Origin of the sequence: Cellulosimicrobium sp. XJ-DQ-B-000 (genome assembly GCF_031119065.1) — a bacterium.
Taxonomy (GTDB): Bacteria; Actinomycetota; Actinomycetes; order Actinomycetales; family Cellulomonadaceae; genus Cellulosimicrobium; species Cellulosimicrobium funkei.
This window is the reverse complement of sequence record NZ_JAVHYN010000005.1, coordinates 1-113,596: the sequence shown is the minus strand read 5'-3', so window position 1 is coordinate 113,596 and position 113,596 is coordinate 1. Positions and strand designations below refer to the sequence as shown.

The 113,596-nt window shown below is 75.6% G+C and carries 104 protein-coding genes, 1 tRNA gene, 2 pseudogenes and 1 riboswitch (1 of these 108 cut by a window edge); of the genes and pseudogenes, 57 read left to right on the top strand and 50 right to left on the bottom strand.

The genetic code is table 11. The annotated features are described in order from the left end of the window. A protein-coding gene (uvrA, locus tag RDI86_RS09890) for an excinuclease ABC subunit UvrA (RefSeq protein WP_308821300.1) crosses the window boundary here: on the top strand, window positions 1-2,795 show its 3' portion. It extends 202 nt beyond the left edge of the window; only the last 2,795 of its 2,997 coding nucleotides appear in the window; its start codon lies beyond the left edge, outside the window; it ends in the stop codon at window positions 2,793-2,795. Between the two features lie 85 nt (window positions 2,796-2,880). On the opposite strand, the gene RDI86_RS09885 is transcribed toward uvrA, so the two are convergent. Next, window positions 2,881-3,366: an OsmC family protein gene (locus tag RDI86_RS09885; RefSeq protein ID WP_076405019.1), complete on the bottom strand. Its 486-nt coding sequence runs from the start codon at window positions 3,364-3,366 to the stop codon at window positions 2,881-2,883. A gap of 120 nt (window positions 3,367-3,486) precedes the next feature. On the opposite strand from RDI86_RS09885, the gene uvrC reads away from it, so the two are divergent. From uvrC to RDI86_RS09840, 9 genes are all read left to right on the top strand, one after another. Beyond that, window positions 3,487-5,601 (top strand): excinuclease ABC subunit UvrC, encoded by a 2,115-nt coding sequence (uvrC, locus tag RDI86_RS09880; RefSeq protein ID WP_076404793.1) that lies wholly within the window; start codon window positions 3,487-3,489, stop codon window positions 5,599-5,601. A gap of 19 nt (window positions 5,602-5,620) precedes the next feature. Then, entirely contained in the window at window positions 5,621-6,607 is a 987-nt protein-coding gene (gene rapZ / locus RDI86_RS09875) for an RNase adapter RapZ (protein ID WP_076404794.1), read from the top strand. Between the two features lie 8 nt (window positions 6,608-6,615). Beyond that, the gene (gene yvcK / locus RDI86_RS09870; protein WP_076405020.1) at window positions 6,616-7,581 is read left to right on the top strand and encodes a uridine diphosphate-N-acetylglucosamine-binding protein YvcK; all 966 of its coding nucleotides are present in this window, start codon (window positions 6,616-6,618) and stop codon (window positions 7,579-7,581) included. 139 nt (window positions 7,582-7,720) lie between these two features. Then, a complete protein-coding gene (gene whiA, locus RDI86_RS09865) occupies window positions 7,721-8,701 on the top strand; it encodes a DNA-binding protein WhiA (protein ID WP_034655142.1) in 981 nt (326 codons plus the stop codon). Between the two features lie 362 nt (window positions 8,702-9,063). Further along, complete coding sequence (gene gap / locus RDI86_RS09860) at window positions 9,064-10,068, top strand: type I glyceraldehyde-3-phosphate dehydrogenase (RefSeq protein WP_021481805.1); 1,005 nt, start codon at window positions 9,064-9,066, stop codon at window positions 10,066-10,068. Window positions 10,069-10,225: 157 nt separating this feature from the next. Continuing rightward, the gene (locus tag RDI86_RS09855; RefSeq protein ID WP_076404795.1) at window positions 10,226-11,425 is read left to right on the top strand and encodes a phosphoglycerate kinase; all 1,200 of its coding nucleotides are present in this window, start codon (window positions 10,226-10,228) and stop codon (window positions 11,423-11,425) included. A gap of 71 nt (window positions 11,426-11,496) precedes the next feature. After that, the gene (tpiA, locus tag RDI86_RS09850; RefSeq protein WP_074806672.1) at window positions 11,497-12,294 is read left to right on the top strand and encodes a triose-phosphate isomerase; all 798 of its coding nucleotides are present in this window, start codon (window positions 11,497-11,499) and stop codon (window positions 12,292-12,294) included. 208 nt (window positions 12,295-12,502) lie between these two features. Continuing rightward, entirely contained in the window at window positions 12,503-12,745 is a 243-nt protein-coding gene (gene secG / locus RDI86_RS09845; RefSeq protein ID WP_021481808.1) for a preprotein translocase subunit SecG, read from the top strand. A gap of 130 nt (window positions 12,746-12,875) precedes the next feature. Then, entirely contained in the window at window positions 12,876-13,223 is a 348-nt protein-coding gene (locus RDI86_RS09840; protein WP_021481809.1) for an RNA polymerase-binding protein RbpA, read from the top strand. Window positions 13,224-13,251: 28 nt separating this feature from the next. On the opposite strand, the gene RDI86_RS09835 is transcribed toward RDI86_RS09840, so the two are convergent. The 6 genes from RDI86_RS09835 to tkt all read right to left on the bottom strand — a co-directional run bounded on the left by RDI86_RS09835 (window position 13,252) and on the right by tkt (window position 20,853). Further along, complete coding sequence (locus RDI86_RS09835) at window positions 13,252-13,944, bottom strand: O-methyltransferase (protein ID WP_308821299.1); 693 nt, start codon at window positions 13,942-13,944, stop codon at window positions 13,252-13,254. Then, a complete protein-coding gene (gene pgl, locus RDI86_RS09830) occupies window positions 13,941-14,735 on the bottom strand; it encodes a 6-phosphogluconolactonase (protein WP_308821298.1) in 795 nt (264 codons plus the stop codon). The genes RDI86_RS09835 and pgl overlap by 4 nt, the downstream gene beginning before the upstream one ends. Further along, a complete protein-coding gene (opcA, locus tag RDI86_RS09825; protein WP_034655766.1) occupies window positions 14,732-15,649 on the bottom strand; it encodes a glucose-6-phosphate dehydrogenase assembly protein OpcA in 918 nt (305 codons plus the stop codon). The genes pgl and opcA overlap by 4 nt, the downstream gene beginning before the upstream one ends. Before the next feature lie 94 nt (window positions 15,650-15,743). Then, complete coding sequence (zwf, locus tag RDI86_RS09820; protein ID WP_076404798.1) at window positions 15,744-17,285, bottom strand: glucose-6-phosphate dehydrogenase; 1,542 nt, start codon at window positions 17,283-17,285, stop codon at window positions 15,744-15,746. A gap of 144 nt (window positions 17,286-17,429) precedes the next feature. After that, window positions 17,430-18,569 (bottom strand): transaldolase, encoded by a 1,140-nt coding sequence (tal, locus tag RDI86_RS09815; RefSeq protein ID WP_021482498.1) that lies wholly within the window; start codon window positions 18,567-18,569, stop codon window positions 17,430-17,432. Window positions 18,570-18,690: 121 nt separating this feature from the next. After that, window positions 18,691-20,853, bottom strand: a complete 2,163-nt coding sequence (gene tkt / locus RDI86_RS09810; protein WP_114552728.1) for a transketolase — start codon at window positions 20,851-20,853, stop codon at window positions 18,691-18,693. Between the two features lie 351 nt (window positions 20,854-21,204). Between tkt and RDI86_RS09805 the strand changes: the two genes are divergently transcribed. The 13 genes and pseudogenes from RDI86_RS09805 to RDI86_RS09745 all read left to right on the top strand — a co-directional run bounded on the left by RDI86_RS09805 (window position 21,205) and on the right by RDI86_RS09745 (window position 33,113). Then, window positions 21,205-22,233, top strand: coding sequence for a heme o synthase (locus RDI86_RS09805; RefSeq protein ID WP_076404800.1), 1,029 nt, complete (start codon window positions 21,205-21,207; stop codon window positions 22,231-22,233). A 30-nt stretch (window positions 22,234-22,263) separates the two neighbouring features. Further along, entirely contained in the window at window positions 22,264-23,217 is a 954-nt protein-coding gene (gene xerD / locus RDI86_RS09800; RefSeq protein ID WP_074806651.1) for a site-specific tyrosine recombinase XerD, read from the top strand. Between the two features lie 142 nt (window positions 23,218-23,359). Continuing rightward, window positions 23,360-24,361 carry an AAA family ATPase gene (locus tag RDI86_RS09795; RefSeq protein ID WP_251176305.1) on the top strand — a complete coding sequence of 334 codons (1,002 nt, stop codon included), beginning with the start codon at window positions 23,360-23,362 and terminating at the stop codon, window positions 24,359-24,361. Then, window positions 24,345-25,274 carry a ScpA family protein gene (locus RDI86_RS09790; protein ID WP_308821297.1) on the top strand — a complete coding sequence of 310 codons (930 nt, stop codon included), beginning with the start codon at window positions 24,345-24,347 and terminating at the stop codon, window positions 25,272-25,274. The genes RDI86_RS09795 and RDI86_RS09790 overlap by 17 nt, the downstream gene beginning before the upstream one ends. Next, window positions 25,271-25,879: pseudogene (locus RDI86_RS09785) on the top strand (SMC-Scp complex subunit ScpB); the annotation flags it as partial. The gene RDI86_RS09790 and the pseudogene RDI86_RS09785, both read left to right, overlap by 4 nt. Window positions 25,880-26,043: 164 nt before the next feature. Then, window positions 26,044-27,165: a pseudouridine synthase gene (locus tag RDI86_RS09780; protein WP_308821295.1), complete on the top strand. Its 1,122-nt coding sequence runs from the start codon at window positions 26,044-26,046 to the stop codon at window positions 27,163-27,165. A gap of 78 nt (window positions 27,166-27,243) precedes the next feature. Continuing rightward, on the top strand, window positions 27,244-27,606 hold the full coding sequence (gene aroH / locus RDI86_RS09775) for a chorismate mutase (RefSeq protein WP_043660429.1): 363 nt from the start codon (window positions 27,244-27,246) through the stop codon (window positions 27,604-27,606). After that, window positions 27,603-28,367, top strand: coding sequence for a (d)CMP kinase (gene cmk, locus RDI86_RS09770; protein WP_308821294.1), 765 nt, complete (start codon window positions 27,603-27,605; stop codon window positions 28,365-28,367). The genes aroH and cmk overlap by 4 nt, the downstream gene beginning before the upstream one ends. After that, window positions 28,364-29,062, top strand: coding sequence for a lysophospholipid acyltransferase family protein (locus RDI86_RS09765; protein WP_308821292.1), 699 nt, complete (start codon window positions 28,364-28,366; stop codon window positions 29,060-29,062). Before cmk ends, RDI86_RS09765 begins: the two co-directional genes overlap by 4 nt. Window positions 29,063-29,076: 14 nt before the next feature. Next, window positions 29,077-29,997, top strand: a complete 921-nt coding sequence (locus RDI86_RS09760) for a DMT family transporter (protein ID WP_308821291.1) — start codon at window positions 29,077-29,079, stop codon at window positions 29,995-29,997. 69 nt (window positions 29,998-30,066) lie between these two features. Further along, entirely contained in the window at window positions 30,067-30,438 is a 372-nt protein-coding gene (locus RDI86_RS09755) for an iron chaperone (protein ID WP_076404805.1), read from the top strand. Window positions 30,439-30,513: 75 nt separating this feature from the next. Then, window positions 30,514-32,049, top strand: coding sequence for a ribosome biogenesis GTPase Der (der, locus tag RDI86_RS09750; RefSeq protein WP_083711774.1), 1,536 nt, complete (start codon window positions 30,514-30,516; stop codon window positions 32,047-32,049). Next, window positions 32,046-33,113: a hypothetical protein gene (locus tag RDI86_RS09745; RefSeq protein WP_076404806.1), complete on the top strand. Its 1,068-nt coding sequence runs from the start codon at window positions 32,046-32,048 to the stop codon at window positions 33,111-33,113. The genes der and RDI86_RS09745 overlap by 4 nt, the downstream gene beginning before the upstream one ends. Before the next feature lie 93 nt (window positions 33,114-33,206). Here RDI86_RS09745 and RDI86_RS09740 read toward each other — a convergent pair whose 3' ends face one another. From RDI86_RS09740 to RDI86_RS09730, 3 genes are all read right to left on the bottom strand, one after another. Then, complete coding sequence (locus RDI86_RS09740) at window positions 33,207-35,063, bottom strand: amidase family protein (protein WP_308821290.1); 1,857 nt, start codon at window positions 35,061-35,063, stop codon at window positions 33,207-33,209. A 68-nt stretch (window positions 35,064-35,131) separates the two neighbouring features. After that, a complete protein-coding gene (locus RDI86_RS09735; protein ID WP_308821289.1) occupies window positions 35,132-35,881 on the bottom strand; it encodes a cohesin domain-containing protein in 750 nt (249 codons plus the stop codon). Window positions 35,882-36,053: 172 nt separating this feature from the next. Further along, window positions 36,054-37,571: an MFS transporter gene (locus RDI86_RS09730; protein ID WP_308821381.1), complete on the bottom strand. Its 1,518-nt coding sequence runs from the start codon at window positions 37,569-37,571 to the stop codon at window positions 36,054-36,056. A gap of 196 nt (window positions 37,572-37,767) precedes the next feature. On the opposite strand from RDI86_RS09730, the gene RDI86_RS09725 reads away from it, so the two are divergent. Together RDI86_RS09725 and RDI86_RS09720 are read left to right on the top strand one after the other, a co-directional pair. Continuing rightward, window positions 37,768-38,604 carry an alpha/beta fold hydrolase gene (locus RDI86_RS09725; RefSeq protein ID WP_021483134.1) on the top strand — a complete coding sequence of 279 codons (837 nt, stop codon included), beginning with the start codon at window positions 37,768-37,770 and terminating at the stop codon, window positions 38,602-38,604. Window positions 38,605-38,728: 124 nt separating this feature from the next. Further along, the gene (locus tag RDI86_RS09720; RefSeq protein ID WP_308821288.1) at window positions 38,729-39,313 is read left to right on the top strand and encodes a putative immunity protein; all 585 of its coding nucleotides are present in this window, start codon (window positions 38,729-38,731) and stop codon (window positions 39,311-39,313) included. Window positions 39,314-39,342: 29 nt separating this feature from the next. Here the strand turns inward: RDI86_RS09720 and RDI86_RS09715 are convergent, their stop codons facing one another. Then, window positions 39,343-40,521, bottom strand: a complete 1,179-nt coding sequence (locus RDI86_RS09715; RefSeq protein WP_308821287.1) for a Fic family protein — start codon at window positions 40,519-40,521, stop codon at window positions 39,343-39,345. Window positions 40,522-40,714: 193 nt separating this feature from the next. Here RDI86_RS09715 and RDI86_RS09710 point away from each other — a divergent pair, with 193 nt between their 5' ends. From RDI86_RS09710 to RDI86_RS09655, 12 genes are all read left to right on the top strand, one after another. Beyond that, window positions 40,715-41,359, top strand: a complete 645-nt coding sequence (locus RDI86_RS09710; protein ID WP_074806613.1) for a GntR family transcriptional regulator — start codon at window positions 40,715-40,717, stop codon at window positions 41,357-41,359. Beyond that, the gene (locus RDI86_RS09705; protein ID WP_308821286.1) at window positions 41,356-42,708 is read left to right on the top strand and encodes an MFS transporter; all 1,353 of its coding nucleotides are present in this window, start codon (window positions 41,356-41,358) and stop codon (window positions 42,706-42,708) included. The genes RDI86_RS09710 and RDI86_RS09705 overlap by 4 nt, the downstream gene beginning before the upstream one ends. A gap of 57 nt (window positions 42,709-42,765) precedes the next feature. After that, window positions 42,766-42,839 (top strand) — tRNA-Pro (locus RDI86_RS09700). Window positions 42,840-42,935: 96 nt separating this feature from the next. Further along, complete coding sequence (locus tag RDI86_RS09695; protein WP_137280537.1) at window positions 42,936-43,349, top strand: hypothetical protein; 414 nt, start codon at window positions 42,936-42,938, stop codon at window positions 43,347-43,349. A 93-nt stretch (window positions 43,350-43,442) separates the two neighbouring features. After that, complete coding sequence (locus RDI86_RS09690) at window positions 43,443-44,072, top strand: DUF305 domain-containing protein (RefSeq protein WP_308821285.1); 630 nt, start codon at window positions 43,443-43,445, stop codon at window positions 44,070-44,072. A gap of 82 nt (window positions 44,073-44,154) precedes the next feature. Then, window positions 44,155-45,096, top strand: a complete 942-nt coding sequence (locus RDI86_RS09685; protein ID WP_308821284.1) for a F510_1955 family glycosylhydrolase — start codon at window positions 44,155-44,157, stop codon at window positions 45,094-45,096. 47 nt (window positions 45,097-45,143) lie between these two features. Continuing rightward, window positions 45,144-45,332, top strand: a riboswitch (cyclic di-AMP (ydaO/yuaA leader). Then, window positions 45,332-46,126: an NlpC/P60 family protein gene (locus RDI86_RS09680; protein ID WP_308821283.1), complete on the top strand. Its 795-nt coding sequence runs from the start codon at window positions 45,332-45,334 to the stop codon at window positions 46,124-46,126. It overlaps the preceding riboswitch by 1 nt. A 199-nt stretch (window positions 46,127-46,325) precedes the next feature. Then, window positions 46,326-46,769: a hypothetical protein gene (locus RDI86_RS09675; RefSeq protein ID WP_244550428.1), complete on the top strand. Its 444-nt coding sequence runs from the start codon at window positions 46,326-46,328 to the stop codon at window positions 46,767-46,769. A gap of 24 nt (window positions 46,770-46,793) precedes the next feature. After that, window positions 46,794-47,498: a histidine phosphatase family protein gene (locus RDI86_RS09670; RefSeq protein ID WP_076404816.1), complete on the top strand. Its 705-nt coding sequence runs from the start codon at window positions 46,794-46,796 to the stop codon at window positions 47,496-47,498. Between the two features lie 64 nt (window positions 47,499-47,562). Further along, the gene (locus tag RDI86_RS09665; protein WP_308821282.1) at window positions 47,563-48,111 is read left to right on the top strand and encodes a DUF3090 domain-containing protein; all 549 of its coding nucleotides are present in this window, start codon (window positions 47,563-47,565) and stop codon (window positions 48,109-48,111) included. Then, window positions 48,108-48,884 carry an SCO1664 family protein gene (locus RDI86_RS09660; RefSeq protein WP_308821281.1) on the top strand — a complete coding sequence of 259 codons (777 nt, stop codon included), beginning with the start codon at window positions 48,108-48,110 and terminating at the stop codon, window positions 48,882-48,884. Before RDI86_RS09665 ends, RDI86_RS09660 begins: the two co-directional genes overlap by 4 nt. A 77-nt stretch (window positions 48,885-48,961) precedes the next feature. Beyond that, window positions 48,962-49,327: a nuclear transport factor 2 family protein gene (locus RDI86_RS09655; protein ID WP_308821280.1), complete on the top strand. Its 366-nt coding sequence runs from the start codon at window positions 48,962-48,964 to the stop codon at window positions 49,325-49,327. Between the two features lie 93 nt (window positions 49,328-49,420). Here the strand turns inward: RDI86_RS09655 and RDI86_RS09650 are convergent, their stop codons facing one another. Further along, window positions 49,421-50,185, bottom strand: coding sequence for an SDR family NAD(P)-dependent oxidoreductase (locus tag RDI86_RS09650; RefSeq protein WP_308821279.1), 765 nt, complete (start codon window positions 50,183-50,185; stop codon window positions 49,421-49,423). Between the two features lie 100 nt (window positions 50,186-50,285). Between RDI86_RS09650 and RDI86_RS09645 the strand changes: the two genes are divergently transcribed. Next, window positions 50,286-51,149, top strand: coding sequence for a helix-turn-helix transcriptional regulator (locus RDI86_RS09645; RefSeq protein WP_308821278.1), 864 nt, complete (start codon window positions 50,286-50,288; stop codon window positions 51,147-51,149). Between the two features lie 4 nt (window positions 51,150-51,153). Here the strand turns inward: RDI86_RS09645 and RDI86_RS09640 are convergent, their stop codons facing one another. Continuing rightward, window positions 51,154-51,534 (bottom strand): VOC family protein, encoded by a 381-nt coding sequence (locus RDI86_RS09640; protein WP_076404822.1) that lies wholly within the window; start codon window positions 51,532-51,534, stop codon window positions 51,154-51,156. A 97-nt stretch (window positions 51,535-51,631) separates the two neighbouring features. On the opposite strand from RDI86_RS09640, the gene RDI86_RS09635 reads away from it, so the two are divergent. Continuing rightward, the gene (locus RDI86_RS09635) at window positions 51,632-52,891 is read left to right on the top strand and encodes an AI-2E family transporter (protein WP_168945598.1); all 1,260 of its coding nucleotides are present in this window, start codon (window positions 51,632-51,634) and stop codon (window positions 52,889-52,891) included. 19 nt (window positions 52,892-52,910) lie between these two features. Here RDI86_RS09635 and RDI86_RS09630 read toward each other — a convergent pair whose 3' ends face one another. After that, a complete protein-coding gene (locus RDI86_RS09630) occupies window positions 52,911-53,288 on the bottom strand; it encodes a hypothetical protein (RefSeq protein ID WP_143311115.1) in 378 nt (125 codons plus the stop codon). 103 nt (window positions 53,289-53,391) lie between these two features. Between RDI86_RS09630 and RDI86_RS09625 the strand changes: the two genes are divergently transcribed. Then, on the top strand, window positions 53,392-53,997 hold the full coding sequence (locus RDI86_RS09625; protein ID WP_308821277.1) for a DUF4334 domain-containing protein: 606 nt from the start codon (window positions 53,392-53,394) through the stop codon (window positions 53,995-53,997). On the opposite strand, the gene RDI86_RS09620 is transcribed toward RDI86_RS09625, so the two are convergent. Next, window positions 53,961-55,154, bottom strand: a complete 1,194-nt coding sequence (locus tag RDI86_RS09620; RefSeq protein ID WP_308821276.1) for an FAD-dependent oxidoreductase — start codon at window positions 55,152-55,154, stop codon at window positions 53,961-53,963. The two genes, RDI86_RS09625 and RDI86_RS09620, sit on opposite strands and share 37 nt — an antisense overlap. A gap of 343 nt (window positions 55,155-55,497) precedes the next feature. Here RDI86_RS09620 and RDI86_RS09615 point away from each other — a divergent pair. Then, a pseudogene (locus RDI86_RS09615) lies at window positions 55,498-56,160 on the top strand (SDR family NAD(P)-dependent oxidoreductase); the annotation flags it as partial. Between the two features lie 3 nt (window positions 56,161-56,163). On the opposite strand, the gene RDI86_RS09610 reads toward RDI86_RS09615, so the two are convergent. Beyond that, on the bottom strand, window positions 56,164-57,333 hold the full coding sequence (locus RDI86_RS09610) for a WYL domain-containing protein (RefSeq protein ID WP_308821275.1): 1,170 nt from the start codon (window positions 57,331-57,333) through the stop codon (window positions 56,164-56,166). 135 nt (window positions 57,334-57,468) lie between these two features. Between RDI86_RS09610 and RDI86_RS09605 the strand changes: the two genes are divergently transcribed. Beyond that, the gene (locus RDI86_RS09605) at window positions 57,469-57,885 is read left to right on the top strand and encodes a VOC family protein (RefSeq protein ID WP_251176327.1); all 417 of its coding nucleotides are present in this window, start codon (window positions 57,469-57,471) and stop codon (window positions 57,883-57,885) included. Between the two features lie 117 nt (window positions 57,886-58,002). Here the strand turns inward: RDI86_RS09605 and RDI86_RS09600 are convergent, their stop codons facing one another. Next, window positions 58,003-59,763, bottom strand: a complete 1,761-nt coding sequence (locus tag RDI86_RS09600; RefSeq protein ID WP_308821274.1) for a DUF5979 domain-containing protein — start codon at window positions 59,761-59,763, stop codon at window positions 58,003-58,005. A 207-nt stretch (window positions 59,764-59,970) separates the two neighbouring features. On the opposite strand from RDI86_RS09600, the gene RDI86_RS09595 reads away from it, so the two are divergent. Further along, window positions 59,971-61,452: a serine protease gene (locus RDI86_RS09595; protein WP_308821273.1), complete on the top strand. Its 1,482-nt coding sequence runs from the start codon at window positions 59,971-59,973 to the stop codon at window positions 61,450-61,452. A 40-nt stretch (window positions 61,453-61,492) separates the two neighbouring features. Continuing rightward, on the top strand, window positions 61,493-62,494 hold the full coding sequence (locus tag RDI86_RS09590) for an MvdC/MvdD family ATP grasp protein (protein WP_061268456.1): 1,002 nt from the start codon (window positions 61,493-61,495) through the stop codon (window positions 62,492-62,494). A gap of 61 nt (window positions 62,495-62,555) precedes the next feature. Here RDI86_RS09590 and RDI86_RS09585 read toward each other — a convergent pair whose 3' ends face one another. The 5 genes from RDI86_RS09585 to RDI86_RS09565 form a co-directional block, all read right to left on the bottom strand. Next, window positions 62,556-63,293, bottom strand: a complete 738-nt coding sequence (locus tag RDI86_RS09585; RefSeq protein ID WP_308821272.1) for a glycosyltransferase family 2 protein — start codon at window positions 63,291-63,293, stop codon at window positions 62,556-62,558. Beyond that, entirely contained in the window at window positions 63,290-63,895 is a 606-nt protein-coding gene (locus RDI86_RS09580; protein ID WP_308821271.1) for a hypothetical protein, read from the bottom strand. Before RDI86_RS09580 ends, RDI86_RS09585 begins: the two co-directional genes overlap by 4 nt. Before the next feature lie 169 nt (window positions 63,896-64,064). Then, window positions 64,065-64,880 (bottom strand): MerR family transcriptional regulator, encoded by an 816-nt coding sequence (locus RDI86_RS09575; protein ID WP_308821270.1) that lies wholly within the window; start codon window positions 64,878-64,880, stop codon window positions 64,065-64,067. 32 nt (window positions 64,881-64,912) lie between these two features. After that, window positions 64,913-65,419: a VOC family protein gene (locus RDI86_RS09570; RefSeq protein WP_308821269.1), complete on the bottom strand. Its 507-nt coding sequence runs from the start codon at window positions 65,417-65,419 to the stop codon at window positions 64,913-64,915. 33 nt (window positions 65,420-65,452) lie between these two features. Next, window positions 65,453-66,049: a GNAT family N-acetyltransferase gene (locus RDI86_RS09565; RefSeq protein ID WP_061268453.1), complete on the bottom strand. Its 597-nt coding sequence runs from the start codon at window positions 66,047-66,049 to the stop codon at window positions 65,453-65,455. Window positions 66,050-66,180: 131 nt separating this feature from the next. Between RDI86_RS09565 and RDI86_RS09560 the strand changes: the two genes are divergently transcribed. Then, window positions 66,181-66,720, top strand: coding sequence for a hypothetical protein (locus tag RDI86_RS09560; RefSeq protein ID WP_163187593.1), 540 nt, complete (start codon window positions 66,181-66,183; stop codon window positions 66,718-66,720). Window positions 66,721-66,730: 10 nt separating this feature from the next. Here RDI86_RS09560 and RDI86_RS09555 read toward each other — a convergent pair whose 3' ends face one another. The 3 genes from RDI86_RS09555 to RDI86_RS09545 form a co-directional block, all read right to left on the bottom strand. Then, window positions 66,731-67,540, bottom strand: a complete 810-nt coding sequence (locus RDI86_RS09555) for a hypothetical protein (RefSeq protein WP_061268451.1) — start codon at window positions 67,538-67,540, stop codon at window positions 66,731-66,733. 81 nt (window positions 67,541-67,621) lie between these two features. Beyond that, the gene (locus tag RDI86_RS09550) at window positions 67,622-69,247 is read right to left on the bottom strand and encodes an ABC-F family ATP-binding cassette domain-containing protein (RefSeq protein WP_308821268.1); all 1,626 of its coding nucleotides are present in this window, start codon (window positions 69,245-69,247) and stop codon (window positions 67,622-67,624) included. Between the two features lie 320 nt (window positions 69,248-69,567). Beyond that, window positions 69,568-70,470 (bottom strand): LysR family transcriptional regulator, encoded by a 903-nt coding sequence (locus RDI86_RS09545; RefSeq protein WP_308821267.1) that lies wholly within the window; start codon window positions 70,468-70,470, stop codon window positions 69,568-69,570. A gap of 95 nt (window positions 70,471-70,565) precedes the next feature. Between RDI86_RS09545 and RDI86_RS09540 the strand changes: the two genes are divergently transcribed. After that, entirely contained in the window at window positions 70,566-71,840 is a 1,275-nt protein-coding gene (locus RDI86_RS09540) for an MFS transporter (protein ID WP_308821266.1), read from the top strand. A gap of 41 nt (window positions 71,841-71,881) precedes the next feature. Here RDI86_RS09540 and RDI86_RS09535 read toward each other — a convergent pair whose 3' ends face one another. Both RDI86_RS09535 and RDI86_RS09530 read right to left on the bottom strand, forming a co-directional pair. After that, complete coding sequence (locus tag RDI86_RS09535; RefSeq protein WP_308821265.1) at window positions 71,882-73,723, bottom strand: siderophore-interacting protein; 1,842 nt, start codon at window positions 73,721-73,723, stop codon at window positions 71,882-71,884. Then, window positions 73,723-74,757, bottom strand: a complete 1,035-nt coding sequence (locus RDI86_RS09530; RefSeq protein WP_308821264.1) for an ABC transporter substrate-binding protein — start codon at window positions 74,755-74,757, stop codon at window positions 73,723-73,725. Before RDI86_RS09530 ends, RDI86_RS09535 begins: the two co-directional genes overlap by 1 nt. A 249-nt stretch (window positions 74,758-75,006) precedes the next feature. On the opposite strand from RDI86_RS09530, the gene RDI86_RS09525 reads away from it, so the two are divergent. After that, a complete protein-coding gene (locus RDI86_RS09525; protein WP_076404839.1) occupies window positions 75,007-75,807 on the top strand; it encodes a helix-turn-helix domain-containing protein in 801 nt (266 codons plus the stop codon). 6 nt (window positions 75,808-75,813) lie between these two features. Here RDI86_RS09525 and RDI86_RS09520 read toward each other — a convergent pair whose 3' ends face one another. Continuing rightward, the gene (locus RDI86_RS09520; protein WP_043659185.1) at window positions 75,814-76,371 is read right to left on the bottom strand and encodes a dihydrofolate reductase family protein; all 558 of its coding nucleotides are present in this window, start codon (window positions 76,369-76,371) and stop codon (window positions 75,814-75,816) included. Between the two features lie 209 nt (window positions 76,372-76,580). Between RDI86_RS09520 and RDI86_RS09515 the strand changes: the two genes are divergently transcribed. Next, complete coding sequence (locus tag RDI86_RS09515; protein ID WP_076404841.1) at window positions 76,581-77,606, top strand: hypothetical protein; 1,026 nt, start codon at window positions 76,581-76,583, stop codon at window positions 77,604-77,606. Window positions 77,607-77,651: 45 nt separating this feature from the next. Here the strand turns inward: RDI86_RS09515 and RDI86_RS09510 are convergent, their stop codons facing one another. The 5 genes from RDI86_RS09510 to RDI86_RS09490 all read right to left on the bottom strand — a co-directional run bounded on the left by RDI86_RS09510 (window position 77,652) and on the right by RDI86_RS09490 (window position 84,416). After that, window positions 77,652-78,788 carry an endonuclease/exonuclease/phosphatase family protein gene (locus tag RDI86_RS09510; RefSeq protein ID WP_076404842.1) on the bottom strand — a complete coding sequence of 379 codons (1,137 nt, stop codon included), beginning with the start codon at window positions 78,786-78,788 and terminating at the stop codon, window positions 77,652-77,654. Between the two features lie 212 nt (window positions 78,789-79,000). After that, window positions 79,001-79,474 (bottom strand): HNH endonuclease, encoded by a 474-nt coding sequence (locus RDI86_RS09505; protein ID WP_009863577.1) that lies wholly within the window; start codon window positions 79,472-79,474, stop codon window positions 79,001-79,003. A gap of 273 nt (window positions 79,475-79,747) precedes the next feature. Beyond that, window positions 79,748-81,079: a low temperature requirement protein A gene (locus tag RDI86_RS09500; RefSeq protein WP_308821263.1), complete on the bottom strand. Its 1,332-nt coding sequence runs from the start codon at window positions 81,077-81,079 to the stop codon at window positions 79,748-79,750. After that, window positions 81,076-82,647, bottom strand: coding sequence for an ATP-binding protein (locus RDI86_RS09495; RefSeq protein WP_308821262.1), 1,572 nt, complete (start codon window positions 82,645-82,647; stop codon window positions 81,076-81,078). Before RDI86_RS09495 ends, RDI86_RS09500 begins: the two co-directional genes overlap by 4 nt. Window positions 82,648-82,739: 92 nt before the next feature. Further along, complete coding sequence (locus RDI86_RS09490) at window positions 82,740-84,416, bottom strand: FAD-dependent oxidoreductase (RefSeq protein ID WP_076404844.1); 1,677 nt, start codon at window positions 84,414-84,416, stop codon at window positions 82,740-82,742. A gap of 182 nt (window positions 84,417-84,598) precedes the next feature. On the opposite strand from RDI86_RS09490, the gene RDI86_RS09485 reads away from it, so the two are divergent. Genes RDI86_RS09485 through RDI86_RS09465 form a run of 5 tightly spaced genes read left to right on the top strand, consistent with a single transcriptional unit; the run spans window position 84,599 to window position 93,119 of the window. Further along, the gene (locus RDI86_RS09485) at window positions 84,599-86,164 is read left to right on the top strand and encodes a pyridoxal-dependent decarboxylase (protein ID WP_308821260.1); all 1,566 of its coding nucleotides are present in this window, start codon (window positions 84,599-84,601) and stop codon (window positions 86,162-86,164) included. Beyond that, the gene (locus tag RDI86_RS09480) at window positions 86,161-87,723 is read left to right on the top strand and encodes a SidA/IucD/PvdA family monooxygenase (protein WP_308821259.1); all 1,563 of its coding nucleotides are present in this window, start codon (window positions 86,161-86,163) and stop codon (window positions 87,721-87,723) included. Before RDI86_RS09485 ends, RDI86_RS09480 begins: the two co-directional genes overlap by 4 nt. Next, window positions 87,720-90,269, top strand: coding sequence for a GNAT family N-acetyltransferase (locus tag RDI86_RS09475; protein ID WP_308821258.1), 2,550 nt, complete (start codon window positions 87,720-87,722; stop codon window positions 90,267-90,269). Before RDI86_RS09480 ends, RDI86_RS09475 begins: the two co-directional genes overlap by 4 nt. Before the next feature lies 1 nt (window position 90,270). Continuing rightward, window positions 90,271-92,487: a penicillin acylase family protein gene (locus RDI86_RS09470; RefSeq protein WP_308821257.1), complete on the top strand. Its 2,217-nt coding sequence runs from the start codon at window positions 90,271-90,273 to the stop codon at window positions 92,485-92,487. After that, complete coding sequence (locus RDI86_RS09465) at window positions 92,484-93,119, top strand: GNAT family N-acetyltransferase (RefSeq protein WP_308821256.1); 636 nt, start codon at window positions 92,484-92,486, stop codon at window positions 93,117-93,119. The genes RDI86_RS09470 and RDI86_RS09465 overlap by 4 nt, the downstream gene beginning before the upstream one ends. Window positions 93,120-93,185: 66 nt before the next feature. Here the strand turns inward: RDI86_RS09465 and RDI86_RS09460 are convergent, their stop codons facing one another. The 5 genes from RDI86_RS09460 to RDI86_RS09440 all read right to left on the bottom strand — a co-directional run bounded on the left by RDI86_RS09460 (window position 93,186) and on the right by RDI86_RS09440 (window position 97,075). Then, on the bottom strand, window positions 93,186-93,692 hold the full coding sequence (locus tag RDI86_RS09460; RefSeq protein WP_308821255.1) for a hypothetical protein: 507 nt from the start codon (window positions 93,690-93,692) through the stop codon (window positions 93,186-93,188). Between the two features lie 54 nt (window positions 93,693-93,746). After that, the gene (locus RDI86_RS09455) at window positions 93,747-94,109 is read right to left on the bottom strand and encodes an ACT domain-containing protein (protein WP_308821254.1); all 363 of its coding nucleotides are present in this window, start codon (window positions 94,107-94,109) and stop codon (window positions 93,747-93,749) included. Window positions 94,110-94,215: 106 nt separating this feature from the next. After that, complete coding sequence (locus RDI86_RS09450) at window positions 94,216-95,346, bottom strand: FAD-dependent oxidoreductase (RefSeq protein WP_308821253.1); 1,131 nt, start codon at window positions 95,344-95,346, stop codon at window positions 94,216-94,218. Further along, on the bottom strand, window positions 95,343-95,894 hold the full coding sequence (locus RDI86_RS09445; protein WP_061268437.1) for an isoprenylcysteine carboxyl methyltransferase family protein: 552 nt from the start codon (window positions 95,892-95,894) through the stop codon (window positions 95,343-95,345). Before RDI86_RS09445 ends, RDI86_RS09450 begins: the two co-directional genes overlap by 4 nt. Continuing rightward, a complete protein-coding gene (locus RDI86_RS09440) occupies window positions 95,891-97,075 on the bottom strand; it encodes a 3-oxoacyl-[acyl-carrier-protein] synthase III C-terminal domain-containing protein (protein WP_175008534.1) in 1,185 nt (394 codons plus the stop codon). The genes RDI86_RS09445 and RDI86_RS09440 overlap by 4 nt, the downstream gene beginning before the upstream one ends. Window positions 97,076-97,183: 108 nt before the next feature. Here RDI86_RS09440 and RDI86_RS09435 point away from each other — a divergent pair, with 108 nt between their 5' ends. After that, window positions 97,184-98,038 carry a UbiA family prenyltransferase gene (locus RDI86_RS09435; protein ID WP_308821252.1) on the top strand — a complete coding sequence of 285 codons (855 nt, stop codon included), beginning with the start codon at window positions 97,184-97,186 and terminating at the stop codon, window positions 98,036-98,038. A gap of 19 nt (window positions 98,039-98,057) precedes the next feature. Here RDI86_RS09435 and RDI86_RS09430 read toward each other — a convergent pair whose 3' ends face one another. Beyond that, entirely contained in the window at window positions 98,058-98,981 is a 924-nt protein-coding gene (locus RDI86_RS09430) for a LysR substrate-binding domain-containing protein (protein WP_163187625.1), read from the bottom strand. Between the two features lie 94 nt (window positions 98,982-99,075). Here RDI86_RS09430 and RDI86_RS09425 point away from each other — a divergent pair, with 94 nt between their 5' ends. Continuing rightward, entirely contained in the window at window positions 99,076-100,056 is a 981-nt protein-coding gene (locus tag RDI86_RS09425; protein ID WP_308821251.1) for a pyridoxal-phosphate dependent enzyme, read from the top strand. Window positions 100,057-100,130: 74 nt separating this feature from the next. Beyond that, window positions 100,131-100,751 carry an L-threonylcarbamoyladenylate synthase gene (locus RDI86_RS09420; protein WP_061268434.1) on the top strand — a complete coding sequence of 207 codons (621 nt, stop codon included), beginning with the start codon at window positions 100,131-100,133 and terminating at the stop codon, window positions 100,749-100,751. 59 nt (window positions 100,752-100,810) lie between these two features. On the opposite strand, the gene RDI86_RS09415 is transcribed toward RDI86_RS09420, so the two are convergent. Beyond that, the gene (locus tag RDI86_RS09415) at window positions 100,811-102,352 is read right to left on the bottom strand and encodes a lipase maturation factor family protein (RefSeq protein ID WP_308821250.1); all 1,542 of its coding nucleotides are present in this window, start codon (window positions 102,350-102,352) and stop codon (window positions 100,811-100,813) included. A gap of 92 nt (window positions 102,353-102,444) precedes the next feature. Here RDI86_RS09415 and RDI86_RS09410 point away from each other — a divergent pair, with 92 nt between their 5' ends. Next, complete coding sequence (locus tag RDI86_RS09410) at window positions 102,445-103,866, top strand: UTP--glucose-1-phosphate uridylyltransferase (RefSeq protein WP_308821249.1); 1,422 nt, start codon at window positions 102,445-102,447, stop codon at window positions 103,864-103,866. Between the two features lie 427 nt (window positions 103,867-104,293). On the opposite strand, the gene RDI86_RS09405 is transcribed toward RDI86_RS09410, so the two are convergent. The 10 genes from RDI86_RS09405 to RDI86_RS09360 all read right to left on the bottom strand — a co-directional run. Further along, window positions 104,294-104,950, bottom strand: a complete 657-nt coding sequence (locus RDI86_RS09405; protein ID WP_308821248.1) for a YigZ family protein — start codon at window positions 104,948-104,950, stop codon at window positions 104,294-104,296. A gap of 71 nt (window positions 104,951-105,021) precedes the next feature. Then, complete coding sequence (gene argG / locus RDI86_RS09400; RefSeq protein WP_061268430.1) at window positions 105,022-106,467, bottom strand: argininosuccinate synthase; 1,446 nt, start codon at window positions 106,465-106,467, stop codon at window positions 105,022-105,024. A gap of 747 nt (window positions 106,468-107,214) precedes the next feature. Next, entirely contained in the window at window positions 107,215-107,703 is a 489-nt protein-coding gene (locus RDI86_RS09395; RefSeq protein ID WP_308821247.1) for a VOC family protein, read from the bottom strand. 169 nt (window positions 107,704-107,872) lie between these two features. After that, window positions 107,873-108,451 (bottom strand): Dps family protein, encoded by a 579-nt coding sequence (locus tag RDI86_RS09390; RefSeq protein WP_021483850.1) that lies wholly within the window; start codon window positions 108,449-108,451, stop codon window positions 107,873-107,875. A 111-nt stretch (window positions 108,452-108,562) separates the two neighbouring features. Further along, window positions 108,563-109,111 (bottom strand): hypothetical protein, encoded by a 549-nt coding sequence (locus RDI86_RS09385; RefSeq protein ID WP_308821246.1) that lies wholly within the window; start codon window positions 109,109-109,111, stop codon window positions 108,563-108,565. A gap of 2 nt (window positions 109,112-109,113) precedes the next feature. Continuing rightward, window positions 109,114-110,463 carry a DUF58 domain-containing protein gene (locus tag RDI86_RS09380; RefSeq protein WP_308821245.1) on the bottom strand — a complete coding sequence of 450 codons (1,350 nt, stop codon included), beginning with the start codon at window positions 110,461-110,463 and terminating at the stop codon, window positions 109,114-109,116. Next, window positions 110,460-111,458 carry a MoxR family ATPase gene (locus tag RDI86_RS09375; RefSeq protein WP_308821244.1) on the bottom strand — a complete coding sequence of 333 codons (999 nt, stop codon included), beginning with the start codon at window positions 111,456-111,458 and terminating at the stop codon, window positions 110,460-110,462. The genes RDI86_RS09380 and RDI86_RS09375 overlap by 4 nt, the downstream gene beginning before the upstream one ends. Continuing rightward, entirely contained in the window at window positions 111,455-111,991 is a 537-nt protein-coding gene (locus RDI86_RS09370; RefSeq protein WP_076404861.1) for a hypothetical protein, read from the bottom strand. The genes RDI86_RS09375 and RDI86_RS09370 overlap by 4 nt, the downstream gene beginning before the upstream one ends. Beyond that, complete coding sequence (locus tag RDI86_RS09365; RefSeq protein ID WP_308821243.1) at window positions 111,988-112,755, bottom strand: DUF4129 domain-containing protein; 768 nt, start codon at window positions 112,753-112,755, stop codon at window positions 111,988-111,990. The genes RDI86_RS09370 and RDI86_RS09365 overlap by 4 nt, the downstream gene beginning before the upstream one ends. After that, the coding region (locus RDI86_RS09360) for a DUF3866 family protein (protein ID WP_308821242.1) at window positions 112,752-113,596 on the bottom strand (845 nt) is incomplete at its 5' end. The genes RDI86_RS09360 and RDI86_RS09365, both read right to left, overlap by 4 nt.

Genomic DNA, 113,596 nt, shown 5'->3' with positions numbered 1-113,596 from the left:
AGATGGACAAGCCGGACGTCGACTTCATCGAGGGCCTGTCTCCCGCGGTCTCGATCGACCAGAAGTCCACGAACCGCAACCCGCGCTCGACCGTCGGCACCATCACCGAGGTCTACGACTACCTGCGCCTGCTGTTCTCGCGCGCCGGGACGCAGCACTGCCCGGTGTGCGGCGAGCGCGTCACCGCGCAGACCCCGCAGCAGATCGTCGACCGCCTCCTCGAGCTGCCCGAGGGCACGCGCTACCAGGTCCTCGCCCCGGTCGTGCGCGGCCGCAAGGGCGAGTACTCCGAGCTCTTCAAGGAGCTGCAGACCAAGGGCTTCGCCCGCGCCCGCGTCGACGGCGAGGTGCGCACCCTCACGGACGTCCCGGCGCTCGAGAAGAAGCTCAAGCACGACATCGAGGTGGTCGTCGACCGCCTCGTCGCGCGCGAGGGCGTCCAGCGCCGGCTCACCGACTCGGTCGAGACGGCACTCGGGCTCGCGGGCGGGCTCGTCGTCGTCGAGCTCGTCGACGCGGACGCGGACGACCCGGCCCGGGAGCGCCGTTTCTCGGAGAAGCGCGCGTGCCCGAACGACCACGAGCTCGCGCTCGACGAGATCGAGCCGCGCACGTTCTCCTTCAACGCCCCGTACGGCGCGTGCCCGGAGTGCACGGGCATCGGGTTCCGCCTCGAGGTGGACCCGGACCTCGTGGTGCCGGACGACGAGAAGTCGCTGCGCGAGGGCGCGGTCGCGCCGTGGGCGCAGATCTCGTCGGAGTACTTCGAGCGCGTCCTCACGGCGCTCGCGGACGACCTGGGCTTCTCCATGGACACGCCGTGGCGCGCACTGCCCGAGCGCGCGAAGAAGGCCGTGCTCCACGGCCAGAACCACCAGGTGCACGTGCGGTACAAGAACCGCTGGGGCCGTGAGCGGCAGTACTCGACCGGCTTCGAGGGCGTCATCACCTTCCTCGAGCGCCGGCACACCGAGACCGAGTCGGACTGGTCGAAGGAGAAGTACGAGGCCTTCATGCGCGAGGTCCCGTGCCCCGTGTGCCAGGGGGCACGCCTCAAGCCGGAGGTGCTCGCGGTCAAGGTCGGCGGCAGGTCCATCTGGGACGTGTGCCGCCTGCCCCTGCGCGAGGCCGCGGCGTTCCTCGGCTCGCTCGAGCTCGGCGCGCGCGAGCGCGCCATCGCGACCGAGGTCCTCAAGGAGATCGACGCGCGCCTCGGGTTCCTGCTCGACGTCGGCCTCGACTACCTCTCGCTCGAGCGACCGGCCGCGACGCTCTCCGGCGGCGAGGCGCAGCGCATCCGGCTCGCGACGCAGATCGGATCGGGCCTGGTCGGCGTGCTCTACGTGCTGGACGAGCCGAGCATCGGCCTGCACCAGCGCGACAACCGCCGGCTCATCGAGACGCTCACGCGCCTGCGCGACCTCGGGAACACGCTCATCGTCGTCGAGCACGACGAGGACACCATCCGCACCGCGGACTGGGTCGTCGACATCGGCCCGGGCGCGGGGGAGCACGGGGGGCGCGTCGTGCACTCGGGCGACTACGCGGGCCTGCTCGAGGCGCCGGAGTCCGTCACGGGCGCGTACCTGTCGGGGCGTCGCAGCATCCCGCTGCCGGCGCAGCGGCGCCCGACGGACCCGGGCCGTCAGATCAAGGTGGTCGGCGCGCGCGAGCACAACCTCACGGGCATCGACGTGAGCTTCCCGCTCGGCACGTTCACCGCGGTCACCGGCGTCTCCGGCTCCGGCAAGTCCACGCTCGTGAACTCGATCCTCTACACCGTCCTCGCCAACGAGCTCAACGGGGCCCGGCAGGTCGCGGGCCGCCACACGCGCGTCACCGGCCTCGAGCACCTCGACAAGGTCGTGCACGTGGACCAGGGCCCGATCGGGCGCACGCCGCGGTCGAACCCCGCGACGTACACCGGCGTGTGGGACCACGTGCGCAAGCTGTTCGCGGAGACGACCGAGGCCAAGGTGCGCGGGTACACGCCGGGCCGGTTCTCCTTCAACGTCAAGGGCGGCCGCTGCGAGGCGTGCTCGGGCGACGGCACGCTGAAGATCGAGATGAACTTCCTCCCGGACGTCTACGTGCCGTGCGAGGTGTGCCACGGCGCGCGCTACAACCGCGAGACGCTCGATGTGCACTTCAAGGGCAAGACCGTCGCGGACGTGCTCGACATGCCGATCGAGGAGGCATCCGAGTTCTTCGCGGCCGTGCCCGCGATCTCGCGGCACCTCAAGACGCTCGTCGAGGTCGGGCTGGGCTACGTCCGGCTCGGGCAGCCGGCCCCGACCCTCTCGGGCGGCGAGGCGCAGCGCGTCAAGCTCGCGAGCGAGCTGCAGAAGCGCTCGACGGGGCGCACGATCTACGTGCTCGACGAGCCGACGACGGGCCTGCACTTCGAGGACATCCGCAAGCTGCTCGGCGTGCTCCAGTCGCTGGTCGACAAGGGCAACAGCGTCCTCGTCATCGAGCACAACCTCGACGTCATCAAGAGCGCGGACTGGGTCGTCGACATGGGACCCGAGGGAGGCTCCGGCGGCGGCAAGGTCGTCGCGCAGGGGACGCCCGAGCAGGTCGCGCGCGTGGAGGCGAGCCACACCGGGCGCTTCCTCGCGGAGATCCTCGAGGGGCACGACCCCGTGCCCGTCGGGCCCGCGCCGTCGGCGTCCTCCGGTGCGTCGGCGCCTGCGGCGAAGGCCGCCAAGTCGACGAAGGGCCGGTCCGCGGCGGCGCGCCGGGCGACCGACGAGAAGCCGAAGACGGGGCGCCGCAAGGCGTCTGCGGCCTAGCCACGGAGCGGCACGGGTGCGGGTCGACCAGGCCCGCACCCGCGCGGCGTGCTCGGCGCTCGCCGCGTGCTCGCCGCGCCCGGCGTCAGGCGGCGGCGCGCCGGGCGGGCGCCGGCTCGACGAGCACGCGGAAGTTCACCGAGCGCGCGATGAAGCAGTGGTCGTGCGCGCGCTGGTGGAGGGCCGCCAGCGCCGCCTCGTCCGTGCCGGGTCCGTCGTCGACCACCACGCGCGGGTGCAGCGTGACGTCCGTGAACTGGCCCTCGCCCCCGGACTCGACCCGCATGGTGCCGGTCGCGTCGTCGACGTACTCGCGCACGACGACGCCCGCCGCCGCCGCGAGGTGGAGGAACCACAGCATGTGGCACTGCGACAGGCTCGCGAGGAACAGCTCTTCGGGGCTGTACCGGGTCGGGTCGCCGCGGAACGCCGGGTCCGCGGAGCCGGGCAGCGGCGGCCTCCCGTCGAGGAGCACCTCGTGGTCGCGGCTGTAGGCGGTGTAGGACGCGGTGCCGCGGTCGCCCGCGCCGGTCCAGCGGGTCGTCGCGGCGTAGCCGTGCTGTGCGCTCATGGCCGACACCCTAACGGCCGGTGACGCGCGTCACACGGCGTCGTCGCCGCGTCCCCGCGTCCACGGGCCGCCCCACCCCCACAGCCACCGGCGTCGGTGGCCTGACCTAGGCTGGAGAACATGGCAGATCCCGCGACGTACCGCCCTGCGCCGGGGGAGATCCCCACGTCGCCGGGCGTCTACCGGTTCCGCGACGAGCACGGCCGCGTGATCTACGTCGGCAAGGCCAAGAACCTGCGCGCGCGCCTGTCGAACTACTTCCAGGACGTCGCGAACCTGCACCACCGCACCCAGACGATGGTCACGACGGCCGCGTCGGTCGAGTGGACGGTCGTCGGCACCGAGGTCGAGGCCCTCGCGCTCGAGTACACGTGGATCAAGGAGTTCGACCCGCGGTTCAACGTCAAGTACCGCGACGACAAGTCGTACCCGTACCTCGCGGTGACGATGGGCGAGGAGTTCCCGCGCGCCCAGGTGATGCGCGGCGCGAAGCGGCCCGGCACGCGGTACTTCGGGCCCTACGGCCACGCGTGGGCGATCCGCGAGACGCTCGACCTCCTGCTGCGGGTGTTCCCCGTGCGCACGTGCTCGGCGGGGGTCTTCAAGCGCGCCCACCAGACGGGTCGGCCGTGCCTGCTCGGCTACATCGACAAGTGCTCGGCGCCGTGCGTCGGGCGCATCACGCCCGAGGACCACAAGGCGCTCGCCGAGGACTTCTGCGACTTCATGGCGGGCGACACGCAGCGGTTCGTGCGCCGGCTCGAGCGCAAGATGAACGAGGCCGCCGCCGCGATGGAGTACGAGGCCGCGGCACGGCTGCGCGACGACATCGCCGCGCTCCAGCGCGCGACGGAGAAGAACGCGGTCGTCCTCGGCGACGGCACCGACGCGGACGTGTTCGCGCTCGTGGGCGACGAGCTCGAGGCGGCCGTCCAGGTGTTCCACGTGCGCGGCGGTCGCATCCGGGGTCAGCGCGGCTGGATCGTCGAGAAGGTCGAGGACGTCACGGACGCCGAGCTCGTCGAGCACCTGCTCCAGCAGGTGTACGGCGCGGCGGAGGAGGCCGTGGCGGCGGACGCCGGGACGCGCGCCGGGCGCGACCTCGCGCGCGACGCCGTGCCGCGCGAGGTCCTCGTCCCCGTCCTGCCGCCGGACACCGACCAGGTCACCACGTGGCTCTCCGGGCTGCGGGGCGCGCGGGTCGACGTCCGGGTGCCGCAGCGCGGCGACAAGAAGGAGCTCGCCGCGACGGTCCGCGCCAACGCGGAGCACGCGCTCGCGCTGCACCGCACGCGGCGCGCGGGCGACCTCACGACCCGCAGCCAGGCGCTGCGCGAGATCCAGGAGGCGCTCGAGCTCGAGACGGCGCCGCTGCGCATCGAGTGCTACGACGTCTCGCACAACCAGGGCACGTACCAGGTCGCCTCGATGGTGGTCTTCGAGGACGGGCTCGCGCGCAAGAGCGAGTACCGGCACTTCACGGTCCGCGGCCCGGACGGCGACGGCGCGGCCGACGACACGGCGGCGATGTACGAGGTGATCTCGCGCCGCTTCAAGCGCTACCTGTCCGACCGCTCGCGCTCGGGCGAGGTCGAGCTGGACCTCGAGGCCGACGACGTCGTCGACGGGTCCGACGCCGCGGCGCGCCGGGCGGAGCGTGCCGCGGAGGCGGCGGGCTACGTGCCGCGCAGCGGCGAGGTCGACCCCGACGCCCCCGTGGACCGGCGCGCGCGCTTCGCGTACCCGCCGAACCTCGTCGTCGTCGACGGCGGCCCGCCGCAGGTCGCCGCCGCGGCGCGCGCCTTGGCCGACCTCGGCATCGACGACGTCGCGCTGTGCGGCCTCGCCAAGCGGCTCGAGGAGGTCTGGCTGCCGGGGGAGGAGTACCCCGTCATCCTCCAGCGTTCCTCCGAGGGCCTGTACCTGCTCCAGCGCGTCCGCGACGAGGCGCACCGCTTCGCGATCGCCCAGCACCGCAGGCAGCGCAGCAAGGGCATGACGGCCTCGGCGCTCGACGACGTCCCCGGCCTCGGCCCCGCGCGACGCACCGCGCTCCTCAAGCACTTCGGCTCCCTCAAGCGGCTGCGCGCCGCGAGCGTCGAGGAGATCGCGAGCGTCCGCGGCATGGGCGAGCGGACGGCGCAGGCCGTCGCCGCGGCGCTCGGCGGCGGGACCACGGACGAGCGGCCCTCCCAGGACACTCCGGCGCAGGACGAGGCCGCGGCCCGCGCGTGACGGCTGGCATGCTGGGGGCATGACCTCGGAGCCGACCCCGGACCTCAGCCCGCAGGGCCAGCCTGCCCGCGTGCCGGAGCCCTCCCCGACCACCGTCCCCAGCGGCATCCCCGCGATCGAGGCCGCGACCCACGCCCCCGAGCCGAGCGAGGCCGAGGTGCTCATCATCACGGGCATGTCGGGTGCCGGCCGCACCCGGGCCGCCGCCGTGCTGGAGGACCTCGACTGGTACGTCGTCGACAACCTGCCGCCGCGCATGATCGTCCCGCTCGTGGACCTCATGACACGGTCCGGCTCGACGCTCGAGCGCATCGCGGCCGTCGTCGACGTGCGCGGGCGCGAGTTCTTCACCGACCTCGTCGAGGTGCTCGACCACCTGCGCCAGAGCGGCGTGTTCTACCGCATCCTGTTCCTCGACGCGTCCGACGAGGTGCTCGTGCGGCGCTACGAGCAGGTCCGGCGCCCGCACCCGCTGCAGGGGGAGGGGCGCATCCTCGACGGTCTCGCGGAGGAGCGCCGTCTGCTCGCGAGCCTGGAGGAGCGGTCCGACGTCGTGATCGACACGTCCGATCTCACCGTGCACGACCTCGCGCGCGAGGTGCGCGCCGCCGTCGCCGACGGAACGCCGGAGACGCTGCGCATCAACGTCGTCTCGTTCGGGTTCAAGTACGGGCTGCCGCTCGACGCGGACCACGTGGTCGACGTGCGGTTCCTCGCCAACCCCTACTGGATCACCGAGCTGCGCCATCTCACCGGCCGGGACGCGCCCGTGCGCGACTACGTGCTCGGGCGCCCCGGCGCGCTCGAGTTCGTCGACCGGTACGTGAACGCGCTCGAGCCCGTGCTGGCCGGCTACCTGGGGGAGGAGAAGCGGTACGTGACCATCGCCGTCGGCTGCACGGGCGGCAAGCACCGGTCCGTCGCGATCAGCGAGGCGATCGCCGCACGCCTGCGCGCCCAGGGGCAGCGCGTCATCGTCACGGCCCGCGACCTCGGCAAGGAGTGACCGGCGCCGTGGTCAACCTGCGCAACCCCGCCGTCGTCGCCCTGGGCGGCGGCCACGGGCTCTCCGCGAGCCTGTCGGCGCTGCGGCTCATGTCCGACCGCCTCACGGCGGTCGTCACCGTCGCCGACGACGGCGGCTCCTCGGGACGCCTGCGCGAGGAGCTCGGCGTCCTGCCGCCGGGAGACCTGCGCATGGCGCTCGCGGCCCTGTGCGACGACTCCGAGTGGGGCCGCACGTGGAGCGCGCTCCTGCAGCACCGGTTCACGTCGCAGGGCGACCTCGACAACCACGCGGTGGGCAACCTGCTCATCGTCGCGCTGTGGGAGCTGCTCGACGACCCGGTGGCCGGTCTCGACTGGGTCGGCAAGCTCCTCGGGGCGCGGGGGCGCGTGCTCCCCATGGCGGCGGTGCCGCTCCGGATCGAGGCGGACGTCTGGGCGGATGGCCGGCTCGAGACGGTCGTCGGGCAGAGCCGCGTCGCGGTCACCCACGACCGCATCGAGCAGCTCCGGCTCGTGCCCGCCGACCCGCCCGCGTGCCTGGAGGCGGTGCGGGCCGTCGAGGAGGCGGACTGGGTCGTGCTCGGCCCCGGGTCGTGGTTCTCGTCGGTGATGCCGCACCTGCTCGTGCCCGAGCTCGCGCGAGCCCTGCACGAGACCTCGGCACGCCGGTGCGTCACGCTCAACCTGTCGAGCGAGACGGGGGAGACGTTCGGTCTCACCGCGACGGAACACCTGGAGGTGCTGCACAAGCACGCGCCGGAGCTGCGGATCGACGCCGTCGTGGCCGACCCGTCCGCCGTCGAGGACACCGAGCAGCTCGCGGAGGCCGCGGCGCGCATGGGCGCCCGGCTCCTGCTGCGCCAGGTCCGCCGGGGGGACGGCACGCCGCGGCACGACGCGCTGCGCCTCGCGGCGGCCTACCGCGACGTGTTCGACGACGTCCTCGGGGACGTCGGCTCGCCCGCCCCCTGAGCACTCGCCGCCTGCTGCGACCCCCACGGCCGGGCGCGCGACGGGCCCTCGCCACGGTGCGATCCGGACACCACGGCGGCCGCCCCCGCGCTCCGGGGCGCCGCCGCGACATGCTCCCATCGGTGGCAGGATGTCCCGCATGGCGCTCACGGCACAGGTGAAGGACGAGCTGGCACGACTGCGGGTGGACAAGACCTCGTGCCGCAAGGCGGAGGTGTCCGCGATGCTCCGCTTCTCGGGCGGCCTGCACCTCATCTCGGGTCGTGTGGTCATCGAGGCCGAGCTCGACACGGCCATCGCGGCGCGGCGCCTGCGCGAGACCATCGCCGACGTCTACGGCCACACCAGCGAGCTGATCGTGGTGTCCGCCGGAGGGCTGCGCAAGAGCAGCCGGTACGTCGTGCGGGTCGTGCGCGACGGCGAGTCCCTGGCCCGCCAGACCGGCCTCCTCGACCAGCGCGGCCGGCCCGTGCGCGGGCTGCCCCCGCAGGTCGTCTCCGGCGGCGTGGAGGAGGCCGAGGCCGCATGGCGCGGCGCCTTCCTGGCCCACGGGTCCCTCACGGAGCCCGGGCGCTCGTCGGCCCTCGAGATCACGTGCCCCGGCCCGGAGGCCGCCCTCGCGCTCGTCGGCGCGGCCCGGCGCCTCGGGGTGTCCGCCAAGTCGCGCGAGGTCCGCGGGATCGACCGCGTGGTGATCCGCGACGGCGACGCGATCAGCGCGCTGCTCACACGCCTCGGCGCGCACGAGGCGGTCCTCGTCTGGGAGGAGCGTCGCGCGCGTCGTGAGGTGCGCGGCACGGCGAACCGGCTCGCCAACTTCGACGACGCCAACCTGCGCCGCTCCGCGCGCGCCGCCGTCGCGGCAGGCGCCCGGGTCGAGCGGGCGTTCGAGATCCTCGGCCCCGACCTGCCGGAGCACCTGCGCGAAGCGGGCGAGCTGCGCCTCGCGCACAAGCAGGCGTCGCTGGAGGAGCTCGGCCAGCTCGCGGACCCGCCGCTCACCAAGGACGCCGTCGCGGGGCGCATCCGGCGTCTGCTCTCGACGGCGGACAAGCGCGCCGCCGAGCTCGGCATCCCGGACACCGAGGCGGGGCTGAGCCCGGAGCTGCTCGACCTCTGAGGAGCGCGGCCCTCCGCCCGCGACCGTCGCGCCGCTCGGCCGCCACCGTGGCGCCCGTCCCCTGGACGTCACGCACCGGCGGGACGATGGTCCCGAAGCATGGGATTCAGGTCACATGACGGAGTGGTGTTGGTATAGGCTCGTCAGTGTCAGGTGACAACGACGTGCTCCTTCGCTGACACCCCTCGTGGGCGTGGGTGGTCCCGGCTGTCGCCGTGACGGTCCACGAGCACGGAGGGTGCTGTGCCGGGATCCGGGCAGCGGGGCACGGGCGCGATCACCACCTGCGTACGACGGCGTACGTGATCGTTCGGCATCAACCGTGTGCGTCGGGACAACCGGCGCGCCCTGAGGAGGGCATTGTGACCATCCGCGTCGGTATCAACGGCTTCGGTCGTATCGGACGGAACTTCTACCGCGCCATCGTCGAGTCGGGCGCCGACATCGAGATCGTCGGCGTGAACGACCTCACGGACAACAAGACGCTCGCGCACCTGCTCAAGTACGACACGGTCCTCGGCCGTTTCCCGCTGAGCGTCGACTTCGACGACGACAACATCATCGTCGACGGCAAGAAGATCCGTGCGCTCGCGGAGCGCGACCCGGCGAACCTCCCCTGGGGCGAGCTCGGCGCCGACATCGTCATCGAGTCGACCGGCTTCTTCACCGACGCGACCAAGGCGAAGGCGCACATCGACGCCGGCGCCAAGAAGGTCATCATCTCGGCCCCGGCCAAGAACGAGGACGCCACCTTCGTCATGGGCGTGAACTCGGACCAGTACGACCCGGCCGCGCACCACATCATCTCGAACGCGTCGTGCACCACGAACTGCCTCGCCCCGCTGGCGAAGGCGCTCAACGACTCGATCGGCATCGAGCGTGGTCTCATGACCACGATCCACGCCTACACGGGTGACCAGAACCTCCAGGACGGCCCGCACCGCGACCTGCGTCGCGCCCGCGCCGCCGCGCAGAACATCGTCCCGACCTCGACGGGTGCGGCCAAGGCCGTGTCGCTCGTCCTGCCCGAGCTCAAGGGCAAGCTGGACGGCTACGCGCTGCGCGTCCCGGTCATCACGGGCTCGGCGACCGACCTCACCTTCACCGCCTCGCGCGAGGTCACGGTGGACGAGGTCAACGCCGCGCTCAAGGCGGCGGCCGAGGGCCCGCTCAAGGGCATCCTCGAGTACGTCGACGACGAGATCGTGTCGAGCGACATCGTCACCAACCCGCACCAGAGCATCTTCGACTCGAAGCTCACGAAGGTGATCGGCGACCAGGTCAAGGTCGTCTCCTGGTACGACAACGAGTGGGGCTACTCGAACAGCCTCGTCGCGCTGACCGCCCTGGTCGGCGAGAAGCTCTGAGCCACCTGCTGACGCAGCACATCCCTGCGTAGCACCATGCGTCCGCGTGCGCGTCCCGGCACCGCCCGGTGACGCGCACGCGGACGTCCTCATGTGCGGGCCGGGCCGGCTGCCGGCAGGCGTTCCGCACGACGGCGACAGAACCGTAGGAGACCGTATGAAGACCATCGACTCCCTGGGCGACCTGCGCGGCAAGCGCGTCCTCGTCCGCTCCGACTTCAACGTCCCGCTCGACGGGACGACCATCACGGACGACGGGCGCATCCGCGCCGCGCTCCCGACGCTGAAGAAGCTGACCGACGCGGGCGCGAAGGTCATCGTCACCGCGCACCTCGGCCGCCCCAAGGGCGAGCCGGACCCGAAGTACTCCCTCGCGCCCGTCGCGGCCCGCCTGGGCGAGCTGCTCGGCGTGCCGGTGCACCTGGCGCAGGACGTCGTCGGCGACTCGGCGCGCGAGACGGTCGCCGCGCTCGGCGACGGCGAGGTCGCGCTGCTGGAGAACATCCGGTTCGACCCGCGCGAGACGTCGAAGGACGACGCGGAGCGCCAGGCGCTCGCCCGCGACCTCGCGCAGCTCGCGGACGTCTTCGTCTCCGACGGCTTCGGCGTCGTGCACCGCAAGCAGGCGTCGGTCTACGACGTCGCGCAGGTGCTCCCGTCCGCGGTGGGCGAGCTCGTCCTCAAGGAGGTCGACTCGCTGCGCAAGGCGACGGAGGACCCGCAGCGCCCCTACGCGGTCGTGCTCGGCGGCTCGAAGGTCTCCGACAAGCTGGGCGTCATCGCGAACCTGCTCACCAAGGCGGACCGCCTGCTCATCGGCGGCGGCATGGTGTTCACGTTCCTCGCGGCGAAGGGCTACGGCGTCGGGAAGTCCCTCCTCGAGGAGGACCAGATCGACACGGTCAAGGGCTACCTCGCGGACGCGGAGAAGAACGGCGTCGAGATCGTCCTGCCGACGGACATCGTGGTGGCCGACGCGTTCGCCGCGGACTCGCCGCACGAGGTCGTCGCCGCGGACGCGATCCCGGCCGACAAGATCGGCCTCGACATCGGCCCCGAGTCGGCCAAGCTCTTCGCGAGCAAGATCGTCGACGCGAAGACCGTGGTCTGGAACGGTCCCGCCGGCGTGTTCGAGTTCGAGGCGTTCTCGGGCGGGACGCGCGCCGTGGCCCAGGCCCTGGTCGACGCGACGTCGAACGGCGCGTTCACCATCGTCGGCGGCGGCGACTCGGCCGCCGCGGTCCGGATCCTCGGCTTCGACGAGGCGGGCTTCAGCCACATCTCGACCGGTGGCGGCGCGAGCCTCGAGTTCCTCGAGGGCAAGGACCTGCCGGGGATCTCCGTCCTCGAGGGCTGACCGCCCCCCGTACCCCTCCGCGCCGCCCGCTCCCGCGGGCGGCGCGGGCCCCACAGAGAGAAGAAGGACCCGTGGCGAACACCCGCACCCCGCTCATGGCGGGCAACTGGAAGATGAACCTGGACCACCACCAGGCGACCCACACCGTGCAGAAGCTCGCGTGGACCCTGAAGGACGCGAAGCACGACTACGCGGCCGTCGAGGTCGCCGTGCTCCCGCCGTTCACCGACCTCCGGTCGGTGCAGACGCTCGTGGACGCGGACAAGCTCGAGCTCAAGTACGGCGCGCAGGACGTCTCGGCGCACGCCGAGGGCGCGTACACGGGCGAGATCTCGGCGTCGATGCTGGCCAAGCTCGGCGTGAGCTACGTCGCCATCGGGCACTCGGAGCGCCGCCAGTACCACGGCGAGACCGACGCCCTGGTGAACGAGAAGATCGTCGCCGCCGTGGGTCAGGGCATCGCCCCGATCCTGTGCGTGGGCGAGGGCCTGGACGTGCGCAAGGCCGGCGAGCAGATCGCCTACACGCTCGCCCAGGTCGAGGGCGCCCTCGCGGGCATCCCCGCCCCCCAGCTCGCGACGCTCGTCATCGCGTACGAGCCCGTGTGGGCCATCGGCACGGGCGAGGTCGCGACGCCCGAGGACGCCCAGGAGGTCTGCGGTGCGATCCGCGGCGCCCTCGGCGACCTCTACGACGCGGACCTCGCGAACGCGACGCGCATCCTGTACGGCGGCTCGGTGAAGTCCTCGAACGTGGCCGCGATCATGGCGCAGCCCGACGTCGACGGTGCGCTCGTCGGCGGCGCGAGCCTCGACCCCGAGGAGTTCGCGAAGATCGCGCGCTACCAGTCGCACGCGACCGGCGCCTGACCTCCGCCTCGCATCCCGCACCGACGGCCCCGGGACCGCGTCCTGGGGCCGTCGGCCGCCGTCCGGGGACGACGGCGGACGGGGTTGGCCGCGGCGGCCTCGCGTCGCCTACTCTTGTCCCCTGTGCCGCGGGTCACGCCCGTGCACGACAACCGTGCGGTCGGTCCCGACATCGGTCGGGCCGGCCCTGAGCCTCAAGGACGTACTCGTGGACGTGCTGCGCATCATCCTCCAGATCCTGCTGGTGCTGACCAGCGCCTTCCTCACCCTGCTCGTGCTCATGCACAAGGGGAAGGGCGGCGGCCTCTCCGACATGTTCGGCGGCGGGATCTCGAGCTCCGTGGGCAGCTCCGGCGTCGCCGAGCGCAACCTCAACCGCATCACCGTGGCGTTCGCCCTCGTCTGGGCCGTCGTCATCGTGCTCCTGGGTCTCCTCCAGAAGGTCGTCTGACCGCACGCGCCCACCGGGGCGTCGTCGGGACGGCAGGAGAGTCCGCAGTCGGCAGGGGGCAAGCCGCGCACGGTCGCGCGGTCCGGGCAGGAACGAGTGCCGACGGCGGCACGGACGGGGGAGAGAGCACGTGGCAGGTGGTAACGCGATCCGAGGGTCGCGCGTCGGGGCGGGACCGCTCGGGGAGTCCGAGCGCGGCGAGATCGCGCCGCGCTTCTGGGTGTCGTACTGGTGCGCCAACGGCCACGAGACGCGACCCAGCTTCTCGTCGGAGGCGGGCATCGAGGCGCCGGAGACCTGGGACTGCCCGCGGTGCGGGTTCCCGGCCGGTCAGGACCAGGAGCACCCGCCGACGCCGTCGCGCAACGAGCCCTACAAGACGCACCTCGCGTACGTGAAGGAGCGGCGCAGCGACGAGGACGGCGTCGCGATCCTCGACGAGGCGCTCGCCGCGCTGCGCGCCCGCCGCGGCCGCTGAACCCCGCCCGGGCGGTACGGGTAGCGGCTCAGCCGCGCACGCGCGCGAGCACGAAGCCGTCGTAGCCCTTGGACCCGACGGTCTGCACGGCCGTGGCGTCGAGGCGCGGGTCCGCGACGACGCGGTCCGCCATCTCCCGCACGCCGAGCACGTTCGGGTCGGTGCTCGCCGGGTCCGCGACGGCCCCGCCGCGGACGGTGTTGTCCACGACGAGGAGCGTCCCGGGACGCGAGAGCCGCAGCGCGAGGTCGAGGTAGACCGGGTTCGAGGGCTTGTCGGCGTCGACGAACACGAGGTCGAACGGCGCGGCGCCGGCCGCGACGAGCCCCCGCAGCGTGTCCGCGGCCGGTCCGACGACGACGTCGACCGTCTCGGAGAGCCCGGCCGAGGCCAGCGACTCGCGCGCGACGGCGGCGTGCGCCGCGTCGATCTCGCACGTGACGAGCGTGCCGTCGGCGGGCAGGGCCCGGGCGAGCCAGATCGTCGAGTAGCCGCCCAGGGTGCCGACCTCGAGGATGCGCCGCGCGCCCGACGCGAGCGCGAGGAGCTGCAGCAGCCGGCCCTGGGCGGGGGAGACCTGGATCTCGGGGAGCCCGGCGTCCCGGGCGCGCGCCGACGCGGCGGCGAGCACGTCGTCCTCGGCCACCAGGGGCGCGAAGTACGCGTCGACGGCGTCCCACGTGGCCGCGGGGTCCGCCGGGTGCTCGCCGCCGGTCGTCACGCGCGCCCCTCGTCCGTCTCGGTCGGGGTCCCGGTGCCGGCCGCGGCGACGTCGACGAGCCACAGCGTGGCCTCCGTCCCCGCGACCGCGGCGGCCGGGGTCTCGCGCACCGGCGCGCCGGCGAGGGCCGACGTCACCGCGGGGGCCTTCTCGGCGCCCGCCGCGACCACCCACACCTGACGGGCCCGCGCTATCGCCTCGAACGTCAGCGTGACGCGCTCGGGCGGCGGCTTGGGGGAGCCGTGGACGCCCGCCGTCGGGGTGCCCGTCACGTCGAGCCCGGGGTGGTCGGGGAAGAGCGACGCGACGTGGCCGTCGGGGCCCATGCCGAGCAGCAGGACGTCGAAGGCCGGGACCTGCTCGCCGTCCGGCGCGTGCTCCGCGAGCGTCGCCGCATACGCGGTCGCCGACTCCTCGGGGGTCGCCGCCGCGCCCGCGGCCGGCATCGGGTGCACGTTCTCGGGCGGGAGGTGCGGCAGGTGGTCGAGCAGCGCTGCGCGCGCCTGCGTCTCGTTGCGCTCGCCGTCGCCGGACGCGAGGAAGCGCTCGTCGCCCCACCAAACGTGCACGCCCGACCAGTCGACGGCGTCGCGCGCGGGGTGGCGCGCGAGCGCGGTCAGGCTCGCGATCCCGACGGTCCCACCCGTCAGCACGACGTGCACGGGCCGGCGGACCGACTGCACGTCGAGCAGGCGGGTCACGAGGCGCGACGCCACCGCCTCGGCGAGCACGCCGGCGTCGGGGTGCACGACGACGAGGCGCGCCGGGGTGCCCGGCCCCGCGGCGGTCATGCGCCCACCTTCTGCAGGCCCTTGGTGAGCACCTCGCCGTAGATCTCGTCAGGGTCCAGGCGGCGGAGCTCCTCGATGAGGGCCTCGCTGAGCGTCCGGATGGGCAGCGCGACGCGGCGGTCGGGCTTGCCCGGCTGGCTGATCGTCACCGTGCGGCCGTCGGGGCGGTCGAGGACGATCGGGCCGCTCTTGCGCTCGAGGGTCACGCGCGTGATCGCCTCGGCGCCGCGCCGTCGCACCACCTGGGCCGGGCAGCGCAGGCGCGAGCCCAGCCACGCGGCGAGCAGGTCGAGCGACGTGTGCTTCGCCTGGCCCTCGACGACGACGCTCGTCACCGGCTCGTAGGGCGGCTGGTCGAGCGCCGCGGCGATGAGGCCGCGCCACAGCGTCACGCGGGCCCACGCGAGGTCGGAGTCGCCCGGTCCGTACGTCTGCGCGAGCTGCGCGAGCGTCGCCTCGGGGTCCTTCGCGGTGATCGAGTCGGTGATGCGCCGTTGCGCCATGGCGCCGACCGGGTCGTCGTCGGGGGACGCGGGCGGCTGGCCCGGCCACCACACGACGATGGGCGCGTCGGGCAGCAGGAGCGGCATGACGAGCGTGTCGGCGTGCTCCAGCAGCGGCCCGGCAGTGCGGAGCACGACCACCTCGGACGCGCCCGCGTCGCCGCCGACGCGGATCTGCGCGTCGAGGTGCGGCGTCGCGCTGCGCCCAGACGGCGCGACGACGATGACGCGGCACGGGTGCTCGCGGCTCGCGTCGTTCGCGGCCTCGATCGACGTCTCGACGTCGGACTCGCGCGCGATGACGACGAGCGTGAGGACGCGGCCCAGCGCGATCGCGCCGCCCTCGTCGCGCAGGCGCACCAGGCGCTTGTTCACCGCGTTCGTCGTCGTGTCGGGCAGGTCGATGATCATCGCGGGGTCCTCGCCGGTCGGAGGGTCGTGCCGCGTACCGGCGCACGACGGGGTCGGGGGGTCTGCGTGGCCCGCGCGGCGGGCGCCGGCGCGGTCACGGGCGCCGCCAGGCGCGGCCGTCGCGCGCGAGCATCGCGTCGGCGGACTCCGGGCCCCACGTGCCCGACCGGTACGGCTCGGGCTTGCCCTTCGCGGCCCAGTGCGCGGTGATCGGGTCGAGGATCTTCCAGGAGAGCTCGACCTCCTCGCGCGTGGGGAACAGCGGCGGGTCGCCGAGCAGGACGTCGAGGATGAGGCGCTCGTACGCCTCCGGCGAGGACTCGGTGAACGCGTGCCCGTAGCCGAAGTCCATCGTCACGTCGCGGACCTCCATCGCGGTGCCCGGGACCTTGGCGCCGAAGCGCATCGTCACGCCCTCGTCCGGCTGGACGCGGATCACGAGCGCGTTGTTCCCGAGGTCCGACGCCTGCGAGCTCTCGAACGGCAGGTGCGGGGCCTTCTTGAACACGACGGCGACCTCGGTCACGCGGCGCCCGAGGCGCTTGCCCGTGCGCAGGTAGAAGGGGACGCCCGCCCAGCGGCGGTTGTCGATGTCGACGCGGATCGCCGCGTACGTCTCCGTGGTGGAGGTGTCGGGGATGCCGTCCTCCTCGAGGAAGCCGATGACCTCCTCGCCGCCCTGCCAGCCGGCGGCGTACTGCCCGCGGGCGGTGTGCCGGGACAGCTCGCGCGGCAGCCGCACGGCGGAGAGAGCCTTGATCTTCTCGGCCCGCAGGGAGGGCGCGTCGAACGACACCGGCTCCTCCATCGCGACGAGCGCGAGCAGCTGGAGCAGGTGGTTCTGGATGACGTCGCGCGCGGCGCCGATGCCGTCGTAGTAGCCGGCGCGGCCCCCGATGCCGATGTCCTCGGCCATCGTGATCTGCACGTGATCGACGTAGTTCGCGTTCCAGATGGGCTCGAACATCTGGTTGGCGAAGCGCAGGGCGAGGAGGTTCTGGACCGTCTCCTTGCCGAGGTAGTGGTCGATGCGGAAGACCGAGTCGGGCGGGAAGACCTCCGACACGACGGCGTCGAGCTCGCGCGCGCTCGCGAGGTCGTGGCCGAACGGCTTCTCGATGACCACGCGGCGCCAGGCGTCCTCCGCCGAGCGGGACAGCCCCGACTCGGCGAGCTGGCGGCACACGACGGGGAACGCGCTCGGCGGGACCGACAGGTAGAACGCGTGGTTGCCGCCCGTGCCGCGCTCGGCGTCGAGCGTCTCGACCGTCTCGCGCAGGCGCTCGAACGCCTCGTCGTCGTCGAACGAGCCCTGGACGAACCGGATGCCCTCGGAGAGCTGGCGCCACGTCGCCTCGCGGAACGGCGTGCGCGCGTGCTCCTTGACGGCGTCGTGCACGACCTGCGCGAAGTCCTGGTCCTCCCAGTCGCGGCGCGCGAAGCCCGTGAGCGCGAAGCCCGGGGGGAGCAGCCCGCGGTTGGCGAGGTCGTAGACCGCGGGCATGAGCTTCTTGCGGGCGAGGTCGCCCGTGACGCCGAAGATGACGAGCCCGCACGGGCCCGCGATCCGGGGCAGGCGCAGGTCGAGGGGGTCGCGCAGAGGGTTGTGCTCTGGCGTGATCTTGGCCGGTCTCACCTGGTGGCACCGTTCCGTTCGGGGAGGGGTCGGAGGACTGCAGAAGGACTGGGGCGTCTGCGGATCATAGGGGCGTCGCGACGGGGTGCGCCGCCGTTCCCGCAGGTCGGACGCGCGGCCGGGACGCCGGCCGCGCGCCGGAGGTCAGGAGGAGGCGAGGCGGCGGAGGTTGTCGCGCGTCGTGGCGAGGAGCTCGGTCCAGCTGTCCTCGAACTTGCGCACGCCCTCGGCCTCGAGGCGGTCGGTGACCTCGACGAGGGAGACGCCGAACGACTCGACGGTCTCGATCGTGCGCCGCGACGCGGTCGCCGTGCCGGTGATCGTGTCGCCCGTCACGACGCCGTGGTCCGCGAACGCCTGGAGCGTCGCCTCGGGCATGGTGTTGACGACGCCGTCCGTGACGAGCTCGTCGACGTACATGGTGTCGCGGTACTCGGGGTTCTTCACGCCCGTCGAGGCCCACAGGGGGCGCTGGGGCTGCGCGCCGGACGCGACGAGCGAGCGCCAGCGGTCCGTCTGGCGGAACTCCTCGTACGCCTCGAACGCGAGGCGCGCGTTCGCCACGGCGGTCTGCCCGCGCAGGTCGAGCGCCTCGGGCGTCCCGACCTTCTCGAGCGCGGCGTCCACCGCGGTGTCGACGCGCGAGACGAAGAACGAGGCGACGGAGCCCACGGGCGCGAGGTCCACGCCGTCGGCGCGCGCCTGCTCCAGCCCGATCGCGAACGCCTCCATGACCGCGCGGTAGCGCGCGAGGGAGAAGATGAGGGTCACGTTGACGCTGATGCCCTGCGCGAGCGTGCGCGTGATCGCGTCGAGGCCCGCGACGGTCGCCGGGATCTTGATGTAGACGTTCGGGCGGTCGATCGTGCGCCACAGGCGCTCCGCCGTGACGACCGTCGCGTCGGCGTCGTGGGCGAGGCGCGGGTCGACCTCGATCGAGACGCGCCCGTCGACGCCGTCGGTGGCGTCGTAGACGGGGCGCAGGAGGTCGGCGGCGGCGCGCACGTCGTCCGTCGTGATGCGCTCGACGGCGGCCTCCACGGCCGCGTCGTCGGTGCCCGCGGCCGCGAGGTCGGCGAGCTGGGCGTCGTAGGCGTCGCCCTTCGCGAGCGCCGACGCGAAGATCGTGGGGTTCGTGGTCACGCCGACGACGCCGCGCGTCGCCACCAGCTCGGCGAGGTTGCCGGTGCGCAGCCGTTCTCGGGAGAGGTCGTCGAGCCAGATCGACACGCCCGCTCCCGTGAGCTGCTCGATGGGGCCGGGGACGGTGGTGGGCTGCGTCATCGGACTTCCTCTCGTGGTGCTCTCGCTGCGGGCGTGCGCCCGGGTCGCCGCCCGTGGCGGTCGTCCGGGGTGTCCCGAGGTGGGGCCGCGTGCACGGCCCCACCTCGGAATCTACGAAGGGTCAGCGCAGGTCGCCAGTGCCGCCCTCCGAGGGGGTGGGCTCGGCGCCCGGGGCGTCGTCGCCGCGCGCCGCGGCGATCGACTCGCGCGCCGCCGTCGCGACGGCCTCGGACGTGATGCCGAACTCGCGGTACAGCACCTGGTAGTCCGCGGACGCGCCGTAGTGCTCGAGGCTCACGGAGCGGCCGGCGTCGCCGACGAGCTCGCGCCAGCCCTGCGCGACGCCCGCCTCGACCGAGACGCGCGCGCGGACGGCGGACGGCAGGACCGACTCGCGGTAGGCGTCGTCCTGGCCGTCGAACCACTCGCGGCTCGGCAGCGACACGACGCGCGCCTGCACGCCCTCGGCCGCGAGGATCTCGCGCGCCTCGACGGCGAGCTGCACCTCGGAGCCGGTGCCGATGAGGATGACGTCCGGCGTGCCCTCGGTGTCGAGCAGCACGTAGCCGCCGCGCGCCGTGCCGGACGCGTCGGCGTAGCCGTCCGTCCCGCGCGGGAACGTCGGCACGTTCTGGCGCGTGAGGATGAGGCCCGCCGGGCGCTCGGTGTTCTCGAGCACGGTGCGCCAGGCCCACGCGGTCTCGTTCGCGTCGGCCGGGCGCACGACGTCGAGGCCCGGGATCGCGCGCAGCGCCGCGAGGTGCTCGACGGGCTGGTGCGTCGGGCCGTCCTCGCCGAGGCCGATCGAGTCGTGCGTCCACACGAACGTCGTCGGGATCTCCATGAGGGCGGCGAGCCGGACGGCGGGACGCATGTAGTCGCTGAACTGGAGGAACGTGCCGCCGTAGGCCCGCGTCCCGCCGTGCAGGACGATGCCGTTGAGGATCGCGCCCATGGCGTGCTCGCGGATGCCGAAGTGCAGCGTGCGGCCGTACTCGTGGCCCGGGAACTTCTTCGTCGCGTGCTCCGCCGGCACGAACGACGGTTCGCCGTCCATCGTCGTGTTGTTCGAGCCCGCGAGGTCGGCGGAGCCGCCCCAGAGCTCGGGCAGCACGTCCTTGAGCGCGGTGAGGACCTTGCCGGACGCGGAACGCGTCGCGACGGCCTTGCCCGCCTCGAACGTGGGGAGCGCGTCCTCCCAGCCGGCCGGGAGCTCGCGGCGCGAGAGGCGGTCGAGCAGCTCCGCGCCGGACGGGTTCGCCGTCTTCCACGCCTCGAACGCCCGGTCCCAGGCGGCGCGGGCGTCGGCCTGGCGCTCGCCGACGGCGCGCGTGTACGCGAGCACCTCGTCGTCGATCGCGAAGCTCGCCTCGGGGTCGAGGCCGAGCTCGACCTTGAGGCCCTTGATCTCGTCGGCGCCCATGGCGGAGCCGTGGATGCCGCCGGTGTTCTGCTTCGTGGGCGACGGGTACCCGATGATCGTGCGCAGCGCGATGATCGACGGCTTGCCCGTCTCGGCCTTGGCGGCCTCGATCGCGGCGTGCAGCGCGTCGACGTCCTCCGCGTAGCCCGTGCCGCCGTTGGTCCAGTCGACGCGCTGGGTGTGCCAGCCGTACGCGGCGTAGCGCGCGAGGACGTCCTCCGTGAACGCGATGTCCGTGTCGTCCTCGATCGAGATCTTGTTGTCGTCCCAGATCACGACGAGGTTGCCGAGCTGCTGGTGGCCCGCGAGCGAGGAGGCCTCGCTCGTCACGCCCTCCTGCAGGTCGCCGTCGGAGGCGATGACGTAGACGTGGTGGTCGAACGGCGACTCGCCCGGCGTGGTCGACGGGTCGAGCAGGCCGCGCTCGCGGCGCGCCGCGAACGCCATGCCGACCGACGACGCGAGGCCCTGGCCGAGCGGGCCGGTCGTGATCTCCACGCCGCGGGTGTGCTTGTACTCGGGGTGGCCGGGGGTCTTGGAGCCCCACGTGCGCAGCGCCTCGATGTCCTCCATCTCCAGGCCGTACCCGGCGAGGAAGAGCTGGAGGTAGATCGTCAGCGACGAGTGGCCCGCGGAGAGCACGAACCGGTCACGACCCACCCAGTGGTCGTCGGACGGGTCGTGGCGCATGACCTTCTGGAACAGCAGGTACGCGGCGGGGGCCAGCGAGATCGCGGTGCCCGGGTGGCCGTTGCCCACCTTCTCCACGGCGTCGGCGGCGAGCGCCTTGATCGTCTTGACGGCCCGGTCGTCCAGGTCCGTCCAGTCCAGGGGCGTGTGAGCAGGGGACAACGCGTTCACCGAACCTCATTCCCGTCCGGAGCGCGCGCCCCGGATCCTCGCGACAACTCGAAGCAACCGTTGAACATTTCCCGGCCTCACGCCTCTGGGGGCGGGGCGGCCCGGTGCCCGTCGCGGCCCGGAGGCCACGTCCGTGGCGGGCGGTCCGACGCGGGACGGTCGCGGGCACCAGCCTATACGCGCGCGCCGTTCCCGGCCGGGCGGTGCCCACGTGCTGGATTTCGGTCGGATGTCACACAATCGCCCGGCCCGTCCGGTCGGCCCCCGCGCAGGCGGGGACGTACGATGAGCGAGGACGACCGGCGGTCCGTCCCAGCTCGCCCCCCACCTCAGAACGGAACACCGAAGCGCGTGCACACCACGAGCCAGGCACCGATCGACGGGACCGGAAGCCCGTCGAGCGCCGCGTCGACCCAGCAGCCGTCCTCCCCGACGGCCCCCGCGACCCCCGTCGCCCCGACGGCCGAGGCCGCCCGCGCGACGCGCGCCCTGCGTGAGCGGGTCGGCGCCTACGTCGCCCTCACCAAGCCGCGCATCATCGAGCTCCTCCTCGTCACGACGGTCCCGACGATGTTCCTGGCGCAGGGCGGGCTGCCCGGGCTGGGCCTCATCCTCGCGACGCTCGTCGGCGGCACGCTCGCCGCGGCCTCCGCGAACGTCTACAACTGCTACCTCGACCGCGACATCGACGAGGTCATGAACCGCACCAAGCGGCGCCCGCTCGTCACGGGCGAGATCACCCCGCGCGCGGCGCTCGTGTTCGCCACCGTCCTCGGCGTGGTGTCGCTGGTCTGGTTCGCGCTGCTGGTCAACGTCGTCTCCGCGTGGCTGACCTTCGGGGCGATCGCGATCTACGTCGTCGGCTACACGATGATCCTCAAGCGCCGCACCCCGCAGAACATCGTGTGGGGCGGCATCGCGGGCTGCATGCCGGTGCTCATCGGCTGGTCGGCGGTCACGGGCTCGCTGAGCTGGGCGGCGCTCGCGCTGTTCCTCGTCATCTTCTTCTGGACCCCTCCGCACTACTGGCCGCTCTCGATGAAGTTCAAGCGCGACTACGCGAACGCGGGCGTCCCGATGCTCCCCGTCGTCGCGGACGACAGCAAGGTCGCGCGCGAGATGATCCTCTACGGCGTCGCGATGGTGGCCTCGTCCCTCGCGCTGTGGCCGCTCGCCGGCATGACCTGGGTCTACGGCGTCGTCGCCACGGCCCTGGGCGCGTGGTTCCTGTCGTCGTGCGTGACGATGCTGCGCCGGGCGCGCGACAAGGCCGACGGCAAGGGCGGCAAGGTGGGGGAGATGAAGGTCTTCCACGCGTCCATCACGTACCTGACCCTGCTCTTCGTCGCGGTGGCGGTCGACGTCTTCCTGCCGCTGTGAGCCCGGTCGTCCCGGGCGGGCAGTGACGCCATGAGCCCCGGCGAGGCCCACGTGCCCGAGGCGCTGGACCGCGCCGCGCGCGAGTACCTGGCGCACCTCGCCGTCGAGCGCGGGCTGTCCGCCAACACGGTCGCGGCCTACCGCCGCGACCTCGCGCGCTACGTCGCGTTCCTCGCGTCGCGCGGGAACCACGCCGTGCGCGACGTCGAGGCGGACGACGTCGCCGACTACGTCACCGCGCTGCGGACCGGGGCCGACGGCGGCGCGCCCCTGTCGCCGTCGTCGACCGCCCGGTCGGTGGCGGCCGTGCGCGGCTGGCACCGCTTCTGCGCGGCGGAGGGCCTGGCCGACGCCGACGCGTCGGCCGACGTCCGCCCGCCCGCCCAGGGCAGACGGCTGCCGAAGGCCATCTCGACCGACGAGGTCGCGCGCATCCTCGAGGCGTCCGGCGCCGGGGACGGGCCCGGCCCCCTGCGTGACCGCGCGCTCCTCGAGCTCGTGTACTCGACCGGCGCGCGCATCACCGAGGCGGTGAGCCTCGACGTCGACGACCTGGACCTCGACAGCGGCGCGGTGCGTCTCCTGGGCAAGGGCGGCAAGGAGCGCGTGGTGCCCGTCGGGTCGTTCGCGCGCCGCGCCCTCGACGCCTACCTCGTGCGCGGGCGCGCCGCGCTCGCCGCGAACGGCCGGGGGACGCCCGCGGTGTTCCTCAACACGCGCGGCGCGCGCCTGTCCCGGCAGAGCGCGTGGGCCGTGCTGCGCACCGCGGCCGAGCGCGCCGGGATCGAGCACCCCGAACGCATCTCGCCGCACACGCTGCGGCACTCGTTCGCCACCCACCTGCTCGCCGGCGGCGCGGACGTGCGCGTCGTGCAGGAGCTGCTGGGCCACGCGTCGGTCACCACGACCCAGATCTACACGCTCGTGACGCCCGACACGCTGCGCGAGGTCTACGCGGCCGCGCACCCCCGCGCGCTGGGCTGATCCCGCGCCGCGACGGGGCCAATGCGCCCCCCAGCACCGCCGCAGCACCGCCGCGAGTACCGCCGCGCCACGTCCTCCCGGAACGCGGCGCGCGGGCGCGTACGCACCGGCCCCGGCGAGGTCCTGCGATACCGTGGCGGACGTGAGCAGCCAGGCCGAGACCCAGCCCGAGACGCGCGGCGCGCACGGCTCGCACGGCGACGCCGTCCGTCCGGTCGTCCCGCAGACCTCCGCCGAGGGGGACGCGGCGCCTCCCGCCGACCGCCCCGTCGAGCAGCCCGAGGACCGTGCCGCCGCCGAGCCGCGCGTCGACGTCGTCGGCCGCACCCTTCCGGAGTTCCCCGTCCCGGCCTCGCTCGCCGCGCACGGCCCGGGCCGCATCATCGCCATGTGCAACCAGAAGGGCGGCGTCGGCAAGACGACGACGACCATCAACCTGGGCGCCGCGCTCGCCGAGTACGGGCGCAAGGTCCTGCTCGTCGACTTCGACCCGCAGGGCGCCGCGTCCGTCGGCCTTGGCGTCAACCCGCACGAGCTCGACCGCACGGTCTACAACCTGCTGATGGAGCGCGGCGCGGACATCCACGACGTGCTCGTGAGCACCGAGGTCGAGAACCTCGACCTGCTGCCCGCGAACATCGACCTCTCGGCCGCCGAGGTGCAGCTCGTGGGCGAGGTCGCGCGCGAGTCCGTCCTGTCGCGCGTGCTGCGCCCGGTCGTGGACGACTACGACGTGATCCTCGTCGACTGCCAGCCCTCGCTCGGCCTTCTCACCGTCAACGCGCTCACCGCCGCGCACGGCGTGCTCATCCCGCTCGAGTGCGAGTTCTTCGCGCTGCGCGGCGTCGCGCTGCTCGTCGAGACGATCGAGAAGGTGCGCGACCGGCTCAACCCGCGCCTCGACGTCGACGGCATCCTCGCCACGATGTTCGACTCGCGGACGCTGCACTCGCGCGAGGTCGTCGCGCGCGTGCACGAGGCGTTCGGCGACAAGCTGCTCCACACCGTGATCGGCCGCACCGTGAAGTTCCCGGACGCGTCCGTCGCGGCCGAGCCCATCACCGTGTACGCGCCGAACCACCCGGGCGCCGTCGCGTACCGGCAGCTCGCCCGGGAGCTGGTCGCCCGTGGCGACGCCGCCTGAGCCGCCACCACCGACGGAGCCGCCGGCGCGGGCCGGGTTCGAGGTCCGGCTCGACAACTTCAGCGGGCCCTTCGACCTGCTGCTGTCGCTCATCACGAAGCACAAGCTCGACATCACCGAGGTCGCGCTCGCGCGCGTGACGGACGACTTCATCGCGTACATCCGCGCGGCCGAGCGCGCCGCCGCCGTGGCGCGGGCCGCGGGGGAGGACCACCCCGGCTGGGACCTCGGCACCGCGAGCGAGTTCCTCGTCGTCGCCGCGACGCTGCTCGACCTCAAGGCGGCCCGGCTGCTGCCGACGGGCAGCGTCGAGGACGACGAGGACCTGGCGCTGCTGGAGGCCCGCGACCTGCTCTTCGCCCGGCTGCTGCAGTACCGCGCGTACAAGGACGTGTCGGGCCTCCTCGCCGAGCGGTTCGAGAGCGCCGGGCGCCGGTTCCCGCGCGTCGTGCAGCTCGAGCCGCACCTCGCCGCGCTGCTGCCCGAGCTCGTGTGGACCATGGGTCCGGACCAGGTCGCCGTGCTCGCGGCCCGCGCGCTCGCCCCCAAGGCGCCCCCGCTCGGCGTCTCGCTCGACCACCTGCACGCCCCGGCCGTCAGCGTGCGCGAGCAGGCGGGGATCGTCGTCGACCGCGTGCGCAGCCACGGTACGACGACGTTCCGCGCCCTCGTCGCCGACGCGGGGGAGACCGCCGTGGTCGTCGCGCGGTTCCTCGCGCTGCTCGAGCTGTTCCGCCAGGCGCTCGTCGCGTTCGACCAGGTGACGCCGCTCGGCGAGCTCACCGTGCGGTGGTCGGGCGACGACGACGCGGCCGAGCCGCCGCTCGTCGACGTCGGCAGCGAGTTCGACGAGGGCGACGAGCCCGACCCGGCGGCCGCCCTCGCCGCCACCGACCAGGAGGTCCCCGCGTGACGCAGCCCGACGACGGCCCGGCCCCCGACGACACCCGCCCGCCCGCCGTGCACGACCTCCCGGGCGGCCTGCCGTCCGCGCTCGAGGCCGTGCTCATGGTCGCGGACGAGCCGATCCCGCCGGTCGAGCTCGCGGCGACGCTCGCGGTCCCGGTCGACGAGGTGCTGGACGCGCTGCACGAGCTCGCGGCCGAGTATCGCGGCGACGACGGCGGTCGGCCCCGCGGGTTCGAGCTGCGCGCGGCGGGCGGCGGGTGGCGTGTGTACTCCGCGCCCGCGCACGCCGAGGTCGTGGGCCGGTTCGTGCAGGGCGGCCAGACGGCCCGGCTCACGCAGGCGGCGTTGGAGACTCTGGCCGTGATCGCGTACCGTCAACCGGTCAGCCGCGGCCAGGTGTCGGCGGTACGAGGGGTCAACGTGGACGGCGTGGTGCGCACGCTCGTGGCGCGCGGGCTCGTGGCCGAGGTCGGCCAGGACCCGCACACCGGCGCCGGCCTCTTCGGCACCACGGGGTACTTCCTCGAGCGCATGGGCTTCACGTCGCTCGACGAGCTCCCCCCGCTCGCGCCGCACCTGCCGGACATGGACGACCTCGAGGGCCTCGACGGGCTCGCCGACCTGCGCGCTCCCGCGCGGCCGACGGGCGTCGCGGCGCCGACGGACGCTCCCGACGTCGCGGCTGACGACGCGGACGGCGCACCGGCGCCGACCGCCACGACACCCGGCGTGACGCACGACGTCACGCAGGAACCGACGGACGAAGGACACGCATGAGCTCGAAGGACGGACGCCGCTCCGGCGACGGAGGGCGCGGGCGCACGCCCCGCGACGGGGCGGGCGACGCACGCCGCGGCGGGAACGGCGACGCGCGTCGTGGCGGCCCGCGGGGCGGCGACGGCGCACGCGCGGGCGGCGCGCCCCGGCGCGGTGGCTCGTCCGCGCAGGGCTCGTCCGCGGGCCGCGGCGCGGGCGACGGGCGGGAGCAGGGCGCCGGTCGTGGCCAGGGCACCGGTCGGGCCACCGGCGCGGGCCGCGGCGCAGCCGCCGGTCGGGGTCGCTCTGCCGCGGGTCGCGGCACGTCGGCACCCCGCGCCGGTCAGGCGGCGGCCCGGCCGCGCCGTCCCGTGCGCGGGAAGCCCAGCGAGCCCCAGCGCGACGTCCACGTCGAGGACGGCGTGCGCCTGCAGAAGGTGCTCGCGTCGGCCGGGCTCGGGTCGCGCCGCGCGTGCGAGGACCTCATCGCGCAGGGCCGCGTCGAGGTGGACGGCGTGCGGGTCACCGAGCTGGGCGTGCGGGTCGACCCGGCGCGCGCCGTCGTGCACGTGGACGGGATGCGCCTGCAGCTCGACTCCTCGCGCGTGACGCTCGCCCTCAACAAGCCGCGCGGCGTCGTGTCGACGATGCACGACCCGGACGGTCGCCCGTCCATCGCCGAGCTCGTCGCCGACCGGCCCGAGCGCCTGTTCCACGTGGGCCGCCTCGACGCGGACAGCGAGGGCCTGCTGCTGCTCACGAACGACGGCGAGCTCGCGAACCACCTCGCGCACCCCTCGCACGAGGTCGCCAAGACCTACCTCGTCACGGTGCGCGGCAAGGTCGCGGGCAACGTCGCGAACAAGTTCCTGCACGGGATCGAGCTCGAGGACGGGGTCGTGCAGGCGGACGCGTACCGCGTCGTCGACCAGGTCGCGGACCAGACGATGATCGAGGTCGTGCTCCACTCGGGCCGCAACCGGGTCGTGCGGCGCATGTTCGAGGAGGTCGGCTACCCCGTGACGCGCCTCGTGCGCACGCGCATCGGGCCGATCGCGCTCGGCAACCTGCGCCCCGGCACGACGCGTGTCCTCGGGCGCACCGAGCTCGGCACGCTCATGGCGGGCGTCGGGCTCTAGGCCCGGCCCGCGCGTCCCGCACCACCACCCCGACGGACCGCCGCGAGGCGGGCCGTCCCGCACGAAGGAGCACCATCCATGCCGGTCCGGGCGATCCGGGGCGCGACCCAGCTCGACGCCGACGAGCGCGAGCACCTGTTCGCGCGCACGCGCGAGCTCGTCCAGGAGGTGCTCGACGCGAACGCCGTCGACACCGGCGCGCTCATCTCGATCCTCTTCACGTGCACCCCCGACCTGGTGGCCGACTTCCCGGCCGCCGCGGCGCGCGAGATGGGCCTCGGCGACGTGCCGCTCATGTGCGCGACGGAGATCGCGGTGCCCGGCGCGCTGCCACGCGTGGTGCGCCTCATGGCGCACGCGGAGCTCGACGTCGACCGCGCGGCGGTCCAGCACGTCTACCTGCACGGGGCGACGGCGCTGCGCAAGGACCTCGCCCAGTGAGCGCGGGGACGTCGGGCGCGGGGGAGGGTCGCGCCGACGGCGCGCTGACGGTCGCGATCGACGGGCCGTCGGGTTCGGGCAAGTCGAGCGTGTCGAAGGGCGTCGCGCGCCGCCTCGGCCTCGCCTACCTCGACACGGGCGCGATGTACCGCGCCGCCACCTGGTGGTGCCTCCACCGCGGAGAGGACCTCGCCGACCAGGACGCCGTCGCGCACGCCGTGCGCGTCATGCCGCTCGTCATGGGCCTCGACCCGTCCGGTCCGACCGTCCACGTGGACGGGACCGATGTCGGCGAGGCGATCCGCTCGACCGAGATCTCGACGGCCGTGAGCGCCGTCGCGACCAACCTCGCGGTGCGCGCGGAGCTGCGGCGTCTCCAGCGCGCGGTCATCGAGGCCGAGCGCACGCCCGCGGGTTTCGCCGGCGGCCGCGGCGTCGTGGCGGAGGGCCGGGACATCACGACGGTCGTCGCCCCCGACGCCGACGTACGCGTGCTCCTCACCGCGAGCGAGGAGGCCCGCCTCGCGCGCCGCTCGCTCGACGTGCACGGGACGGCCGACGCGGCCGCCGTCGAGGCGACGAAGGACCAGGTGCTGCGGCGCGACCGCGACGACGCGACGGTCTCGCAGTTCCAGGTCGCGGCCGACGGCGTCGTGACCGTCGACTCGTCGGACCTCGACCTGGAGCAGACGATCGACGCGGTGCTCTCCGTGGTCGAGCAGGTCACCGGGCGGGTGGTCGGCCCGCGCCAGGGCTCGTGAGCCGCGGCACGGGAGACGGCGTCCCGTCGCCCGCCGGGCCGGCGTGGTCGCGCTGGGTGGGTCGCTTCCTCGCGCGCGTCGTGTGGGCGACCGAGGTCGTCGGCGCGGAGCACGTCCCGGCCGACGGCCCCGTCGTGCTCGCCGCGAACCACACCGGCGTCGTCGACGGGCCGCTCGTCCTCGGGGTCGCGCCGCGCCCGCTGCACGTCCTCGTCAAGGAGGAGATGTTCACCGGGCCGGTCGGCTGGGTGCTGCGCGCGGCCGGGCAGATCCCCGTCGACCGCACCGGCGGGCGCCCCGCGCTCGCGGCCGGGCTCGGCGTGCTGCGGCGCGGCGACGCGGTCGGCGTCTTCCCCGAGGGCGCCCGCGGGCGCGGCGACGCCACCTCCGCGCGTGCCGGGGCCGCGTGGCTCGCGCTCAACGGCCACGCCCGCGTGGTGCCCGTCGCCGTCCTCGGCACGCGCCGCGCGGGCGAGGGCGTCAACCGGATCCCCGGGCTGCGCCGTCGGCTCGTCGTCCGCTTCGGGGAGCCGCTCACCGTCGAGCGCGCGCCCGGGGTGAGCGGCAAGCAGGCGCTCGAGGACGCGAACGAGCGCATCCGCACCGCGCTCGCCGAGCTGGTCGCCGACACGGTCGCTCTGACCGGCGTGGCGCTGCCGCTGGACGACCCGCGCGGGGACCGGCCGACGCCGTGAGGGCGGACCGCCCGGTGGCGCACGTGGTGGGCGACCGCCCGGGCACGGGGCTGTTCGTCGGGCTCGCGTCGGCCCTCGCGTTCGGCGCGAGCGGCCCGTTCGTCAAGCCGCTCCTCGAGGCGGGCTGGACGCCGGGCGCCGCCGTCCTCGCGCGCGCCCTGTGCTCGGCGCTCGTCCTCGCCCCGGTCGCGGCCGTCGCCCTGCGCGGCAGCCACCGCCTCCTGCGCGAGGAGTGGCGGCTCGTCCTCGGGTTCGGCCTCGTCGCCGTCGCGGGGACCCAGCTGTGCTACTTCGCGGCCGTCGCGCGCCTGCCCGTCGGCATCGCGCTGCTCGTCGAGTACCTCGCGCCCGTGCTCCTCGTCGGCCTCGCCTGGGCCCGCACGCGCCACGTGCCGCCCCGGTTCACGCTCGTGGGCTGCGCCGTCGCGGTCCTCGGGCTCGTGCTCGTCGTCGACCCGGGCGGCGCCCGCCCCGACCTCCTCGGCGTCCTCCTCGCGCTCGGCGCGGCGGTGGGGCTGGGCGCCTACTTCGTGCTGTCCGCGCGCCCGACGCGCCTGCCGCCCGTCGCGCTCGCCGCGAGCGGGCTCGGCGTCGGGGCGCTCGCGCTCGGCGCGGCGGCGCTCGCGGGCGTGCTGCCCTTCGCCGCCCCGCTCGTCGACGTCACGCTCCTCGGCTCGCCCGCGCCCTGGTACGTCCCGCTCGCGGTCGTCGTGCTCGTCGCGACGGCGTTCGCGTACGTGTCCGGCGTCGCCGCGACCGTGCGCATGGGCGAGCGCCTCGCGTCGTTCGTCGGGCTGTCCGAGGTGCTGTTCGCCGTCGCCATCGCGTGGCTCCTGCTCGGCGAGGTGCCGAGCCTCGTGCAGGCCGCGGGCGGCGTGCTCGTCGTCGCCGGGGTCGTGCTCGTGCGCCTCGCGGGCACGCCCGCCGCGCGGTAGGTTCGCGCTCAGGCGCCGGCGCCCCGTCGCAGGGCCGGGCAGGCGCCGCCCGCGGGGGAGGGAGCACGCATGGCCGAGCCGCCCGGCAAGCCCACGACCGTCGACGAGTACCTCGCGACGCTCGCCCCGGACGCGCGCGACGTTGTCGCGCACCTGCGCTCCGTGGTGCACGACACGGTGCCCGGCCTGGGCGAGCGCATCAGCTACGGCATCCCGACCTTCACCCGCGACGGCCGGTACGTCGTCTACCTCGCGGGCTGGGCCCACCACGTCTCGCTCTACCCCGTGCCCGAGGTCGACGACGCGCTCGCGCGCCGCATCGCGCGCTACCAGGACGGCAAGGGCACGCTGCGGTTCCCGCTGGCGGAGCCCGTGCCCGACGACGTCGTGCGGGCCGTCGTCGCGCGGCTCGCCGCCCGCCGGGACGGTGCCGCGGGCTGACACCGGGCGCCCCGGACGGGCACCCGCACGACGCGCCCGCGGGCCGGTTCGGAGCCTGGCCCGCGGCCTGGGAGAATGGACCCCATGACCACACCCGACCCCGCCCAGCCCGGCACGCCCGGACGGACCGACGCCGTCGGTCAGGCCGAGGAGCCCCTGGCGCCCGCGGACGCCGCGGACGACGAGGCGCGCGAGCGCGCGCTGCGCGCCGGACTCGACGACTACGAGCTCGAGGACGCCGACCTCGCGCTGCTCGACGCCGACGAGGACGCGCTCGACGGCGCGGCGCCCGAGGCGCCCCTGCCCGTGCTCGCCGTGGTCGGGCGCCCGAACGTCGGCAAGTCGACGCTCGTCAACCGCATCCTCGGCCGTCGCGAGGCCGTCGTCGAGGACAAGCCGGGCGTCACGCGCGACCGCGTGAGCTACCCGGCCGACTGGTCCGGGCGCCGCTTCACGCTCGTCGACACCGGCGGCTGGGAGGTCGACGTCGCGGGCATCGAGTCCAAGGTCGCCGAGCAGGCCGAGGTCGCGATCTCCCTCGCCGACGCGGTGCTCTTCGTCGTCGACGCGACCGTCGGCGCGACCGCGACGGACGAGCGCGTCGTGCGCCTCCTGCGCGAGTCGGGCAAGCCCGTCGTGCTGTGCGCCAACAAGGTCGACGGGCAGTCGGGCGAGGCGGACGCCGCGTACCTGTGGAGCCTCGGCCTCGGCGAGCCGCACCCCGTGTCCGCGCTGCACGGCCGCGGGACGGGCGACCTGCTCGACGCCGCGATGGCGGCGCTGCCCACGGAGTCCGAGCACGGCGAGGTGCGGCCGACCGGGCCGCGTCGCGTCGCGCTCGTCGGGCGCCCGAACGTCGGCAAGTCCTCGCTGCTGAACAAGCTCGCCGGCGCCGACCGCGTCGTCGTCGACGAGATCGCGGGCACGACGCGCGACCCCGTCGACGAGCTCGTGACGATCAAGGACGTGCCCTACGTCCTCGTCGACACCGCCGGCATCCGTCGCCGCGTGCACCAGACGAAGGGCGCCGACTTCTACGCGTCCCTGCGCACGCAGGCCGCGATCGAGAAGGCGGAGCTCGCCGTCGTGCTCGTGGACGCGTCCGTGCCGCTCACCGAGCAGGACACGCGCGTCATCTCCCAGGTCGTGGACGCGGGCCGCGCGCTCGTCATCGCGTACAACAAGTGGGACCTCATGGACGACGACCGCCGCCCGTACCTCGAGCGCGAGATCGAGAAGGACCTCGTCCAGGTGCAGTGGGCGCCGCGCGTCAACGTGTCGGCCCGCACCGGCTGGCACACCGACCGCCTCGCCCCGGCGATGGAGCGCGCGCTCGACTCCTGGGACACGCGCATCCCGACGGGCCGCCTCAACGCGTTCCTCGGCGAGCTCGTCGCCGCCCACCCGCACCCGCTGCGCGGCGGCAAGCAGCCCCGCATCCTCTTCGCGACGCAGGCCTCGACGCGCCCGCCGCGGTTCGTGGTGTTCGCGACCGGGTTCCTCGAGGCGGGCTACCGCCGGTTCATCGAGCGACGTCTGCGCGAGACGTTCGGGTTCGAGGGCTCGCCCATCGAGATCAGCGTCCGCGTGCGGGAGAAGCGCAAGCGGTGAGCACGGGCACGGGGCGCGCCTCCGCCGGGACCTCCCGGCGGAGCCGCGCCCTGCGCCTCGGCGCGGCCCGGGACACCGCGGCCGTGCGGCACGTCGTGACGTTCCTCGTGGTCGCCGTCGCGACGGTGCTCGTGACGCGGTTCTTCCTCGCGGCGTCCGGGTACCCGCAGGTCGGCGGGGGAGACCTGCACGTCGCGCACGTGCTGTGGGGCGGGCTCGGGATGGCGCTCGCCCTCGTGCTGCTGCTGTCCTTCGTGGGCCCGGCGCCGCGCTCGCTCGGCGCGTTCGTGGGCGGGATCGGGTTCGGGCTGTTCGTCGACGAGATCGGCAAGTTCGTCACCGCGGACAACGACTACTTCTACGAGCCGACGGCGGCGCTCATCTACGCGACGGTCGTCGTGCTCGTCCTCGTCGTCGAGGCGCTGCACGGGTGGCGGCGCCACCACCCGGCCGAGTACCTCGCCGTCGCGACCGACCGCGCCGTCGCGGGCGTCGCCGGCGGGTTCACCGACGACGCGCGCGACGAGGCCCGCGCGCTCGTCGCGCTGGGCCGCGGCGAGCCGACGGCCGACGAGGTCGCGGCGCTCGTCGAGGCCGTTCCGCCCGACGACGTCGACGTGCCCGACCCGGTGCGCGCCCTCGTACGGCGCTCGTCGGCCTGGTTCGCGCAGACGCTCCAGCGCCGCTGGGCCGCCGTCGTCGTGGTCGTGCTCGTGCTCGGGACGGCGCTGGGCTCGCTGCTCGCGGGGCTGCGCGTGCTGGTCGGCGACGTCGACGTGCCCACCTGGGTCGGGGCCGGCATCGCCGCGGGCGTCGCCGCGACGGTCGCGTGCGTCGTCGTGGGCGTGGTGGTGTCCCGCCGCGGGCGGCCCGAGGACCGCCGGGCCGGCGCCGTGTGGGTCCGGCGCGGCGTGCTCGTCTCGCTCCTGCTCACCCAGCTCCTCGTGTTCCGCGCTCTGCAGTGGGTCGGCGTCGCGGGTCTCGTGGTGGACCTGCTCGTGCTCGCGGCGCTCGGTGCCGCGCTCGGCGGCGACGACGAGCGCCGTCGGACACCGCGCCGCTGACGCGTCGTCGCCGCGATGGGCGACCTCTCCTGACCGACGACGGCGGCCGCCCCCGGGAGGGGACGGCCGCCGTCGGCGCCGGTGGTGGGCCGCTCAGCCGAGCGGGCCGTACAGCGCGGGGGAGGTGCGGGCCTGCGTGGCCTGCTCGAGCGCGTACGCGAGGCCGAGCAGCGGGCCCTCGTCGAAGTCGCGGCCGAGCAGCTCGAGGTTGACGCCGCCGCCGGTGACGGTGCCGTCCGTCGCGACCGCCTGGCCGACCGGGACCGTCACGGCGGGCAGCCCGGTGTTCGGGCTGAGCCGCAGGTTGGTGCCGATCGTCCCGTACGGGTTGGCGCTCGGGTAGACCAGCGCGTCGAGGTCGGCGTCGTCGAGCATCGCGGTGACGAGCACCTTGCCCTCGGCGAGCACCTTGGTGTGCGACCCCTCGGGGCCCGCCCACGCCTGGTACGTCTCCTCCGTGACCGCGTCGCGCGAGACGTACGTGCTGCGGCGGGACGGCACGTAGCGGCCCGAGTCGACGATCCCCTGGAGCGTGCGGGCCTCGACCTGCGGCGCGAGGTGGGTCGCGACGTACGCGTCGAGGTCGTGCTTGAACTCGTTCGTCGATCCCGACCCCTCGGAGAGGACGCTCGCGAAGCCGTTGGGCAGGACCGGCGACCACGTGGTGGGCGGCGTGACCTCGACGACGGTCGCGCCGAGCGACTCGAGCGTCGCGCGGGTCTGCGCCCACAGGCGGAGCGTCGCCGCGTTGCTGCCGAGCATGGACGGCACGTAACCGATGCGGGCGCCGTCGAGCGCGCCCTCGTCCAGGTACTGCGTGTACGACGCCGGGACCTCGCCCTCCTGGCGCGACGTCACCGGGTCGGCGGCGTCGACACCCGCGACGGCGTCGAGCGCGACGGCCGCGTCGAGGACGGTGCGCGCCATCGGCCCGCCCGTGTCCTGGCTCAGCGCGAGCGGGATGATGCCGTCGCGGCTCGCGAGGCCGACCGTCGGGCGCACGCCGACGAGCTGGTTGTACGACGACGGGACGCGGATCGACCCGCCCGTGTCCGTGCCGAGGCCGAGCCCGGCGAGGTTCGCCGCGACGGCCGCCCCCGTGCCGCCGCTGGACCCGCCGGCCGTGCGGCTCGTGACGTACGGGCTCGCGACGAGCGTGCTCGTCCCGGCGTCCTGGAAGGACGAGAACTCCGACGCGAACCCGAACGCGAACTCGTCCAGGCTGGCCTTCGCGAGGATCACCGCGCCGTCGGCGCGCAGGCCCTCGACCATCGTCGCGTCGGTCGTCGTCCGGTTGTCGTCCCAGCAGCCGCAGCCGCCCGTGGTGGGCATGTCCTTCGTGTCGTAGTTGTCCTTCACCGCGACGGGCACGCCGAGCAGCAGGCTCGTCATGCCGTCCGTCGCGCGGACCGCGTCGGCGCGCGCGGCGGCCTCCAGCGCGACGTCGCTCGTGCTGATGATCGAGTGCAGCGGCCGCCCGCCGGCGCCCGTGTCGACGAGCGTCGTGTCGTACGCCGCGATCCGGTCGAGATACTCCTGGGTGATCGCGACCGACGTCGTCGTGCCCGCGTTCATCGCGGCCTGCATGTCGAGCACGGACGCCTCGACGAGCTCGAACGGGCCGTCGTCGTACACGATGCGCTGCGAGACGGCGGCGAGGTCGGTCACCGTGATCGTGCCGTCCCCGTCCGTGTCGGCGGGCGCGACGTCGTCCCACACCGCGTCGGCCGACGTCGCGCCGAGCGCCGCGGCGACGACCGCGAGGTCGTCGGTCGTGACCTGCTGGTCGCCCGTGAGGTCGAGCGCGGTCCAGTAGGGGGCGAGGAGCGGCGCGGGCTCCGCGCCGGGCGCACCGGTCGCGGCGGGCGCCGTCGTGACGCCGAGGACGAGGCCGCCGATCGTCAGGGCGGCGAGCCCGCCGGTGGCGGCGCGCCGGTGGGTCGTGGTCACGGACGGCTCCTTCGAGGGGACGGGCGCGCGGTGCGCGAGCGGGTGGTCGGGGCGGGGCAGCGGGCCGGTCATCGCGTGGCCGCCCGACGCCGCGCGAGCAGGATGCCCGTGCCGACGGCGACCGCGAGGAGCGCGGCGCCGACGAACCACGCGACGCTCGCCCCGGTCGACGCGAGCGCAGCGCCCGAGGTGGACCCGGACGGGGACGACGACGAGTCGGACGCGCCGTCGTCCCCGGGGGGCGTGGTGCCGCCGTCGTCGACCGGCGGCGTGGTGGTCCCGCCCGTCGGCTCCGCCGTGGGCGGGACGTCGGCCGCGGTGACGGTCGTCGTGGCGCTCGCCGCGTCGGTGAGCGTCACCGTCCCGGCGTCGGCGCCCACGAGCGTGGCGGTCGGGACGGCGAAGGCCGCCGCGCCGTCGGACACGGCGGTGAACGTCAGGGTCGCGAGGGTGACGTCGCCCTCGAGGCCGGGCGAGGTGCCGAGCCGCGTGTGCGTGACGACGACCGTCCCGGCTGCGTCGTCGGTCGCGTCGGCGAACCCGCCGTCCGGGGTCACGACGGAGTCGTCCACGAGCTCGACGAGGTCGGGGTCGTAGGCGACGGCGAGGTCGTAGGCGTAGAGGTCGACGGCACCGGACGCGGCGACCGTGACGGTGATCTCCGCGCCGACCTCGACCGACGCGGGCGCCGAGAGGGAGACCTGGGCGACGGACGGTGCGGCGTGCGCGGGGGCGGCGAGGGCCGCCGCGGCGACCGCGAGACCGCCGACGAGGGCGGCGCGGGCGCGGAGCCGTCTGCGGGGGACGGGACGGGTCATGGGCGAGCGGTCCTTCCTCCGGGCGCGCGGAGGTACGGCGCGACCGGCGGTCGTGTGGTGGGGCCCCCTGCCGTCAGCGATGCTCACAAGTCGCTGTTTCCCGGGCGTTTCGCGACGGTTAGCACGAGCAACGAACAGGGTCTCGGTCCGGTCACGATCCCGACGACGCGGGTCAGCCGAGGACCGGCGGCTCGCCCTCGCGCACCTCAGGGTCCGGCAGGCGGCGCATGCGCAGCGCCGCGACGACGCCGAGGAGCCCCGCGACGAGCGGCACGAGGAGCGCGACCTGCAGCGCCCGCGCCCGCACGTCGTCGTTGATGGCCACGACCTCCGCCCGCACCGCGGGTGGCTCGTCGGCGAGGAGCTCGACGAGCTGGGCGTCGCTCATGATCTCGGCGTCGTCCTCGAGCACCCGGGCGACCTGCTCCTTGTCGTCCGGGGGCAGCACGTCGCTCGCCTCCGCCCGCGCCGTGAACCCCGCCGCGAGCGACGCCAGCATGACCGCGCCCGCGACGGCGAGGCCGAGCGAGAGGCCGAACGACCCCGCGGCCGAGCTCACGCCCGCGGCCTCGCTCGCGCGCTCCTCCGGCACGGGGGAGAGCGTGTACGCGTTGAGCTGGGAGACCAGGAGCCCCAGCCCGGCGCCCGCCACGACGAGCGGCAGCGCGAGCCACCAGCCCGACGACGCCCTCGGCACCACTGCGACGAGCGCCACCACGCCCACGACGAGCAGGAGGAAGCCCGCGAGCACGCGGGAGGCCGGCCGCCGTCGGCCCGGGCGCTTGCCCGCGACGAGCGCGGCGGCGAACATCGTCAGCGACAGCGGGGCGAGCGAGAGGCCCGCGAGCAGCGCGTCGTACCCGAGCGCCATCTGCAGGAAGATCGGCAGCGCGATCATCGCGCCGCCCAGCGCGACCTGCTGCAGGAGCTGCTGCGACACCCCGATCCGGAACGCGGGCGAGCGGAACAGCCCGGGGTCGACGAGCGTCGTCCGCCCGGCCCGCGCCCGCCGCACGAGCCACCACGCGAGGCCCACCAGGCCCAGCGCACCGACGAGGACGAGCGCCCCGACCGCCTCGCCGCCCTCCTGCCACACGAGCACGCCCAGCACGACCCCGCCCATGCCGACGACGGACAGGACCGTCCCGACGACGTCCACCGCGCGGTCGCCCGTGTACGGGACGTCGCGCACGAGGCGCAAGCCCACGAGGACGACGACGATCACCACCGCCTCGAGCCCGAACGCCACGCGCCACGACAGCGTCGTCGTGATGACGCCGCCGAGCAGCGGCCCGACCGCCGCCGCGATCGACGCCGCCGCGCCCACGAGCGCGTACGCCGCCTTGCGCGCGGTGCCCTCGAAGTTGCCGTGCACGAGCGACTGCATCGCCGGCAGCAGCAGCGCGGCCCCGAGCCCGCCGATGACCGACCAGAAGACCACGACCGCCACGAGGCTCTGCGCGAGCGTCATCGCCACCGCGCCCGCCCCGTACGCGAGCAGCCCGACGACGTACGCGCGCCGCCGGCCCACGAGGTCGCCGACCTTGCTGCCCACGAGGATGAACGACGCCGACACGAGCGCCTCGAGCGCGATCGCCGTCTGGACGCCGCTCACGGTCGTGCCCAGGTCGCGCACGACGGCGGAGATCGACACGTTCATGAACGACGTGTCGACCACGAGCACGAACATCGCGGCGGCCAGGAGCAGCGCGAGGCGCCGGTCGGCCGCCGTCGGCCGACCCGCGGTGCGACCCGTGCTCTGCTCCACGTCGACCCCCGTCCGGCGTCCATGCTCGCCGCCCGGGTCGTCCCGGCGCCTCACCCGTCGCGGGTGCTCCGCCGCCCACGCCGCCGAGGTCGGCGCGGTGCGCTGGGAGGATCGCGGTATGGCCGCTCAGGGGTGGACGTCGCGCCACGTCACCGTCGAGGGCCGCGAGGTCTTCGTGCGCTCCGGCCCCGAGGTCGCGGGCGCCGTGCCGATCGTGCACGTGCACGGCTTCGCCATCTCCGGCACGTACCTCCTCCCGACGGCCGAGCGTCTCGCCCACCGCGCGACCGCCGTCGTGCCGGACCTGCCCGGGTACGGGCGCAGCGAGGAGTGGGGCCACCCGCTCGGTATCCCCGCCCTCGCGTGGGCGCTCCTGTCGACGCTCGACGCCCTCGGGCTCGACCGGGTCGTCCTGCTGGGCAACTCCATGGGCGGGCCCGTCAGCCTCGAGGTCGCGCACGCCGCCCCCGACCGGGTCGCCGGCGTGGTGCTCGCCTCGCCCGCCGGGGGCGTGCACAACCAGCCGTTCGGGCGCGCCCTCACCCAGCTCGCGCGCGACGCCGTGCGCGAGAGCCCGCGCATGGCGCGCGTCGCCGTGCCCGACTACGTGCGGTTCGGGCCGGTGAACGCGCTCCAGCTCTTCGCCGAGCTCGCCCGGTTCCCCTCGCTCGAACGCGTGCTGCGCGTCCCCGTGCCGACGCTCGCCGTCCTCGGCACGCGCGACCCGCTCATGCCGCCGCCGTGGCGCGTGCGGGAGGTCGGGGCGCTCGCGCCCCCGCACGTGACCGTCGCGGCGATCGAGGGCGCTCCGCACGCCATGAACTTCAGCCACCCTGGCGAGCTCGCGCACGTCGTCGGGTGCTGGCTCGACGGGCGCGACATCACCGACGACCCCGACGAGCCCGGTGTGGCCCGGGTGCTCCAGGTCGCGCGGGGGGCCGGGCCGGTCGTGTGAGCCGTCGTGTGCGCCGCGGGCCGCGTCGTGGGTCGAGACGTGACGGCGCACGGCTCGGTACGGTGCTCGCAGGGCGTTCCGCGTCCTGGCACGGACGGGAGCGCGCGAGAGCGAGGAGCGAGCGGTGACGACGACGGCGGCTGCGGTCGAGCTGAGCATCGAGGACCTGCGGGCGGTCACGGGGTACGCGGCCCGGTGCACGGAGCCGGCGCTGGAGCTCGTCGAGGCGGTCCGGCCCGACGACGCACGCCCCCGCGAGGCGGTCGAGGCGGCCCGCGCGTTCGCCGACGGCGGCGCGCGCGGCAAGGCGCTGCGCGACACCGCCTGGGCGGCCCTGCGCGCGGCGAAGGAGGCGGGCGACCCCGCCGCCGCCGAGGCCGCCCGGGCCGCGATGGCGGCGGCCGGCGCCGCGTACCTGCACCCGATCGCCGACGCCCACCAGGTCAAGCACGTCCTCGGCTCCGCCGCCCACGCGGCGCACGCCGCCGCGCTCGCCGCGGGCGGGGACGGGTCCGACGAGAGCGTCGAGAGCAGGTGGCTCGACACCGCGCGGGCGCTCGCGACGCCCGAGGTCGTCGCCGTGCTGCGTCGCTACCCGCCCGCGCCGGGCGGCGGCGGTCGCGTCGGCGAGCTGGTCCGACGGCTCGACGCGGCGCTGCGGGACGGCACGGGGCCGTCGGAGGGCCTCGGGACGGACGAGCTGACGTAGTCGGCACCCGCCGGGACCTCCAGGCGTCGTCAGCTGCGCCGGATCCGCTGGGCGAACAGGTCGAGGACGGCGAGGATCCCCTCGTGCTGCCAGACCCGGTTGCGACGGAGGCCGCTGCGCTCGCGGAGGACACCCGCATCGGCGAGCTGGCTCAGCGCTCGCTGGGCGGTGACGTCACTGAACCCGAGGTGGTCGCGGAGGAACGCCGCGTTGATCACCGGATGGGCCACGAGGTGCGGCACGACGCTCCAGGCGGAGGCCTGGGGCCGCAGCCCGGAAAGCTGTTCCCGCGCTGTGGCGACCTGTCCTGCGAGGTCGTCGACGAGCCGCGCTCCGGCCGTCGCGGCGAACCGGCTCGCGCGGGAGAGCTGCTCGACGATCGGCCAGGCGTCACCGGCGCGGAACGCGGTGAGCGCGTCGAAGTAGGCCTCGGTGTCGATGAGGAGGCCCGCGGAGACCGGGGCGATGGTGTTCCGTGTGAGGCCCTTCGAGCGCAGCATGGCGTGCACGAGGGCCCGGCCGGTGCGACCGTTGCCGTCCGTGAACGGGTGGATCGTCTCGAGCTGCGCGTGCGCGACGGCGGTCTGGACGAGGACGGGAAGGTCCTCCCGGCGGACGAAGGCCATCAGGTCCGCCATCGCTCCAGGGACGAGCTCGGGCTGGGGCCCGACGTGGGTCGCGCCTCTCGGGCTGATGCTCGACGAGCCGACCCAGACCAGAGTGCCTCGGTAGCGCCCCGCGTGCTCCTCCCATCCGGGCTGCCCGGCGAGGAGCTCGCGGTGCATCGTGAGGATCGAGGCCTCGTCGAGCCGGTCGGCGAGGTCGATGGCGGCTTGCATGGCCCGGACGTTCGCGACGACGGTGCGTGCGTTGGTGCTCGTCGTCTGGTCGATCTCGGCGAGCGCGAGCTGCTTGGCGCCGACCGTGAGGTTCTCGATCTGCGACGAGGAAGCGGACTCGGTGCGCAGCAGGATCGAGGACATCGGACCCAGGGTGGGGTTGTCCGGCCCGAGCGTCGCGCTGGCGTACGAGTCGAAGCGTGCGAGAGCGGCGGCTGCTTCCTCGGCATCGGCGGACTGCTGCGGCGTCAGGATGGGGGAGTAGTCCGCGATGGCGGTCGGGATGGTGGACTCGTAGGGCCCCGAGCCAGCCGCCACCTGCCCGCGCGTCGAGAGGCCGTCGTTCTCTGCTGTCCAGTAGTGGCTCACGTGAGCCACCGCTGGGACTGCGAGCGCCTGAACTGCTTCCATGACGTCACCTTACTTACAGTTTCGGCGAAACTGTAAGTAACGGGCGGCGTCAACTATCACTTGAGGGTTCCGCGCTCGGTGTGTCGAACCGCACGGCCCCGGAGAGCGGTTGCGGTCGATGTCGTGCACACGATAGATGCATCATGTATCTATGCCACGCACCACCAGCGCTTCCGCCACGGAGCAGGCGTACCGGCACGTGAAGTCCCTCGTGCTCGACGGGAGCCTGCCCGGCGGGTCCATGACGAGCGAGGGCGAGATCGCCGAACAGCTCGGCGTGAGCCGCACGCCGGTCCGGGAGGCGTTCCTGCGCCTGGAGGCCGAGGGCCTGCTCCGGCTCTACCCGAAGCGCGGCGCGCTCGTCGTGCCGGTCGCGCCCGGCGAGGCCGACGACGTCCTCGACGCGCGCCTGCTCGTCGAGACGCACGCCGCCCAGTCCGTCGTCCGCCTGCCCGACACCGAGCTCGCCACCCTCGTCGCGCTCCTGCGCGACCTCGTCACGGCCCAGGAGGCCGCCGTCGCCGACGGGGACGTCGCCGAGTACGCGACCCTCGACGCGCGGTTCCACCAGGAGATCGTCGCGGCCGGGGGCAACGCGCTGCTCACCACGTTCTTCGTGAGCCTGCGCGAGCGTCAGCAACGGATGGTCGCGCACAGCGTCCGGTGGGACCCGGGCCGTGCGACGACGTTCGTCGCCGGGCACCGTGCGCTCGTCGACGCGCTCGAGGTGCGCGACACCCGCACCTACAAGCGCCGCGTCCAGCGCCACCTCGAGGACGCGAGGGCCGGCCTGTGAGCGCGGCTGCCTCGGACCCCACGAGCGAGGCCTCCGCGCCGGGGGCGAGCGCCGCCGTCGGACCGCGGGCGTGGCTCGCCGTCGCGGCGGTGATGTTCGCCGTCGCGTGGGGCGGCAACGAGTTCACGCCCCTGCTCGTCATGTACCGCGAGGTCGGGCACTTCTCCGCGGTGACCGTCGACGCGCTGCTCGCCGCGTATGTGCTCGGGATCGTCCCCGCGCTCCTGCTCGGCGGACCGCTCTCCGACCGGTACGGGCGCCGCCCGCTGCTCCTGCCCGCCGCGCCGATCGCGCTGGCGGGGTCGCTCGTGCTCGCGGCGGGGGAGTCGTCCGCCGCGCTGCTCGCGACGGGCCGCGTCCTGTGCGGCGTCGCGCTGGGCCTCGTCATGGCCGTCGGCACCACCTGGGTCAAGGAGCTCAGCGATGCGGCCGCCCGCGCGTCCGGCGTGCCCGACGGCGGCTCCGGCGCCCGCCGCGCGGGCCTCGCCCTCACGCTGGGCTTCCTCGTCGGCGCCGGCGTCGCCGCGGTGCTCGCCCAGTGGGCGCCCTGGCCCACGCACACCGCCTACCTGCTGCACGCGGCGCTCGCCGTCGCGACCGGCGTCTGGCTGCTCGGCGTCCCGGAGACGCGCGTCGTGCCCGACGGCGGGACCCGGGGCCGGCTGCGCGACGACCTGCGCGTGCCGGCGGTCGCGCACCGGCGGTTCCTGCGCGTCGTCGTGCCCGTGGCGCCCTGGGTGTTCGGGTGCGCCGGCAGCGCCTACGCCGTGCTGCCCGGCCTCGTGTCCGCCAGCGCGGGCAGCGCGCCCATCGCGTTCTCCGGGCTCATGACCGTGCTCGGCCTCGGCTGCGGGGTCGGCATCCAGGTGCTCGGCCGCCTCATCGACACCCGGCACAGCGCGCGGGCGTCCGTCGTGGCGATGTCCATCGTCGTCGTCGGCATGGGCTTCGGCGCCTACGCCTCGGCGCGGCTCGACCTCCCGACGGCGCTCGTCGCCGCCATGGTGCTCGGGGCCGGCTACGGGCTCGCGCTCGTCGCCGGGCTCAGCGAGGTCCAGCGCATCGCGACGCCCGACGACCTCGCCGGCCTGACGGCCGTCTACTACTCGCTCACGTACATCGGGTTCTGCGTGCCCGTGGCGCTCGCGGCGCTGTCCGTGCGGTGGACGTACGCGCAGATGTTCCTCGGCGGCCTGGTCATCGCCGCGGTCTGCCTGGTGATCGTGGCGAGCGCGTGGCGCGCGCACCTGCCGACGGGGGAGCGGGACGCCGCGGCGACCTCCGGCGAGACCGACCGCACAGCCCCGACCGGGGCAAACGGTGCGCTGGAGGCGTCACGGATGGGGTAGAGTATCCGAGGCTTCACGGGGTCCGATCCGGTCGGATCTGGCTCGGTGATCCAGCCACGGGCTGTGGCGCAGCTTGGTAGCGCACTTGACTGGGGGTCAAGGGGTCGCAGGTTCAAATCCTGTCAGCCCGACACACGAAGAGGGACCGGCACCTGCCGGTCCCTCTTCTCGTCGTGCCGTGACCGGACGCGATGGCCGCTTGCTAGGGTGGCGGCGACATGCACCTCATGGCCGCACTCCGTTCGCTGCTCGCCGGGCGCCGGCGAGGGCTTTCGGGTGCCCTGCTGATCGCTGCGCTGCTTCTCGGCATCGTGACGATGCACGCGATGAGCGGGTCGTCGACGGCCCACGTCGGGCCTGCGGCGGTCATCGCCGAGACGAGCCACCCTGCGGGCGCACCGGTGGCCGACGACGGCCCCGGGCACCACGAGCAGGGTGGGTGCCTCGACTGCGGCGGGCACGAGATGGCGTCGGCCATGTGCCTCATGGTGCTGGTCGTGCTGCTCGCCCTCGTGCGCCCCGGGCGCGGCCTCCTGGCACGCCTCACCCCCGTCTGGTCCCGCCTCGTCGAACCGGGGCGCGCTCAGCCCTTCGTCGGCCTCGCGCCGTCGCTGCACCTTCTCGGCATCTCTCGGACGTAGGAGCCGCACGCCGTCGACGCGCCCTGCGTCGACCGATACGCCCCGCACCGGGGCGCGTGTGGTTCCTGAGTACCGAGACGAGAGGTCTGTCCCATGAAGTTCAAGAGTGTGCTGGTGCCGGCGATCGCGCTGGTGACCGTCGCGAGCCTGGCGGCGTGCTCGACCGACGACGAGCCCGGGAGCGGGACGGCGCCGTCGTCCGCCACGACCGGGGCCGAGGAGCAGGACGGCACGGCGGAGGGCGGCACGTTCAACGACCAGGACGTGATGTTCGCCCAGATGATGATCCCGCACCACGAGCAGGCGATCGAGATGTCCGACGTCATCCTGGCCAAGGACGGCGTCGACCCTGAGGTCACGGATCTGGCGAACCAGATCAAGGACGCCCAGGGCCCGGAGATCGAGCAGCTGACCACGTGGCTGGAGGAGTGGGGCTCCCCGATGGAGGAGTCCGGCGGCATGGACCACGAGGCCATGGGCCACGGGTCGATGGACGGGATGATGAGCGAGGAGGACATGCAGGCCCTGGACGCCGCGCAGGGCGCGGAGGCGGGGCAGCTGTTCCTCGAGCAGATGATCGTCCACCACGAGGGTGCCGTCGAGATGGCGCAGACCCAGGTCGACGAGGGCGAGAACGCGGACGCGGTCGCGATGGCACAGGAGATCGTCGAGACCCAGCAGGCCGAGATCTCCACCATGGAAGACCTGCTCGCCTCGAGCTGATCCCGCCCCGCGGGGCGTGCGCGCTGTCGCACGCGTCTGACGTGCGCGCGCCCCGCGGGCCCAGGCCGAAGGACCCCACACCGTGCTCAACCCTGCCCTCACGAGGCGGGTGACCGGGTGGGCCGCAGCGGGATCCGTGCTGCTGCTGGCCGCCTGCACCCCGACTCCACCACCGACACCCGACGCGACGACGCTCGCGTCCCAGGACCTGCCCGACTTCGGGCACGTGCACGACGTCCAGGTCGTGCGCGACGACCACTCCCTCCTCATCGCCACCCACACCGGGGTCTGGACCCTCGGCGACCCGTTCCAGGACGACCCCGGGCCGGTCGAGCGGGTCGGCACGGGCCGCCAGGACACGATGGGCATGACCCTCGCCGTCGACGGCACCGTGTACGCCTCGGGCCACCCTGCGCCCGGGGAGCAGCCGGAGCTCGAGAAGCCCAACCTCGGGCTGATCCGCAGCACCGACGGCGCCGCGACGTGGGATCCCGTCTCCCTCACCGGGGAGGTCGACTTCCACGCCCTGAGCACCGCGAGCACCGGCGACGGCACCGTCCGCGTCGTCGGGCTGGACTCGGGGACCTCCACCGTGCTCGTCAGCGACGACTCGGGCGAGACGTGGTCGCGGGGCGCGACCGTGGAGGCCCGGGACCTGCACCTCCTGGATGCGGGCCCGGACACGGTCGTCGCGACCACGCCCACCGGCCTGCAGCTCAGCCGCGACGCCGGCCGGAGCTTCGCCCCCGACCGGGCGGCGCCCGCCCTCGTGCTCGTCGACGACGAGCGGGGCGGAGCGCTGATCGGGATCGACGCCCGGGGCGTCGTCTGGACCGGCACGCCCGGCACCGAGAGCTGGGACAGCCACGGCACCGCGCCCGAGGGCGTGCAGGCCATGACCTACGTGCCCGACGACAGCCCCGGCAACCAGCCGTGGATCCTCGTCGCCACGGAGACCGGCCTGTTCACCAGCCGCGACCTCGGTGCGAGCTGGGACGCGGCGCTCGGCGCCGACCGCGGGTGAGACGTCGCCCGCAGCCTCATGCTCCTCGCGGAACGGTCCGCGAGGGATCCCGGAGGGTGCCGAGCCCCGTCAGCTCCGGGAGCACACCATCGACCACCACGACAGGGGCGGGGGAACCACTCAGGCGAGCACCGCGGTGCTCTCGGGGTGAAGCCGGGCCGCAACCACCGGTCCGGCCGGGTCACTCTCCGACCCGAACCCGACAGCTCACCCCGTAGGCACGAAGGAGACCACCATGAACGCAAGAAACGCGGGACGCCACCGTGCGTCCCACCGACCGATCACGCCGCTGACCTCGATAGCCCGCACGGCGCAGGAGGGGACGGCGAACGCCGCCCGCAAGGGCGTCCTCCTGGCCGCCGGGTCGGGGCTGCTGGTCTCGGGGTTCGCGGCGCCTGCCAGCGCCGCGCCGAGCACGGAGCCGCAGGCCGTGTCCGGGGTCGACCTCAGCGCGCTGACCGAGCAGGCCCGCCAGGCGCTCAGCGCCGCACCGGCGGTGACCGTCTCCGCCGACGCGTCGTTCGCGATCGAGCAGGCACCGGTGACCGTCACTCCCGCCCCGGAACCGGAGCCGGAACCCGAGCCGGAGCCGGAGCGTCAGGAGCGTCCGTCCCGGAGCGAGGAACGGACGAGCACCTCGGCGGAGCAAGGTGCCACGGAGGAGGCCTCGGCTCCCGTCGCGGTGCCGTCGTCGGCGGCGGGCTCGGCCGTGGTCAGCATCGCGGCGCGCTACCTCGGCGTGCCGTACCTGTGGGGCGGGACGACCCCGGACGGGTTCGACTGCTCCGGCTTCACGTCCTACGTCTACGCCCAGGTCGGCATCGACCTGCCCCGGACCTCGTCCCAGCAGCGGTACGCGGGGACGGTGATCTCCCGAGACCAGGCGCAACCCGGTGACCTGATCTGGAGCCCGGGGCACATCGGCATCTACGTCGGGCACAACCAGCAGATCGAGGCTCCGTCGCCGGGCAAGACCGTCCGGTACGGGGAGATCTGGCAGTCCAACCCCACCTTCATCCGGGTGGGCTGACCGCAGGAGGGCCCCACCCGGCGGGTGGGGCCCTCCCTCGGCCGATATACCCTTGTGGGGTATGGCTCGCGGGCGTCGGTCCCGTCGGCACGACAGGAAGAAGGACAGGCATGGCGTCCCGGGGACATCGCGGCGAGCACGGACCGACGGCGGTCCGCCACCAGGCCCGCCACCAGGTGCGGCACCAGGGCATCGACGCGTGACGGCGACGACCTCGACCGACGAGACGACCCCCACTGAAGAGCGGGGACGTCGTCCCCGCCCCGCGCGCACGGTGCCCGGCATCACGGCGTGCGGGCTGTGCGCGGGGGAGACGCTGGCCGCCACCGACACCCGTCCGGGCGGGCAGCTCGAGCGTCTGCGCCGGATCGCCGAGAGCGGGGACGCGCGCCTGACGGTCGTCGACTGCCTCGACGCGTGCGAGCGCGGGGACGTCGTCGTGGTGCGGCCGGTCCCCGCCGCACGCGCCGCCGGCCCCGCCTGGTTCGAGCAGCTGGCGGGCGACGAACTCACCGCCGCTCTGCACTCCTGGATTCGCGCGGGCGGGCCGGGCCTGGCGCCCCTGCCCGACCAGCTGGCGCCGCGAGTGATCTCGGCCCAGGCCGAGGTACCACCGCCCCCGGACGTCGCCACCACAGGGTGAGGGTCCGTCACCTACGCTCGGGGCATGCCGACCGTCCTGCTCGTCCGTCATGGCCGCACCACCGCGAACGCGAGCGGCATCCTCGCCGGGCGGGCCGACGGCGTCGCGCTGGACGCCGTCGGGCGCGACCAGGCGGCCCGGGCGGCCGAGCGCGTCGCGGGCGTGCCGCTCGCGCGGGTCGTCACCAGCCCGCTGGAGCGGTGCCGGCAGACCGCGCGAGCCCTGCTCGACCACCAGGCGGACGACCCGGAGTCGTTGACCGAGCACGGGATCACCGAGTGCGACTACGGGCAGTGGCAGGGGCGTGCGCTGAAGGACCTCGCCCAGGAGCCGCTGTGGTCGGTCGTGCAGGCGCAGCCGTCGGCGGCCGTCTTCCCGGGCGGCGAGTCGATGGCCGCGATGCAGGCCCGGGGCGTCGAGGCGGTCCGGCGGCACGACGCTGAGGTCGCCGCCCGCCACGGTGCGGACGCGGTGTGGGCGGCGGTCTCGCACGGCGACGTCATCAAGTCCGTGCTCGCCGACGCGCTCGGGGTGCACCTGGACCTCTTCCAGCGCATCGTCGTCGGCCCGGCGTCGATCTCCGTCGTCCGGTACGGGCCGCACCGCCCGGAGGTCGTCGCCATGAACACCGACGCGGGCGACCTCTCCTGGCTGCGCAGCGCCGCGCCTGCCGGTGACGCGCCGGTGGGCGGGGGCGCCGGGCCGGGCCAGGCCGACGCCGCGCGGTAGCCGGGCCGACGTCCGACCCGTGGCCGTCCCGTGCGGACGGGCCGTGCGCTCGTAGAGTGAGGTCATGCCCACTCTCGTCCACGAGTACGACTGGCCGGACCGCGTCGTCGTGGGGACCGTCGGGTCGCCCGGCTCCCGCACGTTCTACCTGCAGGCGCGCGAAGGCACGCGGACGACGAGCGTCGTGCTCGAGAAGGAGCAGTCCGCCGTCCTGGCGGACACGATCCAGCGCCTGCTGGACGAGCTCATGGAGGAGCCCGACAACCGGTACAGCGTCCCCGCCGACGTCCCGGCCGAGCTCGTCGACGACGACCCCCTGGACCTCCCGGTCGAGGAGGAGTTCCGCACGGGCGCGATGCGCCTGACCTGGGACCCGCGCACGGCGCAGGTCATCGTCGAGGCGTTCCCGCTCGTGGACGACGACGACCTCGATCCCGAGGCGGACGAGCCGGAGCCCGCCGAGTCGCTCCTCGTCAAGATGCCCGTGGGGACGGCCCGCGCGTTCGCGCAGCGCACGCGCGCCGTCGTGAGCGCGGGCCGCCCCCCGTGCCCGCTGTGCGGCCGGCCGGTCGACCCCGACGGGCACGAGTGCCCGTCGCCCGACGAGGCGTGACGACCCCGCACGACGACGCCTTCACCGAGGCGCCGCTCGACGTCGTCGGGCGGATCCGCGTCGCGTCGAACGCGACGTTCCTCGCCCGGCTGGGCGACGTCTCGGTCGTGTACAAGCCGGTCGCGGGCGAGAAGCCGCTGTGGGACTTCCCGGACGGCACGCTCGCGGGTCGCGAGGTCGCCGCGTACCTCGTCTCGGAGGTGTTCGGCGGGGGAGTCGTGCCGCGCACGTGGCTCCGCGACGGGCCGCTCGGCCCGGGCATGGTGCAGCTCTGGCAGAACGTCGACGCGGCGCAGTCGCCGGTCGACGTCGTGCCCACCGACGAGGTGCCGCGTGACGGCGTGCGGACGGTGCTGGAGGGCGTCGACGAGGACGACCGCCCGGTGAGCGTCGTGCACGAGGACTCGCCGGCGCTGCGGCGCATGGCCGTGCTCGACGCCGTCGTGAACAACGCCGACCGCAAGGGCGGGCACGTGCTGCCGCTGGCGGACGGGCGGCGCCTCGGCGTCGACCACGGCGTCACCTTCCACGTCGAGCCCAAGCTGCGCACCGTCCTCTGGGGCTGGCTCGGCGAGCCCCTCGCCGACGACGAGCTCGCGGGCGTCGAGCGGGTGCGCGCGGGCGTCGACGGCGACCTCGCCCACCGCCTGCGCGGTCTCCTCGCGCCCGACGAGGTGGCCGCCCTCGCGGATCGCTGCGACCGGCTGCTGCGCACGGCGCGGTTCCCCGCCCCGGAGGGCGACATGCCCGCCGTCCCGTGGCCGCTGTTCTGACGCGTCGCCGCCGCTGACTCGTCGACGGCGCTGCGCCCGGCAGTCGCCGGTCCCGACCCCGTGCGTAGACTCGCGCGATGAGCCTCCTTGCCGCCGAGCACGCTCTCCAGGCAGCCCAGCGCGCGGGCGACGTCGCCGCGCTCGACGCGCTGCTGCACCCGCGGTGCGTCGGGGCCGGTCCGGACGGGTCGGTCTTCTCCAAGGAGGACGACCTCGCGAGCCACCGCTCGGGCGCGCTGCGGATCACGCGGCTCGAGGAGGAGTCGCTCGTCGTCCAGGAGGACGGCCCGAGCGGGACGACCCGGCTCGTCGCCGCCGTGGACGCTGTCCAGGAGGGGGCCGCGCTGTCCGCGCGCCTGGTCTACACGCGCCTGTGGGTGCGCGCCGACGGCGCATGGCAGGTCCTGGCCGCGACCCTCGCCCCGGCCCCCGAGCCCGTCTGACCGGGCTCGCCCGGCCGGGCCCGCCTGACCGAGCCGCTCGCGCCGAGCCCGCTCGGACCGCGGCGGCTGCACCGGCCCGGCGGCCCGGCCGGCTCAGCGGCCGTGCGGGTCGGACGCGTTGAGGGTCCGCACGACGTCGTCGTAGTCGCCGCGCGCCTCGCCGTACCGGAGGAACTTCACGCGCTCGACGAGGATCTCGTGCGCCGCAGGCTGCGCGCGCAGCAGGTCGACGACCTCGGCGACGAACTCGTCGAGCGGCATGGCGATCGCGCTGTCGCGCTGACCCGGCATGAGATCCGTCGCCACCGACGGCGGGACGAGCTCGACGACGTCGACGCTCGTGTCGGCGAGCTGGAGCCGCAGCGCCTCGCTGAGCATGTGGATCGCGGCCTTCGACGCGTCGTACGTGGGCGTGGCCGCGAGCGGAGCGAACGCCAGCCCGGACGACACGGTGACGATCGTCGCGCGCGGCCGGGTCTGCAGGTGCTCGACGAACGCGCCGACGAGCCGGATCGGGCCGAGCACGTTGGTCGTGACGATCTGCTCGGCGGTGTCGAGGAAGCCCTCGGGGTGGTGCCAGTCCTCGGTGCGCATGATCCCGGCCATGGTGACGAGCGTGTCGAGGTCGGGGTGGCGGTCGAGGACCTCCTTCGCGGCCGTGGCGATGCTCTCGGGGTCGGTGGTGTCGATGCGTACGGTGTCGAGGCCGGGGTGCTCGACGGCGATCCGCTCCAGGAGGTCGGTGCGGCGCCCGCCGACGACGACGGTGCTGCCCTGCTCGTGCAGCGCGACCGCGAGCGCCAGCCCGATGCCGCTCGTCGCGCCGGGGATGAAGACGGTGCTGCTCGTGATGTCCATGCCTCGATCCTGGGCGCCGTGCGCGCGGCGCGGCAGAGTCCGCTGGACGGGGGACCGGCGATCCCTGGCACGGGCGCCGCGCACCGCGGACGATGGGCGCATGGACCGTGCCGCGCTCGCCGACTTCCTCCGCCGTCGCCGGGAGGCGCTGCAGCCGGGCGACGTGGGGCTCCCGGCCGGGCTGCGCCGTCGGGCACCGGGCCTGCGCCGCGAGGAGGTGGCGCAGCTCGCGCTCATGTCGACGGACTACTACACGCGCCTCGAGCAGCAGCGCGGGCCGCAGCCGAGCACGCAGATGCTCGCGTCGATCGCGCGGGCCCTGCGCCTGTCCGACGACGAGCGTGACTACCTCTACCGGGTCGCCGGGCACGGGGTGCCCGACCGGGCGACCGATCCCGGGCGCGTGGCTCCCGCGCTGCAGCGCGTGCTCGACCGCCTGGACGACACCCCGGCGCTGATCCTCGACCCGCTCGCGCAGACGCTCGCGCAGAACGACCTGGCGCGCGCGCTCTACGGCGACGCGTCGGCGTACGCGGGGTGGGACCGCAGCGAGATCTACCGGTGGTTCGCCCACCCGGGGACGGCGCGGGCGATCTACCCGGCGCACGACCGGGACCGGCAGGGCCGCGCGCTCGTCGCGAGCCTGCGCTCGGCCGTGGCGGTGCTGGGCGCGTCGTCCCGCGCGGGGGAGCTCGTGCGCGTGCTGTCGCGCACGAGCCCGGAGTTCGTCGCGCTGTGGGACCGGCAGGAGGTGGCGCGCCGGTTCGTGGACCACAAGACGCTCGTGCACCCGGTGGTGGGGGAGATCGAGGTGGACTGCCAGGCGCTCACCACGGAGGACCAGCTCCAGGTGCTCCTCGTGCTCACGGCGGCGCCGGGCACGGAGGCGGCGGACCGGATCCGGCTGCTCGGGGTCGTGGGCACGCAGGACCTCGCCGTGCCGTCACCCCCGCAGCCGTCCTGACGGCTCAGGGGTCGAGGCGCCGGCGCAGCAGGCAGAACACGTTCCCCTCGGGGTCGGCGAGGACGTGCCACGGCTCGTCGCCCGTCTGGCCGACGTCGGCGGGCCGCGCGCCGAGGGCGAGGAGCCGCTCGAGCTCGGCGTCCTGGTCGCGGTCGGTGGGGTTGACGTCGAGGTGCAGCGGGAGCTTGCCGGAACGCGGGTCGGTGCTCGGGCTGAGGATGAGGGTCGGCTGCGGGCCGCCGAACCCGACGTCGGGCGGGCCGATCTCGATCGAGCCGTCCTCCTCGCGGTCGAGCTCGACGTAGCCGAGGACGTCGCACCAGAACCGGGCGAGCAGCTCGGGGTCGGCGCAGTCGAGGACCAGCTCGCTGATGCGGGACGCCATGCCTCGCAGCCTACGGGGCGCCCGGTCCCGGCACCCGGCGGGTGACGCCCGATCGTGGCACCCTGGCCGTCACACGTGCGGCGAGAGAGGGAGCGGGATGGGTCTGGGCAGACGGCGGTCGGGCAAGCGGGCGGACGAGCGCACCGAGGAGGCTCCCGCCGCGGAGCGCGTCGCCGTCGCGGAGCGTGCCCCTGCCGGGGAGACCGACACCGCCGCGGACCGGGCCGACGCCGTCGAGCCCGCGCGCCCGGCGGGAGCGTCCGCGCTCTGGTCGGACGGCCTCGGTCGCGCAGGCACGCGCTCGGTGCAGGTGCTCGCCCTGGTCGCGCTCCTCGCCGTCGCGGTGTTCGCGGTGACGCGGCTGACGCTCATCGTCATCCCGGTCCTCATCGCGCTCGTGCTCGCCGCGGCGATCTCGCCGCTCGTCGGGCTGCTCCGGCGCAAGGGCGTGCCGTCGTTCCTCGCGACGGTCGTCGCGCTGCTCGCGCTCGTCGTCGTGCTCGGCGTGGTGGTGTGGCTCGTCGCGGCGGCGGTCGTCAAGCAGTGGCCGGAGCTGCGCGACCAGGCCGTCGAGGGCTTCGACGAGCTCCAGACCTACGTGCAGAACCTGCCGTTCGACATCACCGAGGAGCAGATCGCGTCGGTGCGCGACTCGCTCGTCGGCCTGCTCCAGTCCGACGCGGTCGGCGCCGGGGCGCTCGCGGGCGCCTCCCAGACGGTCGACTTCGTCGCCGGGTTCTTCGTGATGATCGTCGTGCTGTTCTTCTTCCTCAAGGACGGCCCGGCGATCTGGGAGTTCCTGCTGCGGCCGTTCGAGGGCGCCCGGTACGCGCGCGGACAGCGCATCGGCGAGACGACGGTCCGCACGCTCGGCGGCTACGTGCGCGGGACGGCGATCGTCGCCGCGGTCGACGCCGTCGCGATCGGCATCGGCCTCGCGATCGTCGGGGTGCCCCTCGTCCTCCCGCTGTCCGTGCTCGTGTTCTTGCTCGCGTTCATCCCGCTCGTGGGGGCCACGCTCGCGGGCGTCCTGTGCGCGCTCGTCGCGCTCGTCGCCGTCGGGCCGGTCGAGGCGCTCATCGTCGTCGCGATCGTCATCGCGGTGAACCAGCTCGAGGGCGACCTGCTCCAGCCCGTCGTCATGGGCCGCACGCTGCGCCTGCACCCGCTCGTGATCCTCGTCGCCCTCACCGCGGGCACCGTGCTCGCGGGCCTCACCGGCGCCGTGCTCGCCGTGCCCATCGCGGCGTCGATCTGGCGCGCGATCCAGGTCTGGGACGGCCCCGACCTCCCCGCGCGGTTCGCGCGCCAGAAGCGGCACGAGACCGTGGACGGCGCGCCGGCGTCGTCGTCCTGACGGCGGGCGCCGGCCGGGCTCACGCCCTGGCGGTCCCCGCGCGCGCCCAGAGGGCGGCGAACTCCGTCGTGTCGATGGGGTGGACGTCGCCGGTCCCGGCGAGGTCGTCGTCGCCGAACGGCTGGTCCGTGAGGAACCCCGCGTCGTCCTCGACGACCTCGTCGTACGCGTACCGGCGCCAGGTCCCGTCCTCCAGCCCCACGACCTGTCGCACGGCGACCACCTCGCCCGCGAGCGGCACGCACGCCCACGCGTAGGCCCGCCCGTCGAGCTCGCGCCCGCTCGCGAGGTACCACCAGCGGTCCGCGTGGTCGGCCGCGCGGCGGAGCGTCGCGACGCTCCGGGCGAGCGCGTGCGCCGCGGCGTCCTGGTCGGTCTCGATGTCGCCGTGCTGCACGGGGACCAGTGTGTCACCGCGGGGGGCGGCACGACGGGCGTCGTCCCGCGCCGCGCGCGAGGATCGGGACGACGGTCCCGCCCGGACGACCGAGGAGCGACGCATGGCCGACCCCGACGCCCCGCAGCAGGAGCGCGCGCCGTCCGGCACGCTCGACGACCTTGCGCGCGGCACGACGACGGCCGGGGCGCTCGCGTTCTTCGACACGCTCGCGCCCGTCGACGGCGAGTCGCTCCCGGGGTTCTGGTGGGGGTCCGGGCTGCCGACGGGGCACGTGCTCGACGGCGCGCTCGAGGCGCTGGGCTGGGCGGGCAAGCGGTTCGAGCGCGGCGGCGACGCGCACCCCCTCCTGTTCGACGGCGCGGGCGGCGGCCTGGTGGACGTCAACCCCGCGTTCGTGCCGCTCTCGCTCGTGCTGCGGGCGGCCCCGGCGCTGCGCCGACCGCCGGTCGCCCGGGTCGTGCGGGCGTTGCTGCCGCTCACCCGGACGCGGTCGCCCCGGGCGCGGGTGCGCGCCGTCGTGCACCGGGGCGTGGTGACCGCGGCGATGACCTACGACGCGCTCCCGGTCGAGGACGCGCTGCGCGCCGTCGACGACGACACGCTCGTCGGGTGCATGGAGGCGCGCGGCATGGGCCGCCCGTTCTTCTTCGTGCTGCGGCGTGCCGCGGGTCAGGACACCTTGCCCTGGAGCAGCCGCCGCCAGTAGATCGTGGGCTGCAGGTAGCGGTCGAACAGCAGCAGGCTGCGGCGCGGGCGCGCGAGGTCGACGACGCCGAACCCCGGGTCGGGCCGCCGGTCCCGGTCGAACTCGGCGAGGAGCAGGCGGTCGCGCGACGTCGTGACGGGCGCGACCGAGTAGCCGTCGTAGCGCTGCATCGGGGTGCCGCGCCGTCGGGCCTGGATGTTGCGCGCCACGACGGGCACCTGCCGGCGCAGGGCGCCGCCCGACGGCATCGCGTCGACCGCCGCGGCGTCGCCGAGCCCCCAGACGCGCGGGTGCGCGACGTGCTGGAGGGTCCCGGGGTCGACCGCGACGAAGCCGTCGCTCTCCGAGGACGCGAGCCCGCTCGCGGCGACCCACGCCGGAGCGCGGTGCGGCGGTGCGACGTAGAGCGCGTCGTAGGAGATCTCGTCGGTCCCGTGCGGCCCGCGGAGCCGGGCCGTGCGGTGGGTCGCGTCGACGGACACGAGCGACGTCGCGGTACGCACCCGCACGCCGTAGCGCCGGGCGGCGGCGCGCAGCGCGGGCTCCGCGCGCGGGTCGTCGACGAGGCGCGGCGACTCGACCGCGAGCTCGACCTGGATCGCGTCGAGCACGCCGGTGCGGCGCCAGTGGTCGGCGGCGACGAACAGCGGCTTGAGGCCCACGGGGAAGCACGGCACGTGCCGTGCCGAGATCGCGAACACCACCGTGCCGGAGGTGAGGGACGACAGCAGCTCCCACGTCTTCGGCGCGAGGTCGGGCAGGTAGCTCGTCGCGGCGAACGGCGTGCCCATCGCCTGCTCGGCGCCGGGCACCGCGTCCCAGTCGACCTCCGACCCGGGGCACACCGCGAGGTCCCCGTAGCCGAGGGCGCGCCCGCCCGCGAGGTGCACGAGCGAGCGCTCGGGGTCGACGCCGACGACGCGGTCGGGGTAGAGGCGCACGCCGTCGGGCACCACGTCCTCCTGCGGCCGGGAGAGGTCGTCGAGGGTCGCCATGCCCGACGCGACGTAGGAGAGCAGCGGCCGGTACTGGTGCGTGGTCCGCGGGTCGACGACGGCGACGTCGGGGCAGCCGTCGCGGCGCAGGCGCCCGGCGAGCGAGAGCCCGGCGTTGCCGCCGCCGAGGACGAGCACGTCGTGGCGTGCCGGTGCGTTCATGGCGGGTCCGATCTGCCGGGGGTGGGGCGCTCCACGCTACGGGTGGGTGAGCCCGCACGCCCTGCCAACTGCATGCAACCAAAGGGTTGCACAGTGCCAGATGACGTGCAACCCTGGGGTTGCATCATGAGCGCCGGTCGCGGGTCGCGCCGGCGGGGTCGAGACCCGTTCGACGGGACGCACCGGGAGGGCGACATGACCGGACTGCTGCAGGACAGGGTCGCCGTGGTCTACGGCGGCGGAGGCGCGATCGGCGGGGCCGTGGCCCGGACCTTCGCGCGGGAGGGGGGCTCGGGTCTTCCTCGCGGGCCGCACGCACGACCGTCTCGACGCGGTCGCGCGCGACATCGCCGCGGCGGGCGGCCGCGCCGAGACGGCTCGACTGGACGTGCTCGACGAGCGCGCGGTCGAGGCCCACGCCGCGGCCGTCGCCGCGGCCGCGGGCGGGATCGACGTCGTGCTCGACGCGGTGAGCGTCCCCCACGACCAGGGCACCCTGCTCGGGGACCTCTCGTTCGAGGAGTTCTGGCGCCCGGTCGAGGGGTTCCTGCGCGGCCTGTTCCTCACGAGCCGGGCGGTGGCGCCCTACCTCGCGCGCGACCGGCCCGGAGTGCTCCTCACGCTGTCCGAGCCGGGCGCGCGGCTCGTCGTGCCGGGCATCCTCGGGCACGGCGTGAGCGCCGCGGGCAAGGAGACGCTGACCCGGCTCCTCGCGGCGGAGCTCGCCCCGGCCGGGGTGCGGGTCGTCGGGCTGCGGCCCCACGCGGTCCTCGACGGGCCGGCGCGCGGCTCGTACACGCGCGAGCTGTTCGCGCCAGCCGCGGCCGCGGCGGGACAGACCGTCCAGGAGCTGCTCGACGACGGCCCCCTCGCCGCGGGGACGCTGCGGGGGCGGCTCCCGACGGTCCAGGAGGTGGCCGAGGCCGCCGCCTTCCTCGCGTCGGACCGCGCCGCAGCGATGACGGGGACGATCGTCAACCTCACCGGTGGCGCGGTGCCCGACTGACCGTCACGACGCGGCGACCGCACCGAGGCGCCGGGCGACGGCGTCGCACGCGGCGACGAGCTCGGCCGGGCCCGCGGCGAGCAGGTCGGCGTCGAAGGCCGCGACACGCGCAGCGAGCGCCACCCACGACCACGACCCGAGCCGGACCCGGCAGCGCTCCGGGCCCGCGGCCTCGACCGCGCCGTCCTCGACGAACGGTGCGACCACGCGCGCCGGGGCGGCGAGCTCGACCCAGCCCTCGCACGGCCACCGCGTGGCCGGTGCCTCCCAGGCCCCCGGGCTGCTGGACGTCGCCGCCGTGCCCGAGGCCCGGTGCGCTGTGCTTCCCGTCGCCGTGCTGCCTGCCGTCGTGCTGCCGGCGGGCGGCACGGGGCCCGCGACGGCGCCCGTGAAGCGCGCCGCGACGAACGCGCCGACGTCGCCGCCGGGCACCTCGCGCGCAGCGAACCGTGGTCCCGTCGGAGTGCGCGGCGTCATCCGGTCGAGCCGAAAGATGCGCCAGTCGTCGCGGTCGAGGTCCCACGCCACGGCGTACCAGCGCCCGTCGTGCACGACGACGTGGTGCACCTCGGCACGGCGCGGCTGCCGGACGCCGGCGCGCGGGTCGTCGGGTCGCACCGTCCCGGATGTCGCGCCGGGGCTCACGTCGGGGGTCGCCTCCGGTGGCGCGTCGAGCGCCACGGCCGCGTAGTCGAAGCGCAGCATTTCCCGGCGGCGCGCCGCCGCGCTCACGGCGAGCAGGACGTCGAGGTCGAGCCGGACGGCCGGGCGCCCAGGTGTCGGAGCGACGGTCGTGACGTCGACCGCGTCGACGCGGTGCCGCAGCCGGGCGGGCAGCACCTGCCGCACGGTCGTGAGCGCGCGGACGGCGGCCTCCACGAGGTCGTCGCCGACGCCGCTCGCGGTGATCGTGCGCAGCGCGACCGTGAGGGCGACGACCTGCTCGTCGTCGAACAGGAGCGGCGGGAGCTCGGCGCCCGCGTCGAGGCGGTAGCCGCCCACGCGTCCCCGCGTCGCGACGACGTGGTAGCCGAGCTCGCGCAGCCGGTCGACGTCGCGCCGCACCGTGCGGGCGTCGACGCCGAGGCGCGCGGCGAGCTCGGGGCCCGTGCGGTCCGGGCGTGCCTGGAGCAGCGCGAGCAGCAGGAGGGTGCGGCGCGAGGTCTCGGTCATGGCTCCATGCTCCCGCAGAATGCGGACACGATCCGTCCTGATGGAGCGCGAGAGTCGTGGGGTGCGCACGGGCCGACGGCCCGGCGCACGGCCCCCGGCGACCGTCGCGGGCCACTAGCCTCCCGAGGAGAGCCCATGTCCGTCCAGACCACCCCGCACCTCAACTTCCGCGGCGACGCCCGTGCCGCGCTCGAGCTCTACCGGTCCGTGTTCGGGGGCGAGCTCGTCGTCACGACGTACGGCGACCTCGCCCAGACGGCCGACCCGGCGACCGCCGACCTCGTCGTCTGGGGCCAGGTCAGCGCGCCGAGCGGGTTCCGCGTCATGGCCTACGACGTCCCTGCCGACCGGCCGTGGAGCCCGGGCGAGGCGCCGTTCTTCGTGTCCGTGCGCGGCGAGGACGTCGAGGAGGTCCGCGGCTACTGGGACGCGCTCGCCGACGGCTCGACCGTCGTCGCGCCGCTCGCGTCGTCCGACTGGGCGCCGGCGTACGGCATGCTCACCGACCGCTTCGGCGTGACCTGGGTGCTGGACGTCGCAGCGCCCCGCTGACCCCGGACCCTGGCCCCTCCTGCACCGGGAGAACCCGCCGGCGAGCACGGGACCGGCGACCGGATCTGCCCCGATCCGGTCGCCGGTCCCGTGCTCGCGCACCAGGAGTCGGCGACGTCACGCCCGACGGCGCAGGAGGACGACCGTCGCGGTGCCGCCCAGGACCAGCAGGAGCGCGAGGACGAGGAGGGAGGCCGCGTCCGCGCCGGTGGACGCGAGCCCGCCGGGGCCCGCCGTCGCCGGCTGTGTCGGGGCCGAGGTGGGCGTCGGGGCCCGGTCGTAGGTGTTCGCCACGACGAGCTCCGCCGTCTCGTCCTCCGCGACCGTCACGCTCTCGGGTGCCACGACGGTCCGGGTGAGGAGCGTGGTCGCGGTGCTGCCGTCGACGGTCTCGGTGACCGTGCAGGTCGTGCCTGCGGGGATGCCGTCGAGCTCCAGGGCCACGTTGTCCGCGCCCGTCAGGCCGCCCGGGAGCTCGACCTCCTGGTCGAACGCGCCGTCCGGGTCGTCGCACGTCAGGGCGAGGGTGATGGGCCCCTGGGAGCCGGCGGCGGGTCCGTCGACGGCCTTGCGGACGAGCAGCCCGCCCGTGGCGACCACGTACGTGTTCGTCACCGTCACCGTGGTGGTGTCGCCGTTGCTGATGATGACGGACTCCGGGGTGATGTCCGTCCCCGTGACGACGACGCGGCCGTTGTCACCGTCGTCGCTCTCGGTGACGACGCACGTCCACTCGGCGGGCAGACCGCTCACGACCTCCGTGTGCTCGCCCGCGGCGGCTCCGGCCGGGACGGTGACCGTCCGCTCGACGGTCTCGCCACCGCCCGGCGCCGTGCACACGACGTCGAGCACGACGTCGGACTGCAGCCCGGCGCCGTCGCCGGTCACGACCTTGGTCACCTCGAGGCTGCCCGCGGCGAACGGCTCGAGCAGCGCACCGGCTCGTCGGGTCAGCTCCGTCGGCTGTGCCAGGACGAGCTTCTGCGCCTCGTCGCGGCCCGTGTTCGTGCCGTCGTAGAGATAGACGGTGCTCTCGAGGACGGTCACCTGTCTCTCCAGGACGAATCCGTACGGCGGGGTGTCCCCGGCGAGCCGCGCCCAGAGGGTCGCGCCGGGTGGGACCGTGGCGCCGTCGGCGAGGAGGTCCGTGCCCTCGGGGTCAGTGAACACCTCGGCGCCGAACGACCGGATCGTCGCGGGCCCGTCGGCCTCGACGGTGAAGGGCCCGACGATGTCGCCCGTCGTCGGTGCGGCGAGGTTCTCGGGCGTCACCTCGAGCAGCGGGGGCGTGGGCTCGGGCGAGGGCCCGTTCGCGATGGCGTCCGCGACGATCTGCGCGGTGTACTGCCGCACGGGGTCGGTCGTCGCGAGCACGTACTCGTCGGAGAAGAACCAGATCGCGGCCTGGACCGCGGCGGCGCGGGCGTTCGCCGAAGGGGCGGCCGCGGGCTCATTCGTGACGGGGTAGTAGTTGTGGAGGATGTAGCCGACGTACCCCAGGTTGGGCACGTTCGCCTCGTCCCAGGTGCCGATCTCGTAGTTGACCCCGGTCCGCGTGTCGGTGAGCAGGTCGATGCAGTAGGTGAACGTCGTCTGGCCGGACGCCGTGTCCGTGACCTGGATCGCCCCGGCGAACTCCGCGTCGTTGGCGGTCGATCCGGCGGGCACGTCCGCGGGATACCCGGCGAGCGGGTCGAACCCGGCGGGTGCGGTGAAGCCCGTGACGGCCTGTCCCGCGCCGAACCCGGTGATCGAGATCTCCGTGAAAGGACCCCGCGGCCCGGCGCCGACCCCGTCGGGGTCGGGCTTCGCGTGGGCGGGCGGGGAGCCGACCACGAGCAGGACGGCGAGGAGAGCCAGGGCGGAGAGCCAGGCCACGGGCCGCAGCGATGCGGTCGGGGGCGTCGTCGTGGTCGCTGCGTGCACTGTTCCCCCTGGTCGAAAGTTGTCGGCGCGTCCTAGATTCCCACCGTGGAGTGAGAAGCGCCACACTTTCGACGGTGTGCGCCTCGGCGTGTCGGTTGTACGAGCCGCGAGGTGCGCTCCTCTCTCCAGGTGCAGGGGGACCGAACCGAGGGGGAACCCATGCCCGGAAGCAAGAAGTCGGCACCGCGGAAGCCGAGCCGGCGCGAGGTGCCGCAGACGCCCGACACCGTCGACGCGCTCTACCCGCCGCTGCCCGAACGCATCCCGTTGACGCTCGAGTCCATCGCGGGCGACGAGCCCACGTACGCGGAGATGCTCGAGTCCATCTGCGGCGCGACCGACGACTCCCAGCCCGTCGAGCAGTACGACGGCACGCTCGGCGTCACGCGCGCGTACGTGGACGCCCACCAGAAGCAGGCCGTGCAGGTCCAGTGGAACGCGGGGCTCGGCGGCGTCTTCACCAACCCCGGCAACGTCGACGGCGTGCGCTGGGGGAGCGGCACCCTGATCGCTCCCGACCTCGTCCTCACGTGCGGCCACCTGTTCGACCAGAGCGCCGACGGCTGGGTCCTGCCCCGCCAGAACGGGTCGATGCAGGTCCTCACGCCGCAGCAGATCGCGACGAGCATGCACATCAACGTGCTCTTCCAGGTGGACCCGTCCGGTGTCCTGCGCACCGAGCAGAGCTTCCCGATCGTCGCGCTCGTCGAGTACCGGCTCGGCGGCCTCGACATGGCCGTCGTGCGCGTGGGCGGCAACCCGGGCAGCACCTACGGGTTCACGGCCGTGGCCACGGCCAACCCGGCCGTGGGCGACATGCTCGCCATCATCGGCCACCCCGCCGGGATGCCCAAACGCGTCGAGGCGGGCCCGGCGACGGTCGTCACGACGAACCAGATCCGGTACGACGACATCGACACGCTCGGCGGCAACTCCGGGTCCGGGATCCTCGGGCCCGCGGGCGAGCTCGTCGGCGTCCACACGAACGGCGGCTGCAACGCGGCCGGGACCGGGTCGAACTTCGGCACGGCGATCGCGGGCATCCGTGCCGTGTCGCCGACGCTCCAGGCCCTGCCGCACGGGGCGCGCACCGCGACCGCCGACGACGGCTTCACGTCCCTCGCGAAGGACGTCATCGCGACCGTCAAGGCCGCCGACCAGGTCGGCACGCTCCTGGGCGCCGACACCGCGCGCGCCGTCGACGTGCTGACGATCCGGCAGGCCGACTCGCACACGGTCGCCGACCAGATCGGGACGTCGTTCCTCCGGGACCAGGGCGGCACGCCGCGCGCCCTCGACTCCGTCTTCCAGGGCGACACCCGCTTCGCCGCGGACAACCCCGTCGGCACCGGGATCGCGGGCGACGTCGGCTCCGGACCCGGCGACACGCTCCAGGAGGGGATCTTCGACCCCGGCGACGTCTTCGACCCCGTGGTCAACCCCGCGATCGGGCGGCTCGTGCAGGCCGGCGTGCTCGCCGGGGCGCGGCCGTTCGTCCAGGGCGCGGAGTCGCTCGTGGACGAGGACGGTCCGGGCGAGGCGGTCGACGTCGTCGGCGCCCTCGTCGAGGCCGTCGCCGAGGCGCGCGCGACCCTCGAGGCCGTCGAGGCGACGCTCGCCACCCTCCAGGCCGGGCAGTGACCCGGGCGACCTCGCCCACGGACCGGACCGGGAGCCCGCGATGATCGGCATCGTGTCGCACGCGGACGACCTCCACACCACGGAGGTCGTCCGCCACCTGGACGCGCTCGGCGCGCCCCACGCGCTCCTCGACACGGGGCACGCGCCCCGCGACGTGGCGCTGACCTCGACCCAGGACGCCGCCGGGTGGCGCGCCGACTGGGTCGACACGAGCGCCGAGGGCGTGAGCGCGGTGGACACCACCACGCTGCGCGCCGTGTGGTGGCGCCGACCGCAGCCGTTCGCGCTGCACGACGACCTGCGCTCCGCCCAGGACCGCGGGTTCGCCCACGGGGAGGTCGCCGCGGCGGTGTCCGGGCTGTGGTCGTGCCTGCCCGCCACCTGGGTCAACGACCCGGACCGCGACGAGGCCGGCTCCCGCAAGATGTGGCAGCTCCAGGTCGCCGCGCGCCTCGGGCTGCGCGTGCCGCGCACGTGCATGACCAACGACCCGGCACGCGCCCGGGAGTTCCTGCACCGGGAACCGGGTCGCGTGATCTTCAAGCCGTTCAGCGGCACGCCGGCGACGTGGCGCGAGACCCGCCCCGTGCGGGACTCGGACCTCGCGCTCATCGAGAGCGTGCGGTACGCGCCGGTCATCTTCCAGGAGGCCGTCGCGGGGTCGGACGTGCGCGTGACGATCGTCGGCACGCAGCTGTTCGCGGCCGAGCTGCGCACCGAGGAGTCAGCGTACGCGTACGACTTCCGCGTCGACACCCACCACTGCCCGACGTCCGTGCACGACCTCCCCGAGCACGTCGCCACCGCGCTCCTGCGGCTCATGGAGGTGCTCGGCCTCTGGTACGGCGCGGTCGACCTGCGCCGCACGCCCGAGGGCGACTACGTGTTCCTCGAGATCAACCCGGCCGGGCAGTGGCTGTTCGTCGAGTACGCGACCGGGCAGCCGATCGCCGCGGCGCTCGCGGCGCTGCTGGCCCGTCTCGACCGCGAGGAGGCACCGGGCGCGACGCGGCGGCGCACCTGGCGCGGCAGCGCGGACTGAGCGCTGGGCCTGTCGCCGGGCTGTCGCCGACCGGTCGCGCGCGGGGCGGTGTCCGTGCGCGTCAGCGCCAGCGGTCGCGCCACCGCTTCCACGGTGGCGCGACCGTCCAGTTGAGGCGCAGCGTGCGCCACGCGCGGTCCATGCGGCGACGGCGCTGGCGCCGCCCGCGCAGCGAGCGCGCCGACACCCCGACGCGCCACGACCGGTCGAGCACCGTGCGCCGGCCCGGGCCGAGGCGGAACGACAGGTCGAGGTCGTCGTGCACCTCCGGGTCGTCGCGCACGACGGCGTCGCGCACGGCGGTCCACGCCGAGCGGCGCAGGGCCATGCACGAGCCCCAGAGCGCGGTGTGGCCGAGCGCGAGGTGGCACAGCACGTAGTACGCGCCGAGGTAGGCGATCGCCACGGCGGCGCGCGCACCGCGCGGCAGGTCGTCGAACGTGCCCGTGCCGGTCATCGCGTCGAGCGTCGGGTCGGCGGCCATGCGGTCGACGACGCGCTGCACCCACCCCGGGTCGGGGAGCGAGTCGGCGTCGAGCCGCGCGATGACGTCGCCGCGCGCGGTGTCGTACCCGGTCGCGGCGGCGGCCGGGATGCCGACGCGGTCCTCGCGCACGACGACGGCGCCCCAGCGGCGCGCGACGAGCGCGGAGTCGTCGCGCGACGCGTTGTCGACGACCACGACCTCGAGCGGCGCGACGGTCTGCCGCGCGATGCGCGCCAGGCAGCGGTCGAGCGCGGCGGCGTCGTCGCGGACCGGGACGACGACCGACACGGTCGGGGCGGTGCGGGGCGTCACGGCCGGTGCTCCCAGACCGCGGTGCCGCGCGCGAGAAGGACCCCGGCGACGACCGAGCCGAGGAGCCCCGTCGCGAGGTCGGTGACGGTGTCGCCGTAGCCGACGCCGATCCGGTCGTCGAGGAACGTGTGCCCGGCCCACTCGCCCAGCTCCCACAGGATCGCGAAGACCGCCCCGAGACCTGTGGTCACCACGGCGACGCCCGTGCGCCACGGTCGGTCGTCGGCGTGCGGGGCGGGCAGCGCCCCGACGCGGACGAGCGTCACCGTCGCGAGCGCCGCGATCAGACCGGTGCACACGGCGTGCACGGGCAGGTCGAGCCACGGCACCGCGCGGTACCACTCGAGCTGGGCGGCCCAGGCGGAGGCGAGCAGCGCGGCTCCGTAGCCGACGTCGAGCACGCCGGTCACGCCGAGGGCGCGCGGCACCATCGTCCCGCCGAGCACGAGCAGGAACAGCGCGACGCCGACGCCGTCGAGCGCCGCGCCGGCCACGACGACGCTGAGCGCGGCACCGGCACGGACCGCGTCGCCCGCGAGGATCGCGCCGCGTGCCGGGGCGGCGAGGGAGGGGCCCGCCGTGGGGGCGGGGGTGGCGGGCATGCGGGGCTCCTGGGAGGGTGGTGCGGCGGCGGGGATCTCAGCCTCACACCCCGGCGCCGCGTTCGCACGCCCGTCCGCCGGGAGCGCTCGTCGCGCCTCCCGAGGCGCCCGTCGCGCGCCCGTCCGCGGTTCCCCGTCCGCCGTGTCCCGTGCGGCACGGCGCAGGGGGTCAGTCCCAGGTGGCGGTCGCCGGGTCCACGCCGTGCGAGCGCGCGTTCGCCTCGACCGCGGCGCGCAGCCACGCGGCCAGGCCCGGGGCGAGGCCGTCGTAGTGGGCACGGAACCCCGCGTCGTCGACGAACCGCCGCGCGAGGCACACGTGCCGCGCCGGCGGGCAGTCGAAGTGCGCGCCCATCGAGGCCCGGTGCCGCTCGGCGAGGGCGGCCGCCCGCGCCGACGCGGGGTCGACGCCCGCGCGGCACGCCGCCGCGAGGTCGGCCTCCAGGGCCGCGACGTCGTCGGCCAGGCGCTGCCAGTCCTCGGGCGTGCGCTCCGCCGACCGCTCGGCGTACTGCGCCCACTGCGCGGTGTCGCCCCAGAGCGCGCGCGCCTGCCTGGGCCACGCCGGGTCCCAGCCCTCGCCGAACAGCGCCACCTGCTCGGTGCGCGTGAGCAGGAGCCCGCGCTCGCGCGCCGTGACGAGGCGGTCCAGTGCGCGGGCGGTGCGCTCCATCCGGGCGATCCGCTCCCCGAGCAGCGCCCGGTGCCTGCGCAGCGCGTCCACCGCCTCGTCGCCGGTCGCGTCGAGGAGCGCTGCGACGTCCTCGATCGCCACGCCCAGCTCCCGGTACGCCACCACCCGCCGCAGCCGTGCGACGTCGGCCGCCGCGTAGAGCCGGTAGCCCGCCGGCGTCCGTGCCGAGGGGCGCACGAGCCCGACCGCGTCCCAGTGGTGCAGCGTCCGGACGGTGACGCCCGCCGCCGCGGCTGCGTCGCCGACCGTCAGCGGGTCGGCGCCGCGGCCGGGCATCGGGTCGGTGGTCACGTGACCCAGTGTCCACCGCGGAGCCGCGGTGCTCACGGGGCGGGCGCCTCGATCCCGATGCCCTCGAGGAACCGGGCGGGGTCGCTCCCGGCGACGAACGGGCGTGCCGCCGTCATGACGACGCGCGCGTTCTCCGGCGTGCGGACCTCGACCTCGACGGAACCCCACGGCATCTCGCGCGGGCCCGTCGTGCAGCCGGGCGTCACCGCCTCGCACGCGGCGACGATCGCGTCGACCTGCGACAGCACGCACGAGAAGCTCACCGTCAGGGCCGGCAGGTCGGGCGCGGGGGTGCCCGGGACGAGGAGCACGTCCTGGAACGCCCAACGGCGCAGGTGCACCATGCCGCCCGGCACGGAGAACAGGTCGAAGAACCCGAGCCCGTGCGTCCAGAGCTCGACGGACGCCGCGAGGTCGTCCGTCGGGACGGTCACGAACTGCGGCATCCCGTAGATGCCGTGGAACGGCTCCGGGGCGACGGCGTCGGGCCCCGGGACGGGGACGGGGGAGAGGTCGAAGGCGGGGAACGTGTCGGTCATGCGGGCAGCCTGCGCCCTGACGTCGCGTCAGGGTCAAGCGCCCGCGCGCGTCTCGTCGGCCAGCAGCGCGTACACGACGCCGTCGACCCAGCCCAGGTCCCGGTGCAGGGAGTCGCGCACCCCCACGCCCTCGCGCCGCATCCCCACGCGCTCCATGAGCCGCCACGACGGCTCGTTCGCGAGGAACGCGCTCGCCACGACGCGCCGCAGGCCGAGGTCCTCGAAGCAGACCCGCAGCAGCGCCCGCACGGCCTCGGTCGCGTAGCCCTGCCCCTGGTGCGCCGGGTCGAGCACCCAGCCGATCTCGGCCTCGTCGTCGTGCGGACGGTCGACGACGTCGCGCTGCGCCCAGCCGTCGCGGACCGCGAGGTAGAGGTCGCCGACCACGGCACCCTCGCGCTCCACGACGAGGGTCGTCGCGAGCCGGCCCGGCTCGGCGTGGTGCTCGCGCCACTCCTCGACCGCGGTGAACCGCTGCGTGAGCCACCGGTCCACCTCGGGCAGGCCGCGGTAGGCGAACAACGCGTCGGCGTCGTCCGGCCGGGCGCGGCGCAGCGTCAGGCGCGCGGTCCGCACGGGCCACGCGACCCGCTCCAGGGCGTCGGGGCGCACGTCGGTGGCGTCGGTCATGCGCCCACCCTGGCACGTGCGTGGCCTGCGCATCGAGGGGATTCCCGCGGCGCCGGACCGTCGGCCCGCGCCGCGGTCCCGACGACGGGCGCGTACGACGGCACGCCCCGCGCCGGTCTAGGGTCGCCCCCATGACGCTGTTCCTCGACGACCCCGACGAGGGTCTGTCGCCCGCGACGAGCCACCCCGCCTTCGTGTCCCTCGCGCCGGAGCCGTTCTACGACGAGGGCGAGGACCTCGCGCCGTTCGGCAACGACGCCGGGCACGACGCGCTGCGCGACCTCGAGGAGTGGTACGCCGCCGACGGGCGCGACGACGCGCTTCCCGCCTTCGTCGACGGCCTCCTGGCGGCGTGGGACCTCGGCGTCCCCGAGGACGTCTGGGCGTCCGGGCGGCAGGGTGTCGCGGACCGGCTCCGCGGCGGCGACGTCGACGAGGCGGCGCTCGCGGCCGAGGCCCGCGCGCAGATCGCGATCGTGCTCGGACAGCTGAAGATCCGCGGCGGCCTCACACCTCATGCGCGGGCCCTGGGCGTCGCGGTGCTCGACGTGCTTGCCGCCCTCAACGACCACGCGCGGGTCGTGAGCCCGGGCTGGCGGCACGCCGACGCCGACGCCGCGGCGACCGCCGCGATGGCCGCCGTCGTGCGGGCCGCGCCGGACCTGCCCTGACGACCCCGGCCTACGCCGGCGGCGGGTCGTCGTCGGCGCGGCCGCCGACGAGGTTCCGCACGCGCTCCCTGCGCGCTCGGTAGCGCGCCCCGAAGCGCTCCTGCGCGCGGGCGAGCCGGTGCGGCCGGCGACCGTACCGACGTCGGGCCCAGAACGACGACGGCTTTGCCAGCCGCACCGCGCCCACGAGCGCGACGACCGGGACCACCACGCCGACCAGGCCCGTCGCGAGCTTGCCCTTGAGGACGCACACGAACGCGAGCGCGAGGTGCACGACGACCGTCACGGTGTAGGCGAGCCAGCCGCCGGACGCGTCGTCGGACGTGACACCGATGGGTGACGCGGACAGGAGCAGCGCTCCGCCGAGGGCCCCGCCGACGAGGATCGCGTCGATCGAGCGCTGGCCCTCCTCTGCCCAGTAGACGTCGTCGACGTAGAGCCACAGCGCGAACTCGTCGAGCGCGAGCGCGGCGCCCGCGCCGAACAGCAGCGCGAGCACCTCCGACCACGGGTGCCCGGGGGAGTAGCGGAACTCGAGCATGCCGGTCAGGAGCACGAGCAGGATGCCCCACACCTGGTGGTGCACGTGGACGCCCCCGATCGACACGTCCCCGAGGAGGGACCGCCGCGAGCGCGGCGGGCCGTCGTCCGCGGGCTCGTGCCCGGGCGCCCCCGTGGTCGTCGCCGCGGCGGCCTCGGCGCGGGCGCGGATGCGGCGCGTGATCGACCGCACGACGACGAACGTCACGACGAACCCGACGAGCGCGAACAGCGCCGGGGCGCGGCCCGTGTCGACGACGTGCTCGGTGTACCAGCCCACGGTCCCCTCCCGGCCGGTGGTCCTGGGTCCATCGTCCGAGGTCCGGGGCGACCCGTCGAGCGGGCCGCCCCGGACCGGCGCTCAGCGGGCGGGTTGCTCCGCGCCCGGCGCCACCTCGTGGAGCCCGCCGTCCCGGTCGAGCTCGAGCCGCACGTCGACCCCGAGGCGGGCGAGGAACCCGTCGTCGTGGCTCACCACGAGCAGCGCGCCCGCGTAGCCCGACAGCGCCTCGACGAGCCGCTCGACGCTGCGCACGTCGAGGTCGTTCGTCGGCTCGTCGAGCACGAGGAGCTGGGCGGGCGGGTCGGCGAGCAGGAGCCGTGCGAGCGCGACGCGGAACCGCTCGCCGCCCGACAGCGTGCCCACCGGGCGGTCGACGGCCGACCCGCGCAGGAGCAGGCGCGCGAGGTGGTTGCGGACCGTGCCCGGCGCCACGCCCGGGGCGCCGTCGCGGACGGTGTCGAGCGCGCTGCGCGCGTCGTCGAGCCCGTCGCGCCGCTGCGGGAGGTAGCCGACCCGGTCCGTGAGGAGCGTCCCGCCGGCGCGTCCCGGCTCGGGCGCGCGCCCGGCGAGCAGGTTCTCCAGGAGCGTCGTCTTGCCGGTGCCGTTGGCCCCCACGAGCGCGACCCGCTCGGGCCCCTGGACGACGACCGTGCGGTTCGTCCCGTGCAGCTCGGCGAGCCGACGCCCGCGCGGGACGTCCGGGTCCGGCAGCACGAGGTGCACGTGCTCGTCGTCGCGCACCCGGGCCGCCGCCGCGTCGAGCGCCTGCTGCGCGGCCTGGACCTTGGCGTCCAGGCCCTGGCGCATCGAGCCCGCCGAGACCTGGGCCGCGGACGCGCGCAGCCCCATGGAGATGCGTGACCCGGTGCGGTTCGCCTGGGCCGTCCGCGCCGTCCGCTCGCGGCGCGCGAGCTTCGTCTCGGCCTCGACGCGCTGGCGCTTCTCGGCGCGCAGGGCCTGCTCGGCGCTCCGCGCGGCCTGCGCCGCCGCGGCCTGGTCGACCTCCAGCTGCGCGCGCCACGCGCTGTACGGGCCGCCGAACGTGGTCAGCGCGCCCGCGTGCAGCTCGGCGGTCTCGTCGACGTGCTCGAGCAGCTCCAGGTCGTGGCTCACGACGACGAGAGCCCCGGGCCAGTCGTCGACGAGCGCGGCGAGCCGGGCCCGGGTGGCGCGGTCGAGGTTGTTCGTCGGCTCGTCGAGCAGCGTGATCGCGCTGCGCCGCACGCGCAGGCCGCTGATCGCGACGAGCATCGCCTCGCCGCCGGACAGCTCGCCGACGCGCCGGTCGAGGCCGACGCCGTCGAGCCCGATCTCGGCGAGCGCCTGGGCGGCGCGCGCCTCGACGTCCCAGTCGTCGCCGACGGCGTCGAAGTGCCGCTCGTCGACGTCGCCGGACTCGATCGCGCGCAGGGCGTCGAGCGTCGCGTCGATGCCGAGCAGGCGCGCGACGCTCGCGTCGCGGCCGAGCGTGAGCGTCTGGGGGAGGTAGGCGACGTCGCCGGTGGTCGTCACGCGCCCGGAGGTGGGCGTGAGCAGGCCGGCGACGAGGCGCAGGAGCGTCGACTTGCCGGCGCCGTTGTCGCCGACGAGGCCCGTGCGGCCGGTGCCGAACGTTCCGGAGAGGTGGGAGAGCGCGACGGTGCCGTCGGGCCACTCGAACGTGAGGTCGGTCAGCGTCACCGCGGACCGGTGCAGGGTGGACATGGGGGTGCTCCTCGGCCCGCGGTGCCGCGGGCGTGGTCGTGCCGGGAAGGTCGGGCGGGCCGTCGTCGCGCGGGCGCGCGGACGGGCCGCCGGTGGCGGGAGCGGTGGGGCGTCGTCCCGGCACGCCGAGGCCGCGGCACGAGCCGGGCAGGGGTCGCCGACGAGCGCTCCGACGGGGCGGAGCGGGGGCGAGGGGTGCGCTGGGACGGGCCGCCGACGGCTCGGCGGCTAGAGTCTGTCGACCTCGATGAGCACGTGACGATGCTAGCAGCGCGGCCCGGCCGGGTCCGTGGGCGCAGGGTCCGCGGGCGCGGTGCCCGTCACCCCGCCGGAGCCTGCTCCCGGCCCGTGGCGAGCGAGGCGACGAGCGAGGCGACGAGCGCCGCGGCGGCCGCGCCCGGGTGCGGCCGCGTCACGAGCCCGAGGGACCACGCCTCCGGTGCGTCGAGCGGCACGGCGACCGCGCCCGGCGCGGGCTCGTACATGTCCGCGGGGACCACCGCGACGCCGAACCCGGCGGCGACGAACGCGGGCAGGTCGCCGACGTCGGCCACCTCCGTGTCCGCGCGCGGCGCGACGCCCGCGTGCGCGAACGCGCGCTCGGCGACCACCCGGTTGCCGAACCCGCGCGGCGTCGTCACGACGTGCTCGTCGGCCAGGTCGCCGGGCGCCACCGACCGCGCCCCGGCGAGCGGGTGGCCCGCGGGCAGCACCGCGACGAACGTCGACGACGTGAGGGGCGTGTACCGCAGACCGGGGTGGTCCTCGGGCCCGAGCCCGGTGAACGCGACGTCCACGACGCCGCGCCGCACGTCCTCCCCGAGGCCCGTCGACCCGGCGCGCGACGGGGTGAGGCGCAGCACCACGCCGGGGTGGCGGTCCCGGAACGCGGCGAGGGTGCGCGGCAGGCCGAGGTACCCGAGGTTCGTGAACACCCCGAGCCGCACCGTGCCGCGCACGTGGTGCGGCCCGGGCGCGACGGCGGCACGGGCCTGGTCGACGGCGTCGAGCACCGCCCGGGCCCGGGGGAGCAGCGCCTCGCCCTGCGAGGTCAGCGCGACCGAGCGCCGCGTGCGCTCGAACAGGCGGGCGCCGAGCTCGGCCTCCAGGGCGCGCACGCCCGCCGAGACGCTCGACTGCACGGCGAAGACGCGCGCGGCGGCGCGCGTGAAGCTCAGCTCCTCGGCCACGGCGACGAAGTACTCGAGCTGGCGCGTCTCCATGCCGCTCACCCTACGACGTCCTATCGCTGACATCGATCAAGAGGATCGGTACAAGTCGTTGGACACGATCAGGAGCACAGGCGGACGGTGGACGCATGACGACGACCTCGGCACCTCCGACCCGCCCCGCACCCGCGCGACCGGACGACGCGCAGCGGCCCTCCCGGCCGCCGCGTGCGCGGCGCACGCGGCCGCTCGTCTCGCACGGGTCCGGGTTCCTCGTGGTGGCGCTCGCGTTCGCGACGGCCATGGCGTTCTCGACGGTCCCGACGCCGCTCTACCCGCTGTACCAGGCGCGCGACGGCCTGCCGACCGTCGCCGTGACCGTCGTCTTCGCCGCGTACGCCGTCGGGGTCGCCGCGAGCCTCTACCTCGTCGGGCACCTCAGCGACCGGTTCGGGCGCCGCCGCGTCCTGGTCCTCGGCCTCGTGGCCGAGCTCGTCGCGGCCGTGCTGTTCCTGCTGCTGGACGGTCTGGGCGGCCTCGTCGTCGCGCGGCTCGTCTCGGGCGTGGGGATCGGGGCCGTCACCGCGACGGCGACCGCGCACCTCGCCGAGCTCCGCGCGGCAGCCCGGCCCGGCGGCCCGGCGGACACGAGCGCCGTCGCGGGCCTGGCGAACATCGGCGGCCTCGCGCTCGGACCGCTCGTCGGCGGCCTGCTCGCCCAGGCCGTGCCCGCGCCGCTCACGACGCCGTACGTCGCCTTCGCCGTCCTGCTGGCCGCGGCCGTCCTCGCCGCCGCGCTCGTGCCCGAGACCGTGCCGCCCGCCGCCGCCCCGTACCGCTACCGCCCGCAGCGCGTCGCCGTGCCGCGCGCCGGGCGCGGCACCTTCGTCGCCGCGGCGGCCGCCGCGTTCGCGGGGTTCGCGGTCTTCGGCCTCTTCACGTCCCTCACCCCGAGCGTGCTCGCGACCGTGATGCACGAGGAGGGGCGCCTCGTCGCCGGGCTCGTCTCGGCCGCGGTCTTCGCCGCGGCCGCCGTCGCGCAGCTCGCGACGGGCCGGCTCGCCCGCCGGCGCCAGGTCGTGCTCGCCGTCGCGCTGACGCTCACGGGGCTCGCCGTGCTCGCCGTCTCCGTCGGCACCGCGAGCCTGCCCGGCTTCGTGGCGAGCGCCGTGGTCGCGGGCGCGGGCGTGGGCATCCTCTTCCGGGGCGCGCTCGCGACGGCGGGGGCCCTGGCGGAGCCCGGCCGCCGGGGGGAGGTCCTGGCGGGGGTCTTCCTCGTCGCGTACCTGGGGCTCGCCGTCCCCGTGCTGCTCCTGGGGCTCTCGCTCACGGTCGAGCCGCTGCGCCTCATGGTCGTCGTCTTCGCGGCGGCCACCGCGCTGCTCGTCGCGGCGGCCGCGCCGGGCCTGGCACGCCGGTCCTGAGCGGGCGGGGCGGACCGCGGTCCGCCCCGCCGTGCCGTGGGTCAGCGGGCGAGCTCGACCCGCGCGACGCCCCAGCCGAGGGCGTCGTGCCCGACGACGCGCCACCCGGCGCGCGCCGCGAGCCGCGCCACGTCGTCGGGCGTGCGCGGTCCGGACCCCGTCGTCGCGAGGGACAGCAGCGCGTGCTCGTGCGCGTGCGGGCTCAGGCCGTCGGGCGTGAGGTCCTCGACGAGCACGGCCCGACGCGCGGCCGCCCCCATCGCGGCGAGAAGCGCGACCACCTCGTCGTCGGTGCGGTGCCCGGTCCCGAGCGCGCACACGGCGAGGTCGGTGCCGGGCCAGGAGCCGGACGTGGCGTGGGGCGACCCCGTGCCGGCCTGCTCGCGCAGGACGGCGAGCGGCACGGGGTCCTCGACGAGCGTCGTCGTGCGGTCACCGGGCACGTCCGCGAGCAGGTCGGCCACGACGAGCGCCCCCGGCCCTCCGACGGCCACCGACCGCGCGCCCGACCACACGGGCCACGTCGGGAGGCCGGTGAGCACGTAGGGCAGGACGTCGGCGCCCTCGACGACCTCCGCGGCGAGGTCGGCGTCGGCCTCGACCTCTGCGCGCAGGGTCCGGCCGCGCGAGCGCGCCCACGCCGGGGCGTCCTCGCGCAGCGCCGGGGCGAGCGCGGCGAGCGCGAGGACCGCGTCGGCCTCCAGGCCCTCGTACTCCTCGCGCGCGTGCTCGTCGTCGAGGAGGTCCTCGCCGGCGTCGGCCAGGGCCACCTTGTCACCGTCCGAGGTCACGACCCCCGACGCCGTGAGGACGTCCACGAGGGCCCGGACCGCCGCGGGCGCGACGCGGGCCGCCTCGGCGAGCGCCGCGACGTCGCGCGGGCCGTCGCCGAGCGCGTCGAGCAGCCCGAGCTGGAGTGCGGCGCGCGTCGCGAACCACGGCACGGGGGACGGCACGCCCGCGGGCTGCGCCGCGGGGGCGGTGCCGGTCGCGATGCTGCCGGGCGCGTCGCTCGCGGTGCTGCCCGGGACGCCGCCCGAGGTGTCGCCGACGGTGCTCGCGGAGTCGCCCGGCCTCGCGCCCGAGGGCGCCGGCTGCGCGTGCCAGTACCCGGTGACGTCGACGTGCGTGCGGGGCACGCCGCGCTCGCGCGTGAGGTGGCGGCGCACCGGCAGCAGGGCCCGGCTCTCGCTCGCAGCCCACGCGTAGACGCGCCCGGGCCACCACGTGATCGCGCGCACCGCCTCGCCGAGCGCGCCGCGGTCGCCCTCGGGCGCGACGACCCAGCGGACGGTGTCGCCGTCGCGCAGCGCGAGGTCCTGGCGCGCCGACGCGTCGCCGACCGTCACGACGACCTGCACGGGCGCGTCGACAGGACGCTCGTCGAGGAAGCGGCCGATCGCGGGCAGCGCCGTCTCGTCGCCCGCGAGCAGGGCCCAGTCGACGTCGTCGGGCCACACGGTGGAGGCCTTGGGGCCGACGAACCACAGAGCGTCGCCGGGGCGCGCCGCCCCGGCCCACGCGGCGGCGGGCCCGTCGCCGTGCAGCACGAGGTCGAGGTCGAGCTCGCCCGCCACCGGGTCCCAGCGGCGCGGCGTGTAGTCCCGACCCTGCCGGTTCGGCGCGGGCGGCCAGTCGATGCCGTGCGCGCGCTGCACGGGCAGCGCGGACGCGACGTCGCCGTCGGACGCGAGGACGAGCTTCACGTGGTCGTCGAACCCCGGGGCGTCGAACGCCGGCATCGGCAGGCCGTCGCGCTCGAACGCGCCGAGCTCCGGCCCGACGAGCGTCACGCGGCGCATGCGGGGCGTGACGTCGACGACGCGCGCGACCTCGACGCGCCGCAGGACGAGGGGGTGGGTGCGCAGACGGTGCTGGGCCATCAGGAGAACTGCTCCTCGACGACGTCGAGCAGGGCCATCGCCTCGTGGTAGTCGCTGCGGATCGTCCACGTGGGCAGCTCGTGCGCGGTCCCGGCGGCGAACGACGGCAGCGCGGCGAACACCGGGTCGGCGGCGAGCGCGTCGAGGTCGACCTCCGCGCCGTTGAAGCCGATGACGAACACGTTCGGCGCCGTGACCACCGACGTCACCTGCTCGGCCGACACCTCGAACATGTCACCGCCCGGCGTGTACGGCTCGGCGCCGGTCTGCTCCTGGATCGGCTGGACCGCGAACCCGAGCCGCTCGAAGATCGCGGGCAGCCCCTCGCCCTCCTGGAGGGCGTACGTGGTGCCCTCCGCCGTGCGGGCGAGGAACGCCGTCTCGCCCGCGGGCACGGTGATCGCGTCGCGCACCTCCGCGAGCCGGTCCTCGTACCCGGCGGCGAGCTCCTCGGACGTCGTCGCGTCGTCGAACACGTCCTCCGCGAGGAACGCGAGCTGCTCCTGCCAGGTCGTGTACGTGCCGCTCACGAGGACGGTCGGGGCGATCTGGCTCAGGCCGTCGTAGACGTCCGTCGCCTGCTCGAGCGGGAAGCCCCACCCGCCACCGACGATGAGGTCGGGCTCGAGCGCGAGGATCGCCTCGAGGTTGAAGCCGTCGGCGCTCCACTCCAGGAGCTCCGTGCCGTCGGCCTCGGCCTCCTGCGCCCAGAGCGGGGAGAAGGCCGGCTCGGGGTCGTCGGTCACCTCGGGCACGGTGGCGAGGACCGGGACGTCGAGCGCGTAGAGGTAGCCGGCGAGCGCATGGTTGAGCACGACGACGCGCTGCGGCTCCGTCGGGACGGTGACGTCGCCCTGGTCCGTGGCGACGACGCGCTCCGCTGCGGACGAGCCGGTGGGCTCTCCGGAGCCCTCCGCCCCGGCGTCGGACGTGGTGGTGCCGCCCGAGCACGCGGAGAGCGCGAGCGTCGCGGCGGCGACGAGCGCGGCCAGCGCGGTGAGGGGGCGGCGGGTGGGACGGCGGGACGGCAGCATGGGACCTCGCACTCGGGAGCAGGGACGCGGGGGCCGCACGGCGTGACCGGGGCGCACCTCGCGAGGTTAGGCTAACCACACCTGCGCGCCGTGCCGTGTCCGGACATGACACGGACGCTCCCGGACGCGACACGACCGGGCGCGACAGAACCGGGCGCGACACGTCCGCACGGTGCGCCGCGGGACGCGTCCGAGGTCGTCGCGCGGGACGGCCGGACCGGAGGGTCCGGCCGAGGAGAGGAGCGCCGCATGACCCCGACCGCGCTGGGCGCCGTCGTCCCGGAGAACGCCGTCCGCTTCCTCGGCCACGACACCCACGCGCACGACGAGCCGCACCTGGTCCACGTCGTCGCGGGCACCGCGGAGCTCGTGGCCGACGGCGCGCCCCTGACCCTGCGCACGCACGAGAGCGTGTGGCTCGCCCCCGGCGTGCCGCACTCCGTGCGCCTGCCGGGCGGGGCGATGGCCCTCGGGCCGGTGCTCTCGCCGGGCGTCGAGCCCCCCGTCCGGGTGCACCGGCTCGGCGTCGTGCCGGCCGTCACGGACGTCCTGACCGCCGTGCTCTGCGCGGGCCCGGTGACCCCGGAGCAGGTCGCGCCGTTCCGCGCGGCCCTCGAGGAGGTGCTCCGCGGGGTCACGGGCGACCACTTCGTGCTGACGCTCCCGTCGCACCCGGTCGCGCGCGCCGTGGCCGAGGACGCCCGGCGCGGGGGTGCGACGCTCGAGGAGCTCGCCGACCGACGGCACGCGAGCGCGCGCCACGTCCAGCGGCTCTTCGTCGAGGAGACGGGGCTCCCGTTCGGGCGCTGGCGCACACGCGCCCACCTCAACGTCGCGATCGCGCGCCTGCGCGGCGGCTCGCAGCTGGACGCGGCGGCGCGCGCCGCCGGCTACGCCACGCGGGCCGGCCTGCTGCGCGCCCTCAGCCGGGAGACCGGGCAGCCGGTCGCCGACCTCGCGCGGGATCCCCTGGCGGTCCTCGACCGCGCGCCGCGGGACGCGGGACGCGGGACCCGGGCGGCTCGCCCCGCCGAGCGGCTGAGCGCCTGAGCCGGATCAGCGGTCGCGCACGACCCGGTAGCGCAGCGCGGTGCGGACGCCCACCTCGTCGACGCTCACCTTCTCCAGGGTGGCGGGGACGCCGCCGTCGAACAGCCGGACGCCGCCGCCGAGCAGCACCGGCATGACGTCGACGGCGAGCTCGTCGACGAGGTCCGCCGCCAGGAGCTGGCGGAAGAGGTCCGCGCCGCCCACGAACGTCACGTCACGGTCGCCGGCGGCCTCGACGGCGCGGCGCACCGCCTCCTCGACCCCGTCGGTGACGAACTCGATCCAGAGCCGCTCGTTGCGGCGCGGCGCGACGGGCAGCGGGTGGTGCGTCACGACGAAGATCGGTGCCTGGAACTCGTAGTCCTCCGCGTAGCTGTCGGGGTCCTCGGCGCCGTCGAACGTGCGTCGCCCCATGAGCACGGCGCCGGTCTCGTCCTGGAGCCGGCGCATGTAGTCGCTGCCCACGAGCGTGTCGAAGTCCGCGTAGAGCGCGGCGCTGCTCCCGGCGGCGTCCTGCACGAACCCGTCGAGCGACACCGTCGCCCCGGCGATCACCTTGGCCATGGATCCTCCTCGTCCCTGTTGCGCGGTCGAGGGGGAGACCCGGGGCGGCGCGCGGACTCATCGGTCGGCGGGCGGCCTCCGGGTCGGCCCGCTCCCGGACGGTGCCCGCCGTCGGGCCGTTCGGCAGTTCTCATTATCGTGTTGACCCTGTTCGCGGGCCGTCGTGAGAGTGGCTGCCGTCCCACCCGCTCTCTCACCGTGGAGGCAGCATGCCGGACGACCCTCGCCCACCCGTCCCTCGTCCCCTGACCCGTCGCGCGCTCCTGCGCGGTGCCGTCGTGCTCGGCGCGGCGACCGCGACCGGCACGCTCGCCGGCACCGTGGGCGGCATCGCCGCCCCGGCGCCCGCGCACGCGGCGGTGCCCGGCTTCCCGACCTTCCGCTACCTCGGGCAGCCGCTCGACCGGAGCACGTTGCGGTACAACCCGACGAACGAGCTGATCTTTCCCTCGGTCCGGTACGTCGCCGGGCGCGTCGAGAACCCGCTCGGCCGCTGGTACATGTACTACGCCCCGCACGACGCCCCGGGCGGCATCTGCCTGGCCTACGCGGACTCCGTCACCGGCCCGTGGCGCGAGCACCCCGCCAACCCGATCATCCCGCGCACGTGGGCGGGCTTCGACGTGAGCCACGTGTCGAGCCCCGACGCGTTCTGGAACCCGGCGGACCGCCGGATCTACCTGTTCTTCCACGGCGAGAACCACACGACCCGGGTCGCGAGCTCCGCCGACGGCCGCAGCTTCACGTACCACAACCGGGTCGTGGGGACGTACATGCTCCCGGGCGTGAGCGAGACGTCGTACGCGCGCGTCTTCCCGCACCCGACGCAGTCGGGGATCTACGTCATGCTGCTCATGGGCAACCACGGCGGGACTCGCAAGATCTACGTCGGCTGGTCGCAGTCGCTGACCTCCGGCTGGCAGGTCAAGCCGGAGCCGCTCATCACGCCGGCCGCCGGGGAGGGCGGCCAGGTCTCCGGGGCGCACTACTGGTCGCGCAACGGCGGGGGCCACGTCGTCTACCACGCGGGCTCGGGCAACATCCACGTCGCGCGCGTGGGGACGGGCTTCGACCGCGAGGACCACCTCGGGGTCCTGTACGACTCGGGGTCCGCCGCGCCGGACCACGGGCGCGCCGCGGCGCCGTCGTTCGTGGAGGTCGACGGCCGCCTGCACATGTTCTACGAGGCCGGCCAGCGCGGCTCCACGACGATCGCCCTCGCCCGCGCGGACTGACGCCCCGGCCGGGCGTCCATCGCCCCGGGCGCCCGGTCGGGCCCGTCACGCGAGGTCGACGTCGGCCCACAGGGCGGCGTGGTCGGACGCCGCGTGCACGGGCGACGTCATCGTGTCGTAGTGCGGGAACAGGGTCCCGTCCTTCCCGCCCCACACGCCCCGGCGGAAGACCGACCCGCCGACGGTGCGCTCGAACAGCGCGGGGGAGAGCAGGACGTAGTCGATCTTCTGGCTCGCGGTCCCGTTGCCGTACGTCCCGGGACGCCCGTCGCCCCGGAAGTCCGGGTGCACGCTCACGTCGCGCAGGTCGGTCCCCTCGAGGAGCGGGCGCAGCGGCACCGACCCCGGTGTGTCGTTGAGGTCGCCGACGACCACGACGTGCTCCTCGCCGCGGGCGCGCAGGCCCGCGTAGATCGCCGCGGTGCGGGTCGCCTGGCGGCGCCGGGTCGCGTCCGACTCGGCCTGCGTCCCGTACCCCTTGGACTTGAAGTGGTTGACGAGCACGGTGAGCGTGTCGCCGCCCGGCAGCACGACGACGTACTCGGGGCAGTCACGACCGAAGACGAGGCGTCCGCGCGAGTCCCGGTCGTCGACGTGGGAGCGCACCGTCCCGATCTCGTAGGGCCGCCGCGTGAGCAGCCCGACGTCGATCCCGCGGTCGTCGTTGCCGTCGATGACCATGACGTGCGGGTAGAGCGCGCGCCCGGAGCGGGTGACGCCCGCGTCGGTGAACCGCTTGAGCGCGACGCGGCTCTCCGCCTCGACGACGGCGAGGACGTCGGCACCGACGTCGGCCACGACGCGCGCCGTGTGGGCCATCGCGAGCTCGTCGACCCGGTCCTTGACGAGGTCGACCCAGCCGACCCAGTCGCCCCGCCCGGTCGCGACCACCTCGGTGCGGGCCGTCCCGGCGGCCTGCGACCCGGTGCGGCGCACGAGCCGCCCGCGCACCTGGCGCAGCACCGCGAGCGCGGCGGCGTCGGCGCGCAGCAGGCCGAGCGTCTCCAGGTGCTCCAGGATCTCGGCGCGGACGTCGGGGCCGTACCGCTCCTCGGCGATCAGGGCGTTGACCCGGGCGTGCGCCGCCAGGACCGCGTTCCCCGCGGTCAGCGGGCCCGCCATCGCGCGCGGCCGCTCGAACAGGTTCTCGACGTTGAACGTCCCGATCCGGACCGTCGCCATCGTGGGCTCCCTCGCGCGGCCCGGGACCCGAGGTGGGTGCGCGGCGCGGACCGGCTCCACCAGGAGGGAGGGCCGCGGCCGGTGTCCCGGACGCCGCCGCGGGCGCGGGCGCGGTCGCGGTCGCAGGACCGCACCACGCGGCCGGCCCGGCCGGTGTCACCGCCACCGGCCGGGCCGCCCGTGGCCGGCCGGGCGCGCCGGCCGGTGACCCGTCAGCGTCTGCGCGGGGCGGGCGCCGACGGGTAGATGTCGCGGAACGCGGGCTCGAACGGTCTGGACAGGAGCGACAGGCCTGCCTGCTCGGGCGTGCGCCCGCCCTTGGCCGCGTTGCACGGCTCGCACGCGGCGACGGCGTTGAGCCACGTCGTCGTGCCGCCCTGGCACCGCGGGACGACGTGGTCCATCGTCGTCGCGGTCCCGCCGCAGTACGCGCACCGGTAGCGGTCGCGGCGCAGGAGCGCGGCGCGCGAGTACGGCACGCGGCCCTGCCGCTCGTACACCCAGCGCGCGTGCACGTACCGCACGAGCGCGACCGACCGTGGCCGCTGGTAGGGCCCGAACGTCTCGCCCTCGACGGCCTCCAGCACCTCGGCGACCTGCCGGTGCAGCATGCGGATCGCGTGGCGCAACGACACGCGGCCGAGCACCTGGCTGCCGCCGAGGTTGTAGATGACCACCTCGCTCATCGTCGCTCCTCCTGTCGTGCGTTCGCGTGCCGTGCCCCGGGACGACGAGAGCCGCCCCAGGACGGTGCCCCAGGACGGCTCTGCAGGTGGACGACGCACGTCGTCTAGCTGAGGAGCGCCCTTCGGGACGGGTCGACGGACCACTCGTGCGTCACGCGGGTCCACCTGCCCTTCACCGGTCGTCATGGTCGAGCGTCCGGGCGGGTCTCGACCGGACGCCACGAGGCTATGCCCGCGAGCGCGCGACGTCCACGGTTTTGCGCCCGGGCGGCGTCAGGCGTCGTCCCCCGCGTCCGTCCCCGCCGCCGTCGCACCGGGCTCGGCGCCCGGCCCCGGGTCGCGCTCCGTGCCCGACGCCGCGTCGCCCGACGCCGGCCGGTGCGCGCGCCCGGCACCGGAGAGCTGGACGAGCAGCGCGCCCGACAGGACCCAGACGAGCCCGGCGGCCGAGACCGACCCGCCCGCGAGCGCGGCGACCGCCCCCGCCGCCACGACGGGCACGGCGAGGACCAGCGCGGTGCGGACGTCGCGCAGCACGGCGTGCACGCCCGCGGACACCAGGCCGTGGACGGCGAACGCCCCGACGAGCAGCGCGAGCTCGGCCGGCTCGAGGACGCGCGCCGGGCGGTCCAGCACGCCGCCGAGCGCGCCCGCGAGCGTGGCGAGGGCCCCCGTCGTCACGAGGTGCAGGAACCACGCGACCCGGGGCGGCACGCCGGCCGGGCGCAGGAGCGCCACGCCCGCGTACCCGGAGCGCACCGTGAGCGCCCACAGCCCGACCAGCAGGGTGAACGCCCCCGCGCCCGCCACGAGCAGGGTGCGGTCCCACTCGGCCTCGCTCGCGGCGTCGATCGCCTGGATGAGGCCCTCGCCGAGAACGATGATGACGAACAGCCCGAGACGCTCGCCGAGGTGGGGCACGTCGCTCGCGGCGGCGTCGACCGTCGTCGGGACCTCCAGGTCGCGCCGCCGCCCGCGGTCCGGCGCGCCGGGTCGTGCACGACGGCCGCCGAGCGCACGACCCCGGCCCCGGCGCTCGCGGACCTCGTCGAGGCGTTCCTGCGCGCGCCGCACGAGCCGCTCGCCCGAGAGCGTGAGGAGCAGCACCAGGTCGATCGCGAGGCCGACGCCCCACAGCACGTACCGGGTCTGGCCGTCGGTCCACCACGACACGATCCAGGGCACGACGCCGGCGAGCGCCTGCACGACGGGCAGGTCGACGACGACGGTCGTGCGCCGCCAGGGGCGTGCGGCGACGAGACGGCCCACGACGTAGGCGACGGCGAACGCCCGGGCGTGCTCGTCGTGGATGCCGGGGACGGCGGCGATCATCACGGCGAGCGCGGCCATCCCGGCGAGGATCGGCAGGGACCGCGCGCCCTCTCCCGCGACGTTGCCGTACGTCGTGAAGCACGCCCACACGAGCCAGAAGGCCGTGTACGCCACGACGTACAGCGCGAGCCCGCCGCCGTCGTGGTCCTCCTGGAGGAGGTGGGCGAGCATGCCGATGCCCGCGACGACGACGAGGTCGAAGAACAGCTCGAGCCAGGAGGCGTGGCGCTCCTCGCCGACGGGCGAGGTCCCCGCCGCGGGGGCGGCCGTCACGGGCGGCCGTCGGGCGCGTCGGGCGCGTCGGTCGAGGTGGTTGAGGTGGGCGAGGTGGGGACGGGCGCGGGTTCGAGCGGGAGCCGCACGACGAACCGCGTGTCGCCCGGCACGGACGTCACGGCAAGGTCGCCATGGTGCTTGTTGACGACGATGCGCCACGAGATGTCGAGACCGAGCCCGGTGCCCTGCCCGACGGGCTTCGTCGTGAAGAACGGCTCGAAGATGCGCGGGCGCACGACGTCGGGGATCCCGGGGCCGGTGTCGGCGACCTCGACCTCCGCGTGGTCGTCGACGCGCCGGGTGGTCACGGTGAGGGTGCCGGTGCCGGCCATGGCCTGGGCGGCGTTCTCGACGAGGTTGGTCCACACCTGGTTGAGCTCGGCGGCGTACACGGGCACGGGGGGCAGGTCGGGGTCGTAGCGGCGCACGACGTCGACGCCGTCGAGGGTGTGGTCGAGCATCGTCAGGGTGGAGTCGAGCAGCTCCCGCAGGTCCACGGGCCGGAAGGGCGCCCGGTCGAGCTGGGAGTACTGGCGGGCGGCGCCGACGAGGGAGGAGATGCGCACGGTGGCGTCCTCGATCTCGGCCATGAGCTGCTCGGTCTCGATGGTGTACGCGAGCCAGCTCACCGCGCCGGTGAGCGCGCCGGCGTCGACCCGTCCGGCGACGCGGTCGAGCCACGGCTCGTCGATGCCGGCCTGGACGAGCGCGGGGGAGACCCGCCACCCCTCGGGCAGGCCGTGGTCGTCGAGCCAGTCGGTGAGGCGGTCCTCGAGGTCGGAGGTCTCCAGAGCGCCGACGGCGTCCGCGGTGCGCGTGTCCGCGTACCGCTCGAGCGCCTCCTCCTGGAGCCGGATCAGCTCGGCGAGCGTGGCGCGGTCGTAGGGGCCGTCGGCGATGAGCGCGAGCTTGTGCCGCATGGCCGCGACGCGCTCGCGCAGGGTCCCGGTGGCGCGCACGGCGGCCGCGGCGGGGTTGTTGAGCTCGTGGGTGAGGCCCGCGGACAGGGACCCGAGCGCGAGCAGCCGCTCGCGCTGCCCGACGAGCTGCTGCGCGTCGCGCGTGCCCCAGAACACGCCCTCGAGCAGGTGCACCGCCATGGGGAACCACTCGGTCATGAGCTTGGCGAAGTCGTGGGCCGCGAGCACGAAGAAGCGCGAGGGCTCGAGCGCGCGCGCCGAGTGCAGGTAGGTCTGGGGCAGCCGGTCGCCGAGGTAGGCGTTCCAGGCGCCCAGGTAGACCCCGACCTGACGGGTGCGCGAGACCTCGACCTCGTCCTCGCCGACGCGGCGGTAGAGCGCGACGCCGCCGTCGAGCAGGACGTAGAACGCCTCGGCGGGCGCGCCCTCGTGCAGCAGCCAGCCCGCGTCGTGCCGCTCGACGTGGCCGGTCGCGCACAGCCAGGCGAGCTGGTCGTCGGTGAGGTGCTCGAACAGGAACGTGGCGCGCAGCTCGTCGACGTCGCACGGCAGCCAGCCGCGCGCGGCGGCGGCCGCGGCGGTGCCGGGCGCGGTGCTGGCGCCCGCGGGGGGCGGGGTCGTGGTGGGGTCCTCGGTGCTGGTCACGGTGTCGCCTCCGGGTCGGTCGGGGCTGTGTCGTCGGTGCTGTGTCGGTGGTGCTGTGTCGGTGGTGTCGGCGGGAGCGTGGCGGGACGGGGTCAGAGCTGTTCGAGATAGCGGTGGACGAGCATGACGGCCATGGCCCCCTCCCCGACGGCGGACGCGACCCGCTTGGCCGACTCCGCGCGCACGTCCCCGGCGGCGAACACGCCGGGCACGGACGTCTCCAGGTGGTAGGGCGGGCGGTCGAGCGTCCACCCGGCGGGCGGGGCGCCGTCGCGCAGGAGGTCGGGGCCCGCGAGCACGAACCCGCGCGGGTCGCGCGCGACGACGCCGTCGAGCCAGTCGGTGCGGGGCGCGGCGCCGATGAACACGAACGCCCACCCGCACTCGACGCGCGACGTCGCGCCGGCGTCGAGGTCGCGCAGCTCGAGGTGCTCCAGGTGGTCGTCGCCCGACGCCGCGACCACCTCCGTGCGGGTGAGGACCCGCACGCGCGGGTGGGCCTCGACCTGCTCGACGAGGTAGGACGACATGGACCGGGCGAGCGAGTCGCCGCGGACGACGAGCGTCACCTGCTTGGCCTCGCGCGCGAGGTAGAGAGCCGCCTGCCCGGCGGAGTTCGCGCCCCCGACGACGTACACCTCCTGGTCCTGGCATGCGGACGCCTCGGTGAGCGCCGAGCCGTAGAAGACGCCGCGGCCCACGAGGTCGGCGAGGCCCGGGCCGTCGAGCAGCCGGTAGGAGACGCCTGAGGCGAGGATGACGGTGTGCGCGTCGATCGACGTGCCGTCGGGGAACCGCACCGAGCGGGCCGGGCCGTCGACGTCGAGCTCGACGGCGTCGCGCGTCGTGACGATCTCGGCACCGAACCGCACGGCCTGGCGGCGCGCGCGCTCGGCGAGCTGGGCGCCCGAGATCCCGTCGGGGAAGCCGAGGTAGTTGTCGATGCGCGAGCTCTGGCCGGCCTGGCCGCCGGTCGCGGTGCGCTCGACGAGCACCGTGCGCAGCCCCTCCGACGCCCCGTACAGCGCCGCGCTGAGCCCCGCGGGCCCGCCGCCCACGACGACGAGGTCGTAGAAGTCGGCCGCGGGGCGCGTGGCGAGCCCGACCCGCTCGGCGAGCGTCGCGTCGTCGGGCGCGACGAGGGGCTCGCCCTCGGGCGTGACGACGAGGGGGAGGGTCTCGCCGTCGGCCTGCGCGGCGGTGAGCAGGCGCGCTCCCTCGGCGGACTCGGATGGGTACCACCGGTAGGGGACGCGGTTGCGCGCGAGGAACTCGCGCACCTGCGACGAGCGTGCCGACCACCGGTGCCCGACGACGACGGTCTCGGCGGGCCGGCGGCGGTCGGTCGCGGACCACGCCTCGAGCTGGGCGTCCACGACGGGGTAGAGCTTCTCCTCGGGCGGGTCCCACGGCTTGAGCAGGTAGTAGTCGAGGTCGACGACGTTGATCGCCTCGATCGCTGCCTCCGTGTCCGCGTAGGCGGTGAGCAGGACGCGGCGCGCCGCGGGGAAGAGGTCCATCGCCTGCTCGAGCAGCTCGACGCCCGTCATGCCGGGCATGCGGTGGTCGGCGAGGACGACGGCCACGTCCTCACCGCGCAGCGCGAGCTCGCGCAGCGCGGCGAGCGTCTCGGCACCGGACTCGGCGCGCACGATCCGGTACCGGTCGCCGTAGCGGCGGCGCAGGTCGCGCGCGACCGCGCGCGAGACCCCGGGGTCGTCGTCCACGGTGACGATGGCGGGGCGGGTCGTCGCGACGGTGGGTTCCACACGGCCTCCTCGGGCACCAGGACGGGCGACTGCCATCCTCTCCCCGCCGTGGCCGCGCGTCCACGGCGACGTGGCGCAGGTCACTCTTGACGCGGGACCGCGCTGCGCTAGGTTAGGCAAGGCAAACCTCAGGTTGCCCCGCCGCGATCCGCGGCGGTCCTCTCCCCGTCCTGGAGCCTCGCATGCTCTCAGCACGATCCGGCGCGCCCGCGCACGGTACCCCGACCGCCCCGGCGCTGCTCACCGGCGCGACCGCGGGCGCCTACGCGAGCACCCTGCACGCCGTGGTGGACGACGTCGCCGCGCGCATGGCCGCCGTCGACCAGCCCTGGTCCGGCGCGAGCCGCACGTATCTGGCCGCGCTCGTCGACGCCGCCGACCTCGACGGCCCCGGCGTCGGGACCGACGCCGCGCTGCGCGAGGCCGCCGACCTCTACGCGACCCACGCCGTGTGGTTCCACCACCCCGCCTACGCCGCGCACCTCAACTGCCCGGTCGCGCTGCCCGCCGTCGGCGCCGAAGCGCTGCTCGCCGCGATCAACACGTCCGTCGACACCTACGACCAGTCGACCGTCGCGACCCTCATGGAGCGCCGCCTCGTCGCCTGGACCGCCGGCCGCGTCGGGTACGTCGCCGGCGACGGCGTCCTCACGTCGGGTGGCACCCAGTCCAACCTCCACGCGCTCTTCCTCGCCCGCGAGCGCGCCGTCGAGCGCGCGGCCCGCGACGGGCTCGGACGCTCGGCCGTCCTGCCGCGCCTGCGCGTCCTGGCCGCGGGGTCCAGCCACTTCAGCGTCGCGCGCTCGGCCCTGCTGCTCGGCCTCGCCGACGACGCGGTCGTGCGGGTCGAGGCCGACGCCGACGGGCGCGTCGTGCCCGCGGCGCTCGCGGCCGCCGTCGCCGCGGTGCACGCCGCGGGCGAGGTCGTCATGGCGGTCGTCGCGACCGCCGGCACGACCGACCGCGGCTGCGTCGACCCGCTCGCCGCGGTCGCGGACGTGTGCGACGCGGCCGACGTGTGGCTGCACGTCGACGCCGCCTACGGGTGCGGCCTCCTGGTGTCCCCGACGCGCCGGCACCTGCTCGACGGCATCGAGCGCTCGCGGTCGGTGACCGTCGACTACCACAAGGCGTTCTTCCAGCCCGTGTCGGCGAGCGCGCTGCTCGTGCGTGAGCGCGCCGACCTGGAGCGCGTCGCGCACCACGCGGACTACCTCAACCCGCGCGAGAACGCCGAGCCGAACCAGGTCGACGTGTCGCTCCAGACGACGCGCCGCTTCGACGCGCTCAAGCTCTGGACGACGCTGCGCGCGCTCGGGCCCGGCGGGGTCGGCGCGATGGTCGACGCCGTGTGCGACCTCGCCGCGCAGGTGCACGCCGACCTCGCGGACGACCCCGAGCTGCGCGTGCTCGGCCGCACGGACCTGTCCACGGTCCTGTTCCGCTACGAGCCGCCGGGGCTGTCCGCGGCGCACGCGGACCGCCTCGTGCCGCTCGTGCGGCGCGTGCTGTTCGAGTCCGGTCGCGCGGTGGTCGCCAAGACCGTGCTCGACGGCGTCCCGTGCCTCAAGCTCACGCTGCTCAACCCGACCGTGACGCTCGCGGACGTGCGCCACGTGCTCGACCTCGTGCGCACGACCGCCCAGGCGCTCGTCGAGCGCGACGAGCTGCTGCACGACGACGACGTCGCGGCGCACGCCGCGGACCTCGTGGCGTCCCTCGCGACCGCCGGGGCGGTGACCCGATGAGCACGACTGCCCCCACGACGAGCGGCCCCGGCCCGGCGCCCCACGACCCGGCGCGCGTGCGCGACGTCGTCGGCGTGGGGATCGGGCCGTTCAACCTCGGCCTCGCGGCGCTGTCCGCGCCCCTCGACGACGTCGACGCCGTGTTCCTCGACGCCGCCCCCGAGTTCCGCTGGCACCCCGGCATGATGATCGAGGGCGCGACGATCCAGGTCCCGTTCCTCGCCGACCTCGTCACGATGGCGGACCCGACGTCGCCGTACTCGTTCCTCGCGTTCCTCAAGGCCACGGGCCGGCTCTACCCGTTCTACATCCGCGAGTCGTTCTACCCGCTGCGCGCCGAGTACGACGCGTACTGCCGCTGGGTCGCGGCCCGCCTGGGCTCGCTGCGCTGGTCGCGGCGCGTCGTCGCCGTCGAGCACGACCCGGCCGCCGACGCGTTCGTCGTGCGCGCCGAGACGCTCGCGCCCGACGGGAGCGTCACCGGCACCGAGGAGCACCGGGGTCGACACCTCGTGCTCGGCGTCGGCACCTCGCCGGTGCTGCCGCCCGCGCTGCGGGCGCTCGCGGACGAGGTCGCGCGCGGCGAGCACCCGGGTGCCGGGCCGCTCGTGCACAGCGCGCAGTACCTGCCGCACCGCGACGCGCTCGCGGCCGCGGGCTCGGTCACGGTCGTGGGCAGCGGCCAGTCGGCCGCCGAGGTCTACCGCGACCTGCTCGACGGCGTGCACGGCGACGCGCGACGCCCCGGCTACCGGCTCGACTGGGTGACGCGCTCGCCGCGCTTCTTCCCCATGGAGTACACGAAGCTCACGCTCGAGATGACGTCGCCGGAGTACACCGACCACTTCCACGCGCTGCCGCTCGAGCTGCGCCAGCTCCTCGGCCGCGAGCAGCGGAGCCTGTACAAGGGGATCAGCGGCGACCTCGTGGACGAGATCTACGACGCGCTGTACCGCCTGAGCCTGGACCGCCCGGTGCCGACGACGCTGCTCACCGACACCGAGGTCGTCGCCGCGCGGTACGAGCCGGCCGCCCGCGGGGGTGACGGGGCGAACGCTGCCGGGCAGCCCGACGCGGCGGGGTCGGCCGGGGAGTACGTGCTGCGGCTGCGGCACGCGCAGCTCGGGCGGGAGGTCGAGCGCCGCACGCGCGCGCTCGTCGTCGCGACGGGCTACGCCGCCTCGGTCCCGGCGTTCCTCGACCCGGTGCGCCACCTGCTCCGGTTCGACGAGCTCGGGCGGTTCGACGTCGCGCGCGACTACACGGTCGACGACGCGCGCCGCGTCCACGTGCTCAACGGCGAGGAGCACACGCACGGCATCACCGCGCCGGACCTCGGGTTCGCCGCGTGGCGCAACGCCGTCGTGCTGCGCACCGTCACGGGCCGCGAGGTGTACCCGGTGGAGGAGCGCATCGCGTTCCAGACGTTCGGCCTGCCCGACGACGAGGCTCCTTCGGGTTCCCCGTCCCCGGCCACCACTCCCGCGACGACCCCCGCCACGTCGGACGCCGCGGCGCGCGTCGCGGCGGGCGAGCGCACGGGAGGTGAGGCTCGATGAGCGCCACCACCACGGCGACGGCGGCGTCGGCCGTGCCGTCGCCGGGCCCGACGGCGTCAGGTGCTGCGGCGTCGGACGACGCGGCGCCGAGCGCGAGCCCGGGCGCCGCCTTCGCGGTGCGGGTCCGGCTCGGCGACGGCCGCGCGGACGTCTCGTTCGAGCCCGCCGACCCGGTGCGCGACGCCGCGCTCGTGCAGGGCTGGCTCGCGCACCCCCGCTCGGCGTTCTGGCAGCTGGGCCACCTCGACGTCGACGGCGTGCGGGACTACCTCGCGGGGGCCCGCGCCGACCCGCACCAGGACGCGTGGCTCGGCCGGGTCGACGGCGTGCCGGCGTTCCTCGTGGAGACGTACGACCCGGCGCGCGTCACGCTCGCCGACGTCCCCGCGGCCGTCGCCCTGCTGGAGCCGGGCGACGTCGGGATGCACCTGCTCGTCGCGCCCCCGGCCGGGCCCGCGCGCGGCGGGTTCACCTCGGCGGTGATGGGCGCCGTCGTGCGGTTCTGCCTCGACCCTGCGGGGCGTGGCGCCCGCCGTGTCGTCGTCGAGCCGGACGTGCGCAACGCCGCGATCGCGGCGAAGAACGCCGCGGCCGGGTTCCGCGTGCTGCGCGAGGTGGAGCTGCCCGGCAAGACGGCGCACCTCGCCGTCGCGACGCGCGCCGACCTCGACGCGAGCCCGCTCGGCGACGGCGTCGACCACGCGCCGCACCTGCGCCCCTGCCTCGCCGAGCGCGCGCACCGACACCTCGTCGCGAAGACGATCGCCGAGCTCACCCACGAGCGGCTGCTCGCGCCGCGCGCGGAGGTCTGGCCGGTCGAGGCCGACGGGCCGGGGCGGTACGTGCTGCCCGTCGCGGACGGCTCGGTGGAGTACCGGTTCGTCGCGCGGCGGTACGCGCTCGAGCACTGGGTGCTCGACGAGGCGTCGATCCGGCGCACCACGACGGCCGGGCACGGCACGGCGGGCCGGCGCGGCGACGTGGGCGACCCCGCGGGTGCGGACGGCACGGGCGCGCGGCGTGAGCTGCCGGTCGACGCGCTCGACCTCGTCGTCGAGCTCCAGCCCGACCTGCGTATCCCCGACGACCTGCTCGCCACCTACCTCGAGGAGGTGTCGTCCACGCTCGCGAGCGCGACGGCGAAGCTCGAGCGGTACGAGCGCACCGGCGGGCCGAGCGCCACCGACCTCCTCGGCGCGTCCTTCCAGGAGGTCGAGGCGGCCATGACGGAGGGGCACCCGGGGTTCGTCGCGAACAACGGGCGCATCGGGTTCGGCCTCGTGGAGTACCGCGCGTACGCGCCCGAGAACGGGGGTCGCGTGCGGCTGCTGTGGCTCGCCGCGCGGCGCGAGCACACCCACCTCGCGCTCGGTGCCGGGCTCGACGAGGAGACGCACTACGGGGCAGAGCTCACGCCCGACGAGCGCGCCGCGTTCGCCGAGCGGCTCGCCGCGCGCGGCCTCGACCCGGCCGACTACCTCTACCTGCCCGTGCACCCGTGGCAGTGGGAGCACCGCGTGCCCATCACGTTCGCTGCCGACGTCGCGCGCGGCGACCTCGTCCCGCTCGGGCCGGGCGCCGACGAGTACCAGCCGCAGCAGTCGATCCGCACCCTGTTCAACCTCGCGCGGCCCGGCCGCCACTACGTCAAGGTCGCGCTCGCGATCCAGAACATGGGGTTCCTGCGCGGGCTGTCGCCCGCGTACATGCGCGACACCCCCGCGATCAACGACTGGGTCGCGGACCTCGTCGCCGCTGACCCGGAGCTCGGCGGCCGCGGCTTCACCGTGCTGCGCGAGCTCGCCTCGATCGGGTACACCGGCGACGTCTACCACCGCACCGCCACGCCGTCCCCGCACCGCAAGATGCTCGCCGCCCTGTGGCGCGAGAGCCCCGTGCCGCGCACCGCGCCCGGGGAGCGCCTCGCCACCATGGCCGCGCTCCTGCACCGCGACCCCGACGGCGCCGCGCACGCGACCGCGCTCGTGCGCGCCTCCGGGCTCGACCCCGCCGACTGGGTGCGCGCCTACCTCGACGCCTACCTGCGCCCGCTGGCCCACGCGCTCCTCGCGCACGACCTCGCGTTCATGCCGCACGGCGAGAACCTCATCCTCGTGCTCCGCGACCACGTCGTGGTCCGTGCGGTCATGAAGGACGTCGGCGAGGAGATCGCCGTCCTCGGTGACGCGCCGCTCCCGCCCGGCGTCGAGCGCGTGCGCGCCGTCGTCGACGACGAGGAGAAGGCGCTCGCGATCTTCACCGACGTGTTCGACGGCGTCCTGCGCCACCTCGCCGCGATCCTCCACGGCGACGGCGTGCTGCCCGAGGACCGGTTCTGGCGCCTCGTCGCGGAGTGCCTCGACACCCATCGCGCGGACCACCCCGACCTGCGCGGCGGCGTCGACCTGCGCGCCCCGCGGTTCGCGCACTCGTGCCTCAACCGCCTCCAGCTGCGCAACACGCTCCAGATGGTCGACCTCGCCGACCAGTCCGCGTCCCTGCTGTACGCGGGCACCCTCGCCAACCCCGTCGCGCGGGAGGGCTGACGTGACGGCGAGCCCCGGCGGGTTCTCCGTGCACCGCGACGCGTGGGGCGTCCCGCACGTGCGCGCCGCCGACGAGCTCGCGCTCGCGCGCGGCCAGGGCTACGTCACCGCGCTCGACCGCGGCTGGCAGATCGAGGTCGACCGGTGGCGCGCCGAGGGGCGGCTCGCCGAGCGCCTGGGCGAGCCGGGCCTCGCGTGGGACCGGTTCGCCCACCGCGTCCGCCTCGCCGACACCGCGCGCCGCGCCTACGCGGCGCTCGCGGACGACGACCGCGCCTGGGTCGACGCGTACACCGCGGGCGTGAACGACGGTCTCGAGCGCGGGCGCGACGTGCCCGAGATGCACGCTCTCGCCGACCCGGCCTGGCACGGCGGGGGCGACCTGCCGCCGCACGAGCGGTGGCCCGCGTGGGCGCCGCTCGGCGTCTTCCTTGTCGCGCACGTCCTGTTCTCCGGCTTCCCGCACGTGCTGTGGCGCGACCACGTCGCGCGCACGCTCGGGGCCGCCGTCGCGCGGTCCCGGCCCGACGTTCCCCCCACCGCGGTGCTCGACCTGCTCGCCGTCGACGGCGGCCCCGGCTCGGGGTCGAACGCGTGGGCGCTCGCGGGCGCCCGCACGCGCGGCGGGGCGCCGCTGCTCGCGGGCGACCCGCACCGCCTCCTGGAGCTGCCGGGCGTCTACCAGCAGGTGCGCCTGGCGTGCGACGCGTACGACGTCGTCGGCCTCGCCTTCCCCGGTGTCCCGGGTGCCCCGCACTTCGGGCACGCGGGCGGGGCGGCGTGGGGCGTGACGAACGCGATGGCGCACCACGTGGACGTCGTCGCGGAGCGGCTGCACCGCACCGCGGACGGCGGTGTCGTCGCGGAAGGGCCGGACGGTCCGGAGCCGGCGGACGTCGTCCACGCCACGGTCCGCGTGCGCGCGGCCGGCGGCCCGGTCGAGCACCGCGTGGAGACGATCGAGACGGCGCGTGGGGTGGTCGTCACGGGCGGCCCCGACGACCCGGGCCGGACGTTCGCGGTGCGTCTGCCCGCTCGCGTGGACGCCGACCTCGGGGTGGCCGCGTGGCGACGGCTCCTGCGGGCCGGGTCGGCGCGCGACGTCACGGACGCGTTCGCGACGTGGGTCGACCCGGTCGACCGCGTGCTGGCGGCGGACCGCGCGACCGTGCTGTCGGTGACGGCGGGGCGCGCGCCCCGCCGTGACCCGGCCGAGCGCGCGCTGCCCCTGCCGGGGTGGGCCGACGCCGGGCGCCCCCGCCCGTGGGTCGTGCCGCCCCCGCCCGTGGTCGTCGACGACGTCGCGGTCGACGCGAACGAGCGGCCCGCGCGGCCCGACCTCGACCTGGGCCGCACGTACGCCCCGCCGCACCGCGCTCGCCGGATCCGGGCGCTCCTCGCGGCCGCGGGCGACGACGCGACCGCGGCGGACCAGTCGCGCGTCCACGCGGACACGCTGCTCGGCGGCGCGGACGACCTGCTCGGGTGGCTCGACCGCGACGGTCGCACCCCGGGCGCGGCCGGGGCCGATGGCAGCACGACCGCGCGTCCCGACCCCGCGACGGTCCGCGCGGCGGCACGGCTGCGCGCGTGGGACCGCCGCATGGACGCGGACAGCGCCGACGCGGCGCTCTTCGCGGCCTGGCGCGGCGCGCTCGTCGGCCGGGTCGCAGCGCACCCCGCGCTCGCGCCGCTGTACGCGCCCCACGACCTCGACCCGGTCTTCGCGCCGTGGCTGTCGGTCACCGCGCGCGTCGCCGACGCGCTGCCCGCGCTCCTCGGCGCCGTGTGGCTCGGGATCGACGGCGCCGCGCTCGCGTGGGCCGCGCTCGCCGACGTCGTGCGGGCGCGGGACGACGAGCCGGGCCCGGCGCCGGTGTGGGGCGACACCCACCGCGTGCTCGGGCTGCACGTGCTCCTCGACGTGCCGGGCTCGCCGGTCCCGCGCGTGCCGGGCGTGCCGCTCGGGGGCGACACGGACACCGTGCGCTGCACCGCGAGCGTGCCGGGGGTCAGCGACGTGTGCGTGCGCGGGTCGGTCGCGCGCTGGGTGTGGGACCTCGCCGACCGGGACGCGAGCCGCTGGGGCGTGCCGTTCGGCGCGAGCGGCGACCCGCGCTCGCCCCACTTCGCCGACCGGCTCGCCGCCTGGGCCGACGCCGAGACCGTGCCCGTCGTGACCGACTGGGCCCTGCTGCGCCACGAGGAGACCCGATGACCACGACCGACCCGCCCGCCCCCGGCCGCCTGCGCACCGGCGCGCCCGGGGAGCTGCTCCTCACGCACCACGCGCCGGGCGGAGGGCGCCTGACGCTCCGCGCCCTCGACCCGGACGCCGACCTGGACGTCCTGCACGCCTGGGTGACCCGGCCATGGGCACGGTTCTGGGGACTCGGGGACCTGTCCCGGACGGAGCTGCGCGACCTGTACGCCTACGTCGGCTCGCTGCCGACGCACCACGCGTTCCTCGCGCGATGGGACGACACCCCCGTCGCGCTCCTGCAGACCTACGAGCCGGAGCACGACCCCGTCGGGGAGGCGTACGCGGTGGCGCCGGGCGACGTCGGGCTGCACTTCCTGCTCGGCGGGCGCGGTCCGCGCGGGGCGGACCTGTGGGCCGCCGTCGGGCCGCTGGTCGTCGCGTTCTGCCTCGCCGACCCGCGGGTGGACCGGATCGTCGTCGAGCCGGACGCGGCGAACGAGCGGGCGCACGCCCGGATGCGGGCCCTCGGCTTCGAGGTGGCGGAGCGGGTGCGCGTGGGGGAGAAGGACGCGCTCCTCGCGTTCCTGCCGCGCGACCGCGCGCGCGACCTGCTCGACCGGGCGGAGAGGGCAGCGGTGCAGGGGTGACCGGCTGCGCCGCCGAGCGCGGTGGCGCGGTCCCCGCGCGCGGTGGCGCGCCGGCCGGGCGTCGGGTCAGCCGCCGGTGAACGGGGCGATCGTCAGCGGAGTCCCGAGCGCCTCGCACGCCTCGCCGAGGTCTGCCTGGGCCTGCGACCACTCCGGGGAGCCCACGCCGGTCGACTCGGCGAACGTCCCGACCGCGACGACCGGCGCGGCCGCCTGGAGGTCACCGACCGCCGTCTGCACGGCGCTGTCCCCGCCGGACGGCAGGCGGCCGAGCACGCGGGTGGCGAGCCTGTACCAGCCGTCCCGCTCCTGCTCCGCCATGCGGCCGTCGGCGAGGCCGAGGTCGGCGTTCTCCACGATCGTCATGACGTCGCTGAAGGCGACGCAGGTCGCGGCGTCGTCCGGGGCGCCGTCCTGCGCCGGGGCATCCGTGGCGGGCGACGGCGCAGCGCTGCTCGCCGCCTCCGGTCCCTCGGTCCCGTCCGCCGGGCCCGCACCGCCGGACCCGCACCCGACCAGGACCGCCGTGCTCAGCACCACGGCCGCTGCCGCCACCCACCCTCGCGCTCGCATCCGCGCATGCTACCGGTACGGGGACCGCGCACGACGACGGGCGGCGACCCGGGGTCACCGAGGAGCGGCGACCGCGTGACCGGCGTCGCGCAGCACCCGGGTGGCCTGCTCGAGCCGCAGCTCCGGGACCAGCACGAGGTCCGCGTGGAACGTGGACGCGACGAACACCGGCACGCCCGCCTCGCCCAGCGGCCCGACGACGGACGCGAGCACGCCCGACGTCTCCAGCCCGTGGGCCGAGCTGTAGAAGCCCGCCCACCGCTCGGCGTCGTCGAACGGCGAGGCGTGCCGCACGACCGTGAGCCCTTCGGGGGCGCGCACGAGCGCGACCCACTCGTCGTCCTCGGGGAACGTGGCGCCCGGGACGTAGCCGAGCAGGAAGCGGTCGGGGACGACGTGCAGGTCGAGCGAGGTCATGGCCGCACGGTAGCGGTGGGCGCCCACACCGGGGCGTGGCGAGACGACGGGCTGCTCGCCGGACGAGGGCGGCGGGCGGGTACCGCGACCGGCACGGAGCCGCCCGTCAGCGGGCCAGGCGCTCCACGACCGCCCCGTACAGCCACGGCGCGGCGCTCGCGGCGGGCACGATCGCGCGGCGGGCGGGGCTGCCCGCCCAGGCGAGCAGGCCGGAGGTGAGCACGCGGTAGTCGCGCGTGGCGCGGGACCAGGCGCGCTCGTACCCGGCCGGGTCGTCGAGGTGACGCACGGCGGCCTCGGCCTGGGCGAGCCCGACGCGCACGCCCTCGCCGGTGAGCGCGTCGACGTACCCGGACGCGTCGCCCACGAGGCGCACGTGCCCGGCGGTGCGGCGTCGGGCCCGCTGGCGCAGCGGTCCCGCGCCACGGACGCGCCCGAGCACGGGGGCGTCGCGCACGCGGTCCGCGAGCTCGCCGAACGCGTCGAGCCCGTGGCGCGCGTCCCGGGGCGTGCCGCGGGTGCCGTCGCGGTGGGTGAGGACGGCGACGCCGACGACGTCGGGCGCGACCGGGGTGACGTACGCCTCGGCGTGCGGTGCCCAGTGCACCTCGACGAGGTCGCTCCACGGGGCGAGCCGGTAGTGGGTGCGCAGGCCGAACCGGGCGCGCCCGTGCGGCGGGGCGTCGAGGCCGGTCAGACGGCGCACGGTGGAGTGCAGCCCGTCGCAGCCGAGCACGTGGGCGGCCCGCACGACATCGTCCGCGCCGCCGTCCGGTCCGGGTCCCTCCCCGGCGGGTGCTCGCGCCGCGCCGAGCACGACGTCGACCCCGCGGGCGTCCTGGCGCAGCGCCCGGAGCGTGGCGTGCTCGATCGTGACGCCCTCGGCGAGCGCGCGCTCGCGCAGGGCGGCGTGCAGCGCGGTGCGCCGGACGCCGCGGCCCGGGCCGGCGGCGAACGGGTGGTCGGCGTGGCGGGTGGCGTCGCGGTAGCTGATGCCGGCGAGCGGGTGGCCCGGCGGGTCGACGCCGAGGGCGAGGACCGCGGCGAGCGCGCCGGGGAGCAGCCCCTCGCCGCACGCCTTGTCGATGACGCCCGCGCGGCGGTCGACCACGAGGACGTCGTGCCCGGCGCGGCGGGCGTGCAGGGCGGCGGCGAGCCCGACGGGCCCGCCGCCGACGACCAGCACGTCGACGTCGCGGTCGGTCGTGCGGCGGTCGGTCGACCGGGGAGGGGTCACGGCACGGCCGGGTGCGCGGCGGCGCCGCCCGCGGTCGCGCGGGCGAGGGCGCGCTCCTCGGCGGGGATGCGGAAGCGGGCGAGCAGCACGGCGTTGAGCAGCGTGAACGCGACGGCCGTGATCCAGCACGAGTGCACGAGCGGCAGCGCGACGCCCTCGACCACGACGGCGACGTAGTTGGGGTGGCGCAGCCACCGGTAGGGGCCGCGTGCGACGAGCGGCAGGCCCGGCACGACGATGACGCGCGTGTTCCACCGCGGCCCGAGGGTCGCGATGCACCACCAGCGCAGGCCCTGGCTCGCGAGCACGAGGACGAGCATGGGCCAGCCGAGCCACGGCAGGAACGGGCGGTCGGCGAGCCACGCCTCGGCCACGCACGCGAGCAGCAGACCCGTGTGCAGGGCGACCATCGCGGGGAAGTGGCCGCGGCCGGACTCGACGCCGCCCCGGGCGAACGACCAGCGGGCGTTGCGGGCCGAGACGACGAGCTCGGCGAGCCGCTCGACGGCGGTGGCGCCGACGAGCACCACGTACCAGGCGAGGCTCATCCGTGGACCTCCTCGCCCGGGGCGGGCGCGTGCCCGGCAGCGTGACCGGCCTGTCGCGCGGGCGCCCGGCGCGGGCCGCGGCCGTCGAGCCGCAGCAGGACGAGCTCGGTGCTCACCCCGGGGCCGAACGCCATGAGGACGGCCGGCGCGCCGGGTGGCACGTCCGTGCGGGCCAGGGTCGCGCCGAGCACGTGCAGCACGGACGCCGACGACAGGTTCCCCACGTCGCGCAGGGACGCCCGGCTGAGCGCGAGGTCCTCCTCGGCGAGTCCCAGGGTGTCGCGGACGGCGTCCAGGACGCGGGGGCCGCCCGCGTGCACGACCCACGCCCCGACGTCGGCCGGTTCGAGGTCGTGCTCGGCGAGCAGGGCCTTGACGTCGCCCAGCAGGTGCGCACCGATGAGCTCGGGCAGGCGTGCCGACAGCACGATCTCGAACCCCGTGTCGCCGACGCGCCACCCCAGGTCGCCCGTCGTGCCCGCGTGCAGGTGCGAGCGCGAGTCGACGACGCGCACGCCCCGGGCGCGCACGCCCGCGCCCGCCCGCCCGTACGGGCCCGGGCGGCGGGCGAGGCGGTGCTCGTCCCCGACGAGGACGGCCGCCCCCGCGCCGTCGCCGAACAGTCCCGACGCCACGAGGTTCGCCGTCGACGGGTCGGTGCGCTGCAGCGTCAGGGAGCAGAGCTCGACGGCGACGAGGAGCGCGACGTCCCGCGGGCGCCCCCGCAGCAGGTCGTCCGCCCGCGCCAGGCCCGCCGCGCCGCCGGCGCAGCCCCACCCGAACGACGGCGTGCGGCGCACGTCCGGTCGCAGGCCCAGCCGGGCCGCGACGAGCACGTCGAGCGTCGGCGCGCCCACGCCCGTGACCGTGGTCAGCACCACGTGGTCGACCTCGTCCGGGCGCAGGCCCGCGTCGTCGAGCGCCGCGCGGCACGCCTGCTCCGCGAGGTCGGTCCCGAGCGCCAGGAAGGCGTCGTTGGCGGAGCCGAACGACAGCCCGCCGTAGTCCTCCAGGGGCAGCGCGAGATGACGGGTCTCGACGCCCGCGTGGGCGTGCAGCCGGCGCGTGAGCGCACGGCGGACCGGGTCGTCGGTGAGCAGCTCGCTCGTGACCCGGGAGATCTCGTCCTGGCGGTACGCATGCGCGGGAAGCGAGGTCCCGACGGCGACGACGCGCGACATGCCCGCATCGTCCCACCGGCCCGGTCCGCCCGCGCGGGGGGAGGGGTGCGCCGCGACGACCGGCCCGGGCGCCGGGCGCGCGGGCCGGGGGCGGGCTAGGTTGCCGCCATGGTGACCGGTCGCTCGCGAGGGCTCGTGCGCGGCCTCGTGGTCGCGAGCCACTTCCCGCCCACCGTCATGGTCACCGCGTTCGCCCTCGCGCTCTCCGCGGGCATCGGTGCGGGCACCCGCACGACGACGCTCGTCGCGCTCGCCGTCCTCGCCGGCCAGCTCTCCGTCGGCTGGTCCAACGACTGGCTCGACGCGCGCCGCGACGTCGCCGTCGGGCGCGCCGACAAGCCCGTGGTGTCGGGCCTCGTCACGGCCGCTACCCTGCGCACGGCGGCGCTCGTGGCGCTCGCCGCGTGCGTCGCGCTGTCCCTCGCGACCGGGCCGCTGCCCGGGGTGGTGCACGTCGTCGCCGTCGGGGTCGCGTGGTCGTACAACGCGCGGCTCAAGGCCACGTGGTGGTCCTGGGCCCCGTACGCCGTGTCCTTCGGTCTGCTCGCCGTGTTCGTCGTGCTCGCCGCCCCCGGCGACGGCCGTCCCGCCCCGTGGGCCGTCGCGGCCGCCGCGCTGCTCGGCGTCGGCGCGCACGTCGCGAACACCCTGCCCGACCTCGAGGACGACGCCGCCACGGGCGTCCGCGGCCTGCCGCACCGGCTCGGGCGCCGCGCGAGCTCCGCGCTCGCGCCCGTGCTGCTCGCTGCGGCGTCCCTGCTCGTCGTGGTCGCACCCCCGACGCCCCCCGGCCCGGTGACGTGGGTTCTCGGCGCCGGGGCGCTCGTGCTCGCCCTCGCGGCCGGCGCCGTCGGGGTCGTGCGCCCGCGCAGCCGCGCCCCGTTCGCGCTCTCCATGGCCGTCGCGGGCGTGTGCGTCGTGCTGCTCGTCCTCGCGGCGCCCGCCGTCGTCGTGCCCGGCTGACGGTCAGCCCGCATGACGGTCAGCCGGCCGCGCGCACCAGACCCTCGACCACGGCCGCCGCACCCGGGGACCGACGCTCCCCGTACGTGACCACGAGCACGCGCCGCGCCGCCCCCGGCAGCGCCCGCACCGTCACCCGCGGGTCCCGGTGCGCCCGCAGCGCCAGCGCGGGCAGCAGCGACACCCCCACGCCCGACGCCACGAGCGCCTGCACCGCGACGTAGTCGTCCGTCTCGAACGCCACGCGCGGCGTGAACCCCGCCCGCTCGCACCGTCCCACCAGGTCCGCCCGGCACCGCTCGCAGCCCGCGATCCACGCCGCGTCCGCGAGCGGCGCGAGGTCCACCTCCCCTGACGACGCCGCGGCCTCGTCCGTGGCGGAGTCCCTCCCGGGGTCCGTCCCCGGCTGCGGACCGGACCCCGCCCGCACGAGGAACAGCTCCTCCGCGAGCACCGGCACCGCGCGCAGCCCCTCCACGTCCAGCGGCGACCGGTCGTGCTCGAACACCAGCGCCACGTCCACCGCACCGCGCCGCAGCGCGTCCAGCGCCTCAGGCGGCTCCGCCTCCACCAGCCCCACGCCCAGACCCGGGTGCTCGCGCGCCAGGCGACCCACGACGTCGGGCACCAGCGTCGCCAGCGCCGACGGGAACGCGGCCAGACGCACCCGACCCGCCGACAACGACACCAGGGCGTCCAGCTCCTCGCGCGCCGCGCCCACGCGCCCCAGGATCTCCTCCGCCCGCGCCGCGAGCAGCCGACCCGCCGCCGTCAGCCGCACGCCCCGGCCGTGCCGCTCCGTCAGCGGCACCCCCACCTCCGCCTCCAGGCGCGCCAGATGGTGGCTCACCGACGGCTGCGCATAGTGCAGCGCACGCGCCGCCCCCGTCACCGAGCCCTCGCGCGCCACCGCCGCCAGCACCCGCAACCGCGTCAGGTCCACGTCCACACCCTCCTGCGCGAAGCATAGATCCCGTCGATCGGTCGCCACAGAACAGGCATTGGACCGATGGGACGCCTCGCGGCACCGTGGACCCGTGCCCCCCGCAGACCTCGCCCCGCCCACGATGCGCGACGTCCTCGACGCCCGCCGCCTCCTCGCCACCCACCTCCAGCCCACCCCCACCCGCACCTACCCCGCGCTCGACCGCGCCACCGGCACCCACGTCGTCGTCAAGCACGAGAACCACCAGCCCACCGGAGCCTTCAAGGTCCGCGGCGCCCTCAACCTCCTCCTGCGCCTCACCCCCGACGAGCGCACCCACGGCGTCACCGCCTTCTCCACCGGCAACCACGCCCAGGCCGTCGCCCACGCCGCCCGCACCACCGCCACCCCCTGCACCATCGTCATGCCCACCCACCCCAACCCCACCAAGGCCGACGCCGTCCGCGACCTCGGCGCCCGCCTCGTCCTCGCCGGCACCACCTTCGACGACGCCCGCGAGCACGCCATGGCGCTCGCGGGCGAGGACGGGTCCCGGCTCGTCAGCGCGGCGAACGAGCCGCTCCTCGTCGCCGGGGTCGCGACGGCGTACCTCGAGCTCCTCGCCGACGCGCCGGACCTCGACGTGCTCGTGGTCCCCGTGGGCGGGGGGAGCGGCGCTGCCGCGGCGTGCCTCGTCGCCCAGGCGCTCGCCCCCGGGCTCGAGGTGGTCGCCGTCCAGTCGGCCGCCTCGCCCGCCGCGCACGACTCGTGGCGCGCGCGCGACCTCGTCGCCCGGCCCAACACCTCGCGCGCCGAGGGCCTCGCCACCGGCACCGGCTTCGCGCTCACCCAGGCCGTCCTGCGCGAGCACCTCGACGACTTCGTGCTCGTCGACGACGACACGATCGACCGCGCCGCCGCGCTCTACCTCACCGCGGCGCGGACCGTCGCCGAGGGCGCGGGCGCGGCCGCCCTCGCCGCCGTCCTCGCCGACCCCGACCGGTTCGCCGGGCGCCGCGTCGGCGTCGTCTGCTCGGGCGGGAACGCGAGCCCGGCGGAGCTGCGCCGCGTCTCCGCGCACCTGCCCCGGTAGCCGCCTCGGTGCCGGAGCGCGCGACGACGGCGGTCCCGGCGGCCGGACCGCGGCCCCGGGCCTAGGCTCGCCCCATGGCCCGCTACCTCGACGTGCACCCCGACAACCCGCAGCCGCGCGCGATCGCGCAGGTCGTCGCCCTCCTCGAGGACGGCGGCCTCGTGGCCTACCCGACCGACTCCGGCTACGCGCTCGGCTGCCGCATGGACGACCGCGAGGGCGCCGACCGCATCCGCCGCATCCGCCACCTCGACGACCGGCACCACTTCACGCTCGTGTGCGCCGACTTCGCCCAGCTCGGCCACTTCGTCATGGTCGACAACGCGGCGTTCCGGTCGATCAAGGCCGCCACCCCGGGCCCGTACACGTTCATCCTGCGCGCGACGTCGGAGGTCCCGCGCCGCCTCGCGCACCCGAAGAAGAAGACCGTGGGCGTCCGCATCCCCGAGGACACCGTCGCCCAGGCCATCGTCGCCGCGCTCGGGGAGCCGATCCTGTCGAGCTCGCTCATCCTCCCCGGCTCGACCGAGGCGCTCACCGACGGCTGGGCGATCAAGGAGGAGCTCGACCACGTCGTCGACGCGGTCGTCGACGGCGGCGAGCGGGGCAGCGCGCCGACGACGGTCGTCGACTTCTCCGACGGCGCCCCGGAGGTCGTGCGCGTCGGCGCGGGCGACCCGTCGCGCTTCGAGTAGGACCCCGTCGGGCCGTCGTCGCGGCCACCCCGGACGGGTCGGCCGCCCCTGCCGGCCGCTCAGGCCCGCGGGCCCAGGAGCAGCCGCAGCCCCTCGCGGTCGACCGGGTCGACGAGCGCCCCGCGCTCCTCGCGCACCCACCAGTCGCCGGTGCGTCGCCGCTCGGCGCGCGTCGTGTACCGGTAGCGGAAGACGCGGGCCCGCACCCACCGCGGGGCGGGGCCGTCGGGGTCGTCGGCGAACGGGTCCGTCGCGAGCAGGCGCAGGGTCGGGCGGTCGGCCTCCAGGAGCCGGAGCAGCAGCACCTCGAACCACCGCGTGCCGGGCGACCCGAGCGCGAGGAACCACATCTGCCAGTCCAGCCGCAGGTGGTAGGGCGCGACCTGCGGCGGGCGGCGCCCCACGTCGCCCGGCTTGCCGCGGAACGCGTACTCGACCCAGTCGTCGGGACCGGGGGAACGGGCCGTCGTCCCCTCCACGACGACCTCGTCGCGGCGCCGCGAGACCGAGCCGAACGCGCCGTACGCGTTGACGAGCCGGAACGGCTCGAAGCTCGCGTTCATGAGCTGCCGACGCGCGACGAGGTTGCGCGCCGGGCGCACGCCGAGGACGAGCAGGAGCGCCGACACCGCGACCACCGCCACGACGAGGGCGACCGGGCCGCCCAGGGCGGCCCCGCCGTCGGGCATCGGCTCCTCGCCGCGACCGAGCGCGGGCACGAGCCACGACCCGACGGCGGCCCACGCGCCGTCGCTCACGACGCCGAGCCCGAGCACGATCGTCAGCCAGTTCAGCCACGCGAAGTTCCCGGTCACGAGCAGCCACGCCTGCGTGAGCACCACGACCCCGCCCGCGACGCTCGCGACCGGCTGCGGCGCGAAGAGCGCGAACGGCACGACGAGCTGCGTCACGTGGTTGCCCGCCACCTCGACGCGGTGCCACCACCGCGGCAGGTGGTGCGCGTGCCACGAGAACGGGCCGGGGAGGGGCTGCGTCTCGTGGTGGTATTCCAGGGCCGTGAGGTCGCGCCACGCGCGGTCCCCGCGGAGCTTGATGAGTCCCGCGCCGAGCTCGACCCGGAACAGGCACCAGCGGGCGAGGAGCAGGACGAGCAGCGGGGGAGGGGCGCCCTCGCCGGACGAGCCCAGCCACCCCACGAGGAACGTCACCTCGCACAGGAGCGACTCCCAGCCGAACCCGTAGAACCGCTGCCCGACGTTCACCACCGACAGGTAGACGGCCCACAGCACGAGGTACGCGAGCGTCGTCAGCCACCACGGCCCGCGCTGCGGGACCCCCATGACGAGGAGCGTCGCCAGCCCCGCCCCGCCCCACGCGAGCGCGCCGACGGACCGGTCCGAGCACCGCCACCGGAGCACGCTCGGGGCGTCGCGCCACGTCGTGCGCGCCACGAACGTCGCGGCGGGCAGCAGCCCACGCTCGCCCAGCAGCGGGCGCCACTGCCGGACGACGACGAGGAACGCGACGACGAGGACCGCCGCCGTGCCGCGCTGCAGCACCTCGCGCGCGACGTCGTAGCCGGGCGCCCAGAACCACGACCCGAGCCAGGTCGCCACGTCGTCGGGCAGGACGTCCGCCATCTGCCCACGGTAGGGCTGTGAGCCCTGTCTCACCCGTGGTCCGGCCGTCCCCGCGCCGGGCCACGACCGCGTCCCGCCCCTACCATCGGGGCATGAGCAGCCAGGGCCTGAGCCAGTCCACCGACCGCATGCGCGACGCGGGCGTCGCGCCCGCCGCCATCGACGTCTTCGCCCGGTTCTACCGGCTCCTCGAGTCCGGCGCGACCGGCATGATCCCCGAGGCCGACGTCGAGCCGCTCACCGACGTCGCCCACCGCGACGCGCTCGAGGTGCCCGAGGACGCCGCCCGCGAGGCGCTGCACCGCACCGCGGTCATCAAGCTCAACGGCGGCCTCGGGACCTCGATGGGCATGGACCGCGCCAAGTCGCTCCTCACGGTGCGCGACGCCGACCCGCAGCGCCCCGACAGCGGACCGCTGACCTTCCTCGACGTCATCGTCGCGCAGGTGCGCGCCGCCCGGCGCGCGACCGGGGCGCCCCTGCCGCTGCTGCTCATGAACTCGTTCCGCACGCAGGCCGACACGCTCGCCGCGCTCGCCCCGCACGACGACCTCGCCGTCGGCGACCTCCCGCTCGACTTCCTGCAGAACCGCGAGCCCAAGCTCCTCGCGAGCGACCTCACGCCCGTCGACTGGCCCGCCGACCCGGAGCTGGAGTGGTGCCCGCCCGGCCACGGCGACCTGTACACCGCCCTCTACGCGTCCGGCGCGCTGCGCGCCTTGCTCGACGCCGGGTACCGCTACGCGAGCGTCTCGAACTCCGACAACCTCGGCGCCGCGCCCGACGCCGCGATGGCCGGCTGGTTCGCCGCGAGCGGGGCGCCGTTCGCGGCCGAGGTCGCACGCCGCACGCCCGCGGACCGCAAGGGCGGCCACCTCGTCGTGCGCCGCAGCGACGGGCGCCTCGTCCTGCGTGAGACGGCGCAGACCCCGGCCGAGGACCAGGACGCCGCCGCCGACATCGGCCGGCACCGGTACTTCAACACCAACAACCTGTGGTTCGACCTCGAGGCGCTGTCGGCCGAGCTCGACCGCACCGGCGGGGTGCTCGAGCTCCCGCTCATCAAGAACACCAAGACCGTCGACCCGACCGACCCGTCGTCGCCCGAGGTCGTGCAGATCGAGTCCGCCATGGGGGCCGCGGTCGAGGTGTTCGACGGCGCCGTCGCGATCGAGGTCGGCCGCGACCGGTTCCTGCCGGTGAAGACGACGAACGACCTCCTCGTGCTCCGCTCCGACGTCTACGACCTCGACGACGCATACCGGTTCGTCGCGCGCACCGACGCGCCGTTCGTGGACCTCGACCCGGCTCACTACAAGACCATCGCCGCGTTCGACGCCCGGTTCGACGACGGCACCCCGTCCCTGCGCGCGGCCCGCTCGCTCACGGTGCGCGGGGACTGGACCTTCGGCTCCGGCGTGACCGTCACCGGCGAGGCCGAGCTCGCCGACCCGGGCGGCTCCGCCCGCGTCCCCGACGGCGCCGTCGTCGGCCCGGACGGCCTCAGCGCCTGACGCGGAGGCAGAGCCCGGGTCGGCCGAGGTAGAGCCCCGGTCGGCCGAGGTAGAGCCCCGGTCGGCCGAGGTAGAGGCGTGGTCCGCCGGGGCAGAGGCGTGGTCGGCCGAGGTAGAGGCCTGGTCCGCCGGGGTAGAGGCGTGGTCGGCCGGGCACTGCAGGCGCCGGGCGGGTGCGCTGCCCTCGCCTCGCCTCGCCTCTCGGCCCGACGGCGGTGGCGGCCCGGCTCGTCGTGGTCGCCTGCACTGACGGGTCGAGCGAGCAAGCATCGACCTGCGAGCAGCTCTGCGTCACGCGACGACGGCTCTACTTCGCGTGACCGGGCCTCTACGTCGTGCGACCACGGCTCTACCTCGCGCGACCACGGCTCTACCTCGCGGTGTGCGGGGTTCCTGCGCGGTGTGCGGGGTTCTTGTGCGGGCGCGGTCAGGCGGGGACGTCGACGACGCGGCTGTCGCCCCGGCGCGCGACGAGGGCGCCGGACGACGCGGCGGCGAGGTCGGCGTCGAACCGGTCGAGCTCGGCCGGGGGGACGAGGACGGTGAACGCGGCCGTCGTGCTGTAGTCGACGCCCTCGAGCGTGCCGTCGTGGTGGTCGCACCAGTCGCGCAGGACGCCGTGGAGCCGCCCGGCGTCGGCGTGGGGGACGTCGACGTGCACCGCGGTGAGCACGGCGCGGCGCACGGGTCGCGCGAGGTCGAGCGCCTCGCTCACCGCGCTCGAATAGGCGCGCACGAGGCCGCCCGCGCCGAGCAGGACGCCGCCGAAGTACCGCGTGACGACGGCGACGACGTCGGTCACGTGCCGGTGCCGCAGCACCTCGAGCATGGGGATGCCCGCGGTGCCGGAGGGCTCGCCGTCGTCGGTGGAGCGCTGCTGGTCGGCGTGCGGGCCGACGACGAGCGCGACGCAGTGGTGGCGCGCGTCCCAGTGCTCCTTGCGCACGCGCGCGACGACGGCGTCGGCCGCGGCGACGGACGGGACGGGGGAGAGGTGCGCGAGGAAGCGGGACTTCTTGACGACCAGCTCGTGGTCGACGGGTCCGGCGATCGTCCCCCACAGCTCCCCGGTGCCCGCGCTCACCCTGCGAGCCTAGCCGCGACGGCGCCCGGGTCGGTCGTCGACCCGGGCGCCGTCGACGGGCGTCGTGGCGGTCAGTCCGTGCCGGACTCCATCGCGGCGCGGTCGAGGAGCGCGTCGTCGCCCTCGGCCATGCCGCGCGACGCGATGACCTCGGCGCCGCCCTCGGGCATCGCGCCGATGAGCTCGGTGGAGGCCTGCACGGCGCCGATGAGCGCGGCGTGCGTGGTGCCGACGATCCCGATGCCGGCGTACTGCTCGAGCTTGGCCCGCGAGTCGGCGATGTCGAGGTTGCGCATGGTGAGCTGGCCGATCCGGTCCATCGGGCCGAACGCGGAGTCCTCGGTGCGCTCCATCGACAGCTTGTCCGGGTGGTAGCTGAACGCGGGCCCGGTGGTGTCGAGGATCGAGTAGTCCTCGCCGCGGCGCAGGCGCAGCGTGACCTCGCCGGTGACGGCGGTGCTGACCCAGCGCTGCAGCGACTCGCGGATCATGAGCGCCTGCGGGTCGAGCCACCGGCCCTCGTACATGAGGCGGCCGAGGCGGCGGCCCTCCGCGTGGTACTGCGCGAGGGTGTCCTCGTTGTGGATCGCGTTGACGAGGCGCTCGTACGCGGCGTGCAGGAGCGCCATGCCGGGAGCCTCGTAGATGCCGCGGCTCTTGGCCTCGATGATGCGGTTCTCGATCTGGTCGGACATGCCGAGCCCGTGGCGGCCGCCGATCGCGTTGGCCTCCTGGACCAGCGCGACGGCCGACTCGAACTCCTCCCCGTTGATCGTCACCGGACGGCCCTGGACGAAGCCGATCGTCACGTCCTCGGTCTCGATCTCGACCGCGGGGTCCCAGAACCGTACGCCCATGATCGGGTCGACGGTCTCGATGCCCGTGTCGAGGTGCTCGAGCGTCTTCGCCTCGTGCGTCGCGCCCCAGATGTTCGCGTCCGTGGAGTACGCCTTCTCGGTGCTGTCCCGGTACGGCAGGTCGTGCGCGAGCAGCCACTCGGACATCTCCTTGCGGCCGCCGAGCTCTGCGACGAAGTCCGCGTCGAGCCAGGGCTTGTAGATGCGCAGGTGCGGGTTGGCGAGCAGCCCGTAGCGGTAGAACCGCTCGATGTCGTTGCCCTTGAAGGTCGACCCGTCGCCCCAGATCTGGACGTCGTCCTCCTGCATCGCGCGGACGAGGAGCGTGCCCGTGACCGCGCGGCCCAGGGGAGTGGTGTTGAAGTACGCGCGGCCGCCGGAGCGGATGTGGAACGCGCCGCACGCGAGCGCGGCCAAGCCCTCCTCGACGAGCGCGGCGCGGCAGTCCACGAGGCGCGCGATCTCGGCGCCGTAGGCGGTCGCGCGACCGGGCACGGAGCCGATGTCGGGCTCGTCGTACTGGCCGATGTCGGCGGTGTAGGTGCACGGCACCGCGCCCTTGTCGCGCATCCACGCGACGGCGACGGACGTGTCGAGGCCCCCGGAGAACGCGATCCCGACGCGCTCTCCCACGGGCAGGGAGGTGAGAACCTTGGACATGGGCACGAGTATGCAGCATTCTGCATACGTATTCAATTCGGCGGTCAGGGGTCGCGACGCCCCTGGCGGCGACACGCCCGCCAGTCACTTCGGCACAAAAAGTGTGCCAAGCGGTAGGGTCCACCCATGCCCGACGACGCGACGTCACCCACCAGCCCGGACACGGCCGGCCGCGCGACCACCAGCACCAGCACCAGTGCCGCGTCCCGCTACCCGCGCCCCACCGTCACGCTCGACGAGGCCGAGTGGGTGTGGCGCCTGCTGGCGACGGAGGCGATGGTCGAGGCCGCGAAGCCGGAGACCGTGCGCCTCGCGGTGATCGCCGGCCTCACGCGCGCGACGGGCGCACGCTATGGCGACCTGCTGCGCTGCACGGTCGACGCGATCGACCTCGGCCCGGCGAAGGAGCGCGCGGGGGAGGGGAGGCTCGTGCTCACGCACGGCAAGCACCGCACGGTGCGCGAGCACGTGCTGAGCGCGAGCGTCGTCGTCGTGCTGCGTCGCTGGATGGCGGTGCGGGAGGTTCTCGCGGCGGACCTCGAGGGGTCGGTGCCGCGCGCGCTGCTGCTCACGGTCCACCACACGCACGACAACGGCGTCACGGTGTCCAGCGGCCTGCCCATCACGAAGCAAGGCCTCGTGCTGTCGTGGCGGCGGTTCGTGCACCGCACGAACGCGCGCTACGGGGCCGTGCGGGCGCCGCTCCCGACGCGCTTCGAGCAGGTCCGGCGGGCCTGGGTCGAGGCGTCAGCCCCGGCGGGGAGCGGGATCGTCGCCGGGCCCGGTCTCGGCGACGACGCCGGGCGGGACGCCCTCCTCGCCGCCGAGCTCCTGGAACAGCGTGAGGTGGAGGCCGGCGGGGGCGTCGAGGCGTGAGTTGAGCGACCCCCAGGGCGTGCGCGTCGGCGGGGCGACGAGCGACGCCCCGGCGGCGACGGCCCGGTCGGTCGCACCCTCGGCGTCGTCCACCTCGAGCGCGACCCGGAGGTGCCCCGCGACGCGACGCCCGACCTCCAGGTCGTCGATCGCCCGCACGTGCCCGGGGGAGGCGATCTCGAGCGTCGCCCGCCCGACGTCGAGGATCGCCACCCGGTCGTCCTCGCCGTCCGCGTAGGCGATCTGCTGGGGGAGGCCCAGGACGTCGCGGTAGAACGCGAGGGCGGCGTCGTAGTCCTCCGCCTCGACGACGAGCCGGAGCTGGCGGACGGGCGGCAGTGCGGCGTGCGGATCGGTCATGCCGAGACCCTACGCTCCTCTCGAAATAAATAGTGTGCCAAGCGCACGCACACGTCCCGCACCCCGAGCGGGAACCTCGCCAAACAGCCCCGAAAAGCGAGGGCCCCGCCACGACTCGCGTGGCGGGGCCCGGTCGCCGTCGGGACGACGGCGGTGGAGGGGAGCGGGGTCAGGGCTGACCGGCCGCTGCCTCCTCGGCCTTGCGCGCGGCGCCGGCCTCGGTGCGCGCGCCCTCGGTGGAGAGGTCACCGCCCGTCGACTCGAGGTGCGCGCGGACGAACCAGTGGAAGAGCTCGAGGTCGTGCAGGTGCCCGATGAGCAGGTCGTTCGTGACGTCGTCGAGCTCCTCGGTCGCGGCCGCCGCCTCGCGGTGGGCCGTGATGACGCCGACGTACACCTCGTCGAGGGCGCCGAGGTGCGCGATCGTCGAGGCGCGGCCCAGGGAGTAGTCCTCCCAGGTGCGGGCGGCGACGAGCGCGCCGGGCGTGCCCTGCGGGGAGACGCCGAGGGTCGCGATGCGCTCGGCGGTCGCGTCGACCATCGCGCGGACGGCGTCGACCTGCGGGTCGATCATCTCGTGGACCGCGATGAAGTGCGGGCCGACGACGTTCCAGTGGATGTGCTTGAGCGTGAGCTGCAGGTCGTTGAGCGCGTGCAGCCGCTCCTGGAGGATCCCGGCGACCTGGGCCCCTTCCTCAGGGGTGAGCGACGGGACCGTGTACTTCGGCAGGTCGGAACGAGCAGCCATGGGTTGCCTCCTCGGGGTCGGTGACGCGCGCCGGGACGGCGGCGGGACGACGGCGCGGGTGCCGTCTGCGTCCATCGTGGTGCCGGGGCGCGGTCCTCGCAGGACGAGTGCTCAGTCCCGCGGCCGCACGAGCAGGACGACGCCGAGCACGGCGAGGCCGCCGAGCGCCGCCGCGACCGCGGACGAGACGTCGGCCAGCGCGACCGACCGCACGGCGAGCGCGACGACGAGCAGCGCGGCCTGGAGCACGACGACGCGGCGCAGGTCGGGCGCGAGGGCGCGCAGCTCGGCGCGCGCTCCGGGCGGCACGTGGTCGCTCCACCACGCGGTGCGGAGCACGAGGTGCCCGAGCGGGAGGAGGGCGAAGACGGCGGGGTCGAAGGGCGCGGTGCCGTCCACGAGGAGCACGACGCCGCCGACGAGGACGAGGAGGTGGGGCACGGGCGGGGCGGGGAGGTACACGGTGAGGACACCGAGGCCGACGGCGACGCCCCACACGAAGGACGGCGCGAGCCCGGTCGTCTGGAGGGCGGCGGCCGCGAACCCCGTCGCGAGGAGGAGCAGGGCGGCGCGCGCCGCCCACGCGGGGAACGTGGGGCCCGTCTCGACGACGAGCAGGGGCGGCGGCCCGGCGGTGACGGTCTCGCGACGTGCGGGCATCCTCATGGTCGACCGCCCGGGGTCGCGCCCGCGGGGTGCCGGTCGAGGCGTCGTGCGGCGAGCTCGAGCGCGCCGCGGGCGCCGTCGGCGTCGGGGGTGCCGTCGTACCAGCGGACGACGGTGACGCCCCGGCGGCGCAGCTCGTGGATGCGGGCGTCGCGCTCGTGGCGGGTGATGCGCCAGGCGACGGCGACGTGATCGTCGACGTCGGCGACGCTCACGGGCGGGAGGACGTCGACGACGACGACCACGTGGCCCGTGTCGTGCCACTGGTGGGCGAGGCGGGGCGCCTCGTCGTCGAGGAGGGTGGAGAAGAGGTAGACAGCGGCGCCGGCCGGGACCTGGGGCGGTCGGTGGCGCGCGGTGGGGTCGCCGACGGGCCGGGCCAGGGCGAGCCCGTGGAGGATGCGGCGCAGGTGGCGCCGTCCGCCGCCGGGGCGGACGGGCCGGGCGAGGCGACCCAGGTCGTCCAGGGCGACGCGGTCGCCGTCGGCGAGGACGGCGTGCGCGACGGACGCGGCGGCGTGCCGCGCGAGGTCGAGGGACGTGGGCTCGTCGGGGCGCTGCTCGCCGACGCCGTTCCAGGTGGCGAGGTCGGGGGCGACGTCGTCCCGGGAGTCGACGACGAGGACGACGGTGGCCTCGGCGGTGCCGTAGGTGCGGCGGACGTACAGGGTGTCGAGGTCGGGTGCGCGACGGGCCGTGGCGCGCCAGTCGATGCGGCGCAGGCGGTCGCCGGGGCGGTACACGTCGACGTCGCGGAGCTCGGTGCCGTCTCCGGGCCGGCGGGAGGTGCGCGGACCGGAGAGCCCGCGCAGGCGGGAGGACAGGGGCGTGCGGCCGAGCGGCGTGGCGCGGGGCAGGACGAGGCGCCGCGGTCCGGCGGCGACGTGCGGAGGCTGCTCCTCGACGCCGTCGGGCCCGTAGGCGGCGAGGTCGACGCGCAGGGTGTCGGTCGGGCCGGTGCGGACCGACGGGGCGTGCCAGGCGAGGTCGCGCGAGCCGCGCGTGACGTCGACGAGGCGTTCCGTGACGAGGCCGCCGGGGGCGACGCCGCGCAGGCGCAGCAGCTCGACGCCCGGAGGGACGTGGGCGTGCGTGCGCGCGGTGACGGTCCCGGGAGCCGCGGCGGGGTCGAGGGCGACGCGGAGCGTGACGGGCCCTCGCGGCCGGTGGGTCCAGCCCCAGACCGCGGCGAGGAGGGGCGCGACGCCGAGGAGCGCCACGTCGGGTCGGCGCACGAGGACGCCGAGCGCGAGGAGCGTGGTGCCGAGGAGGAGGCCGGCACCGAGGTGGACGGTGGTGCGCCACGGCGGAGGCGCGTCGGGGTCCGGCGTCCCGGGGCCGGTCATGCGGCCCGGCCGACGGTGGCGGGTCCGGGGACGGCGCGCAGGAGGTCGTCGACGAGCGCCTCGGGGCGCAGGTCGGCGGCCCAGGCGCCGGGCGTGAGGGTGAGGCGGTGCGCGAGGACGGGGACGGCGACGCGCTTGACGTCCTCGGGGAGCACGACGTCGCGCCCGTCGAGCACGGCGACGCCGCGCGCGAGGAGCGCGAGGTTCTGGGAACCGCGGGGCGACGCGCCGACCTCGAGGTCGCGGTGGGTGCGGGTCGCGGCGGCGAGGTCGACGCAGTAGGCGAGGACGTCGGGGTGGACGTCGACCTGCTCGACGGCGGCCTGCATGGCGAGGACGGTGCCGCGGTCGACGACCTGGCGCACGACGGGGTCGTCGTGCCGGCGCGCGATGCGGCGGGCGAGGACCTCGCGCTCCTCGTCGCGGCCCGGGTACCCGACGGACAGCCGGACCATGAAGCGGTCGAGCTGGGCCTCCGGGAGCGGGTAGGTGCCCTCGTGCTCGACGGGGTTCGACGTCGCGACGACGTGGAAGGGCCGGGGCAGCGGGTACGTGGTGCCCTCGACGGTGACCTGATGCTCGGCCATGGACTCGAGCAGCGCGGACTGGGTCTTGGGCGCGGTGCGGTTGATCTCGTCGGCGAGCAGGAGCCCGGTGAACACGGGCCCGGGCCGGAACTCGAAGGTCCGGGTCGCGGGGTCGTACACGGAGGAGCCGGTGACGTCCGAGGGCAGCAGGTCGGGCGTGCACTGCAGGCGCGTGAAGTCGAGACCGAGGGCGCGCGCGAGGCTGCGCGCTGCGAGGGTCTTGCCGAGCCCCGGCACGTCCTCGAACAGGACGTGGCCCCCGGCGAGGACGGCCGCGAGCGCCAGGGTGAGGGGTTCGCGGGCTCCGACGACGGCGGTGGCGACCTCGTCGAGGACGGCGTGGCCGTGCGCGGCGACGGTGGGGACGTCGAGGGTCGCGGGCGGCGTGGTGCCGGGGTGGGTGGTCATCGGGGTGTCCCTTCGTCGGGGCGGTCCGGGGTGGTGGGCAGGCGGTCGAGGGCGGTGAGCCAGGCGCGCAGCTCGGCGGGGGTGGGGAGGCGTCCGGTGGTGGTGAGGTCGTGGGTGGTGCGGGCGACGCGGGGGCCGAGGAGGCGGGCGATGTCGGGTGCTGCCGTGGGGTCGTGGAGGGGTCCGGTGCCGTGCCGGTCGAGGGTCTGGTCGGTGAGGTGGCGCATGCGGCGTGCTGCGGAGGGGGTGACGCGTCCGTCGCGTCCGAGGACGGACCAGCCGAGGTCGGAGACGTCGCGTCGGTTGCCGTCGCGTCGGAGGGTGGGGAGGTGGGGCCAGACGGTGTCGCCGGCGTAGCCGGTGCGGTGTCGGAGCAGGGTGGCGGCGATCCCGAGGGCGGTGAGGGTGAGGGTGTGGGCGGGGGAGGCGCCGAGGGTGGTGAGGAGGATGCCGAGCCCGACGACGGTGGCGGCGGTGCGCAGGGTGGTCCGGTCGGTGGGGCGGAGGCGGGTCCGGTGTGCGCGGGGGTTCACGGTCGTGCTCGGTGGTCGGTGGGGGCGCCGGTGTCGGGTGGGGAGCCGAGGTCGGTCGCGATGCGGGTGAGGGCGTGGCGGGCGGCGTCGAGGTCGGTGGTGCCGAGGGGGTTCTCGCCGAAGCGTGCGCGGTGGTAGAGGCGGCGCAGGGTGGCGACGGCGTGGGGGTCGGCGGGTGTGCTGGTGAGGACGGCGGTGGTGAACTCGGTGGGGGTCTGGGCGGGGTCGCGTCGGGTGCCGGCGCGGGCGGCGGCGTGCTCGAGGGCGACCCAGGCGGCGACGACGGCGTCGTGGGGGTCGGCGTCGGGGGTTCGCAGGTGGGCGCGGACGCGGTGGACGGCGTCGCGGAGCTCGGGGACGACCTGGTCCTGCGCGAGGAGCGCGGTGTCGCCGGGTGGGGCGAGGAGGAGGTCGCGGTGGCGTCGTCGGGCGAGGAGCCGTGGGAGGTGGCGGCGGGCGAGGACGACGAGGACCACGAGGACGACGGCGCCGAGGAACCACAGGAGGTAGGCGTCGAAGGACATGCCGGTCGCGTCGAGGGGGATCTCGAGCTCCTGCGGTGCGGTGGGTGCTTCCTGGGGCACGTTCTCGGGCGGCGGGCCGGTGGGGTCGCGGGCGAGGTCGCTGAGCCAGGTGGGTGCGTCCCAGCTCCAGGGGGCGCTGGTCGCGGCGGCGAGGACGGCCGCGAGCGCCAGGGCGGTGACGGCGGTGAAGCGGGCCGGGCCGGGCCGGCGGTGGTCGTGGTCCCCCTGCGTGGTGGTCATGCGGGTCTGAGGGACTCGGCGTGGGCGCCGGCGACGGCGGCGGTGAGGAAGGCGGCGGGGTCGGTGTCGAGTCCGCGGCCCATGGTGGACAGGCGGACGGGGGTGTCGTGCAGGGCGTGGAGGAGGTCGGGTCCGGCGGGGACGTGGACGGGGTGGTGGCGGCCGGTGGGGGCGGCGAGGGTGTGGGCCTGGTGGGTGATGCGGGCGGTGAGGTCGGGGCCCCAGCCGGGGAGGTTCTCGATGTCGGGGGTGGGGACGGGCAGGGGGAGGTCGCTGGGGGCGAGGGCGACGCGGCCGTAGGCGGTGAGGGAGTGGTGGGAGATGCCGAGGTGGCGGTCGCGGGGGTCGGCGCCGGAGACGCGCAGGGAGGCGACGGGTCGGCCGCGGAGGGTGGCGACGGCGTTGAGGGCTTCGCCGGCGGCGACGCCGGAGAAGCCCCAGCGGGTGCCGGTGCCGAGGTTGCCGGGTCCTTGGGCGACGACGACGAGGTCGGCGCCGGTGACGTGGTGGGCGGCGAGGAGGCCGGTGTGGACGGTGACGGCTTCGAGGTCGCCGCCGAAGGCTTGGCCGACGGTGATGCAGGTGTCGATCCAGCCGGTGTCGCGCAGGGTGGCGATGGTGCGGGAGAACGCGGCGGGCAGGGCGCCGCCGTCGGTCATGACGTAGGCGATGCGGGGGGTGGGGCGGCCTGCGAGCGCCGCGGCGTGGCGGGCGCCGGCGACGACGGCGGGCAGGGCGGAGTGGAGGTCGGCGACGACGACGGGGGTGTGGGCGAGGTCGTCGGCGTCGCGCAGGGTGTCGTGGTGGGGGGACTCCTGCTCGTCGACGCCGAGGACGAGGG

Bases quoted from the DNA above. Each gene is read 5' to 3' on its own strand.
- RDI86_RS09885 (WP_076405019.1), bottom strand. From the start codon at position 3,366: ATGAGCGCACAGCACGGCTACGCCGCGACGACCCGCTGGACCGGCGCG.
- uvrC (WP_076404793.1), top strand. From the start codon at position 3,487: ATGGCAGATCCCGCGACGTACCGCCCTGCGCCGGGGGAGATCCCCACG.
- rapZ (WP_076404794.1), top strand. From the start codon at position 5,621: ATGACCTCGGAGCCGACCCCGGACCTCAGCCCGCAGGGCCAGCCTGCC.
- whiA (WP_034655142.1), top strand. From the start codon at position 7,721: ATGGCGCTCACGGCACAGGTGAAGGACGAGCTGGCACGACTGCGGGTG.
- RDI86_RS09855 (WP_076404795.1), top strand. From the start codon at position 10,226: ATGAAGACCATCGACTCCCTGGGCGACCTGCGCGGCAAGCGCGTCCTC.
- pgl (WP_308821298.1), bottom strand. From the start codon at position 14,735: ATGACCGCCGCGGGGCCGGGCACCCCGGCGCGCCTCGTCGTCGTGCAC.
- opcA (WP_034655766.1), bottom strand. From the start codon at position 15,649: ATGATCATCGACCTGCCCGACACGACGACGAACGCGGTGAACAAGCGC.
- tal (WP_021482498.1), bottom strand. From the start codon at position 18,569: ATGACGCAGCCCACCACCGTCCCCGGCCCCATCGAGCAGCTCACGGGA.
- xerD (WP_074806651.1), top strand. From the start codon at position 22,264: ATGAGCCCCGGCGAGGCCCACGTGCCCGAGGCGCTGGACCGCGCCGCG.
- RDI86_RS09780 (WP_308821295.1), top strand. From the start codon at position 26,044: ATGAGCTCGAAGGACGGACGCCGCTCCGGCGACGGAGGGCGCGGGCGC.
- aroH (WP_043660429.1), top strand. From the start codon at position 27,244: ATGCCGGTCCGGGCGATCCGGGGCGCGACCCAGCTCGACGCCGACGAG.
- RDI86_RS09755 (WP_076404805.1), top strand. From the start codon at position 30,067: ATGGCCGAGCCGCCCGGCAAGCCCACGACCGTCGACGAGTACCTCGCG.
- der (WP_083711774.1), top strand. From the start codon at position 30,514: ATGGACCCCATGACCACACCCGACCCCGCCCAGCCCGGCACGCCCGGA.
- RDI86_RS09735 (WP_308821289.1), bottom strand. From the start codon at position 35,881: ATGACCCGTCCCGTCCCCCGCAGACGGCTCCGCGCCCGCGCCGCCCTC.
- RDI86_RS09730 (WP_308821381.1), bottom strand. From the start codon at position 37,571: ATGTTCGTGCTCGTGGTCGACACGTCGTTCATGAACGTGTCGATCTCC.
- RDI86_RS09725 (WP_021483134.1), top strand. From the start codon at position 37,768: ATGGCCGCTCAGGGGTGGACGTCGCGCCACGTCACCGTCGAGGGCCGC.
- RDI86_RS09710 (WP_074806613.1), top strand. From the start codon at position 40,715: ATGCCACGCACCACCAGCGCTTCCGCCACGGAGCAGGCGTACCGGCAC.
- RDI86_RS09695 (WP_137280537.1), top strand. From the start codon at position 42,936: ATGGCCGCACTCCGTTCGCTGCTCGCCGGGCGCCGGCGAGGGCTTTCG.
- RDI86_RS09690 (WP_308821285.1), top strand. From the start codon at position 43,443: ATGAAGTTCAAGAGTGTGCTGGTGCCGGCGATCGCGCTGGTGACCGTC.
- RDI86_RS09680 (WP_308821283.1), top strand. From the start codon at position 45,332: ATGAACGCAAGAAACGCGGGACGCCACCGTGCGTCCCACCGACCGATC.
- RDI86_RS09670 (WP_076404816.1), top strand. From the start codon at position 46,794: ATGCCGACCGTCCTGCTCGTCCGTCATGGCCGCACCACCGCGAACGCG.
- RDI86_RS09665 (WP_308821282.1), top strand. From the start codon at position 47,563: ATGCCCACTCTCGTCCACGAGTACGACTGGCCGGACCGCGTCGTCGTG.
- RDI86_RS09655 (WP_308821280.1), top strand. From the start codon at position 48,962: ATGAGCCTCCTTGCCGCCGAGCACGCTCTCCAGGCAGCCCAGCGCGCG.
- RDI86_RS09650 (WP_308821279.1), bottom strand. From the start codon at position 50,185: ATGGACATCACGAGCAGCACCGTCTTCATCCCCGGCGCGACGAGCGGC.
- RDI86_RS09645 (WP_308821278.1), top strand. From the start codon at position 50,286: ATGGACCGTGCCGCGCTCGCCGACTTCCTCCGCCGTCGCCGGGAGGCG.
- RDI86_RS09640 (WP_076404822.1), bottom strand. From the start codon at position 51,534: ATGGCGTCCCGCATCAGCGAGCTGGTCCTCGACTGCGCCGACCCCGAG.
- RDI86_RS09635 (WP_168945598.1), top strand. From the start codon at position 51,632: ATGGGTCTGGGCAGACGGCGGTCGGGCAAGCGGGCGGACGAGCGCACC.
- RDI86_RS09625 (WP_308821277.1), top strand. From the start codon at position 53,392: ATGGCCGACCCCGACGCCCCGCAGCAGGAGCGCGCGCCGTCCGGCACG.
- RDI86_RS09620 (WP_308821276.1), bottom strand. From the start codon at position 55,154: ATGAACGCACCGGCACGCCACGACGTGCTCGTCCTCGGCGGCGGCAAC.
- RDI86_RS09610 (WP_308821275.1), bottom strand. From the start codon at position 57,333: ATGACCGAGACCTCGCGCCGCACCCTCCTGCTGCTCGCGCTGCTCCAG.
- RDI86_RS09605 (WP_251176327.1), top strand. From the start codon at position 57,469: ATGTCCGTCCAGACCACCCCGCACCTCAACTTCCGCGGCGACGCCCGT.
- RDI86_RS09595 (WP_308821273.1), top strand. From the start codon at position 59,971: ATGCCCGGAAGCAAGAAGTCGGCACCGCGGAAGCCGAGCCGGCGCGAG.
- RDI86_RS09590 (WP_061268456.1), top strand. From the start codon at position 61,493: ATGATCGGCATCGTGTCGCACGCGGACGACCTCCACACCACGGAGGTC.
- RDI86_RS09580 (WP_308821271.1), bottom strand. From the start codon at position 63,895: ATGCCCGCCACCCCCGCCCCCACGGCGGGCCCCTCCCTCGCCGCCCCG.
- RDI86_RS09570 (WP_308821269.1), bottom strand. From the start codon at position 65,419: ATGACCGACACGTTCCCCGCCTTCGACCTCTCCCCCGTCCCCGTCCCG.
- RDI86_RS09565 (WP_061268453.1), bottom strand. From the start codon at position 66,049: ATGACCGACGCCACCGACGTGCGCCCCGACGCCCTGGAGCGGGTCGCG.
- RDI86_RS09560 (WP_163187593.1), top strand. From the start codon at position 66,181: ATGACGCTGTTCCTCGACGACCCCGACGAGGGTCTGTCGCCCGCGACG.
- RDI86_RS09550 (WP_308821268.1), bottom strand. From the start codon at position 69,247: ATGTCCACCCTGCACCGGTCCGCGGTGACGCTGACCGACCTCACGTTC.
- RDI86_RS09545 (WP_308821267.1), bottom strand. From the start codon at position 70,470: ATGGAGACGCGCCAGCTCGAGTACTTCGTCGCCGTGGCCGAGGAGCTG.
- RDI86_RS09540 (WP_308821266.1), top strand. From the start codon at position 70,566: ATGACGACGACCTCGGCACCTCCGACCCGCCCCGCACCCGCGCGACCG.
- RDI86_RS09535 (WP_308821265.1), bottom strand. From the start codon at position 73,723: ATGGCCCAGCACCGTCTGCGCACCCACCCCCTCGTCCTGCGGCGCGTC.
- RDI86_RS09530 (WP_308821264.1), bottom strand. From the start codon at position 74,757: ATGCTGCCGTCCCGCCGTCCCACCCGCCGCCCCCTCACCGCGCTGGCC.
- RDI86_RS09525 (WP_076404839.1), top strand. From the start codon at position 75,007: ATGACCCCGACCGCGCTGGGCGCCGTCGTCCCGGAGAACGCCGTCCGC.
- RDI86_RS09520 (WP_043659185.1), bottom strand. From the start codon at position 76,371: ATGGCCAAGGTGATCGCCGGGGCGACGGTGTCGCTCGACGGGTTCGTG.
- RDI86_RS09515 (WP_076404841.1), top strand. From the start codon at position 76,581: ATGCCGGACGACCCTCGCCCACCCGTCCCTCGTCCCCTGACCCGTCGC.
- RDI86_RS09510 (WP_076404842.1), bottom strand. From the start codon at position 78,788: ATGGCGACGGTCCGGATCGGGACGTTCAACGTCGAGAACCTGTTCGAG.
- RDI86_RS09505 (WP_009863577.1), bottom strand. From the start codon at position 79,474: ATGAGCGAGGTGGTCATCTACAACCTCGGCGGCAGCCAGGTGCTCGGC.
- RDI86_RS09485 (WP_308821260.1), top strand. From the start codon at position 84,599: ATGCTCTCAGCACGATCCGGCGCGCCCGCGCACGGTACCCCGACCGCC.
- RDI86_RS09480 (WP_308821259.1), top strand. From the start codon at position 86,161: ATGAGCACGACTGCCCCCACGACGAGCGGCCCCGGCCCGGCGCCCCAC.
- RDI86_RS09475 (WP_308821258.1), top strand. From the start codon at position 87,720: ATGAGCGCCACCACCACGGCGACGGCGGCGTCGGCCGTGCCGTCGCCG.
- RDI86_RS09465 (WP_308821256.1), top strand. From the start codon at position 92,484: ATGACCACGACCGACCCGCCCGCCCCCGGCCGCCTGCGCACCGGCGCG.
- RDI86_RS09460 (WP_308821255.1), bottom strand. From the start codon at position 93,692: ATGCGAGCGCGAGGGTGGGTGGCGGCAGCGGCCGTGGTGCTGAGCACG.
- RDI86_RS09455 (WP_308821254.1), bottom strand. From the start codon at position 94,109: ATGACCTCGCTCGACCTGCACGTCGTCCCCGACCGCTTCCTGCTCGGC.
- RDI86_RS09445 (WP_061268437.1), bottom strand. From the start codon at position 95,894: ATGAGCCTCGCCTGGTACGTGGTGCTCGTCGGCGCCACCGCCGTCGAG.
- RDI86_RS09440 (WP_175008534.1), bottom strand. From the start codon at position 97,075: ATGTCGCGCGTCGTCGCCGTCGGGACCTCGCTTCCCGCGCATGCGTAC.
- RDI86_RS09435 (WP_308821252.1), top strand. From the start codon at position 97,184: ATGGTGACCGGTCGCTCGCGAGGGCTCGTGCGCGGCCTCGTGGTCGCG.
- RDI86_RS09420 (WP_061268434.1), top strand. From the start codon at position 100,131: ATGGCCCGCTACCTCGACGTGCACCCCGACAACCCGCAGCCGCGCGCG.
- RDI86_RS09415 (WP_308821250.1), bottom strand. From the start codon at position 102,352: ATGGCGGACGTCCTGCCCGACGACGTGGCGACCTGGCTCGGGTCGTGG.
- RDI86_RS09410 (WP_308821249.1), top strand. From the start codon at position 102,445: ATGAGCAGCCAGGGCCTGAGCCAGTCCACCGACCGCATGCGCGACGCG.
- argG (WP_061268430.1), bottom strand. From the start codon at position 106,467: ATGTCCAAGGTTCTCACCTCCCTGCCCGTGGGAGAGCGCGTCGGGATC.
- RDI86_RS09395 (WP_308821247.1), bottom strand. From the start codon at position 107,703: ATGACCGATCCGCACGCCGCACTGCCGCCCGTCCGCCAGCTCCGGCTC.
- RDI86_RS09390 (WP_021483850.1), bottom strand. From the start codon at position 108,451: ATGGCTGCTCGTTCCGACCTGCCGAAGTACACGGTCCCGTCGCTCACC.
- RDI86_RS09385 (WP_308821246.1), bottom strand. From the start codon at position 109,111: ATGCCCGCACGTCGCGAGACCGTCACCGCCGGGCCGCCGCCCCTGCTC.
- RDI86_RS09380 (WP_308821245.1), bottom strand. From the start codon at position 110,463: ATGACCGGCCCCGGGACGCCGGACCCCGACGCGCCTCCGCCGTGGCGC.
- RDI86_RS09375 (WP_308821244.1), bottom strand. From the start codon at position 111,458: ATGACCACCCACCCCGGCACCACGCCGCCCGCGACCCTCGACGTCCCC.
- RDI86_RS09365 (WP_308821243.1), bottom strand. From the start codon at position 112,755: ATGACCACCACGCAGGGGGACCACGACCACCGCCGGCCCGGCCCGGCC.